103 protein-coding genes and 1 pseudogene (1 of these 104 running past the window's edge) are annotated in these 110,837 nt (G+C 56.8%); 42 read left to right on the plus strand and 62 right to left on the minus strand.

All coding sequences use genetic code 11. The annotated features are described in order from the left end of the window. Nucleotides 1–1,052 carry the 5' portion of a SmdA family multidrug ABC transporter permease/ATP-binding protein gene (locus tag HMPREF1144_RS17975; RefSeq protein ID WP_009653566.1) on the minus strand. It extends 721 nt beyond the left edge of the window, so the window shows 1,052 of its 1,773 coding nt (coding positions 1–1,052); its start codon is at nt 1,050–1,052; its stop codon lies beyond the left edge, outside the window. Between the two features lie 42 nt (nt 1,053–1,094). After that, nucleotides 1,095–1,553: an Lrp/AsnC family transcriptional regulator gene (locus tag HMPREF1144_RS17980; protein ID WP_004848274.1), complete on the minus strand. Its 459-nt coding sequence runs from the start codon at nt 1,551–1,553 to the stop codon at nt 1,095–1,097. Nucleotides 1,554–1,668: 115 nt separating this feature from the next. On the opposite strand from HMPREF1144_RS17980, the gene HMPREF1144_RS17985 reads away from it, so the two are divergent. Beyond that, entirely contained in the window at nt 1,669–2,721 is a 1,053-nt protein-coding gene (locus HMPREF1144_RS17985) for a PLP-dependent cysteine synthase family protein (protein ID WP_009653553.1), read from the plus strand. Between the two features lie 46 nt (nt 2,722–2,767). On the opposite strand, the gene cof is transcribed toward HMPREF1144_RS17985, so the two are convergent. Further along, on the minus strand, nt 2,768–3,586 hold the full coding sequence (gene cof, locus HMPREF1144_RS17990) for an HMP-PP phosphatase (RefSeq protein ID WP_014228185.1): 819 nt from the start codon (nt 3,584–3,586) through the stop codon (nt 2,768–2,770). Nucleotides 3,587–3,712: 126 nt separating this feature from the next. On the opposite strand from cof, the gene HMPREF1144_RS17995 reads away from it, so the two are divergent. Further along, nucleotides 3,713–5,413 carry an SgrR family transcriptional regulator gene (locus HMPREF1144_RS17995; protein WP_009653580.1) on the plus strand — a complete coding sequence of 567 codons (1,701 nt, stop codon included), beginning with the start codon at nt 3,713–3,715 and terminating at the stop codon, nt 5,411–5,413. A gap of 66 nt (nt 5,414–5,479) precedes the next feature. Beyond that, nucleotides 5,480–6,175 (plus strand): 7-cyano-7-deazaguanine synthase QueC, encoded by a 696-nt coding sequence (gene queC / locus HMPREF1144_RS18000; RefSeq protein WP_009653557.1) that lies wholly within the window; start codon nt 5,480–5,482, stop codon nt 6,173–6,175. 104 nt (nt 6,176–6,279) lie between these two features. Here queC and HMPREF1144_RS18005 read toward each other — a convergent pair whose 3' ends face one another. The 9 genes from HMPREF1144_RS18005 to bolA form a co-directional block, all read right to left on the minus strand. Beyond that, nucleotides 6,280–6,681, minus strand: a complete 402-nt coding sequence (locus tag HMPREF1144_RS18005) for a YbgC/FadM family acyl-CoA thioesterase (RefSeq protein ID WP_004848264.1) — start codon at nt 6,679–6,681, stop codon at nt 6,280–6,282. A 110-nt stretch (nt 6,682–6,791) separates the two neighbouring features. Then, complete coding sequence (locus tag HMPREF1144_RS18010) at nt 6,792–7,157, minus strand: helix-hairpin-helix domain-containing protein (RefSeq protein WP_004848263.1); 366 nt, start codon at nt 7,155–7,157, stop codon at nt 6,792–6,794. 148 nt (nt 7,158–7,305) lie between these two features. Continuing rightward, entirely contained in the window at nt 7,306–9,180 is a 1,875-nt protein-coding gene (gene ppiD, locus HMPREF1144_RS18015; protein ID WP_004848261.1) for a peptidylprolyl isomerase, read from the minus strand. A gap of 213 nt (nt 9,181–9,393) precedes the next feature. Next, nucleotides 9,394–9,666, minus strand: coding sequence for a nucleoid-associated protein HU-beta (gene hupB, locus HMPREF1144_RS18020; protein ID WP_002444653.1), 273 nt, complete (start codon nt 9,664–9,666; stop codon nt 9,394–9,396). A 208-nt stretch (nt 9,667–9,874) separates the two neighbouring features. After that, nucleotides 9,875–12,229 carry an endopeptidase La gene (gene lon, locus HMPREF1144_RS18025; RefSeq protein ID WP_004099539.1) on the minus strand — a complete coding sequence of 785 codons (2,355 nt, stop codon included), beginning with the start codon at nt 12,227–12,229 and terminating at the stop codon, nt 9,875–9,877. Between the two features lie 183 nt (nt 12,230–12,412). Next, a complete protein-coding gene (gene clpX / locus HMPREF1144_RS18030) occupies nt 12,413–13,687 on the minus strand; it encodes an ATP-dependent protease ATP-binding subunit ClpX (protein ID WP_004099538.1) in 1,275 nt (424 codons plus the stop codon). Between the two features lie 132 nt (nt 13,688–13,819). After that, nucleotides 13,820–14,443: an ATP-dependent Clp endopeptidase proteolytic subunit ClpP gene (clpP, locus tag HMPREF1144_RS18035; protein WP_003021624.1), complete on the minus strand. Its 624-nt coding sequence runs from the start codon at nt 14,441–14,443 to the stop codon at nt 13,820–13,822. Nucleotides 14,444–14,758: 315 nt separating this feature from the next. Further along, nucleotides 14,759–16,057, minus strand: coding sequence for a trigger factor (tig, locus tag HMPREF1144_RS18040; RefSeq protein ID WP_004848255.1), 1,299 nt, complete (start codon nt 16,055–16,057; stop codon nt 14,759–14,761). Between the two features lie 347 nt (nt 16,058–16,404). Beyond that, nucleotides 16,405–16,722, minus strand: coding sequence for a transcriptional regulator BolA (gene bolA / locus HMPREF1144_RS18045; RefSeq protein ID WP_004133447.1), 318 nt, complete (start codon nt 16,720–16,722; stop codon nt 16,405–16,407). A 305-nt stretch (nt 16,723–17,027) separates the two neighbouring features. Here bolA and HMPREF1144_RS18050 point away from each other — a divergent pair, with 305 nt between their 5' ends. From HMPREF1144_RS18050 to HMPREF1144_RS18085, 8 genes are all read left to right on the plus strand, one after another. Beyond that, entirely contained in the window at nt 17,028–17,606 is a 579-nt protein-coding gene (locus tag HMPREF1144_RS18050; RefSeq protein WP_004848253.1) for a lipoprotein, read from the plus strand. 45 nt (nt 17,607–17,651) lie between these two features. Then, nucleotides 17,652–19,127: a muropeptide MFS transporter AmpG gene (gene ampG, locus HMPREF1144_RS18055; RefSeq protein WP_009653573.1), complete on the plus strand. Its 1,476-nt coding sequence runs from the start codon at nt 17,652–17,654 to the stop codon at nt 19,125–19,127. A gap of 480 nt (nt 19,128–19,607) precedes the next feature. Further along, nucleotides 19,608–20,555 (plus strand): cytochrome o ubiquinol oxidase subunit II, encoded by a 948-nt coding sequence (cyoA, locus tag HMPREF1144_RS18060; RefSeq protein WP_004848249.1) that lies wholly within the window; start codon nt 19,608–19,610, stop codon nt 20,553–20,555. 19 nt (nt 20,556–20,574) lie between these two features. Next, nucleotides 20,575–22,566 carry a cytochrome o ubiquinol oxidase subunit I gene (gene cyoB / locus HMPREF1144_RS18065; protein ID WP_004848247.1) on the plus strand — a complete coding sequence of 664 codons (1,992 nt, stop codon included), beginning with the start codon at nt 20,575–20,577 and terminating at the stop codon, nt 22,564–22,566. Beyond that, nucleotides 22,556–23,167: a cytochrome o ubiquinol oxidase subunit III gene (locus HMPREF1144_RS18070; RefSeq protein ID WP_004099525.1), complete on the plus strand. Its 612-nt coding sequence runs from the start codon at nt 22,556–22,558 to the stop codon at nt 23,165–23,167. The genes cyoB and HMPREF1144_RS18070 overlap by 11 nt, the downstream gene beginning before the upstream one ends. Next, complete coding sequence (locus HMPREF1144_RS18075; protein ID WP_004099523.1) at nt 23,167–23,496, plus strand: cytochrome o ubiquinol oxidase subunit IV; 330 nt, start codon at nt 23,167–23,169, stop codon at nt 23,494–23,496. Before HMPREF1144_RS18070 ends, HMPREF1144_RS18075 begins: the two co-directional genes overlap by 1 nt. Nucleotides 23,497–23,507: 11 nt before the next feature. Then, complete coding sequence (gene cyoE, locus HMPREF1144_RS18080; protein WP_004129778.1) at nt 23,508–24,395, plus strand: heme o synthase; 888 nt, start codon at nt 23,508–23,510, stop codon at nt 24,393–24,395. 1,124 nt (nt 24,396–25,519) lie between these two features. Beyond that, entirely contained in the window at nt 25,520–25,819 is a 300-nt protein-coding gene (locus HMPREF1144_RS18085) for a hypothetical protein (RefSeq protein ID WP_004848243.1), read from the plus strand. Between the two features lie 100 nt (nt 25,820–25,919). Here the strand turns inward: HMPREF1144_RS18085 and HMPREF1144_RS18090 are convergent, their stop codons facing one another. Continuing rightward, nucleotides 25,920–26,678: an IclR family transcriptional regulator C-terminal domain-containing protein gene (locus tag HMPREF1144_RS18090; RefSeq protein ID WP_004848241.1), complete on the minus strand. Its 759-nt coding sequence runs from the start codon at nt 26,676–26,678 to the stop codon at nt 25,920–25,922. A 153-nt stretch (nt 26,679–26,831) separates the two neighbouring features. Here HMPREF1144_RS18090 and HMPREF1144_RS18095 point away from each other — a divergent pair, with 153 nt between their 5' ends. From HMPREF1144_RS18095 to HMPREF1144_RS18140, 9 genes are all read left to right on the plus strand, one after another. Next, on the plus strand, nt 26,832–27,653 hold the full coding sequence (locus tag HMPREF1144_RS18095; protein ID WP_009653552.1) for a shikimate dehydrogenase family protein: 822 nt from the start codon (nt 26,832–26,834) through the stop codon (nt 27,651–27,653). Next, nucleotides 27,650–29,350 (plus strand): FAD-dependent oxidoreductase, encoded by a 1,701-nt coding sequence (locus HMPREF1144_RS18100; protein WP_009653588.1) that lies wholly within the window; start codon nt 27,650–27,652, stop codon nt 29,348–29,350. Before HMPREF1144_RS18095 ends, HMPREF1144_RS18100 begins: the two co-directional genes overlap by 4 nt. Further along, the gene (locus HMPREF1144_RS18105) at nt 29,340–29,660 is read left to right on the plus strand and encodes an NIPSNAP family protein (RefSeq protein WP_004133454.1); all 321 of its coding nucleotides are present in this window, start codon (nt 29,340–29,342) and stop codon (nt 29,658–29,660) included. Before HMPREF1144_RS18100 ends, HMPREF1144_RS18105 begins: the two co-directional genes overlap by 11 nt. Before the next feature lie 10 nt (nt 29,661–29,670). Further along, nucleotides 29,671–31,374 (plus strand): FAD-dependent oxidoreductase, encoded by a 1,704-nt coding sequence (locus HMPREF1144_RS18110; RefSeq protein ID WP_009653559.1) that lies wholly within the window; start codon nt 29,671–29,673, stop codon nt 31,372–31,374. Between the two features lie 65 nt (nt 31,375–31,439). Further along, the gene (locus HMPREF1144_RS18115) at nt 31,440–32,258 is read left to right on the plus strand and encodes a sugar phosphate isomerase/epimerase family protein (RefSeq protein WP_009653585.1); all 819 of its coding nucleotides are present in this window, start codon (nt 31,440–31,442) and stop codon (nt 32,256–32,258) included. 10 nt (nt 32,259–32,268) lie between these two features. Next, complete coding sequence (locus HMPREF1144_RS18120; protein ID WP_009653612.1) at nt 32,269–33,633, plus strand: MFS transporter; 1,365 nt, start codon at nt 32,269–32,271, stop codon at nt 33,631–33,633. 407 nt (nt 33,634–34,040) lie between these two features. Continuing rightward, nucleotides 34,041–35,441: an MFS transporter gene (locus HMPREF1144_RS18130; RefSeq protein ID WP_004129763.1), complete on the plus strand. Its 1,401-nt coding sequence runs from the start codon at nt 34,041–34,043 to the stop codon at nt 35,439–35,441. A 92-nt stretch (nt 35,442–35,533) separates the two neighbouring features. Further along, nucleotides 35,534–36,712, plus strand: coding sequence for a Gfo/Idh/MocA family protein (locus HMPREF1144_RS18135; RefSeq protein WP_004848228.1), 1,179 nt, complete (start codon nt 35,534–35,536; stop codon nt 36,710–36,712). A gap of 155 nt (nt 36,713–36,867) precedes the next feature. Further along, a complete protein-coding gene (locus HMPREF1144_RS18140; protein ID WP_009653613.1) occupies nt 36,868–38,232 on the plus strand; it encodes an MFS transporter in 1,365 nt (454 codons plus the stop codon). 103 nt (nt 38,233–38,335) lie between these two features. Here HMPREF1144_RS18140 and HMPREF1144_RS18145 read toward each other — a convergent pair whose 3' ends face one another. Next, the gene (locus HMPREF1144_RS18145) at nt 38,336–38,827 is read right to left on the minus strand and encodes a YajQ family cyclic di-GMP-binding protein (protein WP_004129715.1); all 492 of its coding nucleotides are present in this window, start codon (nt 38,825–38,827) and stop codon (nt 38,336–38,338) included. Nucleotides 38,828–38,969: 142 nt separating this feature from the next. On the opposite strand from HMPREF1144_RS18145, the gene panE reads away from it, so the two are divergent. Both panE and yajL read left to right on the plus strand, forming a co-directional pair. After that, nucleotides 38,970–39,881, plus strand: coding sequence for a 2-dehydropantoate 2-reductase (gene panE, locus HMPREF1144_RS18150; protein ID WP_004848223.1), 912 nt, complete (start codon nt 38,970–38,972; stop codon nt 39,879–39,881). Continuing rightward, nucleotides 39,844–40,434: a protein deglycase YajL gene (yajL, locus tag HMPREF1144_RS18155; RefSeq protein WP_004848222.1), complete on the plus strand. Its 591-nt coding sequence runs from the start codon at nt 39,844–39,846 to the stop codon at nt 40,432–40,434. Before panE ends, yajL begins: the two co-directional genes overlap by 38 nt. Before the next feature lie 57 nt (nt 40,435–40,491). Here yajL and thiI read toward each other — a convergent pair whose 3' ends face one another. After that, a complete protein-coding gene (thiI, locus tag HMPREF1144_RS18160) occupies nt 40,492–41,940 on the minus strand; it encodes a tRNA uracil 4-sulfurtransferase ThiI (RefSeq protein WP_009653578.1) in 1,449 nt (482 codons plus the stop codon). Between the two features lie 198 nt (nt 41,941–42,138). Here thiI and xseB point away from each other — a divergent pair, with 198 nt between their 5' ends. From xseB to HMPREF1144_RS18180, 4 genes are read left to right on the plus strand one after another with little or no spacing between them, the layout of a single operon-like run. Beyond that, nucleotides 42,139–42,381 carry an exodeoxyribonuclease VII small subunit gene (gene xseB / locus HMPREF1144_RS18165; RefSeq protein WP_004099468.1) on the plus strand — a complete coding sequence of 81 codons (243 nt, stop codon included), beginning with the start codon at nt 42,139–42,141 and terminating at the stop codon, nt 42,379–42,381. Beyond that, nucleotides 42,382–43,281, plus strand: coding sequence for a (2E,6E)-farnesyl diphosphate synthase (gene ispA, locus HMPREF1144_RS18170; protein WP_004848218.1), 900 nt, complete (start codon nt 42,382–42,384; stop codon nt 43,279–43,281). It abuts the gene before it with no gap. Between the two features lie 18 nt (nt 43,282–43,299). Then, nucleotides 43,300–45,162 (plus strand): 1-deoxy-D-xylulose-5-phosphate synthase, encoded by a 1,863-nt coding sequence (gene dxs / locus HMPREF1144_RS18175; protein ID WP_004848217.1) that lies wholly within the window; start codon nt 43,300–43,302, stop codon nt 45,160–45,162. A gap of 60 nt (nt 45,163–45,222) precedes the next feature. Then, nucleotides 45,223–46,197: an aldo/keto reductase gene (locus HMPREF1144_RS18180; protein WP_009653607.1), complete on the plus strand. Its 975-nt coding sequence runs from the start codon at nt 45,223–45,225 to the stop codon at nt 46,195–46,197. A 188-nt stretch (nt 46,198–46,385) separates the two neighbouring features. On the opposite strand, the gene pgpA is transcribed toward HMPREF1144_RS18180, so the two are convergent. From pgpA to nrdR, 6 genes are all read right to left on the minus strand, one after another. Further along, nucleotides 46,386–46,892: a phosphatidylglycerophosphatase A gene (gene pgpA, locus HMPREF1144_RS18185; RefSeq protein ID WP_004848212.1), complete on the minus strand. Its 507-nt coding sequence runs from the start codon at nt 46,890–46,892 to the stop codon at nt 46,386–46,388. Then, complete coding sequence (gene thiL / locus HMPREF1144_RS18190) at nt 46,882–47,856, minus strand: thiamine-phosphate kinase (protein WP_004848211.1); 975 nt, start codon at nt 47,854–47,856, stop codon at nt 46,882–46,884. Before thiL ends, pgpA begins: the two co-directional genes overlap by 11 nt. Nucleotides 47,857–47,931: 75 nt before the next feature. After that, nucleotides 47,932–48,351 (minus strand): transcription antitermination factor NusB, encoded by a 420-nt coding sequence (nusB, locus tag HMPREF1144_RS18195; RefSeq protein WP_004099457.1) that lies wholly within the window; start codon nt 48,349–48,351, stop codon nt 47,932–47,934. A gap of 19 nt (nt 48,352–48,370) precedes the next feature. After that, on the minus strand, nt 48,371–48,841 hold the full coding sequence (ribE, locus tag HMPREF1144_RS18200) for a 6,7-dimethyl-8-ribityllumazine synthase (RefSeq protein ID WP_004129690.1): 471 nt from the start codon (nt 48,839–48,841) through the stop codon (nt 48,371–48,373). A 93-nt stretch (nt 48,842–48,934) separates the two neighbouring features. After that, nucleotides 48,935–50,038 (minus strand): bifunctional diaminohydroxyphosphoribosylaminopyrimidine deaminase/5-amino-6-(5-phosphoribosylamino)uracil reductase RibD, encoded by a 1,104-nt coding sequence (gene ribD / locus HMPREF1144_RS18205; RefSeq protein ID WP_004848208.1) that lies wholly within the window; start codon nt 50,036–50,038, stop codon nt 48,935–48,937. 4 nt (nt 50,039–50,042) lie between these two features. Then, nucleotides 50,043–50,492: a transcriptional regulator NrdR gene (nrdR, locus tag HMPREF1144_RS18210; RefSeq protein WP_004099449.1), complete on the minus strand. Its 450-nt coding sequence runs from the start codon at nt 50,490–50,492 to the stop codon at nt 50,043–50,045. A 147-nt stretch (nt 50,493–50,639) separates the two neighbouring features. Between nrdR and HMPREF1144_RS18215 the strand changes: the two genes are divergently transcribed. Both HMPREF1144_RS18215 and HMPREF1144_RS18220 read left to right on the plus strand, forming a co-directional pair. Then, nucleotides 50,640–51,182, plus strand: a complete 543-nt coding sequence (locus HMPREF1144_RS18215) for a DUF3251 domain-containing protein (RefSeq protein ID WP_004848204.1) — start codon at nt 50,640–50,642, stop codon at nt 51,180–51,182. A 296-nt stretch (nt 51,183–51,478) separates the two neighbouring features. Beyond that, a complete protein-coding gene (locus HMPREF1144_RS18220) occupies nt 51,479–52,363 on the plus strand; it encodes a nucleoside-specific channel-forming protein Tsx (RefSeq protein WP_004848202.1) in 885 nt (294 codons plus the stop codon). A gap of 43 nt (nt 52,364–52,406) precedes the next feature. Here HMPREF1144_RS18220 and HMPREF1144_RS18225 read toward each other — a convergent pair whose 3' ends face one another. From HMPREF1144_RS18225 to queA, 8 genes are all read right to left on the minus strand, one after another. Next, nucleotides 52,407–53,096, minus strand: coding sequence for a helix-turn-helix transcriptional regulator (locus HMPREF1144_RS18225; protein WP_004848200.1), 690 nt, complete (start codon nt 53,094–53,096; stop codon nt 52,407–52,409). A 14-nt stretch (nt 53,097–53,110) separates the two neighbouring features. Further along, a complete protein-coding gene (locus tag HMPREF1144_RS18230) occupies nt 53,111–53,476 on the minus strand; it encodes a VOC family protein (RefSeq protein ID WP_004848198.1) in 366 nt (121 codons plus the stop codon). Between the two features lie 64 nt (nt 53,477–53,540). Then, nucleotides 53,541–54,932, minus strand: a complete 1,392-nt coding sequence (locus HMPREF1144_RS18235; protein WP_009653591.1) for a M24 family metallopeptidase — start codon at nt 54,930–54,932, stop codon at nt 53,541–53,543. A 116-nt stretch (nt 54,933–55,048) separates the two neighbouring features. Continuing rightward, on the minus strand, nt 55,049–56,020 hold the full coding sequence (secF, locus tag HMPREF1144_RS18240) for a protein translocase subunit SecF (protein WP_004848195.1): 972 nt from the start codon (nt 56,018–56,020) through the stop codon (nt 55,049–55,051). A 10-nt stretch (nt 56,021–56,030) separates the two neighbouring features. After that, the gene (secD, locus tag HMPREF1144_RS18245; RefSeq protein ID WP_071532289.1) at nt 56,031–57,878 is read right to left on the minus strand and encodes a protein translocase subunit SecD; all 1,848 of its coding nucleotides are present in this window, start codon (nt 57,876–57,878) and stop codon (nt 56,031–56,033) included. Nucleotides 57,879–57,905: 27 nt separating this feature from the next. Beyond that, complete coding sequence (gene yajC, locus HMPREF1144_RS18250; protein ID WP_004099423.1) at nt 57,906–58,238, minus strand: preprotein translocase subunit YajC; 333 nt, start codon at nt 58,236–58,238, stop codon at nt 57,906–57,908. A 22-nt stretch (nt 58,239–58,260) separates the two neighbouring features. Further along, nucleotides 58,261–59,388, minus strand: coding sequence for a tRNA guanosine(34) transglycosylase Tgt (tgt, locus tag HMPREF1144_RS18255; RefSeq protein ID WP_004848193.1), 1,128 nt, complete (start codon nt 59,386–59,388; stop codon nt 58,261–58,263). 53 nt (nt 59,389–59,441) lie between these two features. Further along, nucleotides 59,442–60,512 carry a tRNA preQ1(34) S-adenosylmethionine ribosyltransferase-isomerase QueA gene (gene queA / locus HMPREF1144_RS18260; protein WP_004848191.1) on the minus strand — a complete coding sequence of 357 codons (1,071 nt, stop codon included), beginning with the start codon at nt 60,510–60,512 and terminating at the stop codon, nt 59,442–59,444. A 91-nt stretch (nt 60,513–60,603) separates the two neighbouring features. Here queA and acpH point away from each other — a divergent pair, with 91 nt between their 5' ends. After that, complete coding sequence (acpH, locus tag HMPREF1144_RS18265; RefSeq protein WP_004848188.1) at nt 60,604–61,185, plus strand: ACP phosphodiesterase; 582 nt, start codon at nt 60,604–60,606, stop codon at nt 61,183–61,185. 170 nt (nt 61,186–61,355) lie between these two features. Further along, complete coding sequence (locus tag HMPREF1144_RS18270; RefSeq protein ID WP_004099418.1) at nt 61,356–61,958, plus strand: peroxiredoxin; 603 nt, start codon at nt 61,356–61,358, stop codon at nt 61,956–61,958. 47 nt (nt 61,959–62,005) lie between these two features. Here HMPREF1144_RS18270 and HMPREF1144_RS18275 read toward each other — a convergent pair whose 3' ends face one another. The 5 genes and pseudogenes from HMPREF1144_RS18275 to HMPREF1144_RS18295 all read right to left on the minus strand — a co-directional run bounded on the left by HMPREF1144_RS18275 (nt 62,006) and on the right by HMPREF1144_RS18295 (nt 69,456). Next, a complete protein-coding gene (locus tag HMPREF1144_RS18275; protein WP_009653550.1) occupies nt 62,006–63,400 on the minus strand; it encodes a DUF3999 domain-containing protein in 1,395 nt (464 codons plus the stop codon). After that, nucleotides 63,397–66,055 (minus strand): annotated as a pseudogene (locus HMPREF1144_RS18280) (DUF2339 domain-containing protein). Before HMPREF1144_RS18280 ends, HMPREF1144_RS18275 begins: the two are co-directional and overlap by 4 nt. A 136-nt stretch (nt 66,056–66,191) precedes the next feature. Continuing rightward, the gene (locus tag HMPREF1144_RS18285; protein ID WP_004848182.1) at nt 66,192–68,060 is read right to left on the minus strand and encodes an amidohydrolase; all 1,869 of its coding nucleotides are present in this window, start codon (nt 68,058–68,060) and stop codon (nt 66,192–66,194) included. 24 nt (nt 68,061–68,084) lie between these two features. Then, on the minus strand, nt 68,085–68,630 hold the full coding sequence (locus HMPREF1144_RS18290; protein ID WP_004848181.1) for an antibiotic biosynthesis monooxygenase: 546 nt from the start codon (nt 68,628–68,630) through the stop codon (nt 68,085–68,087). A gap of 184 nt (nt 68,631–68,814) precedes the next feature. Further along, a complete protein-coding gene (locus HMPREF1144_RS18295) occupies nt 68,815–69,456 on the minus strand; it encodes a hydrolase (RefSeq protein WP_004848179.1) in 642 nt (213 codons plus the stop codon). Between the two features lie 292 nt (nt 69,457–69,748). Between HMPREF1144_RS18295 and HMPREF1144_RS18300 the strand changes: the two genes are divergently transcribed. Further along, on the plus strand, nt 69,749–70,651 hold the full coding sequence (locus HMPREF1144_RS18300; protein WP_004129645.1) for a LysR family transcriptional regulator: 903 nt from the start codon (nt 69,749–69,751) through the stop codon (nt 70,649–70,651). On the opposite strand, the gene malZ is transcribed toward HMPREF1144_RS18300, so the two are convergent. From malZ to phoB, 5 genes are all read right to left on the minus strand, one after another. After that, nucleotides 70,648–72,465, minus strand: coding sequence for a maltodextrin glucosidase (gene malZ, locus HMPREF1144_RS18305; RefSeq protein ID WP_009653562.1), 1,818 nt, complete (start codon nt 72,463–72,465; stop codon nt 70,648–70,650). The genes HMPREF1144_RS18300 and malZ overlap by 4 nt on opposite strands. Before the next feature lie 153 nt (nt 72,466–72,618). Continuing rightward, on the minus strand, nt 72,619–73,989 hold the full coding sequence (proY, locus tag HMPREF1144_RS18310; protein ID WP_004848174.1) for a proline-specific permease ProY: 1,371 nt from the start codon (nt 73,987–73,989) through the stop codon (nt 72,619–72,621). Between the two features lie 123 nt (nt 73,990–74,112). After that, nucleotides 74,113–75,432, minus strand: coding sequence for a branched-chain amino acid transporter carrier protein BrnQ (gene brnQ, locus HMPREF1144_RS18315; protein WP_004848173.1), 1,320 nt, complete (start codon nt 75,430–75,432; stop codon nt 74,113–74,115). A 418-nt stretch (nt 75,433–75,850) separates the two neighbouring features. Then, nucleotides 75,851–77,140 carry a phosphate regulon sensor histidine kinase PhoR gene (gene phoR, locus HMPREF1144_RS18320; protein ID WP_004848171.1) on the minus strand — a complete coding sequence of 430 codons (1,290 nt, stop codon included), beginning with the start codon at nt 77,138–77,140 and terminating at the stop codon, nt 75,851–75,853. Between the two features lie 21 nt (nt 77,141–77,161). Further along, nucleotides 77,162–77,851, minus strand: a complete 690-nt coding sequence (gene phoB / locus HMPREF1144_RS18325) for a phosphate response regulator transcription factor PhoB (protein WP_004099401.1) — start codon at nt 77,849–77,851, stop codon at nt 77,162–77,164. 279 nt (nt 77,852–78,130) lie between these two features. On the opposite strand from phoB, the gene sbcD reads away from it, so the two are divergent. The 3 genes from sbcD (at nt 78,131) to HMPREF1144_RS18340 (ending at nt 83,118) form a co-directional block, all read left to right on the plus strand. Then, complete coding sequence (gene sbcD / locus HMPREF1144_RS18330; protein ID WP_009653551.1) at nt 78,131–79,333, plus strand: exonuclease subunit SbcD; 1,203 nt, start codon at nt 78,131–78,133, stop codon at nt 79,331–79,333. Continuing rightward, a complete protein-coding gene (gene sbcC / locus HMPREF1144_RS18335) occupies nt 79,330–82,464 on the plus strand; it encodes an exonuclease subunit SbcC (protein WP_009653581.1) in 3,135 nt (1,044 codons plus the stop codon). Before sbcD ends, sbcC begins: the two co-directional genes overlap by 4 nt. A gap of 291 nt (nt 82,465–82,755) precedes the next feature. Continuing rightward, nucleotides 82,756–83,118, plus strand: coding sequence for an NUDIX hydrolase (locus HMPREF1144_RS18340; protein ID WP_009653596.1), 363 nt, complete (start codon nt 82,756–82,758; stop codon nt 83,116–83,118). Between the two features lie 46 nt (nt 83,119–83,164). Here HMPREF1144_RS18340 and mak read toward each other — a convergent pair whose 3' ends face one another. Next, the gene (mak, locus tag HMPREF1144_RS18345; RefSeq protein ID WP_009653558.1) at nt 83,165–84,070 is read right to left on the minus strand and encodes a fructokinase; all 906 of its coding nucleotides are present in this window, start codon (nt 84,068–84,070) and stop codon (nt 83,165–83,167) included. A gap of 90 nt (nt 84,071–84,160) precedes the next feature. Here mak and rdgC point away from each other — a divergent pair, with 90 nt between their 5' ends. Then, nucleotides 84,161–85,072 carry a recombination-associated protein RdgC gene (rdgC, locus tag HMPREF1144_RS18350; RefSeq protein ID WP_009653554.1) on the plus strand — a complete coding sequence of 304 codons (912 nt, stop codon included), beginning with the start codon at nt 84,161–84,163 and terminating at the stop codon, nt 85,070–85,072. Nucleotides 85,073–85,114: 42 nt separating this feature from the next. Here the strand turns inward: rdgC and ppnP are convergent, their stop codons facing one another. The 4 genes from ppnP to aroL form a co-directional block, all read right to left on the minus strand. After that, nucleotides 85,115–85,399 carry a pyrimidine/purine nucleoside phosphorylase gene (gene ppnP / locus HMPREF1144_RS18355; protein WP_004099395.1) on the minus strand — a complete coding sequence of 95 codons (285 nt, stop codon included), beginning with the start codon at nt 85,397–85,399 and terminating at the stop codon, nt 85,115–85,117. A gap of 87 nt (nt 85,400–85,486) precedes the next feature. Continuing rightward, nucleotides 85,487–86,167: an AroM family protein gene (locus HMPREF1144_RS18360; RefSeq protein ID WP_172618914.1), complete on the minus strand. Its 681-nt coding sequence runs from the start codon at nt 86,165–86,167 to the stop codon at nt 85,487–85,489. Nucleotides 86,168–86,419: 252 nt separating this feature from the next. Then, a complete protein-coding gene (locus HMPREF1144_RS18365) occupies nt 86,420–86,611 on the minus strand; it encodes a YaiA family protein (protein ID WP_004129622.1) in 192 nt (63 codons plus the stop codon). A gap of 71 nt (nt 86,612–86,682) precedes the next feature. Then, nucleotides 86,683–87,210, minus strand: coding sequence for a shikimate kinase AroL (aroL, locus tag HMPREF1144_RS18370; RefSeq protein ID WP_004848163.1), 528 nt, complete (start codon nt 87,208–87,210; stop codon nt 86,683–86,685). A 334-nt stretch (nt 87,211–87,544) separates the two neighbouring features. On the opposite strand from aroL, the gene HMPREF1144_RS18375 reads away from it, so the two are divergent. Beyond that, nucleotides 87,545–88,243: a DUF2076 domain-containing protein gene (locus tag HMPREF1144_RS18375; protein WP_004848162.1), complete on the plus strand. Its 699-nt coding sequence runs from the start codon at nt 87,545–87,547 to the stop codon at nt 88,241–88,243. Here the strand turns inward: HMPREF1144_RS18375 and HMPREF1144_RS18380 are convergent. Further along, nucleotides 88,240–88,698 carry a YaiI/YqxD family protein gene (locus tag HMPREF1144_RS18380; RefSeq protein WP_009653579.1) on the minus strand — a complete coding sequence of 153 codons (459 nt, stop codon included), beginning with the start codon at nt 88,696–88,698 and terminating at the stop codon, nt 88,240–88,242. The genes HMPREF1144_RS18375 and HMPREF1144_RS18380 overlap by 4 nt on opposite strands. Nucleotides 88,699–88,814: 116 nt before the next feature. Here HMPREF1144_RS18380 and proC point away from each other — a divergent pair, with 116 nt between their 5' ends. Then, nucleotides 88,815–89,624 (plus strand): pyrroline-5-carboxylate reductase, encoded by an 810-nt coding sequence (gene proC / locus HMPREF1144_RS18385; RefSeq protein WP_004848157.1) that lies wholly within the window; start codon nt 88,815–88,817, stop codon nt 89,622–89,624. A gap of 46 nt (nt 89,625–89,670) precedes the next feature. On the opposite strand, the gene psiF is transcribed toward proC, so the two are convergent. The 8 genes from psiF to HMPREF1144_RS18425 all read right to left on the minus strand — a co-directional run bounded on the left by psiF (nt 89,671) and on the right by HMPREF1144_RS18425 (nt 97,523). Next, nucleotides 89,671–89,991: a phosphate starvation-inducible protein PsiF gene (gene psiF, locus HMPREF1144_RS18390; protein ID WP_004132478.1), complete on the minus strand. Its 321-nt coding sequence runs from the start codon at nt 89,989–89,991 to the stop codon at nt 89,671–89,673. 90 nt (nt 89,992–90,081) lie between these two features. Then, on the minus strand, nt 90,082–91,512 hold the full coding sequence (phoA, locus tag HMPREF1144_RS18395; protein WP_009653561.1) for an alkaline phosphatase: 1,431 nt from the start codon (nt 91,510–91,512) through the stop codon (nt 90,082–90,084). A gap of 88 nt (nt 91,513–91,600) precedes the next feature. Further along, nucleotides 91,601–91,861, minus strand: a complete 261-nt coding sequence (iraP, locus tag HMPREF1144_RS18400) for an anti-adapter protein IraP (protein ID WP_004848155.1) — start codon at nt 91,859–91,861, stop codon at nt 91,601–91,603. A 227-nt stretch (nt 91,862–92,088) separates the two neighbouring features. Beyond that, nucleotides 92,089–93,081, minus strand: coding sequence for a DNA-binding transcriptional regulator IdnR (gene idnR, locus HMPREF1144_RS18405; RefSeq protein WP_004848154.1), 993 nt, complete (start codon nt 93,079–93,081; stop codon nt 92,089–92,091). 66 nt (nt 93,082–93,147) lie between these two features. After that, complete coding sequence (locus HMPREF1144_RS18410) at nt 93,148–94,434, minus strand: MFS transporter (protein WP_042928000.1); 1,287 nt, start codon at nt 94,432–94,434, stop codon at nt 93,148–93,150. A 94-nt stretch (nt 94,435–94,528) separates the two neighbouring features. Then, nucleotides 94,529–95,293: a gluconate 5-dehydrogenase gene (gene idnO, locus HMPREF1144_RS18415; RefSeq protein WP_009653611.1), complete on the minus strand. Its 765-nt coding sequence runs from the start codon at nt 95,291–95,293 to the stop codon at nt 94,529–94,531. A gap of 177 nt (nt 95,294–95,470) precedes the next feature. Then, nucleotides 95,471–96,670 (minus strand): multidrug efflux MFS transporter, encoded by a 1,200-nt coding sequence (locus HMPREF1144_RS18420; protein ID WP_004848151.1) that lies wholly within the window; start codon nt 96,668–96,670, stop codon nt 95,471–95,473. A 169-nt stretch (nt 96,671–96,839) separates the two neighbouring features. Further along, entirely contained in the window at nt 96,840–97,523 is a 684-nt protein-coding gene (locus tag HMPREF1144_RS18425) for an extensin family protein (RefSeq protein WP_009653590.1), read from the minus strand. 101 nt (nt 97,524–97,624) lie between these two features. Between HMPREF1144_RS18425 and ddlA the strand changes: the two genes are divergently transcribed. After that, entirely contained in the window at nt 97,625–98,722 is a 1,098-nt protein-coding gene (gene ddlA / locus HMPREF1144_RS18430; protein WP_014228134.1) for a D-alanine--D-alanine ligase, read from the plus strand. Nucleotides 98,723–98,874: 152 nt separating this feature from the next. Here the strand turns inward: ddlA and HMPREF1144_RS18435 are convergent, their stop codons facing one another. Beyond that, nucleotides 98,875–99,078: a DUF2754 family protein gene (locus tag HMPREF1144_RS18435; RefSeq protein ID WP_009653609.1), complete on the minus strand. Its 204-nt coding sequence runs from the start codon at nt 99,076–99,078 to the stop codon at nt 98,875–98,877. Between the two features lie 255 nt (nt 99,079–99,333). Here HMPREF1144_RS18435 and HMPREF1144_RS18440 point away from each other — a divergent pair, with 255 nt between their 5' ends. Then, on the plus strand, nt 99,334–99,636 hold the full coding sequence (locus HMPREF1144_RS18440) for a DUF2755 family protein (RefSeq protein WP_009653569.1): 303 nt from the start codon (nt 99,334–99,336) through the stop codon (nt 99,634–99,636). Here HMPREF1144_RS18440 and HMPREF1144_RS18445 read toward each other — a convergent pair. From HMPREF1144_RS18445 to HMPREF1144_RS18455, 3 genes are all read right to left on the minus strand, one after another. Then, nucleotides 99,633–100,739: a DUF1615 domain-containing protein gene (locus HMPREF1144_RS18445; protein ID WP_009653549.1), complete on the minus strand. Its 1,107-nt coding sequence runs from the start codon at nt 100,737–100,739 to the stop codon at nt 99,633–99,635. The genes HMPREF1144_RS18440 and HMPREF1144_RS18445 overlap by 4 nt on opposite strands. Before the next feature lie 18 nt (nt 100,740–100,757). After that, complete coding sequence (sbmA, locus tag HMPREF1144_RS18450) at nt 100,758–101,978, minus strand: peptide antibiotic transporter SbmA (protein WP_009653560.1); 1,221 nt, start codon at nt 101,976–101,978, stop codon at nt 100,758–100,760. Nucleotides 101,979–102,095: 117 nt separating this feature from the next. Continuing rightward, nucleotides 102,096–102,608, minus strand: coding sequence for a cysteine hydrolase family protein (locus HMPREF1144_RS18455; protein WP_160741885.1), 513 nt, complete (start codon nt 102,606–102,608; stop codon nt 102,096–102,098). Between the two features lie 220 nt (nt 102,609–102,828). Here HMPREF1144_RS18455 and ampH point away from each other — a divergent pair, with 220 nt between their 5' ends. The 3 genes from ampH (at nt 102,829) to HMPREF1144_RS18470 (ending at nt 106,988) form a co-directional block, all read left to right on the plus strand. Then, nucleotides 102,829–103,989: a D-alanyl-D-alanine-carboxypeptidase/endopeptidase AmpH gene (ampH, locus tag HMPREF1144_RS18460; RefSeq protein WP_009653608.1), complete on the plus strand. Its 1,161-nt coding sequence runs from the start codon at nt 102,829–102,831 to the stop codon at nt 103,987–103,989. Between the two features lie 106 nt (nt 103,990–104,095). After that, nucleotides 104,096–105,070, plus strand: coding sequence for a porphobilinogen synthase (gene hemB, locus HMPREF1144_RS18465; RefSeq protein ID WP_004848143.1), 975 nt, complete (start codon nt 104,096–104,098; stop codon nt 105,068–105,070). A gap of 199 nt (nt 105,071–105,269) precedes the next feature. Continuing rightward, nucleotides 105,270–106,988: a lysophospholipid acyltransferase family protein gene (locus HMPREF1144_RS18470; protein ID WP_009653599.1), complete on the plus strand. Its 1,719-nt coding sequence runs from the start codon at nt 105,270–105,272 to the stop codon at nt 106,986–106,988. 73 nt (nt 106,989–107,061) lie between these two features. On the opposite strand, the gene HMPREF1144_RS33890 is transcribed toward HMPREF1144_RS18470, so the two are convergent. Genes HMPREF1144_RS33890 through tauA form a run of 5 tightly spaced genes read right to left on the minus strand, consistent with a single transcriptional unit; the run spans nt 107,062 to nt 110,597 of the window. Next, nucleotides 107,062–107,184 (minus strand): hypothetical protein, encoded by a 123-nt coding sequence (locus HMPREF1144_RS33890; RefSeq protein WP_004848139.1) that lies wholly within the window; start codon nt 107,182–107,184, stop codon nt 107,062–107,064. After that, nucleotides 107,184–108,035: a taurine dioxygenase gene (tauD, locus tag HMPREF1144_RS18475; RefSeq protein ID WP_009653577.1), complete on the minus strand. Its 852-nt coding sequence runs from the start codon at nt 108,033–108,035 to the stop codon at nt 107,184–107,186. The genes HMPREF1144_RS33890 and tauD overlap by 1 nt, the downstream gene beginning before the upstream one ends. Further along, complete coding sequence (gene tauC, locus HMPREF1144_RS18480; RefSeq protein WP_004848136.1) at nt 108,032–108,859, minus strand: taurine ABC transporter permease TauC; 828 nt, start codon at nt 108,857–108,859, stop codon at nt 108,032–108,034. The genes tauD and tauC overlap by 4 nt, the downstream gene beginning before the upstream one ends. Next, nucleotides 108,856–109,623 (minus strand): taurine ABC transporter ATP-binding subunit, encoded by a 768-nt coding sequence (gene tauB / locus HMPREF1144_RS18485; protein WP_004848135.1) that lies wholly within the window; start codon nt 109,621–109,623, stop codon nt 108,856–108,858. Before tauB ends, tauC begins: the two co-directional genes overlap by 4 nt. An 11-nt stretch (nt 109,624–109,634) precedes the next feature. After that, complete coding sequence (gene tauA / locus HMPREF1144_RS18490) at nt 109,635–110,597, minus strand: taurine ABC transporter substrate-binding protein (RefSeq protein ID WP_004848133.1); 963 nt, start codon at nt 110,595–110,597, stop codon at nt 109,635–109,637. Nucleotides 110,598–110,837: the final 240 nt, after the last annotated feature.

The following is a 110,837-nucleotide window of genomic DNA, read 5'->3' on the forward strand; positions in this document are numbered from 1 at the left end:
GAAGCCTTATTCGCCTGCGGATAGATAAACTCGCGCACGGCGACGCTAAGCGCACCTCGGCCTTCCGGCGTCGGCTCGCTGCCGTCGTTCACCACCGGCGCCTCCTCCAGCATGGTGCGAATGCGCGCATAGGCCGCGCTGCCGCGCTCCACGATGTTAAACATCCACGCCAGCGCCAGCATTGGCCAGATCATCAGGCCGAGGTACATCACAAAGCTGGTGAGCTGACCCAGGGTCAGGCTGCCCTGGATCACCATCCAGCTGCCGCCGCCGATGGCCAGCAGGTTAGCGGTCCCGATAGCGATATAAATCGTCGGGTCAAAGCGGGCGTCGATACGCGCCACGCGCATGTTTTTCGCCCCGGTATCTGCGGCGTCGGCGGCAAACAGCGCCGACTGTCGATCTTCGAGACCAAAGGCTTTGATCATGCGGATGCTGGTCAGGCTCTCCTGGGTGCGGTCGTTGAGGCTGGAGAAGGCCGCCTGCGCGACGCGAAAGCGCTCGTGTAAAGCATCGCCGTTACGCTTAATCGCCAGCGCCATCAGCGGCATGGGCAGCAGCGCCAGCAGGGTTAACTGCCAGCTGATTTGCGTCGACATGACAATCAGCACCGCGCAGCCCATCACCAGCGAGTCAACCAGGGTTAGTACCCCCTCGCCGGCGGCGAACACCACCCGATCCACATCGTTGGTGGCGCGAGCAATCAGATCGCCGGTACGGTGGCGCAGGTAAAAGGCCGGATGCTGGCGGCTGAGCTGGCGATAGAAATCCTCGCGCAGTTCGACGGCCAGCTGATAAGAGGCGCCGAAAAGCAATACGCGCCAGACGTAGCGCAGCAGATAGACCATCACCGCAATAACAACCAGCAGGCCGATCCACATCCACACCTTTTCCGCGGTGTAATGTTGTTTTGTTACGCCGTCAACTACGATGCCCACCACCTTTGGCGGCACCAGTTGCAGAATGGCAATCACGATCAGCAGAGCAATAGCGCCGAGGTAACGACGCCACTCCCGGCGGAAATACCAGCTAAGTTGGGCAAATAATCGCAAGCAGTTAAATCCTGAGTGTATAATTCGTAGCGGCTGATGCCGTTAATCAATCGGCAAGGCAGTGGTGTATTTTATCTGTTCCATGGCAAAACTCGAAGTCACATCCGAGAGCCCCGGCACGCTGTTTACCAGGCGTTTATAAAAATCGTCGTAGTTCTTCATATCCGCCACCTGAACCCGCAGCAGGTAGTCATACTCCCCCGCCATACGCCAGAAACCGAGAACCTCCGCCATCTGCGTGACCTCGCTGACGAAGCGGCAATACCAGTCGCTACTGTGATGCTGAGTCTTAATCAGCACGAACGCCGTCAGCCCAAGGCCGACCTTTTCCGCGTCCAGCAGCGCAACGCGTCCACACAGAATACCTTCGTCTTCCAGCCGCTTCAGGCGCTTCCAGCAGGGCGTGGTGGTCAGATTAACGGCATCGGCCAGCGCCTGCAAAGAGAGGGTGCAATCGGTTTGCAGTAAAGAAAGCAGCTTACGGTCAATTTTATCTAACATTCGGTGCCTCAGGAGAAAAATTTACTCCATTCATTGTAATTGAAAGGCTAAATGGCAACAATTTTTCCTTCGATTTCCGCTAAGCTGGGCACAAAATGACAAACAGGAATTTGAGATGAACAGCGCCTGGGTAAAACACGCGATTAGTGAAATTAATGCCGATTATCAGCGTTCCGCCGACACGCATCTTATTCGTCTGGCGCTCCCGGGGTTCCCGGGGATCCAGCTCTACCTGAAGGATGAAAGCACCCATCCAACCGGTAGCCTGAAGCACCGCCTGGCCCGCTCGCTGTTTCTCTATAGTCTGTGCAACGGCTGGATTAAAGAAGGGACAACGATTATCGAATCCTCTTCCGGTTCGACCGCCGTTTCTGAAGCCTACTTCGCCCGTCTCTTAGGCCTGCCGTTTATCGCCGTGATGCCTTCCTGTACGGCAAAACGTAAAATTGAACAAATTGAGTTCTACGGTGGCCGCTGCCACTTCGTCGATAGCGCCTGCGAAATCTATGCCGCCTCCGAAACCCTGGCCCGCGAGCTGAACGGCCATTATATGGATCAATTTACCTATGCCGAACGGGCGACCGACTGGCGGGGAAACAATAATATCGCCGACAGTATCTTCCGTCAGATGAATCACGAGCCGCATCCGCAGCCGTCGTATATTGTGATGAGTGCGGGCACCGGGGGCACCTCTGCCACCATCGGACGCTACATTCGTTGTCAGGGCTACGATACGCAGCTGCTGGTGGTTGACCCACAAAACTCGGTGTTTATGGACTACTGGCAGAGCCGCGACGCCAGCCTGCGCAGCCCGGTCGGCAGTAAAATTGAGGGCATCGGTCGCCCGCGCGTCGAACCGTCGTTTATTCCCGACGTGGTCGATGAGATGCTGCGGGTACCGGATGCCGCCAGCGTCGCCACCGCGCTATGGCTGGAAACGCTGCTCGGACGTAAGGTCGGCGCCTCCACTGGCACCAACATGTGGGGCGTACTGCAGCTGGCCGTGCGGATGCGCGAAGAGGGGCGCACCGGCTCTCTCGTCACGCTGCTGTGCGACAGCGGTGAACGTTATCTGGAAACCTACTACAACCCGCAGTGGGTAGCGGCCAATATTGGCGATATCTCCACATGGCAGGCACAAATCGCCGACATGCTGCAGGCAAAATAAAAGAAGCCAGATATCACAGGATATCTGGCTTGCTGGCAGGGTCTCTTTATTCGGGGGAATAAGGAAGATCGGGATTATCCAGCCAATGAGTCAAAAAGTGGGAGACGGCCTGATGACGGCAGTCGCCAATAACCGGTAGATGTGGGAGTTCCGCTTTCAGCTGATTCATCGCATTGCCCATAATCACGCCGCGCCCGACGCTGCCGAGCATTTCCAGGTCGTTCATGGCGTCACCGAACGCCATACAATCCTGCATCGTCAGCCCCAGATGTTGGCTTAATACCGCCAGCGCCGCGCCTTTGTTACAGCCGCCAGGCAACACTTCAAGGCAATCCATCGCCGAAAAACAGAGATCCGCTCGGCCGCCCAGCGCTTCACTCAGTTGAAGCCTTAGCCGCCGCAAATCGTCATGATCGCCGCAGAAGCAGATTTTAGTGACCTGATGCGCCGGCATTCGCTTTGGATCGTACAGCTGATAACGAAAACCGCTAAAGACGTGCGCTTTCAGTAATTCCGGGATCGCCTGCCCGGTGTACCAGCCGCCGTCGTTAAAGAAATGCATACTTGCCGTGGTTTCCCAGGCGCTGTGCAGCACCTCTTCCGCCACATCGGGAGCCAGATCGCGGCGATACAGCTCCTCACCTTCCAGAGAGTGAATGCGCGTCCCGTTGCCGGTGATTAAAAACGCATCCAGAGAGAACTCGCCGATAACGTGGCGCATTTCCAGAGCATGACGACCGGTGGCGAAAGTCAGGGTGATATCGCGATCGCGCAGACGTTTGAGCGTCGAAAGCGTTTTTTCTCCCAGACGATGGTCCGGCATCAGTAGCGTACCGTCCATATCGAATGCAGCCAGTCTTGCCATCTTCTGTTCCCCAAATCGTGGTGGATTTTGCTTGTGTTGCAGTATTGCCTGAGATATACGGAAGTAATAGTGAATAGATAAATTTTATTGTTCCGGGTTTACCAATCTACGCAGGATTACACAGCGATGAGGCTATTAAACCGTCTGCATCAGTACCAGCGACTCTGGCAACCCTCCGCCGGAGAGCCGCAGCAGGTAACCGTCGGCGAGCTGGCCGAACGCTGCTTTTGCAGCGAACGCCACATTCGAACCCTGCTGCGCCAGGCGCAAGAGTCCGGCTGGCTAAGCTGGCAGGCCAGCTCCGGTCGCGGAAAGCGCGGGCTACTCCAGTTTTATAAAGCGCCGGAAGCGCTGCGCAATGAGATGATGGAGCAGGCGCTGAATAAAGGGCAGCAGCAAAATGCCCTCGAACTGGCCCAGCTGGCGCCGGTGGAGCTTAAAGCGCTGCTTTCCCCCTTTCTCGGCGGCCAATGGCAGAACAATACGCCGACCCTGCGTATTCCTTACTACCGTCCGCTGGAGCCGCTGCGCCCGGGTTTTATGCCGGGACGCGCGGAGCAGCACCTGGCCGGGGAGATATTCTCCGGTCTGACCCGATTTGATGCGCAGAGTACCTGTCCGATAGGCGATTTAGCCCATCACTGGGAGGTGTCGCCTGACGGCCTGCGCTGGCACTTTTATATTCGTTCTACCCTGTTCTGGCATAACGGCGATCCGATTAAAACCTCACAGCTGCAGCAGCGGCTCCTGATGCTGCTGCAGCTGCCCGCGCTGCGCACGCTGTTCGCCAGTATCAGCGAGATTAGCGTCACCCACTCCCAGTGTCTGACTATCACCCTGCATCGCGCCGATTACTGGCTGCCGTTCCGCCTTGCCAGCTACTGCAGCGTGCTGGCGCATCCGGACGATCCGGCGATCGGCAGCGGACCGTTTCGCCTGAAGCGATTTACTCCGGACCTGGTGCGGCTGGAAAACCATCAGCGCTATCATCTCACTCACCCGCTGCTGCAGGCCGTGGAATACTGGATCACGCCGCAGCTGTTCGAGCAGGATCTGGGCACCAGCTGTCGTCATCCGGTACAGATAACCATTGGCGATCCTGACGAGCTGACCAGACTACGTCAGGTCAGCAACAGCATTAGCCTCGGCTTTTGCTATCTGACGCTGCGCCAGAGCCCTCGTCTTAACAAAGCGCAGGCGCAAAGGCTGGTCTCGCTGATTCATCGCTCCACCCTGTTAGAAACCCTACCGCTGGATGAGGATCTGATCGCGCCCAGCAACGAAGTATTGCCGGGTTGGTCTATTCCGCAGTGGCCAGAAAATGATGATACACCGCTGCCCGAGCGGCTAACTCTGCTCTATCACCTCCCCGTAGAGCTACACGCCATGGCGGATCGGCTTCGTCAACGGCTGGCGGAGCTGGGCTGCGAGCTGACGATTATTTTCCATGATGCGAAAAACTGGGATGGCTGCCAGCAGTTTGCACAGGCGGACCTGATGATGGGCGACCGCCTGATTGGCGAAGCGCCGGTCTATGCGCTGGAGCAGTGGCTACGCTGCGACGTGCTGTGGCCTAATTTGCTGACCGGGGCGCAATATGCGCATCTCCAGGCGACGCTGGATGCCGTTCAGGCCTTACCAGACGAACGCAGCCGTAGCGAAGCGTTGCGCAACGTTTTTAACAGCCTGATGAACGATGCCATCATGACGCCGCTGTTCAATTATAATTATCGCATCAGCGCGCCGCCGGGGGTCAACGGACTACGGCTGAACGCGCGCGGCTGGTTTGATTTCGCCAGCGCCTGGCTACCGGCCTCTACGCCGTGACGGGGCTGGTGGTCACGTTCATCAGGCGCTACCATATGCGCCTCACTTCAATTGTCAGGAATTACCATGAAACGCGCCGTAGTTGTCTTCAGCGGAGGACAAGATTCGACGACCTGCCTGGCGCAGGCTCTGCAACAGTATGATGAAGTGCATTGCGTCACTTTTGATTATGGCCAACGTCATCGCGCGGAGATTGATGTTGCTCGCGAACTGGCGCTAAAGCTGGGGGCCGTGGCCCATAAAGTCCTTGATGTCACCCTGCTTAACGAACTGGCGGTCAGCAGCCTGACCCGCGATAACATTCCGGTTCCGGATTATGAACCGGACGCCAGCGGTATCCCGAATACCTTCGTACCCGGGCGCAACATTCTGTTTTTAACCCTGACGGCCATTTACGCGTATCAGGTGAAGGCGGAAGCCATTATCACCGGCGTTTGCGAGACCGACTTTTCGGGCTACCCGGACTGCCGCGACGAGTTCGTGAAAGCGCTGCACCATGCCGTCAGCCTCGGTATGGCGAAAGATATCCGCTTTGAGACGCCGCTAATGTGGCTTAACAAAGCCGAAACGTGGGCCCTGGCAGATTACTGGGGCCAGCTCGACCTGGTGCGCCATGAAACCCTCACCTGCTATAACGGCATTAAAGGCGACGGCTGCGGGCAGTGCGCCGCCTGTAACCTCCGCGCCAACGGGCTGAGCCAGTATCTGGGCGATAAGGTTGGGGTGATGACGGTGATGAAGCAGAAAACCGGGCTCCAGTAACCGGTTACTTCCCGGCGGCGTGGCGGGATCGCAGGCGGCTCACGATGCATAGCCCGGTCAGATACGCAGCACCGCCTCCGGGACATCCCCCTCCGGCTGGCCTGTTAGCGAGGCTCAAGCTGCTCCAGCTTCTCCCGCAGTTCGCCCTCAAGCGGCAGCGCTTTCTGCGTTTTTAGATCGATACAGACAAAAGTGATAAGCGCATCGGCGACCACTTCGCCGTTAGGGTTGAGGGTGACCACCTGGCTTAGCGTCCCGCTTTTTCCGTTCAGCTGTTCGAGCTTGCTGGTGACGGTTAACACATCGCCCAGTACCGCCGGTCGGCGGTAGTTGATATTGATATTGACCACCACAAAGGCGATATTGCGAGCGGTCATCCAGTGGAAGGCCGGGCTGCTTTCCAGGCCATCCCAACGCGCTTCTTCGAGAAACTCCAGATAACGCGCATTGTTAACGTGCTGATAGACATCCAGATGATAGCCGCGAACTTTGATTTGTGTCTGCATAGCGCAAATGCCTTATCTTTAATTGTTGTTGTGAGGTCAGAGGTCACACCACTGGTGTGACCTCTTCAGTCTGGCAAATAATGACGACTGTGCAAACTTTCGCTGAAAATTTACAGCTTCAGATGTGACAGATTTCTTTCTACCAGCGAGTTGCCCATTCCGGGCACCTGTTTAAGATCGTCAACGGTTTTAAATGGCCCGTACTCTTCGCGATAGCTCACTATAGCCTGCGCTTTCTTCAGGCCGACGCCATTCAGCGCCTTAGCCAGCTCTTCCGCGCTGGCGTTATTGATACTCACCCTGGTGCCTTCACTATCCGGCGCATTTAACGCATCCGGCGCTTTTGCCTGCGGCGACTGCACGCTTTCCTTTACCGGCGCCGACGCTTTGCCGGCAGAAGGCGCCGCCTGCGCTATCTGACTCCCCGCCGCGCAAACCAGTACGGCGGCTATAAGCGTTTTCATTCCTCGTTTCATGCTGTTATCTCCTTGTTTGTAGACAGCATGGTCACGATAGCGACGAAGGAAAAAGAGTACAAAAGGCAAAATGCAGAAATGGAAAAGGCCGCGAAAGCGGCCTTTGAGAATGACATCACGTTACTTGCTTTTGCGAAGCAGCACGTAATTATTGTTGCTGATCGATAATGTCGCCGAGCTTAATTTTCGCCGCTTTACGCAGGTTGCTCATCAGCGCTTCGAAAGCGATCTGGGCGTTATTCTGGGTGATCCCCTGAATCATCGCTTTTTTCTGCTCTTCCGGCATCGTACCCGCTTTCACTTCGTCCAGCGCCAGCAGCACCACGTTGCCCTGCAGATCGGAGCCCACGCCGTAGCTTGGCTTACCCGCCTGCGGCAGCGGAAGTGCAAAGACGGACTGGCTCAGCGCTTCCTGACCGGTGCGTGACAGCGTCTGCGGCGCACCAAAGCTCAGGCCTGCGGCTTTCATCGCTTCATCGCCTTTGCCCTCTTTCAGGGCCGTCAGCAGCTTGTCGGCATCCAGCTTCGCCTGCTGTTCCGCTTTCGTGTGCTTCACAATATCGCTCACCTGCGCTTTTACATCCGCCAGCGGTTTCACCGCTTCCGGTTTATGCTCGCTGATGCGCAGAACAAACGCGCGATCGCCGTCGACGGTGATGATATCGGAGTTGCTGCCCGGCGTGCCGTTTTCGCCCACCAGGCCGCCGTTGAAGATAGCTTCAGAGACCGGCTTGAAATTCAGCTCTTGCGGCAGGCTGTCGCGGCCAAACCAGCCGGTTTCAACCACTTTAAGACCGGCAACCTGGGCAGCACCCGCCAGCGACTCGTTATCGTTGCTCGCCGCGTCGCTCACTTTCTGCTGCAGGGCATAGTACGCATCCAGGGCTTTTTCCTGCTTCACTTTCGCCGCAATATCGTCGCGAACCTCAGCCAGCGGTTTAACCTGTGCTGCCTGAACATCGTCCAGACGAGCGACCAGGAACCCAACGGAGGATTTAATTACACCAGAAAGCTGGCCTTTTTCTTTCAGACCGGCCTCTTTCAGCTCTGGCACGGTCGCCGCATCTTCCAGCCACCCCATATCACCGCCGCTGCGGGCAGAGATAATATCGGTTGATTTTTCTTTGGCCAGCGTGGCGAAGTCAGCGCCTTTCTTCAACTCATCAAGCACCGCCTGAGCATCGGCTTCGGTTTTGGTCTGGATGATGCTGTAGCGGTTACGCTGCGGCTGAGTGAACTGATCCTGATGCTGGTCGTACCATGACTGAATTTCTTCATCAGAGACGTTTTCCTGCATGCTGGCAGCGTCCAGCTTGATGTAGCTGACGCGGAACTGCTCAGGCGCCATAAAACGCGCCTGGTTCTGCTGGTAGAACGCGTTGATTTCATCGTCGGTTGCGGTTTGCTTCGCCGCCAGGGCATTCACGTCGAGAGTGGCTTCACGGACGACGCGCTGTTGAGAAACCAGCGCCGCCAGCTGGTCGGATTCGCCCGGCAGCATAAAATCGGTACCGGCTACGGCGTTGATCAGCTGCTGAGTCGTCAGCTGATTACGAAGCGCCTGCGCGTACTGATCCGTCGTCATCCCCATCTGATTAACAATACGGCTGAAGCGCTCGTTATCAAATTTGCCATCCGCCTGGAAAGCCTGGGTCTGGAAGATAGCCTGCTTCACCTGGTCGTCGCTGATGTTGAGACCCAGCTCACGGGCATACTGATCGAGCAGCGCCTCGTCAATCAGACGGTTCAGCACCTGCTGACGCATGGTCTTCATGTAATTTTCATTGGCCGCCAGTTCTGAGAACTGGTCGCCAAGCTGCTGCTGCATGCGATTACGCTCGCTGGCAACGGCATTTTCAAACTGTGCGCGACCAATCTCCTGGTCATTAACTTTTGCGGCATAGTTGTTACCACCGCCAATCAGGTAACCACTCACCCCGGTCAAAATGAACGAGACGATAATGATACCGAAAATAATCTTGAGCACGACGCTGTTGGCGGCCGTGCGTAGGTTGTCCATCATGGTGTAACAACGCTCCGCTGTAGATGACTTTAGCTCGCGCAGCATAGCATGTGATGGCCGCCGCGCGTGAGGACGTATTTTGACAAGAAAACGGGGTGATTGTCAGCCCACAAGTGCGTATAAAGTCACATTAAGTCTCATTCTGGCAAATAAAAAAGGCACATCTTACGATGCGCCCTTGTACTTCGTCACAGACCCCAGTGGGGAAGTCGATCAGTTTACCGCGTCTTTCAGCGCTTTACCTGCACGGAAACCCGGTACTTTAGCAGCAGCAATGGTGATTTCTTTGCCTGTTTGCGGATTGCGACCGGTACGGGCAGCGCGCTCTTTAACAGCAAAAGTACCAAACCCTACCAGCGCAACGTCATCCCCAGCCTGCAGAGATTCAGTAACAGAAGCGATTAAAGCATCTAACGCACGTCCAGCTGCGGCTTTAGAAATGTCCGCACCGGCAGCAATTTTGTCAATCAGTTGAGATTTATTCACTGTTCTCTTCCTCTCTTTATAATTTATATCGCACCAGAATCCTTCGTGGTGCGACCGCGCAGCAGTTATATCAGGACTGTCATGCCCTTACAACAGAGTTGTAATTGACCCCCCTGCCAGCGATCTAAGTTAGCTACACAAAAAAAGGCTGGCAAGTACGAATTTACTTACCAGCCCTATTTTTCTTAGCGCAATTTGCGCGAAATCACTATTTTGCCGTGACGACTTCCATACCAAACGGCTCGTTCTGCAGTGCAAGTGCCAGAACTTCCTCGATTCGTTTCACCGGATGGATATCTAAATCGGCGATAACGTTATCTGGAATTTCTTCAAGGTCACGTTTGTTTTCATCAGGAATCAGAACAGTCTTAATGCCGCCGCGGTGCGCAGCCAGCAGTTTTTCCTTCAGACCACCGATTGGCAACACCTGGCCACGGAGGGTAATTTCCCCGGTCATGGCCACATCGGCGCGCACCGGATTGCCCGTCAGACAGGAAACCAGCGCGGTACACATCGCGATACCTGCGCTTGGGCCATCTTTCGGCGTAGCGCCTTCCGGCACGTGCACGTGAATATCGCGTTTTTCGTAAAAGTCTGAGTTGATACCCAGCTTATCCGCACGCGAACGCACCACGGTCAGCGCAGCCTGGATGGACTCCTGCATCACCTCACCCAGTGAACCGGTATAGGTCAGCTTACCTTTACCCGGAACGCAGGCGGTTTCAATGGTCAGCAGATCGCCGCCCACTTCCGTCCACGCCAGACCCGTCACCTGACCCACGCGGTTTTCGCTATCCGCCCGGCCATAGTCATAGCGCTGCACGCCAAGGAAGTCATGCAGGTTGTCGCCGTTAATCTCAATGTGCTTCAGCGATTTATCCAGCAGCAGCTGTTTTACCGCCTTACGGCACAGTTTCGAGATTTCGCGCTCCAGACCACGCACGCCCGCTTCACGCGTGTAGTAGCGGATAATGCCGATAATCGCGCTGTCATCCACCGTCAGCTCGCCTTTTTTGAGCGCGTTACGCTCAATCTGTTTTGACAGCAGGTGGCGTTTGGCGATGTTCAGCTTCTCATCTTCGGTGTAGCCGGAGAGACGGATCACTTCCATACGATCCAGCAGCGGCGCCGGAATGTTCATGGAGTTGGAGGTCGCGACAAACATCACGTCGCTGAGATCGTAATCCACTTCCAGATAGTGATCGTTAAAGGCCACGTTCTGTTCCGGATCCAACACCTCCAGCAGCGCCGAGGCCGGATCGCCGCGCATGTCCGAAGACATCTTGTCGATCTCATCCAGTAAGAACAGCGGGTTTTTAACGCCCACTTTGGCCATTTTCTGGATCAGTTTGCCCGGCATTGAGCCAATATAGGTACGACGGTGACCGCGGATTTCCGCTTCATCGCGCACGCCGCCAAGCGCCATACGCACGTACTTACGTCCGGTGGCTTTGGCGATGGATTGGCCGAGAGAGGTTTTACCGACCCCCGGAGGCCCAACCAGGCACAGGATCGGCCCTTTGAGCTTGTTAACACGGCTCTGCACCGCGAGGTACTCAAGAATACGATCCTTCACGCGCTCGAGGCCGTAATGATCGGTGTCGAGGATCTCCTGAGCCTGACGCAGGTCTTTTTTGACCTTGCTGCGGGCGTTCCACGGTACCTGCACCATCCAGTCGATGTAGCCGCGAACGACGGTCGCTTCCGCCGACATCGGGGACATCATTTTCAGCTTCTGCAGTTCCGCTTCGGTTTTCTCTTTTGCCTCTTTCGGCATTTTCGCCGCGTCGATCTTACGCTTCAGCGCTTCGTTCTCGTCCGGGGCGTCGTCCATCTCGCCGAGCTCTTTTTGAATGGCTTTCATTTGCTCATTCAGATAGTACTCGCGCTGAGATTTCTCCATCTGTTTTTTCACGCGGTTGCGAATGCGCTTCTCAACCTGCAGCAGATCGATTTCCGACTCCATCATCGCCATCAGATATTCCAGACGTTCGTTAACGTCGGACATCTCCAGCACGGACTGTTTGTCCGCCAGCTTCAGCGGCATATGCGCAGCGATGGTATCCGCCAGGCGCGCCGGATCGTCAATACTATTCAGCGACGTCAGCACTTCCGGTGGGATTTTCTTGTTCAGCTTGATGTAGCCTTCAAACTGGCTGATGGCGGTACGAACCAGCACTTCCTGCTCGCGTTCGTCAATCGCCGGCGATTCAAGATATTCAGCCTTCGCCGAAAAATGCTCACCGTTATCAGACAGCGCAGAGATGCGCGCGCGCTGCAAACCTTCGACCAGCACTTTGACAGTACCGTCCGGTAGCTTCAGCATTTGCAAAATAGACGCCACGGTCCCGACGGTGAAAAGATCGTTTACACCCGGCTCATCCGTCGAGGCTTCTTTCTGCGCAACCAGCATGATTTTTTTATCATGATCCATGGCTGCTTCGAGGCAACGGATAGATTTTTCCCGCCCTACAAACAGGGGTATGACCATGTGCGGATAAACCACCACATCGCGCAACGGCAATACGGGGATTTCAATGCGTTCAGAACGCTCAGGATTCATAGAGCTCTCTCTTAGTTTAAAGTCCGCCAGGTAGCCGACGACGCAATTCGACGACGCGTCGCCGTTAATATGTAAACCAGTATATGGGGATGTATTCCATACATTCAACGGCGGGAATGCAGGAAAAATAAAAGGGGAGATAAAATCCCCCCTTTTTGTTAACTGCTTGAGCAAAATGGTTAATTATTCACCAGATGCCTGCTGCGCTTCCGGTTTGCCGTAAATCAGCAGCGGCTTGCTCTGACCATCGATAACCGAAGCGTCGATGACCACTTTTTCCACGTCTTCCATTGACGGAAGATCGTACATGGTATCGAGCAGCGCGGCTTCAACGATAGAACGCAGACCACGAGCCCCGGTTTTACGCGCCATCGCTTTCTTAGCGATAGCGTCCAGCGCTTCGTCGCGGAATTCCAGCTCAGCGCCTTCCAGGCTGAACAGCGCCTGATACTGCTTGGTCAGGGCGTTTTTCGGCTCTTTGAGGATCTGAATCAGCGCTTCTTCGCTCAGCTCGCTCAGGGTCGCCACAACCGGCAGACGACCGATGAACTCAGGAATCAGACCAAACTTGATCAGATCTTCCGGTTCAACCTGAGACAGCAGCTCGCCTTCGCTGGCTTTGTCAGACTTCGCCTTGACCGTCGCGCCGAAACCAATACCTGAACCGGTTTCAACACGGTGGGAAATGACCTTATCCAGACCGGCAAAGGCGCCGCCGCAGATGAACAGGATCTTAGAGGTATCAACCTGCAGGAACTCCTGCTGCGGATGCTTACGCCCGCCCTGCGGCGGAACCGCGGCGACGGTACCTTCAATAAGCTTCAGCAGCGCCTGCTGCACGCCTTCGCCGGAAACATCGCGAGTGATCGACGGGTTATCCGATTTACGGGAAATTTTGTCGATTTCATCAATGTAGACGATACCGCGCTGGGCTTTCTGTACGTCGTAGTCGCACTTCTGCAGCAGCTTCTGGATGATGTTCTCAACGTCTTCACCCACGTAGCCGGCTTCGGTCAGGGTGGTGGCATCCGCCATGGTGAAAGGCACATCCAGCAGGCGCGCGAGCGTTTCCGCCAGCAGCGTTTTACCGGAACCGGTCGGCCCGATCAGCAGAATGTTACTTTTGCCCAGTTCAACGCCATTGCTGGTGTCGCCATTGCGCAGACGTTTGTAGTGATTGTATACCGCCACCGCCAGCACTTTTTTCGCCGGCTCCTGGCCGATAACGTAATCGTCCAGATGGTGGCGAATTTCGTGCGGCGTCGGCAGCGCGCTGCGCTCGCGATGCGGCGCGACTTCTTTAATTTCTTCGCGAATGATGTCGTTACATAAATCAACGCATTCGTCGCAGATATACACGGATGGCCCGGCGATTAGCTTACGCACTTCATGCTGGCTTTTGCCGCAAAAAGAGCAGTACAACAGTTTGCCCGAACCATCTTTGCGTTTATCTGTCATGAGTCCAAACCTCTTATTAAGTTCTTTGTGCCGCACACGACGACGCAAATGCCATTCTCAGGCGCAAATCGCAGTGAAGCGTTGTGCCGCCCTCTTTCAAACAAGTATAGCGGCACCCTTGCGCCTGGGGCATCAATTACGATGAGTCAAAATAGAGTCAACGAGGCCGTATTCCACTGCTTCTGAGGCAGACAGGAAGCGATCGCGCTCGGTATCGCGCTCGATCTGCTCAAGGGATTGACCCGTATGATGTGCCATCAGTTCATTCATGCGACCTTTCACTTTCAGGATTTCGCGGGCGTGGATTTCGATATCCGTCGCCTGGCCCTGGTAGCCGCCCAGCGGCTGGTGAATCATCACGCGGGAGTTCGGCAGGCAGAAACGCTTGCCTTTCGCCCCGGCGGTCAGCAGGAACGCGCCCATTGAGGCCGCCTGGCCCATACAAATGGTGCTCACGTCAGGCTTGATGAACTGCATGGTGTCATAGATAGACATCCCGGCGGTAATCACCCCGCCCGGAGAGTTAATGTACAGATAGATATCTTTTTCCGGGTTTTCCGCTTCCAGAAACAGCATCTGCGCCACAATCAGGTTAGCCATGTGGTCTTCTACCTGGCCGGTCAGAAAAATGACGCGCTCCTTGAGCAGACGGGAGTAAATATCAAATGAACGTTCGCCGCGTGAGGTCTGTTCAATGACCATCGGCACCAGGGCCATATGGGGTGCAAAGTTGTCTCGTTCGCCACTGTATGACATTTCCGTCTCCTGGATTAATTTGAAAAAAACCGCTGCACTGATTGTAACCTTACGGACGGATTATCAGCCAGAATTTCTGCCGTCGGGCAGAAGTGCATAGATGCACGCTTCATTACGGCGCATGATTATGCCAATGCAGTTACGTCTCCCGGTTATGGGGATGACGTAGCCATAATTCAAGCATAACAATATTTTGTCGTAACGCTATCACTGAAATCGCCTTTTCGCACTCATCCTAAGGCTATCATTGCAATAAAAAAACCCGCAGCCTTTCGGCAACGGGTTTTTGCTCAAACCTTAAACCTTGGGGCGAAATTACGCCTGCTGGTTCATCAGTTCGCTGAAGGAAGTGGCTTTTTCAGACACTTTAGCTTTCGCCAGCACGGCTTCAACGGCCTGCTCTTCCAGCGCGACGTTGCGCATGTTGTCCATCAGCTCTTTGTTTTTGCTGTAGAACTCAACCACTTCTTTCGGATCTTCGTAAGCGGAAGCCATCTCTTCGATCAGGCCTTTAACGCGATCTTCGTCAGCTTTCAGCTCGTTGGTACGAATCACTTCGCCCAGCAGCAGACCAACAACAACGCGGCGTTTAGCCTGCTCTTCGAACAGCTCACGCGGCAGCTCCAGAGCCTGTTTCTCGTTACCGCCGAAACGCTGAGCAGCCTGACGACGCAGAACGTCGATTTCGCTGTCGATCAGCGCAGCCGGAACGTCGATATCGTTAGCTTTAACCAGACCTTCGATAGCCTGAGATTTAACGCGGTTACGCACGGCGCCTTTCAGCTCGCGCTCCATGTTTTTACGCACTTCAGCGCGCAGACCGGCTACGGAACCATCTTCAACGCCGAAACGTTTGATGAACTCTTCGGTCAGCTCTGGCAGTTCACGTTCTTCAACTTTCTTCAGGTTGATAACGAATTTAGCCGCTTTACCTTTCAGGTTTTCAGCGTGGTACTCTTCCGGGAAGGTCACGTCGATGGTGAACTCTTCGCCGGCCTTGTGACCTTTGATACCGTCTTCAAAGCCCGGGATCATACGACCCTGGCCCATCGCCAGTACGAAGTCAGAGGCTTTGCCGCCTTCGAACTCTTCGCCGTCAACGGAACCGGTGAAATCAACGGTCACGCGATCTTCTGCATCAACAGCGCCGTCTTTGTCTTTCCAGTTCGCCTGCTGCTTGCGCAGAGTATCCAGCATGGTGTCAACGTCAGCATCGGTCACTTCAACAACCGGTTTTTCAACTTCGATCGCTTCCAGACCCTGCAGTTCAACTTCCGGATAAACTTCGAACTCTACCGCGTAGGTGAAGTCTTCACCCAGCTTGTATTCGCCCGGAACGTAGTTCGGCGCGCCGGCCGGATTAATTTTTTCTTTGATGATCGCGTCAACGAAGTTACGGCTCATCAGGTCACCCAGCACGTCCTGGCGAACAGATGCGCCATAACGCTGAGCAACAACATTCATCGGCACTTTGCCTTTACGGAAGCCGTCAATGCGAACTTTTTTCGCTACGTTGACCAGCTCGCTTTTGACAGCATTCTCGATGCTGTCAGCGGCGATAGTAATCGTTACACGGCGCCCAAGGCCCTGAGTGGTTTCAACTGAAACTTGCATCTTGTTACCTCAAAAAAATCACAGTGCTCGGTCAACTCTGGAAGCGCGAACAGGTTGCTTCGCAGAACCGGGATGCCCTCTTCAAATCAGAAACACATTCCCTGTCGTCAGAATCATCCCGAAGACATTCATAATAAAAGACGCGGCATTATAGCGGCATCACTTTTGTGAGTCGAGAACGGTTGTCGCCCACTGCTGCGGCTTTTTTCACATTTCCCGAGCAAATTTGCCTGTAAATATGCGTGAATTGCACATTTTCCAGGCAAAACAAAACGGCCCGCAGGCCGTTTTCTCATAAATCTTCACGCAACATACTGGAAAAGCTCCAGCGGTTGCAAATGCGATTTCTACGCGATACTTCCAGCCCCGCGACAAGGAGGAGAAGCAAAGACGGTATCCTGTAGCCCTTCCCACTCTTTGATTGTATAGGTATGCAACGCCAGAGCGTGCACGGTGCTTGATAGTTCCTCAGTCAACGTTCCGTAAATCATACGGTGACGATTAAGAAAACGCTCGCCAAGGAAGCGATCGCTCACCAACACCACTTTAAAATGACTTTCAGAGCCCGCAGGAACGTTGTGGCGATAGCTTTCATCCACGACTTCAAGATACACCGGGTCGAACGCTGCCCTAAGTTTTGCTTCGATCTGTTCACGTATCATCATGAATTTTCTCCTCCGACAACGCTGTATTGCCGCCATTCCCTTTAAATGTTAGCCGCTTTTACCGCTTCCATTGGGCGAAAACAACAAAAAATTAGCATTCCTCTGATATTTTCATGCAAAAGTATCGGCTTTAGTGGTTCGGTGTCCTGAAAGCCCTGCCTGCGTTGCGATAAAAGATGTAGCCAGGACAGAAAACGCACAACGCGATGAATTTACATGCGTTGCCACTTCCCCTTGCCGTTGGCGATGTTATGATGGCGGGAATTTTCCTCATTACCACTCCACCATGCGTTGAGACCCTGAACATGTTTAAGAAAATTCTTTTTCCTTTGGTCGCGCTGTTTATGCTGGCCGGATGCGCCACTCCGCCGACCACCATTGATGTTTCACCGAAAATCACCCTGCCACAGCAGGATCCCAGCCTGATGGGCGTGACCGTCAGCATTAACGGCGCCGATCAGCGTCCGGATCAGGCGCTGGCGAAAGTCACCCGCGATAACCAACAGGTTACGCTCACCGCCTCCCGCGACCTGCGCTTCCTGTTGCAGGAAGTGCTCGAGAAACAGATGACCTCACGTGGCTATATGATTGGCCCGAACGGTGCCGTGGATCTGCAAATCATCGTGAATAAACTGTACGCCGACGTTTCTCAGGGCAACGTGCGTTACAACATTGCGACCAAAGCCGATATTGCGATCGTTGCCACTGCCGCCAACGGCAATAAGATGACGAAAAACTATCGTGCCAGCTACTCTGTTGAAGGCGCCTTCCAGGCCTCGAACAAAAATATCGCCGATGCGGTTAATAGCGTCATGACCGATACCATTAGCGATATGGCGCAGGACACCAGCATTCACGATTTCATCAAGCAAAACGCGCGTTAATTTAAGTCGCAGACCCGGCCTCGCGCCGGGTCTGCACGACATGCCATGTCTAATCATTACTTACGCATTTTCACGCAGCCAAAATCAGCTATCCTGCTGATCCTCGGTTTTGCCTCGGGATTACCGCTCGCCCTCACCTCCGGCACGCTGCAGGCGTGGATGACCGTTGAAAACATCGATCTGAAAACTATCGGTTTTTTCTCGCTCGTCGGCCAGGCCTACGTCTTTAAGTTCCTCTGGTCGCCGGTGATGGACCGCTATACGCCGCCGTTTCTCGGCCGTCGTCGCGGCTGGCTGCTGGCGACCCAGTTTCTGCTCCTTATCGCCATTGCGGCGATGGGTTTCCTTGAACCGTCCACGCAGCTACGCTGGATGGCGGCGCTGGCGGTCGTCATCGCTTTTTGTTCCGCCTCTCAGGATATCGTGTTTGACGCGTGGAAAACTGACGTGCTGGCCGCGGAAGAGCGAGGCACCGGGGCGGCAATCAGCGTGCTGGGCTATCGTCTGGGGATGTTGGTCTCCGGCGGGCTGGCGCTCTGGCTGGCCGATCGCTGGCTGGGTTGGCAGGGGATGTACTGGCTGATGGCCGCGCTGCTGATCCCCTGCATTATTGCTACTCTGCTGGCCCCGGAACCCAGCGACGTCATTCCGGTGCCGAAGACGCTGGAGCAGGCCGTCGCCGCACCGCTGCGCGACTTCTTCGGCCGCAATAATGCCTGGCTTATTCTCTTGCTTATCGTCCTTTATAAGCTTGGCGACGCGTTTGCCATGAGTCTGACCACCACCTTCCTGATTCGCGGCGTCGGTTTTGATGCGGGCGAAGTGGGCATGGTCAATAAAACGCTCGGCCTGTTCGCCACGATTGTCGGTGCGCTTTATGGCGGCGTGCTTATGCAGCGCCTGACGCTTTTCCGCGCGCTGCTGATTTTCGGCCTGCTGCAGGGGGTATCCAACGCCGGGTATTGGCTGCTCTCAATTACCGATAAACACCTTTTCTCCATGGCGACGGCGGTGTTTTTCGAAAACCTGTGCGGCGGAATGGGCACGGCGGCATTCGTTGCGCTGCTGATGACGCTGTGCAATAAGTCATTTTCAGCCACCCAGTTCGCTTTGCTCTCAGCGCTCTCCGCCGTTGGGCGCGTATATGTGGGGCCTATCGCCGGCTGGTTTGTCGAAGCCCACGGATGGCCTGCTTTCTATCTCTTTTCCGTTGTTGCTGCGGTTCCGGGGATTTTGCTGCTGTTAATTTGTCGCCGTACGCTTGAACATACTCAACGTTCGGAGAGCTTTATGCCGCGCACGCTTTTTCCTCAGGCCTACGGGCTGGCATTAGTTATTCTGGCGGTTGGCTGCCTGATGCTCGCGATATGGCTGCTGCTGCTGGCGCTTAACGCGCTGGATTACACCAACTTCTCCTTCCTTGCCGGCCTGCTTGAGATCGCCGTACTCACCGCCGTCGCGGGTATTTTACTCGGCGCCTTCCTTGACTATCTGGCATTACGTAAAACCGAGCTGATTTAAATCAGCGCAAAAACGTAAGTGGACGTTGTAATTACTAAACGTAATTATAACGTCTTATTAACGATTTTATATTCATCGTAGCCGATTTGTTGTTTTGTGCGTTTTAGATTTCTGGAAATTATTGACAATTTTTATGCGAATCTTTAAATAATTTAACCGATTCAGCTCTGCAGGTTTTATTTTCCGCTTTTATGATGTCTTTTATTTGATAATTAATTGTTAATTATTTGTGTTGTTTTGCGGGTAGTTATGCTCATTCTCTTATAAAGCCTTTCGTTCTTATCCCTTTCGTTATCAATCCCGCCTAAATCAAGGTTTGCAAGCGATAATGTCACACTCCGTAACATATGTGACAGGGCAAGCAGAAGCCGCTAACATAGAGCAGACACAGCTCCAACTATGTTTACAGTAATGCAACCTTCCCGTAAAATGCCCGTACACTTTAAGCGCCACCAGATTCCGTGGAATTGAGGTCGTTCAATGAGACTTAGGAAATACAATAAAAGTTTGGGGTGGATGTCATTAATCGCAGGCACTGTATTACTCAGTGGTTGTGATTCTGCACTCCTCGACCCAAAAGGACAGATTGGACTGGAGCAACGCTCTCTGATTCTGACGGCCTTCGGCCTGATGATGATCGTCGTTATTCCAGCCGTCTTGATGGCAGTAGGATTTGCCTGGAAGTATCGTGCGAGCAATAAAGATGCGAAGTATAGCCCGAACTGGTCACACTCCAACAAAGTGGAAGCTGTGGTCTGGACGGTTCCTATCCTGATCATCCTGTTCCTGGCCGTTCTGACCTGGAAAACCACTCACGCATTAGAGCCGAGCAAACCGCTTGCTCACGATGAAAAACCTATCACTATCGAAGTCGTTTCGATGGACTGGAAATGGTTCTTCATCTATCCGGAACAAGGCATTGCTACCGTCAACGAAATCGCCTTCCCGGCGAACGTACCGGTACACTTCAAAGTGACCTCCAACTCCGTGATGAACTCGTTCTTTATCCCACGTTTAGGTAGCCAGATTTACGCAATGGCCGGGATGCAGACTCAGCTGCACCTCATTGCGAACGAAGCTGGTACTTACGACGGTATCTCCGCCAGCTATAGCGGCCCGGGCTTCTCAGGAATGAAGTTCAAAGCTATCGCCACGCCGGATCGTGCAACCTTCGATCAGTGGGTAGCGAAAGCCAAACAGTCTGCGAACGCCATGGACTCCATGGAAACGTTCGACAAACTGGCTGCGCCTAGCGAATACAACAAAGTGGAATACTTCTCTAACGTGAAACCAGATTTGTTTAAAGATGTTGTTAACAAATTTATGTCTCACGGTAAGAGCATGGATATGACCCAACCTGAGGGCGAGCACGCAGCGCACGAAGGAATGGAAGGCATGGACATGAGCCACGCGGAAACCGCTCACTAAGGGGCCGAGGAAGAAAACGATGTTCGGAAAACTTACACTGGATGCAGTGCCCTACCATGAACCCATTATTGTGGTTACGGTGGCTGCAATTATCATTGGGGGACTGGCGCTTCTGGCGGCCATCACTTACTTCGGTAAGTGGTCCTACCTTTGGAATGAGTGGCTGACTTCGGTTGACCACAAACGTCTCGGTATCATGTACGTTATCGTGGCAATCGTTATGTTGCTGCGTGGCTTCGCTGACGCCGTTATGATGCGTAGCCAGCAGGTGCTGGCCTCGGCCGGGGAAGCAGGCTTCCTGCCGCCTCATCACTACGATCAGATCTTTACCGCCCACGGCGTTATTATGATCTTCTTCGTAGCGATGCCGTTTGTTATCGGTCTGATGAACCTGGTGGTTCCGCTGCAGATCGGCGCGCGCGACGTTGCCTTCCCATTCCTTAACAACCTGAGCTTCTGGTTCACCGTTGTGGGCGTGATTCTGGTTAACCTCTCTCTGGGCGTCGGTGAATTCGCGCAGACCGGTTGGCTGGCCTATCCGCCGCTCTCGGGAATTGAGTACAGCCCGGGCGTCGGGGTCGATTACTGGATCTGGGCTCTCCAGCTATCCGGTATTGGTACAACGCTCACCGGTATTAACTTCTTCGTAACGATTATCAAGATGCGTGCCCCTGGCATGACCATGTTCAAGATGCCGGTGTTTAGCTGGGCATCTTTGTGCGCCAACATCCTGATTATCGCCTCCTTCCCAATTCTGACCGTCACCGTCGCGCTGCTGACCCTGGACCGCTACCTGGGCACCCATTTCTTTACCAACGATATGGGTGGCAACATGATGATGTACATCAACCTGATTTGGGCCTGGGGTCACCCGGAAGTGTACATTCTGGTTCTGCCGGTATTCGGTGTCTTCTCCGAAATCGCCGCAACCTTCTCGCGTAAGCGTCTGTTTGGCTACACCTCGCTGGTATGGGCAACAGTGTGTATTACCGTTCTGTCGTTCATCGTTTGGCTGCACCACTTCTTTACTATGGGTGCGGGCGCGAACGTAAACGCCTTCTTCGGTATTACGACCATGATTATCGCTATCCCGACCGGGGTTAAGATCTTCAACTGGCTGTTTACCATGTACCAGGGCCGTATCGTCTTCAACTCAGCAATGCTGTGGACGATTGGCTTTATCGTGACCTTCTCCGTAGGGGGTATGACCGGCGTACTGCTGGCGGTACCGGGCGCAGACTTCGTGCTGCACAACAGCCTGTTCCTGATCGCGCACTTCCATAACGTCATCATCGGCGGCGTGGTGTTCGGTTGCTTCGCAGGTCTGACCTACTGGTGGCCGAAAGCCTTTGGCTTCACCCTGAACGAAACCTGGGGCAAACGCGCTTTCTGGTTCTGGATCATCGGCTTCTTCGTGGCGTTTATGCCGCTGTACGTACTGGGCTTCATGGGTATGACCCGTCGCCTGAGCCAGCAGATTGACCCGCAATTCCACCCGATGCTGGTTGTTGCAGCCTGCGGTGCGGCGCTGATCGCTTGCGGTATTCTCTGCCAGCTGATTCAGTTCTACGTGTCTATCCGCGATCGCGAGCAGAACCGTGACCTGACCGGCGACCCGTGGGGCGGCCGTACGCTGGAGTGGGCAACCTCTTCTCCTCCGCCGTTCTACAACTTTGCTATCGTTCCTGTCGTTCACGAACGTGACGCGTTCTGGGAAATGAAAGAAAAAGGCGACGCGTATAAGAAACCGGCTGGCTATGAAGAGATTCATATGCCGAAAAACAGCGGCGCGGGCATCGTGATTGCTGCTTTCGCAACGGTGTTTGGTTTCGCAATGATCTGGCATATCTGGTGGATGGCGATTGCAAGCTTCGTCGGTATCCTGGTGACCTGGATTATTAAGAGCTTTGACGAGGACGTGGATTACTACGTGCCGGTTGCAGTAGTCGAAAAACTGGAAAATCAGCATTTCGATGAGATTAACAAAGCAGGGCTGAAAAATGGCAACTGATACTCTTGCGCATAACGCCCACGCGCACGAACACGGGCACCATGATACAGGACCGATGAAGGTATTCGGTTTCTGGATCTACCTGATGAGCGACTGCATTATCTTCGCCACTCTGTTCGCTACCTATGCCGTTCTGGTGAACGGCACGGCGGGCGGTCCGACCGGTAAAGATATTTTTGAACTGCCGTTCGTTCTGGTTGAAACCGCGCTGCTGCTGTTCAGCTCCATCACCTACGGCATGGCGGCTATCGCCATGTACAAAAACAACAAGAGCCAGGTGGTTTCCTGGCTGGCGCTGACCTTCCTCTTCGGGGCAGGTTTCATCGCGATGGAACTCTATGAATTCCATCACCTGATTGTTGAAGGTATGGGTCCGGATCGCAGCGGCTTCCTGTCAGCGTTCTTCGCGCTGGTCGGTACCCACGGTCTGCACGTGACTTCAGGTCTGATCTGGATGGCGGTGCTGATGGTTCAGGTTTCTCGTCGCGGCCTGACCAGCACTAACCGCACCCGCATCATGTGCCTGAGCCTGTTCTGGCACTTCCTGGACGTCGTGTGGATCTGCGTGTTCTCTGTTGTTTATCTGATGGGGGCGATGTAATGAGTCATTCTACCGATCATAGCGGCGCTTCTCACGGCAGCGTGAAGAGCTACATGACAGGTTTCATCCTGTCGATCATTCTGACGGTTATCCCGTTTGCAATGGTGATGAGTGGATCTGCATCGCATGCGGCTATTCTGGGCACCATCCTGGTCACTGCAGTTGTGCAGATTGTGGTACATCTCGTGTACTTCCTGCACATGAACAGTAAATCGGACGAAGGTTGGAACCTGACCGCATTTATCTTCACCGTAATCATCATTGCTATCGTAGTTGTCGGCTCCATCTGGATTATGTGGAACCTGAACTACAACATGATGATGCACTAAGAGCGGCGAGTATGTTTAAGCAATACCTGCAAGTAACGAAACCAGGCATTATTTTTGGCAACCTGATCTCCGTGATTGGCGGTTTCCTGCTGGCCTCCAAGGGCCACATCGACTATCCGCTTTTCATCTGGACGCTCCTCGGAGTATCCCTGGTGGTCGCCTCGGGTTGTGTTTTCAACAACTATATCGACCGTGATATCGATCGTAAGATGGAACGGACGAAAAACCGGGTGCTGGTCAAAGGGCTGATCTCGCCAGAAGCTTCGCTGGTATACGCCACCCTGCTGGGTATTGCTGGCTTCATGCTCCTGTGGTTTGGCGCGAATCCCCTGGCCTGCTGGCTGGGGGTGATGGGGTTCGTGGTTTATGTCGGCGTTTACAGCCTGTACATGAAGCGCCACTCCGTCTACGGCACGCTGATTGGTTCTCTCTCCGGCGCTGCGCCGCCGGTGATTGGCTACTGCGCGGTTACCGGTGATTTTGACAGCGGTGCCGCGATTCTGCTGGCGATTTTCAGCCTGTGGCAGATGCCTCACTCTTACGCTATCGCGATTTTCCGTTTCAAGGATTATCAGGCAGCGAACATTCCGGTACTGCCGGTAGTGAAAGGCATTTCGGTGGCGAAAAACCATATCACCGTCTACATCATCGCTTTCGCCGTTGCCACGCTGATGCTCTCCCTTGGCGGCTACGCTGGATATAAATATCTGGTTGTCGCTGCGGCGGTGAGCGTCTGGTGGCTCGGAATGGCGCTGCGCGGTTATAAAGTGGCGGATGATAAAGTCTGGGCGCGTAAGCTGTTCGTCTTTTCCATCGTAGCCATTACCGCGCTGTCGGTGATGATGTCCGTCGACTTTATGGTACCGGATTCACACAATCTGCTGACCATGGTCAGATAGTGTCTCTCAATGGCGTATCGCCCGATACGCCATTACTTCTTTCCCCTCGTTAATCTCGCATCGCCGATAGTGGTCAATCATTCAGTTCTCCCCTTTCTATTATTCTGAGATTGTGCCCCCTGCTCTCTCAACGCTTTCTCTGTCCGTAGCTAAATTCCGCCTCAGCGTTCTCGTTCAAAAACGCTCCTCCTGACACGCCTTTCTCCACTTACTGCCGGAACGGGTTTAGCCATACTTATGCAATAATAGTCACGCAGTACTGCCAATTCATTTTGACAAATAGCCGCATCAGATTCATCAGCAGCAATTCATTATCCTGCAACCATCGTTTATTTAGATGAATTAAAATTGGTTTTAACGCTGGCGCTGTCAATAAAATGAGCGCTATATATCGGCTAATGATTCCGTTTTTTAACGAATCATCGTTAAACACGGTTTGCCCACTGCGGTCGGCAATGGTATCTTTGAGATATGAATCCCGCCGCCGTGCTACCCCGTACGGCGCCGAGTGGTTTATCTGAATATATACGGAAAATTAATTTATTGTACGCAACATAGTAGAAGAGACATGCTCCGAACTTTTTGTTTCTTCGAACGCTGGCGTCATTCCGGGTTAACAAGGCATAGATAAACCCTCGTTCAGCCAGTAAGCTTAGCTTCCGTCATTCCTGGCGGGCAAATGTGAAATCAAAAATTAACATATTAACGTGGGGTATGGTGCCAGGTTGATGTTCTCTTGCTCTCCCCTCCCCCGCACGAACAGTCGGTCTTTTGCCTTGAGCATTGTCCTGCCCGGTTCATAGAGCATCTCTATTGAACAATATTAAAGTTTTCAATGAAAAAAACAGTCCATCTTATTCGCCCTCCCTGCAATCAATCTCAGCGCATTTTTCTTTATACGGATGTCATGCAACTTCACATTAAAGCCAAAAGTACCGAATAAAAAATTCACATTCATGGCTTACGCCGTTATCTCTAAAGAAAGCTTCATTTATTAAATTTGTATTAAAATGAATATTTCACATACTAACACTCTGGATTAACATAATTTAAGAGTGTTAGTATTTCTTCCGTGGGTAAGAGACCCACTAATAACAATTAATCAAATTTAATAAGGAATACCAATGAAAGAATTAACTATTGGCGAAATGGAATCTATTTCTGGTGGTTTTAATCTGTTCGGTTTTGCTAACAGCATTACCAGCCTTATTATTAATAGTGGAAACCATCTGAGTGATTTTATTACCTCCGCGGGTGCCACCATTGCCAATGCCATCGTTAACGGTACCGTTGAGTTCGGTAAATTCCTTACCGGCGCATCTGACTGGGACAGCTACGTTGCCGCTAGCAACGAGAACTGGCGTAATGCTGTGAGCGACCTGTCAGGCGAGTGGAACACTTTCACTAACAGCATCACCGCCTAATATCAGTTCGTCATTCTCGAGGCAGGATTCTTCCTGCCTTTTTTTGCCTGGCGTATGCTCTCTCGGCACGAAGATGAGAGAATCGTCTGCCCCTTTGATTTTAACCCACCAGCATCGCCTGAGCGCTATAGAGCAAATCCAGATGATCGCGGCATAGTGCCTCAATCGACGTTCTTGACTGATGGCTGGTTAAACTCAGTGCTCCCCAGTAGAGTCCTTCCCGATCTGACAGCGGCACGGCCAGGACCAGCATGCCAATTTCAAACTCCTGCTCAATCGCGGCGTATCCCTGGCGACGAACCTGAGCGATCTTTTCCATTAACGCCGCCACGTCCGTCACCGTATAGGGCGTACGCTGCTCGCGGCGGATCCGCTGCAAAACGGTTTCACACTCGGCTTCCGCTAACGAAGCCAGCCATAGTCGCCCTCCGGCGGTACAGTAAATCGGCACTCTCTCCCCCAGACGCACTGAAGTCGAGTTAAACGGCGTGTGTTTACTGCGGGCGATATACACCAGCTCGTCATCATCGATCACGCCGACCGAAGCGTGCTCTTCCGTCCGACTGGCGATGTACTCCACGATCGGTCGTACCATGCGTGGGAACTGCGCCGAATCGACATACGCCTGCCCCAGTCTTAACGCTTTAGGCGTTAGCCAGTAGTGGCGTCCGTCGGTTTGCAGATAGCGCTCGTGCAGCAGGGTAAGGAAAAAGCGCCGCGCGGCGCTTTGCGTCAGGCCGCTCATTTTCGCCGCCTGCGGTACGGTGAGCCGCGGATGCTCTTTTGAAAATAGCTGGATCAGCGCCAGCCCCTTTTGCAGGCCGACGATCAGATCGCGGGGATGAATCTGGTTTTGCATACTTGTTCACACTTTCGCAACAATAAGATCGGTTTAGCGCGATTATCGCAGTGGTGGTGCGATTAACAACCAGTATGACCGAATTCTGCGTTGTCGCTCTCAGCTTACGCTGAAATACTTTCACAACATTCATTTAACAAAATGAGGTTTGAAATGGTCAGTGGATTCACTCAGGTCGTCGCCGTCATCGGTCACCCGATTACCCAGGTTAAATCGCCGGAGAATTTCAACCGCTACTTTGCCGACCAGCAAATTGACAGCGTCATGATCCCGGTGGATATCGCCCCGGAAGCCGTTGCTGACTTTCTGCAGGCCCTGCGCGGCTGGCACAACATGAGCGGCGCCCTGGTCACCGTTCCGCACAAACAGCGGGCCGCCGCCCTGGTCGACGAGTTAACCCCGCGAGCTCAGCACCTCAATGCCATTAACGTCATCCGTAAGCTGGCCGATGGCCGTTTACAGGGCGATATGCTCGACGGCGTCGGTTTTCAGCTTGCCGCAGAGGCGCACGGCTTTAGCGCCGCCGGTAAAAAGGGGCTGCTCTCCGGCTGCGGCGGCGTCGGCAGCGCTATCGCGTGGGGGCTTTGCGAAGCAGGCATTCGTCAACTGGCGCTTTATGACCAGAATCCCGCCACGCTCCAACTGCTGCATAACCGGCTGGCAACGCATTTTCCGCACGTTCACCTTACCGATCTGCCCGCTACGCTCAACGGCCTGGATTTGCTGGTGAACGGTTCCCCGGCGGGAATGGCCGGTTTCGATCCGCTACCGCTGCCGCAAACGCTGCTGGAAACGCTCCCGGTATCAGCGCATGTCGCGGACGTGGTTACCGCCCCGGTTATCACCCCGCTCCTCGCCTTCGCCCGGGATCGCGGCTGCGCGATCCAGACCGGGCCGGAGATGGCGCTGGCGCAGATGAAACTGATGGGACAATTCATCGGCGCCATTGAGCAGGAACAAGGAGCGGCGGCATGAAAAGCTGGGATGTCATCGTTATCGGCAGCGGCGCCGCAGGCTTTGCCGCGGCGGTGACCGCCAGCTGTAAGGGACTGTCGGTGCTGATGCTGGAAAAAGCCCCGCAGTTTGGCGGCACCTCCGCCATTTCCGGCGGCGCGGTGTGGATCCACGATAGCGATCAGGCGCGGAAAATGGCCGTGGGCGGCAGCCCGCAGGCCATCGAAACCTATCTGCGGACGATTATCGGTGAGCCTCATTATCGTCAGGATCTGGTGGATGCCTTTATCGCTTCAGGGCGCGAGGCGCTAGCATTTCTTGAAAAAGAGGGCGCGGTGAAATACAGCCTGCGCCCGCTCTCTCCGGATTATTACCCGGATGAGCCCGGCGCCGTCGATGTCGGGCGGGCGCTGGAGGTGGTGGAGTTTGACGGACGGGAACTGGGTGCACACTTTCGCGACCTCCGCTCTCCCCCACCGGGAATGCTGCTGTTTGGCGGGATGATGGTTAACCGGGTTGATATCCAGCACTTTCTCGATATGCACCGCTCCCCGCGCTCGTTCGCGCACTGCGGCAGACTGCTGCTGCGCTACGGTCGCGATCGCCTGCGGTACCCTCGCGGTACCCGCCTGGCGATGGGCAACGCGCTGATCGCCCGCATGGCGACGCTCGCCTTTCGCAAAGGTATGCAGCTCAGGCTCAACGTCAACGTGCTTTCGCTGAGCGAACGCAATGGCGAGGTGACCGGCATAGAAATTGAGCACGAGGGTCAAAAGCAGGCTCTTGAAGCCCGCTGCGGGGTGGTACTGGCGGCGGGTGGTTTTGCCGCAGGCAGGCTGGCTGAACGCTATCGCCCCCAGACCCGCGAGCACTACACCATGTCCCCCGCCGCCAACGACGGCGCCGCGCTGCGCCTTGCCGCCGCGGTCAATGCCCGGGAAGGGGCTGACCTGCCGTCTAACTTTTTCTGGGCGCCGGTCTCGGTTTTACAGCATCCCGACGGCACGCAAGAGCGCTTCCCTCATCTGGTCACCGATCGCGCCAAACCCGGAGTGATTGCCGTCAACCAGCGCGCGGTGCGCTTCGTGAACGAATCTAACTCTTATCACCACTTCGCCAGTGCCATGCAAAGCCGGGCAGAAAATGCGCCCTGCTTTCTGATTTGCGACGCCCTGGCCATGAAGCGCTACGGTCTCGGCCTGGCGCGCCCTGCCCCGGTCAATAACGACGCGCTGGTGAAAGCGGGCTATTTACATAAGGCCGATACGCTGCCTGAACTGGCGCAGCGGCTCGGCCTGGATCCGCATACGCTCGCTGACACGGTGGCACGCTACAACCGCGACGCCGCTCAGGGCCTCGACCCGGCGTTCACCAAAGGCGGCAACAGCTATAACCGCGCGATGGGCGACCCCGGCCACCGGCCAAACGCCTGTAACGCTCCGCTGACCCGCGCGCCTTTTTATGCCGTCACCCTCTATACCGGCGATCTCGGTACCTCGCGCGGCCTGGTCACTACCGCCGATGCTCAGGTCATTAACCAGCAGGGTGAACCGATCAAAGGCCTCTATGCCGTGGGTAATGATATGGATTCGATGATGGCCGGAACCTACCCCGGCCCAGGTATTACGCTCGGCCCGGCGCTCACCTTCGGCTATCTCTCAGCCAGCCATATGGCGCAACAACACGCACTGGAAACAGGAGAAAATCATGATCTATGAAAAACGCACCTACACCATCAATCCGCTGAAAATGGCCGACTGGCTGGCGCTGTACAAAAGCGATGCTTACGCCGTGCAAACCGAGCACCTCGGTAAGCTCATCGGCTTCTTCTTTACCGAAATTGGCGTGGTCAATCAGGTGGTGCATATCTGGGCCTATGAAAGTCTGGACGATCGCCTGGCGCGTCGGGCGCGCATGGCGCAGGACGAACGCTGGCTGACGTTTTCGCGCAAAAACCGCGAGCTGGCCGCCGTCGAGCGCCTGGAGTCGGTGCTTCTGCGCCCCACTGATTTTTCACCGCTGCAATAAGGAGAGGGTCATGAGCGGTCAGATGAACGTGGATGTTCTGGTCGTCGGCTCCGGCGCGGCGGGGCTCTCTGCCGCCGTCACAGCCGCGCTCGGCGGCGCCAGCGTACTGGTTGCGGAGAAAGAGTCGGTCATTGGCGGCACCAGCGCCTGGTCCGGCGGCTGGCTGTGGATCCCGCGTAACCCGCTGGCTCGTGAAGAAGGGATTGAAGAAGAGCCCGGCGCGCCGCTCGCTTATTTACGCCATGAAATGGACGGTGAGCCTGCCGATGCGCGTCTGCTTGCCTTCTTACAGTACGGACCGGAGATGATCGATTTTTTCCGCCGCCGCACCGCCGTGCAGTTTCTTTCCGGCAGCAAAATGCCCGATTTTCACGCTTCGCCGGGCGCTGCGCTGGGCGGCCGCTCGGTCACGGCACAGCCTTTTGACGGACGGCTGCTGGGCGACTGGCTGCATCGCCTGCGGCCTCCGCTGGAGACCATCAGCCTTGCGGGTATGGGCATTGCCGGCGGCACGGATATGGCGCACTTTTTTAACGCCACCCGCTCACCGGGCTCGGCGCTATATGCGATCCGCCGCCTGCTGCGTCACGGCTGGCAGCGGCTGCGCGCCGGTCGCGGACAGCATCTGGTTAACGGCAACGCGCTGGTCGCCCGCTTGCTGCGTTCGGCGCTGGATGCAGGGGTTAATTTTCAGCTTAACGCGCCGGTAGAACGTCTGCTTGCCGACAACAACGGCGTTGCAGGCGCGATATTACGCAGCGACAGCGGCGCGCTGGAGGTTCGCGCCGGCGCGGTGATCCTCGCCTGCGGAGGCTTTCCTCACGACAGGCAGCGTCTGGCCGAAAATGTGCCGCACGCCGCCAGCGGCTACGGCCACTTCTCCGCCGCGCCCCCGGGCAATCAGGGGGATGGCATTCGGCTCGGCGAAGCGGTCGGCGGCCAGTTTGATACCTCACTCAGGCACGCCATGGCCTGGGCGCCGGTGTCGCGCGTTACCCTCGCCAGCGGACTGCAGCTGCCGTTCCCGCATCTGGTTGAGCGCGCCAAGCCCGGCTTTATTGCCGTGTTGCCCAACGGTAAACGCTTCACAAATGAAGCCGACTCTTATCATGATTTTATTGCAGCGCTGCTGGACGCGACGCCGCCGGGCGAAACGCCGCAGGCGTGGCTAATTGCCGACGGTCGTGCGCTGCGGCGCTACGGATTGGGCCATGCTCGCCCCTTCCCGTTTACCCCCGAGGCCTGGCGACGGACCGGCTATCTGTACGTCGGTGAGACGCCGGAAGCGCTGGCGAAAACATGCGCCATCAATCCGCAGCAGCTAACGGAAACGATCGCCCGGTTTAACGGCTTTGTAGACCAGGGAGAGGATAAGGATTTTCAGCGCGGCGCCTCGGCCTATAACCGCGCGCAGGGTGACGCCAGCCGCTCGCCCCACCCAACGCTCGGGAAACTCAGCCATGGGCCTTTTTATGCGGTACGTATATTGCCCGGCTCGCTGGGTTCCTTCAGTGGATTAATCACCGATGAAAATGCCCGTGTTCTCAACGCGCAGCGGCAGCCGATCCAGGGGCTTTTCGCCATCGGCAACGATATGTCGAGCGTGATGCAGGGATTCTATCCCAGCGGCGGTATCACGCTGGGTCCGGCCATGACCTTTGGCTATCTGGTCGGAAAAAAACTGTCAGAAAATCTCAATAAAACAAAGCAGTAAAAGCATTCCACCAGGGACGGCAATACGCATAACAACAATCACCTGCAACTGTACTGGAGTCCTTTATGAACATGCGAACCCTCTCACTCGCCGCGCTTACCCTCCTCGACGTTCCGCCGCCGGAACAGGTACGCATTGCGGCCAAGACCGGATTCACCCACGTTGGTCTGCGCCTGCTTCCCGCAACCCCGTCAGATCCGGATTACGACATGCTCGGCGACACCGCCGCCGTACGCGATACCCTGGCGGCGCTGATGGAAACTGGCGTTCGCGTTTCGGACGTTGAGATCGTCCGCCTGATGCCCGATTTTTCAGTGGACACTCGTTTGCAGCTTTTTCTTACTACCGCCGCGCGCCTTGGCGCAAAGCAGGTTTTAGTGGCAGGAAACGATGATAACCGCGCGCGCAGCGCGGAAAATCTCGCCCGACTTGCCGAAGCCGGCCAGGAGCATGGATTAACCATGAACCTGGAGCCCATGCCCTGGACCCACCTGCGCACCATTGCCGAAGCCCGGGCGCTCATCACCGCCAGCGGCCGCAGCGATATCGGTATTTTGATTGACGCTATTCACTTCTGGCGGGCCGGCGAATCCCTGTCCACGATCGCGGCGCTACCGCGAAATTGCCTCAACTATATGCAGCTTTGCGATGCCTCACCGCAACCCCCCGCTGACGAGCAGGAGCTGATTTACCAGGCCCGCGCCGCGCGCCAGGTCCCCGGCGAAGGCGGACTCGACCTGCACGGTCTGATGGCGGCGCTTCCGGCCACGCTGCCGGTATCCATCGAGGTCCCGCTAAGCGGCGCTCGGGGTGCGCTGCCGCCGCTCGCTCGCGCTCAGCTGCTGTTTAACGCCGCGCAGTCCTACCTGCGCCCTTGCGCATAAGGAGAGTCCCATGACACAGACTCAACGCCTGGACGTCAGGGAGTTAATCAACGCCAATCCGCTAAGCCGCTTTCAGAAGCTGGTGGTGTTTTTAGGCTTCTGCGTTATCGCGCTGGACGGCTTTGATATCGCCATCATGGGATTTATCGCCCCGACGCTGAAGCAGGAATGGGGTGTAAGCAATCACCAACTCGGTTTTGTCATCAGCGCCGCGCTGATAGGCCTGGCGCTGGGGGCCATTTTCTCCGGGCCGCTCGCCGACTGGCTGGGACGGAAAAAAATTATCATTAATAGCGTCTTTTTCTTCGGCTTCTGGACCATCGCCACCGCCCTTTCACAAAATATTGAGCAGATGATGGTTTTCCGCTTCCTGACCGGGCTGGGATTAGGTGCCGCCATGCCGAATATCGGCACCCTGGTGTCAGAGTATGCGCCGGAGCGCCAGCGCTCGTTCCTGATTACGATTATTTTTTGCGGCTTCACCTTTGGCGCGGCGGCGGGCGGTTTCTCCGCATCCTGGCTAATCCCGCAGTTTGGCTGGCACTCGCTGATGCTGCTTGGCGGGATCCTCCCGCTGTTGTTCGCTCCGGTCCTGATCTGGCTGTTACCGGAATCGGTGCGTTTTCTGGTCGTTAAGCGCGCGCCTGCCGAACGTATTCGGCGGATTATGCAGCGCCTCTATCCGGGACAAATCCCCGATGAGGCCGAGTTCAGCCTCCCGGCCCAGCCCGTCCAGGCAAATGCCATGCGCATCGTTCTCTCCCGCCAGTACCGCTTCGGTTCGATGATGCTCTGGCTGGTTTACTTTATGGGGCTTTTTTTGGTTTATCTCCTCGGCAGCTGGCTACCGACGCTGGTAAAAGAGGTGGGCTTAACGGTCGGCCAGGCGGCGGTAATGACCGCAATGTACCAGGCGGGGGGAACCCTTGGCTCGCTGTTTGCGGGCTGGCTAATGGACCGGATCAATCCACATCGGGCGCTCGGGCTGATTTACGCGGTTGGCGGCCTGTTTACGATGGCGATGGGCTATGCCGCGGCAAGCTTTGCGCTCATCTGCCTGCTGGCGTTTATCAGCGGAGCCTGCTTAAACGGCGCTAATACCGGCATGAACGCGCTCTCCGCCCGCTACTATCCTACCGAAGCACGGGCTACCGGCTCCAGCTGGATGCACGGCGTTGGCCGCATGGGCGCGATCCTGAGCGCCTTTGCCGGGGCGGAGATGCTGGCGCTGAATATCAGCTTCGAAAGCGTTTTCCTGATCCTTGGTATTCCCGCCGCGATAACCGTCGCCGGGCTGGCGGCCAAAGGTATTTTCGCGGCTGGCCCGACGACAAGAGCCACCGCGTCAACCGCGCCCGTCAGAAGTACATTTTAAACGTTGACGCTAAGGCAGGCGTGTTTCAAAAACACGCCTGCCAAAAAAAGAAAAATTAATTTCATTTAAATGAACAATGAAAAATAAAAATACCATGCAGTATCGATTCACTTCACAAAATCACAGAACAAAATCACCAAATACATACAATAAACAAATCAAACATCGTTCAGAAAAACACTTAATAACCTTATCAATCAGAATGACTTGATAGCTGTAGCCAAAAAACTTACTGCTCAATTTTTACGGTTTTTCGATCCGCCTCGCATATACAGAAATTAAATTCCAAACAAACATTGAAATGAAATAAATATTTCCTTATGTTCTGGCTGATATTCAGGATAAGGTCGTGCCGGTGGAACTGGCGCAGAGGTCCTGACTTGTCCTTCCAGACAAAGGAATTGACCATGAGTGAACAGCAGATTCTTCTCTCTCCCGCGGCAGCACGCGGCGATAAGCTAAGCTGGGCGACCCGAATCGCTTACGGCGGCGGCGATACCGCCTGTAACGTCGTTTTCGGCATGATCGGCACGGTTTTAACCCTGTTTTATACCGACTATGTCGGCATCAGCATCGCCACCGTTGGCCTGGTGATGCTGATCTCACGTCTGTTTGACGGCGTTTCCGATGTCATAATGGGCCTGATGGTGGAACGCACGAACTCTCGCTGGGGCAAATCACGCCCCTGGCTGCTGTGGATGAGCGTACCCTACGCCGTATCGGCAATTTTACTGTTCACCGTCCCGCAGACCACCGGCACGCTGCAGTTTCTCTATCTGCTGGTCGCCTATAACTTCTGCACCACCGTGTGCTATACCGCCATCAACCTCCCCTACGGCAGCCTCTCTGCGATGATGACCCGCGCCTCCTGGGAAAGGGATATGCTCAGCATCACCCGAATGTCGATGTCGCCTTTTGGTCGTATTCTCGCCGTTGCCTGCACATTGCCGCTGGTGAAGTACTTTGGCGACGATCAGGCGGCGTGGATCAAAACCATGTCTATTTGGGCTTTTCTGGCGCTGCTGTTGCTGCTGTTTTGCTTTTATAAATGCGAAGAAAAGGTGGTCATCAAAGCGCGAGAAAAACAGGGAAACGTACCGGTAAAAACCCAGCTTTCCGCGCTTTTTCGTAACCAGTACTTCTGGGCCAGCGCAATCCTGTGGACCGCGCAAAGCGTGTACTACACCGTGGTAGGGATCGCCCTGCCTTACTACTGCCGCTACGTGCTCGGCGACGATACCTTCTATAGCTCCATTTTCGTTGCCGAAACCGCGTGCATTATTATTTTCACCTTCCTGAGCTCAGTGCCTATCCGTAAATACGGTAAACGCAACGTTGCCCTCTGCGGCATTGTGCTGGCGACCATCGGCCAGGTGCTGTTTATGTTTAACTCTGATGATTACCACTGGGCACTGGCAAACGCGATTATTCGCGGTATTGGCTTCGCCCCGCTGAATGCCGTGCTGTTCGGCTTCTGCGGCGATGCCGTCGAATTCGGCCAGTGGAAAACGCGCGTCAGACAGGAAGGGATGATCTTCTCCGCCGGTTCCGTAGGGACGAAACTCGGTGCAGGTATTGCCGCCGCGGTTATCTCCGGCCTGCTGAGCATGGCGGGTTACGTCAGCTCCAGCAGCGGTTCCGGCGTTCAGCCGCAAAGCGCTATCGACATGATTAACCACGTCTATCTCTACGGTTCTTTCTTCCTGTGGATAGTCGTCATTATCACCCTGCTGTTTTACCGCCTGGATAAGCAATACCCGCAGATCATGCATGACCTGAAAGAACGCGAAGCCCGTGGCGAGATGTAAAACCTTAGCACCAGGCCCGCGCTCGGCGAGCGTGGGAATACAGAAGAACATCTGAAATCCGTAGTATCTCTATCATTGAGGAGTGCACCATCATGTTAAACGGCATGAAACCCTTATCCCGCTCCCTGCGCTGGGGAATGGTCGGCGGCGGCGGCACCAGCCAGATTGGCTACAGCCACCGCTGTGCGGCGCTTCGCGACAACGTCTTTACTCTGCTCGCCGGCGCGCTTGATATCGATGCCGAGCGCGGTCGTCAATTCGGCGAGCAGCTCGGCATCGCTCCTGAACGCTGCTACGCCGATTACCAAACGCTGTTCGCGGAGGAGGCCAAACGCCCTGACGGCATTGAAGCCGTATCGGTAACTACGCCGAACAATACTCACTTCGCTATCACTAAAGCGGCGCTTGAAGCCGGGCTGCACGTTATTTGCGAAAAACCGCTGTGCTTTACCGCCGACGAAGCGCGCGAGCTGCTGGCGCTGAGCAAAAAGCAGAATAAAATTATCGGCGTCACGTACGGTTATGCCGGTCACCAGATGATCCAGCAGGCGCGACAGATGATAGCGGAAGGGATGCTCGGCGAGATCCGCATTATTAATATGCAGTTCGCCCACGGTTTTCATAATGAAGCCGTTGAGCTGCAGGCTGAATCCACCCGCTGGCGGGTCACGCCCAAATATGCCGGTCCTAGCTATGTGCTGGGGGATCTGGCGACCCACCCACTATTTATTGCCGAGACGATGGTGCCGAAACTGAACATCACCCGCCTGATGTGCGCGCGTCAAAGCTTCGTCAAATCCCGCGCGCCGCTGGAAGATAACGCCTTTGTGCTGATGGAATATAACAACGGCGCCGTTGGCTCACTGTGGACCAGCGCGGTCAACAGCGGCGCGATGCACTCGCAAAAAGTCCGCGTCATTGGCGAAAAAGCCAGCATCGAATGGTGGGATGAGCGTCCAAATCAGCTCAGCTATGAGGTACAGGGCGAACCGGCTCGCGTCCTCGAGCGCGGGATGCCCTATCTCAGCCAGCAGGCGCTGGCGGACGACCGGATTGGCGGCGGTCATCCTGAAGGGCTGTTCGAGGCGTGGGCCAACCTCTATCGCCGCTACGCTATCGCCATCGACGCGATGGATCGCGGGGACCAGGCGTTCCTGGAAACCTTCTGGTATCCGGACGTCGAAGCCGGTCTTCACGGCGTTTACTGGGTTGAGCAGTGCGTCAAATCCGCCGACGCGGGCGGCCAGTGGGTTGACTTTAACTGCCAATAACCACTGAACACCAGTGGAGGCCCCTCCACTGGTTTTTACTTTCTACCGTACTCACCTCATCATGCAACACAGTCGTAATATCTGTTAAACAAACATTTATTTACGCTTCTGTTTCCCCCCACTACACTATGCGCAGTTTTTATATTGAGGTGGTAATGAACGATAATAAAATGACGCCAGGCGAACTGCGTGCGACCTGGGGTTTGGGGACCGTATTCTCTTTGCGCATGCTCGGCATGTTTATGGTCCTGCCGGTTCTGACCACTTACGGCATGGCGTTACAGGGCGCAAGCGAAGCTCTTATCGGACTGGCAATTGGTATTTACGGGCTGGCCCAGGCGCTATTCCAGATACCTTTCGGGCTGCTTTCTGACCGCATTGGCCGTAAGCCACTGATCGTCGGCGGCCTGTTAATCTTCGTTGTCGGCAGCGTTATCGCCGCGCTTTCTGACTCTATCTGGGGCATTATTCTTGGCCGCGCGCTGCAGGGCTCAGGGGCGATTGCCGCCGCGGTCATGGCGCTGCTTTCCGATTTAACTCGCGAGCAAAACCGCACTAAAGCCATGGCGTTTATCGGCGTCAGCTTTGGCGTCACCTTTGCTATCGCTATGGTTCTCGGGCCTGTCGTTACCCACCAGCTCGGCCTGCACGCCCTGTTCTGGATGATTGCAGTCCTGGCGACGCTCGGCATCCTGCTGACGCTATGGGTGGTGCCGAACAGCCAGAATCACGTGCTGAACCGCGAGTCCGGTATGGTGAAAGGCTGCTTCAGCAAAGTTCTTGCCGAGCCAAAACTCCTTAAGCTCAATTTCGGCATTATGTGCCTGCATATCATGCTGATGTCCACGTTTGTCGCTCTGCCGGGCCAGCTTGAGGCCGCCGGCTTCCCCGCCGCCGAGCACTGGAAAATCTATCTGGTCACCATGCTGGTCTCATTTATCGCGGTGGTGCCGTTTATTATCTACGCCGAAGTGAAGCGCAAAATGAAGCGCGTCTTTCTGCTGTGCGTCGCCATCCTGCTGATTGCTGAAATCGTACTCTGGGGTGCCGGAGGCTATTTCTGGGAGCTGGTCGCCGGCGTTCAGCTATTTTTCCTCGCGTTTAACCTGCTGGAAGCGCTGCTGCCGTCGTTAATCAGCAAAGAATCACCGGCCGGATATAAAGGCACCGCGATGGGCATTTACTCCACCAGCCAGTTCCTTGGCGTGGCCATCGGCGGAGCACTCGGCGGCTGGGTGGATGGCTTTTTTGATTCGCAAACCGTCTTCCTGCTCGGCGCCCTGCTGGCGATGCTGTGGCTGCTGGTGGCCAGCACCATGAGCGAGCCGCCGTACGTTAGCAGCCTGCGGGTCGAGATCCCGGAGGATATCGCCGCGGACAAAATGCTCGAGGCGCGCTTACGGGCTAAAGAGGGCGTCAAAGAGGTGCTGGTGATTAGCGAAGAGCGTTCGGTGTATATCAAAATCGACAGCAAGATCACTAACCGCTTTGAAATTGAGCAGGCAATCAAAGGGATATAAAAGCGAGCACCTTTGCTCAGGCAGGCAAAAACAGTTCTGAGCGGAGCTTTGTGTCCTGCCGGGCGGCGGCTAACGCCGTGCCCGGCCGACAGACGGGACTCTTTTAATCGCGGAAGTTTTTGAACTGGAACGGCTGGCCTAAATCACCGCCGCGCACCAGCGCCATAACCGCCTGCAGGTCGTCGCGAGATTTACCGGTAACGCGAATCTCTTCGCCCTGGATCTGCGCCTGTACTTTCAGCTTGCTGTCTTTAATCAGCTTGACGATTTTTTTCTGCGTCGCGCTCTCAATGCCCTGCTTCAGCTTCGCATCGACAAACCAGGTTTTACCGCTGTGCACGAACTCGTCCGGCACTTCGATAGAACTGCCCTCAATTCCGCGTTTCAGCAGCTTGGCGCGCAGAATATCCAACAGCTGGTTAATCTGGAAATCAGACTCGCTGAGGACCTTGATGGTCTCGTTTTTTTCGTTCAGCTCAAAGCTCGCTTCGACGTTACGGAAATCAAAACGCGATTCAACTTCGCGGGTCGCGTTCTCTACGGCGTTTCGAACTTCCTGAAGATCGACTTCAGAGACAATATCGAAAGATGGCATCTTTTCCTCTCCTTCAGTTTCTTTTGCGTTGCATAATACCCGCAACGCGACATAACTCAACTTGTTATCCCGAAAGGATAACTGATAACGCTATACTTTAGCCATGAGCACCTGATGCAGCACTCACAGGTGAGGAGGAATAATGAAAGTAACCGTACTCGGATGCGGTGCACTGGGACAGTTGTGGCTAACTGCGCTGTACAAACACGGACATGAAGTCCAGGGCTGGTTACGCGTCCCACAGCCATTCTGTAGCGTCAATGTGATTGAAACCGACGGCAGCGTGTTTAATGAATCTTTTACCGCTAACGATCCTGATTTTCTCGCCAGCAGCGACCTGCTGCTGGTCACCCTCAAAGCCTGGCAGGTCTCTAACGCGGTAAAAAACCTGAGCGCCATCCTGCCGTCGTCAGTACCTGTTCTGCTCATGCACAACGGTATGGGTACCGTTGACGAGCTTAAGAGCCTCAAACAGCCGCTGCTTCTGGCTTCGACAACGCAGGCGGCCCGCCGCGACGGCAACGTGATCGTCCACGTCGCCAACGGCACCAGCCATATTGGCCCGGCGAAAGCCTATCCTGAGGATTATAGCTATCTCGCCGATGTACTGCAGAGCGTGCTGCCCGATGTCGCCTGGCATAACAATATCTACCCCGCGACCTGGAGCAAGCTGGCGGTAAACTGTGTGATTAACCCGCTGACGGCGTTAAAAAACTGTCAGAACGGCGATTTACGCGAATACCCGCAGGAGGTCGCCGCGATTTGTTATGAAGTTGCGGCGGTGATGGATCGCGAGGGGATGCATACCTCGCCGGAAAACCTGTTATTCTATGTACATCAGGTTATTGAAAGTACGGCAGAAAATACCTCCTCCATGCTGCAGGATATTCTCGCCCAGCGCCATACGGAAATCGACTATATCACCGGTTATCTGTTAAAACGCGCCCGAGCCCACGGTATCGCCGTACCTGAGAATACCCGCCTGTTTGAACTGGTAAAGCGTAAGGAGAATGAATATGAGCGCGTCGGCACTGATTTGCCTCGCCCCTGGTAGCGAAGAGACCGAAGCGGTCACCACCATTGATTTACTCGTTCGCGGAGGCGTAAAGGTCACGACCGCCAGCGTTGCCAGCGATGGCAGCCTGACCATTGTCTGCTCGCGCGGCGTTAAGCTGCTGGCCGATGCGCCGCTGGTCGAAGTGGCCGATGGCGACTTCGATATCCTTGTTCTGCCCGGCGGCATTAAGGGTGCGGAGTGCTTTCGCGACAGCCCGCTGCTGGTTGAAACAGTACGTCAATTCCATCTTTCCGGGCGCATAGTTGCGGCGATTTGCGCCGCGGCGCCGACCGTGCTGGTGCCGCACAACCTTTTCCCCATCGGCAATATGACCGGCTTTCCGGCGCTGAAAGAACGCATCCCCGCCGAGCAGTGGCAGGATAAACGCGTCGTCTGGGACGCTCGCGTTAAGCTGCTCACCAGCCAGGGGCCGGGAACCTCAATTGATTTCGCCTTGAAGATGATCGACCTGCTGGTTGGACGCGAAAAAGCGCACGAAGTCGCTTCACAGCTGGTGATGGCGGCAGGAATTTATAACTACTACGAATAAACGCAAAACGGCAACCCAGGGTTGCCGTTTTCATGATTGCGCCTTGCTCCTGAAGAACTAGGGGCGATATACCTTCACGTTTTCAAATCCCTGCTCGCGCAGATACAGCGCCTGCAGGCGGCTCATCACCCCGCGCTCGCACCACAGCAGCCAGGTTTTACTCTGGTCGAGATCGCCAAATTTGGTGCTCAGCTTATAGAACGGTAGAGAAACCACGTCCACGCCTTCCACCTTCAGCGGCTTATCGTCCTGCTCGTCGATAGAGCGGATATCGAGGATCGCGTCGTCAGGGCCAAAACCGCTGACGGTTTCCACTTCTATTACGTCCTGCTCGGTCTGCTGAGCGATATCGCGGATATCAATGTTGCTCGCTTCCGCCACCACTTTCTCAAGGATGCTGAAATCGAAGTGCTCTTCTTCCGCCTCGATCTTCGCCTTCACCGCTTTCACGGTGGGGCTCTTCGAGATAACGCCGCAGTATTCCGGCATGGTGCGGGCAAAATCTTCGGTGCCGATTTCACGCGCGAGGTCAATAATGTGCTCTTTATCGTGCGAAATCAGCGGACGCAGAATCAGCGTATCCGAGACGTTGTCGATCAGGCGCAGGTTGGTCAGCGTCTGGCTGGAAACCTGGCCTAACGCCTCGCCGGTGACCAGCGCCTGGACGCCGTAGCGCTCGGCGACTTTTGACGCCGCGCGCACCATCATGCGCTTGAGCACCACGCCCATCTGACCGTCGTCGACTTTCTCCAGGATCTCACCTACCACCGGCTCGAAGTTAATCGCCACGAAGCGCACGCGGTGTGAGCTGCCGAAGCGGTTCCACAGATAGTGCGCGACCTGACGCACGCCGATTTCATGGGCCGCGCCGCCGAGGTTAAAGAAGCAGTAATGCACGCGGCAGCCGCGGCGCATCAGCATATAGCTGGAAACGCCGGAGTCGAAACCGCCGGAAATGAGCGACAGCACGTCTTCCTGGGTGCCGATCGGGAAACCACCGATACCTTCGTAGCGCCCTTTAACCAGCAGCAGGCGATCGTTTTCGATCTCGAGGTTAACCGTCACATCGGGGTCGGTCAGCTTTACGCGCGCCGTTTCAATATGCTGGTTCAAGCCGCCGCCGACGTAGCGCTCCACTTCGATTGAGGTAAACTCATGCTTGCCGCGACGCTTAACGCGCACGCAGAACGTTTTACCTTCCAGCGCGTCGCGCCACAGCGGCAGCGTCTGCTCGAAAATATCGTGCAGGGAGGTATAAGGAACGTCTTCGACTTCCAGAATATGGTGGATACCGGGGATACGGGTCAGGGCATCGCGAATAGCCGGGCGCTGGTTTTCATCCTTCGCCCGGACCTCGATATGATCCCAGTGACGAACGACGGCAAGCGTCTCATCATAGTTTTTGAGAACGTTACGAATGTTCCCGGTTAAAATTTTAATGAAGCGCAATCGCACAGATTGGCTTTTGATGGTGATTTCCGGGAACAATTTAATGATAAACTTCATGGCGACACTATTCGTTGGCAAGCCCGACGGGGCTTTAAGCATAAAAAGTTGTACAGGCGCGACTGGCGTCTGCATCCAGGGCGCGGAGTATACCACTATTGGACGCTTTTCACCTGGCATTGCGCGTTATTTGATTAACCGCGCGACTTCGTTACCATATTGATAGCCATCGAGACATTACAAGAGTCTATATTCACTATGCCAAAGAAAAATGAGGCCCCGGCCAGCTTTGAAACCGCCCTGGGCGAGCTGGAGCAAATTGTTAATCGTCTGGAAAGCGGCTCGTTGCCGTTAGAAGAAGCGCTCGGCGAATTCGAGCGCGGGATCCAACTGGCGCGCCAGGGGCAGGCAAAGCTGCAGCAGGCCGAACAGCGCGTACAAATTCTGCTGGCGGATAGCGAAGACGCGCCGCTTACCCCCTTTACGCCGGACGCTGAATAAATGGACTTCCCGCAACAGCTACAGGCGTGCGTCGAGCAGGCTAACGAAGCGCTGCGCCGTTTTATCGCTCCGCAGCCCTTTCAGAACACTCCGCTGGTCGAAGCCATGCAGTATGGCGCACTATTAGGCGGCAAACGCCTGCGCCCGTTCCTGGTTTACGCGACCGGCGATATGTTTGGCGTTAGCCGCGCTACGCTGGATGCCCCTGCCGCCGCCGTCGAATGCATCCATGCCTATTCGCTGATGCACGATGATCTCCCGGCGATGGACGATGATGATTTACGCCGCGGCCAGCCGACCTGCCATATAAAATTCGGCGAAGCGAACGCAATTCTTGCCGGAGACGCCCTACAAACGCTGGCGTTTTCTATACTGAGTGATGCGCCGATGCCGGAAGTGCCGGATCGCGATCGGCTGGCGATGATTTCTGAGCTGGCCCAGGCCAGCGGCATCGCCGGTATGTGCGGCGGTCAGGCGCTGGATCTGGAAGCGGAAGGCCATCAGGTTGATCTGACGTCGCTGGAACGAATTCACCGCCATAAGACCGGCGCGTTGATTCGCGCCGCGGTACGAATGGGCGCGCTGAGCGCAGGTGAAGCCGGACGCAGGGCGCTACCCGCTCTCGATCGATACGCCGAGAACATCGGTCTCGCCTTCCAGGTCCAGGATGACATTCTCGACGTGGTAGGGGATACTGCCACACTTGGCAAACGTCAGGGAGCCGACCAGCAGCTGGGCAAAAGTACCTACCCCGCCCTTTTGGGACTCGAGCAAGCCCGGAAAAAGGCCTTTGACCTGATTACCGACGCCCGCCGGTCGTTAACTGAGCTGGCCGCGCAATCTCTGGATACCACGGCACTGGAAGCGCTCGCGAATTACATAATTCAGCGTGATAAATAAACAATAAATGAGTCTCTGATGAGTTTTGATATTGCCAAATACCCGACCCTGGCGCTGGTGGATTCCACCCAGGAGTTGCGTTTGTTGCCGAAAGATAGCCTGCCGAAACTGTGCGACGAACTGCGGCGTTATCTGCTGGACAGCGTCAGCCGCTCCAGCGGACACTTTGCCTCCGGGCTCGGTACGGTAGAACTAACCGTGGCGCTGCACTACGTCTACAACACGCCTTTCGATCGCCTAATCTGGGACGTCGGCCACCAGGCTTACCCGCATAAAATTCTGACCGGACGCCGCGATCGGATCGGCACCATCCGCCAGAAAGGCGGGCTGCACCCCTTCCCGTGGCGTGGAGAAAGCGAGTATGACGTCCTGAGCGTCGGCCACTCGTCGACCTCCATCTCTGCCGGAATCGGCATAGCTATCGCCGCAGCCAAAGAGGATAAGCAGCGCCGCGCGGTTTGCGTTATCGGCGACGGGGCGATAACCGCCGGGATGGCGTTTGAAGCGATGAACCACGCTGGTGATATCAAACCCGATCTGCTGGTGGTGCTCAACGACAACGAAATGTCGATCTCCGAGAACGTCGGCGCGCTAAACAATCATCTGGCGCAGCTGCTCTCCGGCAAGCTCTACTCCACGCTGCGCGAAGGCGGCAAAAAGGTCTTCTCTGGCGTGCCGCCGATTAAAGAGCTGCTCAAACGCACCGAGGAACATATCAAAGGGATGGTGGTTCCGGGGACGCTGTTTGAAGAGCTGGGCTTTAACTACATTGGGCCGGTGGACGGTCATGATGTTATCGGTCTGGTAAATACGCTGAAGAATATGCGCGACCTGAAAGGGCCGCAGTTCCTGCATATTATGACCAAAAAAGGCCGCGGCTATGAGCCCGCCGAAAAAGACCCGATCACCTTCCACGCGGTGCCAAAATTCGATCACACCAGCGGCGTGCTGCCGAAAAGCAGCGGCGGCCTGCCCTCTTACTCGAAAATCTTTGGCGACTGGCTGTGCGAAACCGCCGCGAAAGATGACAAGCTGATGGCCGTCACGCCAGCGATGCGCGAAGGTTCCGGGATGGTCGAGTTCTCGAAAAAATACCCCGGCCAGTATTTCGACGTGGCCATTGCCGAGCAGCACGCGGTGACCTTTGCCGCCGGCCTGGCGATCGGCGGCTATAAGCCGGTGGTGGCGATCTACTCCACCTTCCTGCAGCGCGCCTACGATCAGGTGATTCACGATGTCGCCATCCAGAAGCTGCCGGTGCTGTTCGCTATCGACCGTGCGGGTATCGTCGGCGCCGATGGGCAAACCCATCAGGGCGCGTTTGATATCTCCTTCCTGCGCTGCATTCCTGACATGGTCATCATGACCCCCAGCGATGAGAACGAGTGCCGCCAGATGCTGTATACCGGTTATCACTACAACGACGGCCCGAGCGCGGTGCGCTATCCGCGCGGCTCCGGTACCGGCGCGGCGTTTGAACCGCTGGCCTCGCTGCCTATCGGTAAAGGCGTAGTGAAACGCGAAGGTGAAAAAATCGCGATTCTGAACTTCGGCACGCTGCTGCCGCAGGCGGCAAAAGTTGCGGAAAAGCTTAACGCCACCCTGGTGGATATGCGCTTTGCCAAACCGCTGGATGAAGCGCTGGTGCTACAGCTGGCCGCAGAACACGAAGTGCTGGTCACCCTGGAAGAGAATGCCATTATGGGCGGTGCGGGCAGCGGCGTGAATGAGCTGCTGATGTCCCGCCGCCGCGCGGTTCCTGTGCTCAATCTCGGCCTGCCTGATTTCTTTATCCCGCAGGGAACCCAGGAAGAAGCGCACGCCGACCTCGGCCTGGACGCCGCCGGAATAGAAGCCAAAATCCACGCCTGGCTGGCATAATTGCCGCCACCGCTCCTGCTATGCTTAAAGGATACCCTTTACCCGTAGCAGGAGCGCACTATGCACTATATCCCTCTTGGCGATACCGATCTCCGCGTTTCCCGACTCTGCCTCGGCTGTATGACCTTTGGCGAACCGGACCGCGGTAACCACGCATGGACCTTACCGGAAGAGAGCAGCCGCCCGCTGATAAAATATGCCCTCGAGGGCGGCATTAACTTCTTCGACACCTCGAATAACTACTCTGACGGCAGCAGCGAAGAGATCCTCGGGCGCGCGCTGCGTGAGTATGCTCGTCGCGATTCCGTGATCGTCGCCACCAAGGTTTACCATCAGGTGGGCGATCTGCCGCAGGGACTGTCGCGCGCGCAGATCCTGCGCTCCATTGACGACAGCCTGCGCCGCCTCGGCATGGAGTATGTCGATCTGCTGCAAATCCATCGCTGGGATTACACCACGCCCATTGAAGAAACTCTCGAGGCGCTAAACGACGTCGTCAAGGCGGGTAAAGCCCGCTATATCGGCGCATCGTCAATGCATGCCCGTCAGTTTGCCCAGGCGTTAGCGCTACAGCGGCAGAATAACTGGGCCCGCTTCGTCACCATGCAGGATCACTACAATCTGATTTATCGTGAAGAAGAAAACGAAATGCTGCCGCTGTGCAGCCGTGAAGGCGTCGCGGTGATGCCGTGGAGTCCGCTGGCACGCGGTCGCCTGACCCGTCCGTGGGGGGAAACCACCGCCCGTCTGGTATCCGATGAAGTCGGTAAGGCGCTTTACAATGCCACTGATGAGAATGATGAACTGATCGCGACAAACCTGGCCGAAGTCGCGGAAGAGCTTGACGCCAACCGCGCGCAGGTGGCGCTGGCCTGGCTATTGAGCAAACCCGGCGTGGCCGCGCCGATTATCGGCGCCTCAAGGCAGGAGCAGCTGGATGAGCTGCTGCATGCGGTCGATTTAACGCTGACGCCGGATCAGATTGAAAAGCTGGAGATGCCGTATAAACCGCATCCGATTGTGGGGTTCAAGTAACGCGCGGTTCCCTGCCGATTCCCGGCTCGCGCTGCGCTTAGCCGGGCTACAGTTTCACCAGCATCTGCGGACGACGGGTTCACCAACGCCTGCAGGCCGGTAGCCCGGACAGGTGCGCAGCACCGCCTCCGGGAAAAGCCTGCCTGCTCCATTTCCCAGGGGCGCCAGGCCAGCCGGGCCAGACTGGTTTAAAAAAGCCCAATCGGCCAGTGGTGGCCAATCACGTACAACACCCCGGCTGAAATCACCCCGGCGACAATATCGTCCACCATGATCCCCATCCCGCCGTGAATATTGCGGTCGAACCAGCGGATGGGCCACGGCTTCCACATATCAAAGATGCGGAAAATCACAAACCCGGCGGCGACCCACTGCCAGTCCATTGTCGGTAGAGCCATCAGGGTGATCCACATCCCGACAAACTCATCCCAGACAATGCTGCCATGATCGTGGGTACCCATATCTTTCGCCGTACGGTGGCAAATATAGACGCCAATGCAGATGCTCATCATCACCGCCAGCGAATAGAGCTGCCAGGGGAGTAAGGTCAGCAAATACCAGAAGGGGATCGACGCCAGCGATCCCATGGTGCCGGGAACCACGGGGCTAAGGCCGCTGCCAAACCCCGTGGCCAGCAGATGCCAGGGGTTGCTCATCTTCAGTCGGCTTTTCGCCACATCTCTACTACGCGCCAAAATGATCGTATCCCTTAAAATCGAACGTGACGGGCTTACCTTCGCGTGTGAACTGCAGACCTTCCGATTCCGGCAGGATCTGCCCAATGCAGGTAAAACGCGCGCCGAGATTGGCAAGGGCCACGTCCAGCGCCCCGCGATTGAGTTCAGGTACGGTAAAGCACAGCTCGTAATCTTCACCGCCGGAGAGCGCCCAGCGCAGCGCCTGCTCAGGCTCAACCTGGCGCAGCATCGCATCCGAGAACGGCATCGCATCAAGATCGACGCGCGCGCCGCAGCTGCTGGCCTTGAGAATATGCCCCAGGTCAGAAATCAGGCCGTCGGAGAGATCGATGGCGGCGTTCGCCAAATCGCGCAGCGCCTGCCCCTGCAGAACCCGCGGCAGCGGACGCAGATGGCGCGCCAGGAGATAATCCGCGTCGGCGTCATCTTCAACCTGCAGCCGATCCTGCAAAATCGCCAGACCCGCGGCGCTGTCTCCCGGCGTGCCGGTGACGTAAATCCAGTCGCCATGCTTTGCCCCGGAGCGCTTCAAAGCGCGTCCCGTCGGCACATAGCCGTGAATACCCAGCGTCATCGACAGCGGTCCGCGCGTGGTATCGCCGCCAATGAGCTGCATATCATAATAATTGAGCTGCACGAACAGGCTATCGCTAAAGGCCTCAAGCCAGTCTTCGTCCGCTTCCGGCAGGGTCAGGGCCAGGGTTAGCCACGCCGGTTCAGCGCCCATTGCCGCCAGGTCGCTCAGGTTGACCGCCAGCGCTTTATAGGCGAGGTCGGCAGGGTCGATATCGGGTAAAAAATGGTTTCCCGCCACCAGGGTGTCGGTGCTGATTGCCAGCGTTTTTTTCTCGGGGATGTTCAGGAGCGCGCAGTCGTCGCCAATGCCGGTTTCAACATCAAGACGTGCGCTTTTTACGCGATCAAAATAACGGGCAATCAGGGAAAATTCGCCGCATGCCATACGTTATGCCTCAGAAAAAGAAAAGAATAAGGCCGGTTTGCAGAAGTGAGACTCTGCAAAAACCGGCCCTGGAATTTACTTTTTGTTGGGACGAATTACCGGGGCAGCTTTGTCCAGCACGCCGTTGACAAACTTATGGCTATCTTCAGCGCCAAAGGTTTTCGCCAGTTCGATGGCTTCGTTAATCGCAACTTTGTACGGTACATCGCTACGCTTTGACAGCTCAAACAGTGCAATACGCAGCACCGCTTTTTCCACCTGACCCAGCTCGTCCAGCAGACGAGAAAGATACGGCTTCATCAGGCCGTCGAGATACGCGCTGTTAGTCGCCACTCCGGACAGCAGTTCGCGGAAATACAGAACGTCTACATCTTTCACATCCTGTTCCGCCAGGAACTGGTATTCGACATCAGCGATGTCGTTTTTGGACAACTGCCAGGAGTAAAGCGCCTGGACAGCACACTCACGGGCGCGGCGACGAGCAGCAGGTTTCACGGAATTCCCCTTACAAAAATCAGGCCTTGATGGCTTTCAATACGTTAATCATTTCCAGCGCGGTCAACGCGGCTTCAGCGCCTTTGTTACCGGCTTTGGTGCCAGCGCGTTCGATGGCTTGTTCAATACTTTCTGTGGTCAGAACACCGAAGGCTACCGGGATTCCGCTGTCCTGAGCGACGTGCGCCAGGCCATTGCTTGCACCGCCAGCCACATATTCAAAGTGCGCGGTGCCGCCACGGATAACGGTACCCAGCGCGATCACTGCGTCATACTTACCGGTTTTCGCCAGTGCGTCAGCCGCCAGCGGCAGCTCATACGCGCCTGGAACCCAAACCACGGTAATGTTTTCATCTTTGACCTGGCCAATACGCTTCAGGGCGTCAATCGCGCCATCCAGCAGGCTGTCGTTGATAAAGTTGTTGAAACGCGCGATGGTGATGGCGACGCGAGCGTCCGGGGTAGCAACGTTAGCTTCAATAATGTTCATACTCTTCCTTCGGGTTCAGTTCATTTGGCCCCGCAAGGGGGGCGGATTCTATCATAATAATCGGCGCACTGCTTTCCCTTTTGTCCGGGGAAATCAAGCGTTCACTAAATGCAGGCAAATATCCGGGCCTACATGACGTATCTCATTGAATTTGAAATGGGGTGCTTGCTCAAGTTTCTCAAGCCCCGGCAGTACACATAATCCGCGCGCATCGCTGCCTAACAGTTTAGGCGCAATATAGACGATAAGCTCGTCCACCAGCCCGGCCTCCAGCAGCGCGCCGGCAAGGGTGGGGCCAGCTTCCACCCAGATCGAGTTAATTTGCTGTTTGCCCAGCAGCATCATCAGGACCACCAGATCCAGGCGACCGTTATGCTCCGGCACCAGCAGCGCGCGTACGTTCTCCGGCCACTGTCGTTCATCTGCACGGGTACGGGCAAACAGCGTTTCACCCGCCTGCTCCACGATACGATGCTGCGGCGTGACGCGATTCTGACTATCGATAACGATGCGCAAAGGCTGACGCAGGTTTTCCTGCGGGTACAGCGCCTGGGTGTCGGCGTTGAGCTCGTCCCAGCGTACGGTTAGCGCCGGGTCATCCGCCAGCACCGTCGCGCTGCTGGTCAGGATGGCGTGGCTTTGCGCGCGCAGGCGCTGCACATCGCGCCGCGCCTGCGGTGAGGTGATCCACTGGCTCTCTCCGCTGGCCATCGCCGTGCGCCCATCCAGCGATGCGCCCATTTTTAACTGAATCCAGGGAAAACCGGTGCGCATCCGCTTAAGAAAGCCTTTATTCAGCGCCTCGGCTTCGTTCATCATCAGCCCGTGACCGACGTCGACCCCTTCCTGCTGCAAACGGTACAAACCGCGACCCGCGACCTGCGGGTTCGGGTCCTGCATCGCCGCAACCACGCGGGACACTCCTGCGGCAATCAGTGCCTCGCAGCACGGCGGCGTGCGCCCGTGATGGCTGCAGGGCTCCAGCGTGACGTACGCCGTCGCGCCTTTCGCTTTTTCGCCCGCCATGCGTAGCGCGTGCACTTCCGCGTGCGGTTCACCGGCGCGATAGTGAAAACCTTCGCCGACGATCTGGCCATCTTTAACGATCACGCAGCCGACATTCGGGTTTGGGTGCGTGGTGAAGCGTCCGCGCGCGGCCAGCTTCAGCGCTCGCGCCATGTATATTTCATCCTGCATGGGCTCAGTCCTGTAAGCGGGCGATCTCTTCGCCAAACTCTTTGATATCTTCGAAGCTGCGATAGACGGAAGCAAAGCGGATGTAGGCGACTTTATCGAGCTTTTTCAGCTGCTCCATCACCAGGTTGCCGATCATTTTGCTCGGCACTTCCCGCTCGCCGGTCCCGCGCAGGTGGGTTTTTATATGGTTAAGCGCCATTTCGACATCGTCTGAGCTGACCGGGCGCTTCTCCAGCGCTTTCAGCATACCGCTGCGCAGTTTGTCCTCATTAAAAGGCTCGCGCACGTCGTTGCTTTTTACGACTCGCGGCATCACCAGTTCCGCCACTTCAAACGTCGTAAAACGTTCATTACAGACCAGACACTGACGACGACGACGCACGGAAGAGCCCTCGCCCACCAGACGAGAGTCGATAACTTTGGTATCTACGGCGAAACAGAAAGGGCAATGCATGGCGCGTCCTGACATGTAGTTAAACTAACGGGTAGTTTACCGCGAAGTGACCCGACAACAAAGAAAGAGCTTTTGAGACAAAGGATCTATAGTGCGATTATCCGATCGGTCTACCATTAAGCATCCTCTGTTAACGGAATCCCAACTATGACAAGACGTTATTTAAAGCTGGCCATTGTGGGTAGCATTTTCACCCTCAGCGCCTGCGCGCAGCAAAGCGAAATCCGCCAGATGAACCAGAGCGTGAGCACGCTGAGCAAAGAGATGACCCAGCTCAACCAGCAAACGGTCAAAATTACCCAGCAAAACGTGCTGAATGCGAAATCGAGCAGCGGCGTATACCTGCTGCCGGAAGCGAAAACGCCGGCCCGTCTCAAAAGTCAGATTGGTACCCTGCGCATGTCGCTGCTCAATATCGCGCCGGATGGCGACGGTACCCGCCTGACGCTGCGTATTCAGGGTGAATCAAACGATCCGCTGCCGGCCTTTAGTGCGACGGTCGCCTCCGGGCAGATCAGCGGCACCACCGATAGCTATCAGGAAGTTAACGTACAAAATCAGCTAATTAGCGCGCCGGCAAGCGTTCTGGCGCCGAGCGACGTCGATATTCCGCTACGCCTTAATGGCGTAACGCCCGAGCAGGTTGGCTTTGTCCGCATCCACGATATCCAGCCCGCAAACACGCCGTAACGCCCTCAGCCGGATGCCCAGAACATCCGGCTCCCCTCCCCTCGTGGTAATCCACTTACAGATTTTCCATTCAGTTCACTAAAAATTGCCAGAATTTATGAATTTCGGTGGCATTCCCGCAGGAAATGCATAAAATCGTGAACGCAATCGATTACGTATATGTTCGTTATGTGAAACAACACATATTTTTGTGAGCAATGATTCCTATAATAGACGCCACAGAAATACGAAATATTTAGAAACGCTTCGGCGCTTCTTTTAACGCCTTCAGGCTTAATTTAAACAGTGGCATCATTATGAAAAAAACATTACTGGCAGCCGGCGCAGCTCTGGCGCTCTCCGCATCTTTCTCTGCCAGCGCGGCAGAAAACGACAAACCGCAATACCTGTCTGATTGGTGGCACCAGAGTGTAAACGTGGTGGGTAGCTACCACACTCGTTTTGGGCCGCAGATCCGTAACGATACTTATCTGGAATATGAAGCGTTCGCCAAGAAAGACTGGTTTGATTTCTATGGCTATATGGATGCGCCGGTATTCTTCGGCGGTAACACCAACGCGAAAGGTATCTGGAACCACGGTTCTCCGCTGTTTATGGAAATTGAGCCGCGCTTCTCCATCGACAAACTGACCGGTACCGACCTCAGCTTCGGCCCGTTCAAAGAGTGGTATTTCGCTAACAACTATATCTACGACATGGGCCGCAACAAGTCCGGTCGTCAGAGCACCTGGTATATGGGTCTGGGTACCGATATCGATACCGGCCTGCCGATGAGCCTCTCGCTCAACGTCTATGCAAAATATCAGTGGCAAAACTATGGCGCATCAAACGAGAACGAGTGGGACGGCTACCGCTTCAAAGTGAAATACTTCGTGCCGCTGACCGACCTGTGGGGCGGTTCACTGAGCTATATCGGCTTCACCAACTTCGACTGGGGCTCCGATCTGGGCGATGACAACGCTTATGATTTGAACGGTAAGCATTCACGCACCAGCAACTCCATCGCGTCCAGCCATATCCTGGCGCTGAACTACGATCACTGGCACTACTCCGTCGTGGCGCGTTACTTCCACAACGGCGGCCAATGGGCTGACGACGCGAAGCTGAACTTCGGCGACGGCGACTTTAACGTCCGTTCTACCGGCTGGGGTGGTTACTTCGTGGTCGGCTACAACTTCTAATCGGCTCGATGATCCCCGGCAACTACGTCGGGGATCATAAAAACTAATGCTCTTCGCATCTCACCTTACGCAAGAAATCACTCAATGAGCGATCGGCTCGTTCGCTGAAATGACGCCCGGTGGCGGAAATCTCCAGACAGCGGTCGAGGCGAAAACAGCGATAATCTTCCCGCAGTTCGCACCAGGTCACCAGCAGCCAGCGCTCGCCCCAGAAAAAAAGCCCCAGCGGCAGTACGTCACGCTGCGACACGTTTCCCGCTTCATCGCGATAGCGCAGCCCCAGCGCCTGCTGGGCGGAGACTGCCCGATGCACTATATCAAACTGATCTTTACTATAGCCCTGCGCACCAAAGTCCGGCGCGAACACGCGCGACTGCTCAGCCTTACGCCGGCTCTCGGCAGGCAAAATAGCCAGCACTTTTTCCTGCGCCGACTCCAGCGCCTGGGACAGCGAGGCGCCGCCCCAGGTTTGCAGCAGCCGTATAGCGGCTATCAGCGCTTCCGATTCCTGAGTTGTCAGCATCAGCGGCGGTAGGTCATAGCCCGCCAGCAGTCGGTAGCCGCTCCCTGCCTCCCCCTCAACCGGGACGCCGGAGAGCGAGAGGTCGCGAATATCGCGGTAGATGGTGCGCTCTGACACGCCGAGCCGCTCGGCCAGCAGCCCGGCGGTGGTTAATCTCCGCCCGCGCAGGATCTGGACGATTTGAAAAAGGCGGTCGGCGCGTCGGCTCATTTCTGTTGTCTCATTTACGCTGGTTGGTGAAGGCCAATCCGATTACCCTCGCTGTCAATAAACAGGGCAATCGTGCCGATATCGTCCGCCAGCTCAAGGGGGCCAAACACGCAGCTTCCGCCCGCCGAGTTGACGCGATCGAGCGTGGCCGCCAGATTGTCAGTATGCAGATAGATAATACATCCCTGATCGGAGGGCTTAACGTCATCGAACTTTGCCAGCGCGCCGCCGGGAGCCGGATCCTCATGCGGGAAAACGGCCATCTCGATGCAATCCATTTTTTCCCGACGCAGCGTCACCTGCATCACCGGCTCGTAAAACGCCACGGCACGATCCATCTCCGCAACCGGGATCTCAAACCAGTTAATTACGTTGTTCATACATCCTCCTGTCCATTGTTTGGGTTCAGGAGGAGTGTAAGACAGGCCTACTGACAGCATTGTGTCAGTATGGTGCGCACACCAGCGCGCGCTCGGGACTCAGCAGCCACGGACGCAGGTATCCCACGGTACTGGAAAATGGCAGCACCTCTTCAGGAAGCACAATGCCAAGCTGCTCGCCGATGTACAAGCGCCGGGCAACGATACGCTGCCAGAGTTCAGGATAGCGCTGCGCCAGCTCCCGACGCATCGCGCTATCGGCAAGCGCCACGGTATCTTCAATGCTTGCCCCGCCGTAGCCCGGGCGGGAAGGAATGATGTCGATTTGCAGTATCATCCCGCTTTGCAGGCAGGCGGTTGAATGGGGGCCAATGGGCGAACAGAGCCACTCCTCATCCGCGACCAGATGCCCCGGATTCAGGTGCCAGTGATATTCCGCCTTCGGCAACGCTTGCTCTATCAGCGCATACATATCGCCGCCGCGCATGCCGATGCGCAGATTTTCCAGCCAGTTCACCACCGCGTTGAAATAGGGCTTCGCCACAACCTCGAGGTAATCAGCCACCTCGGGCGCCAGTTCGCCCTCATCGGACACCACGTAGGCGGCGCGGCTGCTCAGGCCGCCTTTAAAGCCGGTGGTCAGCGAGAATTTATCTCCGCGCTGAATCACCTTATCGCCCGGATAGAGATTCGCCCAGGTAAAGCGATCGCCGGTAGCGGCAATCATCACCACGCTATTAGGCTGCCCTTCCGCCGCCAGCAGCGCGCCGATTTGCTTTTCCGTTTTACCCGGCGCAACGGCGTTAAGCGCGGTGAGAATCGCGGTGGAAGCCAGATTTGCGCCGTACTCATAGTGCGCCAGCTCGTTGGCATTATTGGTGACTCGCGCTCCGCTTGCCGGGTCGATAAAAATGCCGGTGGCGTTAGTTAATCTTGCCTGCGGGCCGGCGGCCTGGCGAATAGCGTCCACGATAAAGGCAGGCAGATCGAACATCTGCGCGCGGTCATCCGCAGCGCTGGTAAAGAGCTTCCAGCCCGCCAGGCCGATACTTTTTCCCGCGGCGACGCCGGCCTCCTGGAGCAGTTGAGCCAGGGTTTTGCGGGTATCCATCGGCTGATTGGGCAGTGAAAACCACGGGGCGTGAATCACACGGTTTTCCAGCCGGGCATGGCCTGCCAGCTTGAGATTCTCGTTACCCAGAACCAGCACCGCCTCGCCGTCCCGATGCAGCACCAGCAGCGCCTCTTCGAAACGGGGAATAAAGCCGGTGAGATACTCAAAGTTGCCGCCGTGCTCTTTGTCGGCATAGACGATAAGCGTGTCTACGCCGGACTGACGCATATTTGCCAGCACCCTGGACTTGCGCAGCCGCAGCGTGCCGTCGTTAAGCGTAACGGAAGGCACATCGTGCCAGAGCGGGGGTTGAGGAACGGTGGAAAGCGTTACGGCAGCCATCGGCATTTCTCCATGTCATTGCGTGCTGATACGGGAGAGTAACCAAAATCCGGGCGGCTGTAATAAAAAAATCCCGGCCTTGCGACCGGGATTCGTTTTATCGCTACGCGATTGCCTTACGGCAGAATTGACGGCTGATCCGCCCCTTCTTTCTCGACTTTCTGCTGCAGCATGTGCTCGCGCTTCATGCCCAGCTTCAGCGCCAGCGCGGACGCGACGTAGATAGAAGAAGCCGTACCGATAGAGACACCGATCAGCATGGTCAGCGAGAAGCCTTCCAGAATCGGACCGCCGAAGAGGTACAGCATCAGGATAACCATCAAGGTTGTCCCGGAGGTGATCAAGGTACGGTGCAGCGTTTGCGTCAACGACACGTTAAAGATTTCGTACGGCGTACCGCGGCGAATCTTGCGGAAGTTTTCACGAATACGGTCGGATACCACGATACTGTCGTTCAGCGAGTAGCCGATAACCGACATCAACGAGGCCACAATGGTCAGGTCGATCTCGATATGCAGTAGCGACAGCACGCCCATGGTGATCACCACGTCGTGCGCCAGCGCGATAACCACCCCTGCCGCCAGACGCCACTCAAAGCGGAAGCCGACGTAGATCAGGATACACACCAGCGCGGCTATCAGCGCCAGCGCGCCGGTCTGCGCAAGGTCTGCGCCAACGCTCGGCCCCACAAACTCAATACGTTTGACCGTCGCGTTCTGGCTGGTCGAATCGTTAATCACGCTAACGACCTTGCTGCCCAGCTCCTGGCTGCCGTTGGCGTCATGCACCGGCGGCATACGCACCATGATGTCGCGGCTGCTGCCGAAGTTTTGCAGCTGCGGCTCTTCAAAGCCCGCCTTCTGCAGCGACTGACGCACCTGGTCCATATCGACAGGTTTTTCGAGGGTGATCTCAATCACCGTACCGCCGGTGAAATCCAGACCCCAGTTAAACCCGCGCACGCCAATAATAGCGATGGACAAAATCAGCAGAAAACCTGAAATGCCGAAAGCCCAGTAGTCCCAGCGCATAAAGTCCCAGACTTTACGGCCGTGGTTCAATTGTTCAACAGTATATTCCTGTGCCACAACGCACTCCTCAGATAGACAGCTTTTTAACGCGCTTGCCGCCGTACAGCAGGTTCACGATGGCACGGGTGCCGACGATAGCGGTAAACATTGAGGTCGCAATACCGATACCGGTGGTAATCGCAAACCCTTTAATGGCACCGGTACCGACCGCGTACAGGATAATGACTTTGATAAGCGTCGTAATGTTGGCATCAAAGATGGAGCTGAACGCGCCGCGATAACCTTCGTCAATCGCCTGCTGCACGGAGCGCCCGTTGCTCAGCTCTTCTTTAATACGTTCGTTAATCAGAACGTTCGCATCGACCGCCACCGCAAGGGTTAACACGATCCCCGCAATCCCCGGCATGGTCAGCGTCGCCCCCGGAATCAGGGACATAATGCCGACAATCAGCACCAGGTTAGCCACCAGCGCAGAGGTCGCAATCAGGCCGAACTTCTTGTAGAAGAAGATCATAAACAGGATGGAGACCACCAGACCGGCCAGACACGCTTCCAGGCCCTGCTTGATGTTCTGCATACCGAGGGTTGGACCGATGGTCCGTTCTTCAACAATCTGAATCGGCGCAATCAGCGCGCCTGCACGCAGCAGCAGGGAGAGCTGGCGCGCTTCGGTCGGGTTGCTGATGCCGGTAATACGGAAGCTGTTACCCAGACGAGACTGGATGTTGGCGATGTTAATCACCTCTTCCTCTTTCGCCAGAATCGCGCGCCCATTGGCATCTTTCTTCCCGCTGTCTTTGTACTCCACAAACAGGGTCGCCATCGGTTTACCAATGTTGTCCTTGGTGAAGTTAGACATGATGTTGCCGCCAGCGCTATCCAGGGAGATATTAACCTGCGCCTGGTTATACTCATCCATGCTCGACGTCGAGTCGGTGATGTGGTCACCGGTGAGGATGACGCGCTTGTACAGCACAACCGGCTGGCCTTCGCGGGTATATTTCACTTCAGAGTCGCCCGGAACGCGACCGGAGGCCGCCGCGGCGCTATCAACGTTAGTGTTAACCAGACGGAATTCCAGGGTCGCGGTCGCGCCGAGGATCTCTTTCGCACGCGCGGTGTCCTGGATACCCGGCAGTTCAACCACAATACGGTCGGCGCCCTGACGCTGAACCAGAGGTTCGGCAACGCCCAGCTGGTTTACACGATTACGCAGGATATTGATGTTCTGCTGAACGGCATATTCGCGGGCTTCTTTCAGACGGTCGTCGGTCATCACGGCTTTCAGGCCAGTGCTGCCCTGAGTGGAGATAACCAGATCGCGGTGACGAGGGCTAAGGTAGGAGATAGCCTGGTCGCGCGCGGCGCTGTCGCGGAAAGCGATGCTCAGGCCGTAGTTGTCTTCTTTACGCACGGTCGCGTAAGGAATGCCTTTATCACGCAGTTCGCTGCGCAGGCTGTCAATATTTTGTTCCTGCAGTTTGCCCAGCGCGGTATCCATGTCGACTTCCATCAGGAAGTGCACGCCGCCGCGCAAATCAAGACCCAGCTTCATCGGCTCGGCATACAGGGCCGCCAGCCATCGCGGGGTTGCCGGAGCAAGGTTAAGCGCCACGACGTATTTGTCACCCAGCACGCCCATCAGCGCTTCGCGCGCGCGCAGCTGGATATCAGTGGTGTCGAAGCGCGCAAGAATTGCGCCCTCTTCCAGTGCCACAGACTTCGCGGTAATTTTTTCTTCTTGTAGTGTTTTCTGGACCTGGATCAGCGTTTGCTCACTGGCGGCGACGCCGCGCGCGCCAGTGATTTGAACGGCCGGATCCTCACCATACAGGTTGGGAAGCGCATACACTAAGCCGACGACAATGACGACGACCAGCATGACGTACTTCCACAAAGGATAACGGTTTAACACGGCAGTTCCCTTAGGGAAAATGGGTAATTACAGCGCCTTCATGGTGCCTTTCGGCAGAACGGCAGCTACGAAGTCACGTTTGATAACCACTTCAGTGGTATCGTTCAGCGCGATAGCGATGTAGCCACTTTCCGCGACTTTAGTGACGCGCCCAACCAGACCACCGTTGGTCAGTACTTCATCGCCTTTGGCAATGGAGTTCATCAGGTTTTTATGTTCCTTGGTGCGTTTCTGCTGTGGGCGCAGGATCATGAAGTAAAAAATCAGACCAAACACCACCAGCATCAGGATCAGAGACATCGGGCTGCCCTGCGCCGCGCCACCGGTTGCTGCTACCGCATCAGAAATAAAAAAGCTCATTGAAATTCCCTCATTATTAAAATTAGTCAACGTTCAAAGGTGGAACGGTTCGACCCTGACGTTGGTAAAAATCGGTCACGAAGCTCTCTAATTTACCCTCTTCAATAGCCTTGCGTAAACCAGCCATTAAGCGCTGATAGTATCGCAGGTTATGAATGGTATTGAGTCGCGCGCCCAATATTTCGTTGCAACGATCAAGATGATGCAAGTAAGCGCGTGAATAGTTGCGACAGGTGTAGCAATCACATTCTGCATCCAGCGGCGAAGTATCGCTCTTGTGCTTCGCGTTGCGGATTTTCACCACGCCGTCGGTGACGAACAGGTGGCCGTTGCGCGCATTGCGCGTCGGCATGACGCAGTCGAACATATCGATCCCGCGACGCACCCCTTCAACCAGATCTTCCGGCTTACCGACGCCCATCAGGTATCGCGGCTTGTCGGTCGGGATCTGCGGGCAGACGTGCTCCAGAATACGGTGCATATCTTCCTTCGGCTCGCCGACAGCCAAACCGCCGACAGCGTAGCCATCAAAGCCAATCTCTACCAGACCTTTAACAGAGATATCACGTAAATCTTCGTAAACGCTGCCCTGAATGATGCCAAACAGCGCGTTTTTGTTGCCCAGACCGTCAAAACGGTCGCGGCTGCGCTTCGCCCAGCGCAGGGACATTTCCATTGAGCGCTTAGCGTAATCCCAGTCCGCCGGATACGGCGTACATTCGTCGAAGATCATCACGATATCGGAACCGAGATCGTACTGAATCTCCATGGATTTTTCCGGATCGAGAAAAATCGGATCGCCGTTGATCGGGTTGCGGAAGTGCACGCCCTGCTCGGTGATTTTGCGAATATCGCCGAGGCTGAAGACCTGGAAGCCGCCTGAGTCGGTGAGGATCGGTCCTTTCCACTGCATAAAGTCGTGCAGGTCGCCGTGCAGCTTCATAATTTCCTGGCCCGGACGCAGCCACAGGTGGAAGGTATTGCCGAGGATGATTTGCGCGCCGGTCGCTTCAACTTCCTCCGGCGTCATTCCTTTTACGGTACCGTAGGTGCCGACCGGCATAAAGGCTGGCGTTTCAACGACGCCGCGCTCAAACACAAGACGGCCGCGACGCGCGCGACCATCGGTAGTATCTAACTCAAATTTCATTATCACTCCTGCGTCAGAAAAACAGTCTGACGTTAAACACGCGCATCGCGGACTTATTCCCCGACACGTTCAAAAATAGCCTGCGGATTGTACGTGATAAACATCGCGTCCCCGTAGCTAAAAAAGCGATATTTTTGTTCTACCGCAGCCTTATAGGCGTTCATGGTGTGCTGATAGCCGGCAAATGCGGAAACCAGCATAATCAGCGTGGATTCAGGCAGATGGAAGTTGGTCACCAGCGCATCAATGACTTTGTACTGATAGCCCGGGTAGATGAAAATCTGCGTATCGCCGAAGAAAGGCTCGATCAGGTCGTTTTTCGCCGCCTGCGCCGCGCTTTCCAGCGAACGCACAGAGGTCGTCCCGACCGCAATCACCCGGCTGCCGCGCGCTTTTGCCGCCAGCACCGCATCGACCACCTCCTGCGGCACTTCCGCATATTCAGAGTGCATAATGTGCTCTTCAATGCTGTCTACGCGTACCGGCTGGAAGGTCCCCGCTCCGACGTGTAGCGTAACAAACGCCATCTCAACGCCTTTTTCGCGCAGCTTCGCCAGCAGCGGCTCGTCAAAGTGCAGGCCGGCGGTTGGCGCCGCAACGGCGCCCGGTTTTTCGCTATACACGGTCTGATACAGCTCGCGGTCGGCCTCTTCGTCCGGACGCTCAATGTACGGCGGCAGCGGCATATGGCCGATAGCGTTGAGAATATCCAGTACGCTGCGCGCGTCGTCGAACGCCACTTCAAACAGCGCGTCGTGGCGTGCAACCATGGTCGCTTTAATGCTCTCATCGTCGCCAAGCAGCAGCTCGGCGCCGGGTTTCGGCGCTTTAGACGCGCGAATATGTGCCAGAATACGTTTATCATCGAGCATACGCTCGACCAGTACCTCAATCTTGCCACCGCTGGCTTTACGGCCAAACAGGCGGGCCGGGATCACGCGGGTATTATTAAAAACCAGCAGGTCGCCTGGGTTGAGCTTGTCGAGTAAATCGGTGAAAGTACCGTGCGTCAGCGCGCCCGTCGGCCCGTCTAATGACAGCAAGCGGCAGCTGCTGCGCTCGGGCATGGGATAGTGGGCAATCAGGGATTCGGGTAATTCAAAGGAGAAATCGGCGACGCGCATGGCATATACTCATGACTTAAAAACAGGCGGCTTAGTCTAGTGCTCACACCTCTTCGCTGCAACAACTAGCCGTATCCGGATAACGAATCGCATGAATTTTCTCGCACACCTGCACCTCGCCCATCTCGCTGACAGCTCCCTTTCCGGTAATTTACTGGCCGATTTCGTTCGCGGCGACCCTGCCGGCGAGTGGCCCGCTGACGTCGTGGAAGGCATTTTTATGCACCGCCGGATCGATGTACTGACGGATAACCTGCCCGAAGTCACCGAAGCCAAAGGGTGGTTTCGTCCCGAAACGCGCCGGGTCGCGCCGATTACGCTGGATGTGATGTGGGACCATTTCTTGTCACGCCACTGGACGCAGCTGTCGCCCGAACTGCCGCTGCCGGAGTTTGTCCGCTACGCCCACGCCCAGGTCACGTTTATTTTGCCCGATTCTCCGCCGCGTTTTGTCAATCTCAACGAATACCTGTGGTCAGAGCGCTGGCTTGAGCGCTATCGGGATATGGCGTTTATTCAGCGCGTGCTGAACGGGATGGCCAGCCGCCGTCCGCGACTGGACGCCCTGCGCGACTCCTGGCAGGATCTGGATACCCACTACGACCGGCTGGAGGAGCAGTTCTGGCGCTTCTACCCGCAGATGATGGCGCAGGCGAAAAAACGCGAACTGTAAAAGATTGCGCTTTTTTCAGAAAACGCTATTCTGAAAAGCGCTTTTAAATAACGATTGATAGGCAAAAACTATCTCATCGATTGTCAGCGTCACGTTGAGTTCCTCCGCGCCGCTCCCTATACTTGCCCGCGTTGCGTTCCAATTAACCTTAGTATTAACAGGAGAATCATATGGTTCTGGTTACTCGTCAGGCTCCGGACTTCACCGCGGCAGCGGTTTTAGGTAACGGCGAAATCGTTGAGAAATTCAATTTCAAACAGCACACCAGCGGTAAAGCCACCGTTCTGTTCTTCTGGCCGATGGACTTCACCTTCGTTTGCCCGTCTGAACTGATCGCTTTTGACAAGCGCTACGAAGAATTCCAGAAACGCGGCGTAGAAGTGGTTGGCGTTTCTTTTGACTCCGAGTTCGTCCACAACGCATGGCGTAACACCCCGGTAGACCAGGGCGGCATCGGCCCGGTTAAATACGCCATGGTTGCTGACATCAAACGCGAAATCCAGAAAGCGTACGGTATTGAGCACCCGGACGAAGGCGTTGCCCTGCGTGGTTCCTTCCTGATCGACGCCAACGGCGTTGTTCGTCACCAGGTGGTTAACGACCTGCCGCTGGGCCGTAACATCGACGAAATGCTGCGTATGGTTGACGCGCTGCAGTTCCACGAAGAGCACGGCGAAGTTTGCCCGGCGCAGTGGGAAAAAGGAAAAGAAGGTATGGCCGCTTCTCCGGAAGGCGTCGCTAAATATCTGACCGAGAACGTATCCAGCCTGTAATTGGCGTACGTTCGGCAAAAGGCTCGCAGATGCGAGCCTTTTTTGTTTTATACGGAGCCGCTTTTTTTCACTTCGCGCCAGATGCGCCACGCCATCAGCGCCAGCACCAGGACGCCCACTATTAGCGCTCCCCATACCAGCAGCGTTTTCCAGCTGCTTTGCTGCTCGGTAGCCGACGTCGCCGTCAACCGCGCTTCGCCGCCCAGCATGACGTCTTCTTGCGCGACCGCCAGAGGGAGATCATTCACAGACTGCGTCTTACGCAGCGACGGCGGGATCAGCATGTCCAGGGCGACATCTGCCTTTAGCGCCGCCCGGTTTCCCCAGGCCAGCATATAAGGCCCTTTTCCCTGGGTATTAAAGACCAGCTGGTATTTATCGCGCGCGCCGCTTATCGCGGGCAGCGACGTCGGTAATCTGGCGTTAATCGTTGTGATCCGCACCGCTTCAACCGGCTGGCCTGAAAGTTGAATATCCTCCGAACGCTTGCCGTCCAGTCGATAAAGCACGGTTTTGGTCAGCGGCTGCCAGGCTTCTTTTTCGCCGCTGCGCCAGGAGAGCGCGACCGGCAGAACCCCTTCGCTGGCCATCGATATCCTGAGCGAAGTCAGCGGCTGAGGCCGGGCCCAGCGCCAAACGGCTTCCTCATCTGAAATCTTGTTCGCCTGCGCATCAAGCTCAATGCGCGTAGACTCGGGCTCTCTGCGTTCGGCCAGGGCCGTCACGCTATTTAACGCCGGCGCCTTGCTTTGCGCATCGAGGATCAGCAGCAGATAACGATTCCCGTCCGCGGAGAGCGTCAGGTCAGCGCTAATGGTGTCCATTTTCAAACGATCGCTATCGCGCGCCAGATCCATAAGAGGCGCATCCTCCTGAACAGAGCGCCAGTACTTCAAATCGCGGCTGGAATACAGCGACGCTTTCCCCTGCCAGTTAGCCGCCAACGATTCCCAGTTCAGCCGCAGCTGAGCCAGCGCGAAAGCGTCCGTCTTATCCGCCGGCAGCGTCAGTAAATAGCTCTGCCCGAGCGCTCTGGCATCATCGGTTTCCAGATGAATTTCGATCCCCGTTGTTGAACGCAGGACCAGCGATTCTCCGCCGCGTCGCCCCTCTTCGCGCGGCGGAACCGGCGACATCTGCAGAGGGAAAAGCCGCAGCGTCATCGCTTCAGGCGTAACGGGTTGCGCCTTCTGCACCTGCAGCGCGAACGGTACGCTCTCTCCCTGATGGTTAAATACCCGCACATCGCGCAGGTCAGGCCACGCCGTCCCCTGATAGAGCAGCGGGGAAAGCTCGACGCGATACCAGGGCGACGCGCCGGTGGTTTCCAGCATCACCCCCTGCATATAGTCCAGTGGTTTTTCTCGCGCTTCATCGCCGCTGACAGCCGCGCCCGTCACGCCCAGCAGCACGCCGCATAACACCGCTTTCATCCATTTCATTTTTCTTCTCCTGCTTTGGGCGGTAACGGGGAAAAATACCCAACGATCAACACCAAAATAGCCACGCCGATAAACGCGACAGCGCGCGCCAGCCCGCCGCCGCGCGCGCTGTCCACCAGCATGAGTTTCACAATGACAACGCCTAACAACGCCGCGCCGCACAGCCATTCGCGGCGGGAGTGTCGCCGCGTCGCGCGCAGCATGACCGCCAGTGCCGCCAGCGTCCAGACCAGCGCGAAAGTGGTCTGAATTAAGCGCGAATGCCACAGCGCCTCTATATTCCAGGCCACCTCGCCGTACCAGGCCAGGGCGCGCAGCAGCAGGCCATTCAGCCACCAGAAGCCGAGCGCCAGCAGCGCAACCGCGGGCCAGGGGTGGCATACCGATAGCTGCAGCGGAAAATAACGCCGCGAAACGCGACAAAATATCGTCAACCCAAGCAGCGCAAAAGCGGCGCCCTCTTCCAGCGGGTTAATCAATGGCAAATAGGTCTGACCGTAGACCGTGCCATCCTGCAAGTTCGTCAGCGTTAGCAGACATCCCAGCGCAACCACCACCGGTATCATGGCCTGAGAGGCATACATCCCAGGCCATACCCGGAATGGCCATATTTGCCGATGAACGGCTTCCGAGACGAGGAAAATCAGCATCCCGCCCGCCGCCATCATTAATCCGCTCGCCCAGGCCGACATGCCCCACGGCAAATCCCGGGTAAACCAAAACAGCTCCATCGCCAGCGCCAGCAACACCATCCAGAACAGCGACAGGTGGGCGAGCCTGTTTATGCGCGGCGGGAGCGAAGACCCATCACGCCAGAGCAGCGCCACCGCCGCGGGCAGCGCCGCGCACCAGGCCAGATTTTTGCCAGCCAGCAGCGAAAATCTGCTGCCGGGATAGCTGGTAACACAGCGCAATCAGCATCATTGGCCACAACAACCATTTGCTGGCATCCAGCTCTTGCCAGACTAAACGCGCAGCGACCGTGCGCCAGCACCATACCGACGCGGCCAGCGTCGCCAGCACGCCAAATATAATCTGCGAGTCTTTACTCAACGCCAGCTGCGATGCGCCAACCAGCGCCACCACCCAGAACAACAGCCCGCCGATAAGCAGCCCGCCACTGGCCTGTATCCGAATGGTTCGCCACAGCCAGGCGGCAACCAGCCAGCTAAGGCTGAGTACAGCGAAAATCAGCAGCAAAGAGAGCGGCGTGGCGTCATTTGCCTGCGCCCAGAGCGCACTGCCAACCGCCAGCACGAGCAACCCCGTACCGCTGTAGCTCATACGCCGCTGCTGCTGCTGCACGCCCAGCCAGAGGATCCCAAGCCCCTCCAGCGACCAGGCCATCGCGGTCCAGCGAGCCGAAAGCGCAAGGGGAATAGCGAGGGTGGTAAATGCGCCGCCGAGCGCCAGCGCCGCCAGCACCAGCGGCTTCCCTAAAGAGGGGTAGCGACGCAGTGCCAGCCAGGCTAAAGCCAGATAGAAGCCACCGTAGCCCAGCGCGCTGAGCGCCGGACCGTATGCCATGTGCCGGGTAATCGCGTACTGCATACCAAAGCCGACCAGCGGCGGTGCAAACAGCAGAACACCGTCAATAATCTGCTTACCCTTTTCCTGCGCCCGCAGCGACAGCGCCACGCTTAACACGCCAAAAATAATCGTATTGGCGATTAAGAACAGCTGGCAGCTCAGGTAATACTCTGGCCGATAATCATTCAGCCCCCACAGGCCACCGACGCCAAAGGTAAACAGCAGGCCAAGCAGATTAAGCTCCCGCCAGTGCTGGCGGATGCTGATGGCAAGAATGCCCACCGACAGCAGAAGATAGAATGAGAACAACGCCACATGACTGCCGCCGCCGGTAGAGAGCAGCAGCGGCGCAAGATAACCGCCAAGACTCGCCAACATGGCCAGACTGAGCGCTTTTTGCACAATCGCCAGTCCTACGCTCGCCGCGCAAATCACCACCAGCAGCGCAAACGCCAGGGTCATCGGCAGCATCTGCCACAGGCGAAAGGCGCCAAAAACGGTGAGATAGAGCGCCCCCGTTGCCCCACCCTGTAAGATCAGAGCGTACATCGGTTGCTTATGCCGCAATCGCCATCCGACAGCCAGCAGGACAATGGCGAACAACGACGCCGCGATCAGACGTAACTCGAGGGGGAACAGCGCGTGCTCCACGGTATAGCGCAGCAGAAAGGAGAGGCCAAGAAACAGCAGCAGGATCCCGAGCTTCGCCAGCGGGTTGCCCTGCATGAACCAGCCTGTCAGTGACGATATCATTCCGCCAAACGCAGAAGGCGGCTCGCTTTCGGGAGGTGATTTTGCCGTTGGCTCTGGCTGCGGTTGCGGCGTTGGCTGCGCGCGCCACGGATCGATGGCTTCAGCCACCGGCTCCGGTCGCGGCTCACTGGGCTCCGCCGTCATCGCGTCAGCCGCGATAGCGGCCGCTGACGTTGTCGGCACGACGGCGGTGGCCTCTGCCGCAGGCGCCTGCGCAACACCGCGCAGCTCAAGCTCCTCAACCCGACGCTGCAAAGCCGCCAGTTCCACACGGACCGCCGCGCTGCGCCTGAGTGCGGCAATCGCCACGAGCGGCCCAACCACCAGCCCGCAGAATAAAATCACAGCGCCAAAGATCAGTAGATCATCCATGTTCTCACCTTCACTGTTTGAAGAGGGAGCAGAATGACACACATTGTCTTACCAGCGCTATCCGAGAAAATGAAAAAGGCCAATGAGGGCGTTGATGCTCTCATTGGCCTACCGGTACTAATAAGCGCCCGTCGCGCTAAAAAGCAAAGCAGGAGCAGCCGAGTACGCCCCAGAACGCCTGCTCATCGGCAACCGGAATCGCCGATTTGCGCGCAATATCATGCTGATGCCCGTGTACGCCGCAGCTGCCGCAGCACTGGTGCATCTGAACTATCGCGCCGATTTTCGCGGCCGTCGGCGGCGCGGAACGGTAATGGCCCGGAACTTTCACCACCGGCGACCACTCGGGCAGCACCGGAATGGGCGGCGGCGCCAGCGGCGAAAAGTGTCCCGCTGCGTACACCACCTTGCCGTCCACCACCGTCAGCACCGACTCGATCCCCTTAATTTCCTCTTCCGCGACGCTGAAATAGTCTTTCGATAGCACCACCAGGTCAGCAAGCTGGCCTTGCTCAATGCGCCCTTTCTTGCCCTGCTCGCTGGAAAACCACGCGCTTCCCGCCGTCCACAGCTCCAGCGCCACGTCGCGCGGCAGGCGGTTGCTGTCGTCGTACATCGCCATCCCACCAACGGTACGCCCTGATACCAGCCAGTAAAGCGCGGTCCACGGATTGTAGCTCGCCACGCGGGTGGCATCCGTCCCCAGACCCACCGGAACCTCCAGCTCGAGCATTTTCGCGACCGGCGGCGTATGTTTGACCGCATCTTTACCGTAGCGGTCAACAAAATATTCGCCCTGGAAAGCCATACGGTGCTGCACGGCAATGCCGCCGCCCAGCGCTTTAACGCGTTCGATATTGCGCTCGGTGATAGTTTCCGCATGATCGAAGAACCAGTGCAGCCCGTTGAACGGAATATCGCGATTCACTTTCTCGAAGACATCGAGCATCCGGCTGATGGATTCATCATAGGTGGCATGCAGGCGGAACGGCCAGCGGTGTTCAACCAGATGGCGCACCACCCGCTCCAGTTCATCTTCCATCCCTTCCGGCAGATCCGGACGCGGCTGGAGGAAGTCTTCGAAATCCGCCGCCGAGAAAACCAGCATCTCCCCGGCGCCGTTGGCGCGGTAAAAATCGGTGCCCTGTCCCGGCTTGAGCATATCGGTCCAGCGCTCAAAATCTTCCAGCTCCTGCTTAGGCCGCTGGGTAAACAGGTTATAGGCGATACGTACGGTCATCTGCCCTTTGGCGTGCAGCTGTTCAATAATTTCATAATCTTCCGGGTAGTTCTGGAAACCGCCCCCGGCATCAATAGCGCTGGTCAGCCCCAGACGATTAAGCTCGCGCATAAACTGTCGCGTTGAGTTGACCTGAAGTTCCAGCGGCAGCTTCGGCCCTTTGGCCAGCGTCGAGTAGAGGATCATCGCATTGGGTTTGGCGATCAGCATCCCGGTCGGGTTGCCGTTACCGTCGCGAACGATCTCGCCGCCCGCCGGATCCGGGGTCTCTTTGGTGTAGCCCACCGCCTTCAGCGCCGCGCGGTTTAGCAATGCGCGATCGTACAGATGCAGGACAAATACCGGCGTATCCGGCGCCGCATCGTTAAGCTCTTCCAGCGTCGGCATCCGCCGTTCAGCGAACTGGAATTCGCTCCAGCCGCCGACCACCCGCACCCACTGCGGCGACGGCGTACGGTCGGCCTGATCTTTTAGCATCCGCAGCGCGTCCGCCAGCGAGGGAACCCCCTCCCAGCGAAGCTCCAGATTGTAGTTCAGACCGCCGCGGATCAAGTGCAGATGGGAGTCGTTCAGGCCGGGGATCACCGTATGGCCTTTAAGATCGATAATTTGCGTCCCGTCCGCGGCAAAGCTCATGATCCGATCGTGGCTACCGGCGGCGAGAATTTTACCGTCAGCGATCGCCACCGCATCGGCCAGGGGATGTTGACGATCGAGAGTATGAACCCGACCGTGGGTCAGGATCAGTGTGGCAGTTTGCGACATAACGCACTCCTTCAGGAGGCTGGCTCAGTTTTTCTTTAACCAGCCAGCAAACAGACGGGTCACGATGGGCATCCATAACCAGACCACCAGCGCGACCACACAGGCATCATTGATCAGATGCAGCAACAGGCTTCCCTTCAGCGAGGGCAACAGTATTCCGGTTATTGACGGCACCAGATTCGTACTGGGGAAAATCACCAGCAGGGTGATTAAAAATTGCTTCCAGCGTCGCGGCTGGCGCACGTTCGCCGCGGGCGGCGTAAACCAGAAAGCCGGTTCAGTCCGGACTTCGGTACGATCGCCTTCGCTTAGCAGCGGCGCGATTTCCGCCACCAGCTGGCGACGGGTCTCAGACTGGGTCCAGGCATAAAGATGCTCAATGGTGTCGAAGCGAATAATCACGCTCCATAAATTCTGCCCGGGGGCCGGACGAATGACGTTTGCGCCAAGATGGCCGGGAAACTCTGCCGCAATCGGCATAATTTTGCCCAGCCACGCTTCATACCGCTGGCCATGCTCCGGGTCGAGCACATGGCTGATCACCAGGGTCACCGATTTCTGTTGCGCCATTAAGAGTTCCTTGCTTCAGGGAATGGCGGGTTGTCCGCCGCCATTCGCTATACATGACCATACACAAAATCATTCACGCTGCGTCGAGGCGGCAAGGTTGTTCGTCCCCGGGAGCTGACATGAGTCAGTGACCGGGGCGGGCAAACGAAGCCAACAAAGAGGCAGCTTGAAGGATGAAGTGTATTTAAGCTTTACGCTCTGGCGCGCCGTGCACCATGGTATAAGCGTAATCCACGCCCATCCCGTAGGCACCGCTGTGTTCGCGCACCAGGTCCATCACCGCGTCATAGGTCTCTTTACGCGACCAGTCGCGCTGGTACTCAAGCAGCACCTGCTGCCAGGTCACCGGCACCGCGCCGGCCTGCACCATACGGTCAATTGAGCGTTCGTGGGCATCAACCGAGGTGCCGCCGGAGGTATCGGTCACCACGTAAACTTCATAGCCTGCGTCCAGCGCCATCAGCGCCGGGAAGGTCAGGCAGACTTCCGTCCACAGTGCGGAAATAATCAGTTTCTTGCGTCCGGTCGCCTTTACCGCTTCAACAAAAGCCGCGTCTTCCCAGGAGTTCATCGAGGTACGTTCAATAGGTTTCACATCAGGATGCACGGCCAGCAGTTCCGGCCAGATATAACCGCTGAAGCTTTTAGTTTCTACGGAAGTATAAATCACCGGAACATTAAAAATTTTGCCCGCTTTGGCTAATGCCACCGTATTATTTTTCAGGGTCTGACGGTCAATATTGGCCACGCCAAAAGACATTTGCGGCTGGTGGTCAATAAAAATAAGCGCTGAGTTTGAGGGATCGATCAGTTCACGAATAGACATAACATATCCTGTTAATCAATGAGTTAAAAAGATACTACCGTTTCCGTTGTGCTGTCTGGATCCTGACTGATAAAGCATGATGAGTATAGTCAGTAATTTCTAACGAGTTATTAAAGATTTTTTTCTGATTTATTTCAAAAGCGAAAAGTTATGGTTATTCAATTAACCATTACAAGATGCGCGAAATTATGTTTATCAAATTTTTACGGTTAACCGTTCTAAATTATTCACTGGAATTGAACAGGATGCTCCGGTAAAACGGGGGCACTCTTTTTTTACCGGAAGCTGACGCATGCGCCTGAACCTTGATGTCCTGTTGATTCTCGACGCGCTGGACAAACATGGCTCTTTTGCCACCGCCGCAGAATCGCTATTTAAAACTCCTGCCGCGTTGAGCTACATGATTCAAAAGCTGGAAAACGATCTGAATATCACCCTGCTGGATCGCTCCGGACACCGGGCGAAATTTACCGATACCGGCAGAATGATGCTGGAGAAAGGCCGATTGCTGCTGAATGCCGCCAAAGATCTGGAAAAGCAGGCGGTACAGCTCAGCGCCGGTTGGGAACGGGATCTGGCTATCGCCCTGGATGACTCTTTCCCGTTTAGCGCGCTGCTGCCGCTGATCGACGCGTTCTACGCCCAGCACCCGCAAACCCGCCTTAACTTTACCCACCATACCCTTGCGGGCTCGTGGGAAGAGCTCACCCACAACGGCGCAGATATTATTCTCGGGGCTATCAATGAACCGCCGACCTCCGCCGAATGGTCGTGGAAAATGCTCGGCGCCATGGACAATATTTTCGTCATCGCGCCGGGGCATCCGCTGGCGGAAACAACCCAACCGCTGACCAACAAGCAGCTCAGCCTGCATCGCGCGGTGGTTATCAGCGACAGCGCCCGCTACTGCCATCCGCTCAACAGCAACCTGCTCGACGAGCAGCCGCAAATCCGCGTCGATGATTTCGCCAGTAAAGTCGAACTCTTGCGCGCCGGGCTGGGCTGCGGCTTTTTACCGCGCCATATTGCCCGGCCGTGGCTGGAAAAAGGCGAGCTGGTCGAAAAGGCCGTCATCTCCTGCCGCGAGAAAGATATCACCTATATGGCCTGGCGCAGCGGCAACGACGGGCTGGCCCAGCGCTGGTGGCGCGAGGCCATTTTGCAAAGTGAAAGCCTGGGCCAGCTCTACGACTAGCGGCTAAACCAGACGCTGGCGGAGATCGCCGGTAGCGTCAGCACGCCGTCGTGTAGCGCCCCGGCGCCCTCTTTCAGCTGCCAGCCGTTAACGTCGAGCAGCGGCGAATTCTCCACCACCACCTCGCAGGCTTCGCCGCGGTTGATCGCCACCAGCACGCGCTGCTGTTTATAGACGCGCACGAACACCACCACGTTATCTTCGGCATAAATCACCTGACAGCCGCCGTAGCGCAGCGCCTGATTGGCCTTACGCAGCTTGCTCATCCGCTTGTACAGTTCGAGCAGAGCGCTATCCTGCAAAGCCGGATCCCACGGGAACGGCTTACGGCAGAACGGATCGTTATTGCCGTCCACGCCCACTTCATCGCCGTAGTAAATGCACGGCACGCCCGGCCAGCTAAATAGCCACACCACCGCCAGCGGCAGGCGCGCGACATCTTTACCCAGCAGAGACTTAAAGCGCGCGGTATCGTGGCTATCGAGCTGGTTAAACATCCTCAGCTGCTGCTGGTGCGACAGTCCGGCGCGATAGTTATCCATCCACGCCATACAGGTCTGCGCATCGATTTTCTGCGGATCGTAGGAGATATCGGTGTTCGCGAGAAAGCCCCACAGCGGAAAGGTAAAGCCGCGGTAGTTCATCGCCGAGTCTTCAACGTCGGCCTGTAGCCACTGGCGCGCGTCGCCGAAATGCTCACCGAACACGAAAGCGTCCGGCCGCTCCAGCTTCGCCGCCTGGGTAATGCCGGCGATATGGCGCAGGTTATTGCGCGCTCCGCCCTCTTCGCCCAGCATATGCACCACGTCCAGGCGCCAGCCGTCCATGCTCCATGGCGCTTTCAGCCAGTGGCGCACGATACTATCTTCCCCGCCATAGATTTCATCGATCAGCGTCGACGACCGGTAGTCCAGCTTCGGCAGGCTGGCGTATCCCAGCCAGTCGTGGGCAACGCCCTCGGGGGAAAAATTATACCAGTCGCGCCACGGCGAATCGGCGTTATGGCAGGCGCCGCCGCTACCGCGCTGGTGGCGGTCGAACCAGGCATGCGAATCGCCGCTATGGTTGAACACGCCATCGAGGATCAGACGCATCCCCTCTTTTTGCGTGTTGTGACGCAGGCGCAGCAGCGCCGCATCGCCGCCAAACTGCGGATCAACGCGGCGGTAATCCTCGGTATCATATTTATGCACGCTGGGGGCGACAAACACCGGGTTGAGATACAGCGCCGTGACGCCAAGCTGCTTCAGATACAGCAGCTTCTCGCTGATACCATCAAGATCGCCGCCGTAAAAGGTGGAGCCACCCGCCTCGGCGGTTAGCGGTTCATCCCACGCTTTACGCACAATATCGTGACCGGCGGCGTGGTGGTAGTAAGTCACATCCTGCTCCGCTTCGCGGGACTGGCTGCGGGCAAAACGGTCAGGGAAAATTTGATAAAACACCTGATCGGCCACCCACTGCGGTCCGCTGTCCGGCAGATCGACCGCAAACTGCTCCAGCCTCGCCGGCGGAAAGCGGTTGAACCCCTGCGGCGTGAACCACAGCTGGCGATCGGCCCACAGCAGCTTGAAGCTGTAACGCCGACGCGGCTGCCCATTGACGAGGCTGATTTCCCCGCGCCACGCCACCACGCCCGGATGCGGCTCCTGCCGCAGGCGGTGCATCGGCAGCGACAGCTCTTCGTTATCCTCTTCCGCGCGCAGCGTGACCCGCGGCGGCAGATCGTCGCCGCTTAACCATAGCGTAATAATCAGTCGTTCCTGCTGTTCCTTAATAAACGGAGCAACCGGGAGGTGCCATGCCTTCAACATCATTATTCCTCTCTTTGCAGAATGGGCACACCTTGCCACAGCGTACTGGCGTATGACTCATCATCGGCAGAATTATTGGGGGAGGATGGCGGGGGTGGAGGGATAGCTTGCCGGATAGCCCGTGCGTATCCGGCAAGAAGAGAACGAAAATGACTAGGCTTTCGCCAGTTTTCGCTCGCGGCGAGTTTTAAACTGCCAGCCAATCAGCAGCAGGAGAATCCACGCAAAGCCAACGTACAGCGAGATGCGGGTATCAGGATGGTAGCCGATCAGACCGATAATAAAGACCAGGAACAGCAGGCCAATCACCGTGGTCGCGACCCCGCCAGGCACCCTGAACTTCAGCGCCTTTGCCTCTTCCGGCGGCAGGCGGCGACGGAAGGCGATCTGCGACAGCAGGATCATAATCCACACCCAGACGGTGGCGAAGGTCGCCAGCGAGGCGATCACCAGGAAGACGTTCTCCGGCATAATGTAGTTAAGATAGACCGCGAACAGCAGGGCAATCGTCATCACCGTCACCGTCACCCACGGCACCCCGCGACGGGAGGTTTTCGCGAACATCTTTGGCGCGCTGCCCTGTTCCGCCATGCCGTGCAGCATACGCCCCACGCCAAAGACGTCGGAGTTAATCGCCGACAGCGAAGCGGTCAGCACCACAAAGTTCAGGATGCTGGCGGCAAAGGTGATGCCGAGATGCTGGAAGGTCAGTACGAACGGGCTGCCGTTGGTCCCCACCTGGTTCCACGGATAGATAGACATAATCACAAACAGCGTCCCGACGTAAAACACCAGGATACGCATCGGCACCGAGTTAATGGCGCGCGGAATGGATTTCTCCGGATCTTTCGCTTCGCCGGCGGTGATACCGATGATTTCGATCCCACCATAGGCGAACATTACCATCTGCAGCGACATCACCATCCCCAGCCAGCCGTTGCTGAAGAAACCGCCGTTACTCCAGAGGTTGTGGATACCCGTCGGCTGCCCGCCGTTGCCAATACCCCAGATGATGATGCCGAAACCGGCGAGGATCATGATGATAATCGTGGCGACTTTGAAGAAGGAGAACCAGAACTCCAGCTCGCCGAAGACCTTCACGCTCATCAGGTTGACGGCGCAGATAATCAGCACCACGCTGAGTACCCAGATCCAGTGCGGTACCGCCGGGAACCAGACGCCCATATAGATACCGAAGGCCGTGACGTCGGCGATGGCGACAATCAGAATTTCGAAACAGTAGGTCCAGCCGGTGATATAGCCCGCCAGCGGGCCAAGATAATCCTGCGCGTAGCGCGAGAATGAACTGGCGGCCGGGTTATGCACCGACATCTCGCCCAGCGCGCGCATAATAATGTAGGCCGCGACGCCGCCGATAATATAAGCCAACAGAACGCTCGGACCCGCCATTTTAATCGCGTCAGCCGAACCATAGAAAAGGCCGGTACCGATTGCCGACCCCAGCGCCATAAAGCGAATATGCCGGGTACTTAGCCCGCGCTTAAGCTTGTTACTACTTTCCATCGTGTTCCATGCCGTTTTTCTCCTCTGGCCTTCGCGGGGGCAAAGAACAAAGGAGGGTGACCAAAAAAACAAAAAACCACGGGACCTGAAGTCCCGTGGTTAAACACCTGTGTAAAGCGTTGGTTAGTGCGCGCTGGATGTCACCTGACGTCCCGCTGCGCGATCCCAGATAACCGCCAGCACCACCATAACGGCGGTTGGCATCAGCCAGGCCAGGCCCTGCTCCGCCAGCGGCAGACGCGCGGTCCAGGCCGGCATAATATCTGCAAACGCCGACGCTTTAATGCCGTCAATGATACCAAACATCAGGCTGATAAACATTGCCGGGGCGATAACGCGGGACGAATTATGCCACCAACCGCGGGTAAAGCTTAATACAACCAGTGCGATACACGGCGGATAGATAGCCGTCAGCACCGGAATCGAAATCTGAATCAGGTGGCTCAGGCCGAGGTTGGAGACCGCCATCGAAAACAGGCCGAGGATAAACACCAGCGTACGGTAGGAGAACGGCAGGTACTGGGCAAAGAACTCCGCGCAGGCGCAGGTCAGGCCCACCGCCGTCACCAGACAGGCGATAAAGATCAGCGCCGCCAGCAGGAAGCTTCCCGCGCCGCCAAAGGTGTGCTGGACGTAAGCATGCAGAATCGCCGCGCCGTTAGCGGACTGCTCCACCAGCGCGCCGCTATCGGAACCTAAACGGAACAGCGCCAGGTACAGCAGCGTCAGGCCCACGCCGGCCATCAGGCCAGCCCAGACGGTGTAGCGGGTCAGCAGGCGGGCTTCGCTCACCCCGCGAGAACGCGCAGCGTTGACAATCACGATACCGAAGACCATTGCCCCGAGGGTGTCCATGGTCAGATAGCCGTTGACGAAGCCGTTAGAGAACGGCGCGGTACGGTAGGCTTCCATCGCGTGGCTCAGCGGACCGGCAGGCCAGACGATTGCCGCCACGGCGAGAATAATCAGGGCGATAATTTTCAGCGGCGCGAGGAAATTCCCCACGGTGTCCAGCAGCTTGCCCGGATAGAGCGAAACGAGGATCACCAGCGCAAAATAGATAACGCTATAAATCAGCAGCGGCAGCGGACCGTCGCCGGTCAGCGGCGCAATCCCCACTTCAAAAGAGACGGTCGCGGTACGCGGGGTCGCGAACAGCGGCCCAACGGCCAGGTAGCAGACGACCGCCAGCAGGATACCGGCGACTTTACCAATCGGCGTGCTCAGGCTCTCTACGCCGCCGCCGACCTTAGCCAGCGCCACGACCGTTAGCACCGGCAGACCCACAGCGGTAATCAGAAAGCCAATAGCCGCGGTCCAGACGTGCTCGCCGGCCTGTAAGCCAACCATCGGAGGAAAGATAATATTGCCTGCGCCGACGAACAGCGCGAAGGTCATAAAGCCCAACGCAATGATGTCGCGAGATTTTAACTGATGGGTCATAAATTCATTACAGCCTGTGGATGTGGTGTTGTAAAAACGGATTAATACCGCGCCTTTCCCCTGGGGATGATACAGCGGCCATTGTCAGTAAACTCAGCGGGATATGCTCCCAAAGCGGCGTGGAAAAGAATTGTTTTTTGAATTACCACGCAAAAACAGTCTGTCTGCGACCGTAGGGGGGCAATTTAAACGCTTATAACGTTTTAAAGCAAGGAGGGATCGCAAAAGCAGATGATTATGCTGACTCTATTTTGATGTGTAGAATTATTTACCTGATGGATAGAAAACATCTGGCTTATCATGCGAACAAAAAAGCAGCGAGCGTTCGTTAATTACGCAGCTGGGATTGCGCTGCAAAGGAAAATGACCAGCCGAAGCTGGTCATTGGCAAGTTATTCTGACACCCGGCCGCTCGGGCTCAATTTTTGGCAATTAAACGTTCCGGTAACAGGAAGCTAAAGCGAGTGCCTTTCCCCAGCGTACTCTCAATTTCGAGGCGGCTATCGTGATGGCTGACGGCGTGTTTGACGATCGCCAGCCCCAGACCGCTGCCGCCGGTCTGTCTTGAACGCGCTTTATCCACCCGGTAGAAACGCTCGGTCAGACGCGGAATATGTTCCGGCGCGATGCCCGGCCCGTTATCTTCGACGCTGAACAACGCTCCGTGCGGCGCGCGCTGCCAGCTTACGGTAATGTCCGTTCCCGGCGGCGTATGGTTGACCGCGTTATAGACCAGGTTGGAAATGGCGCTGCGCAGCTGTTCTTCATTACCCAGTACTTTCAGCGATTCATCGACCGAAAAATGCAGCACCTGCCTCTGCTGGCTTAGCGTTTGCGCCTCGCGCTCGACCACGCGCAGCATCATCGGCACATCGATTTTATCGTTCATCGCCAGTACCGGCGCGGCTTCGATTCGCGACAGCGTCAGCAGTTGCTTAACCAGGCCTTCCATGCGCTGGGTTTGTTCACGCATGGTGTGCAACGCTTTTTCGCGCGTTCCCCCTTCCAGCACCTGCTCCTGCATCATCTCCAGATACCCCTGCAGCACCGTCAACGGCGTGCGCAGTTCGTGGCTGACGTTGGCGAAAAAGTTTCGCCGCGCCCCTTCCAGCTGGTGCATCTGCGTGACATCGCGCGCCACCATCAGCAGCTGTTTATCGCTATAGGGCATCACGCGAATTTCAAGATGACGGCCGTTATTCAGCACCAGATTGAGCGGTTTGGAAAAATCGCGGTATTTCAGATAATTGGCAAATTCAGGGTAGCGCAAGAGGTTAAGGATGTTCTGCCCGTTATCGTCAGGCCAGCGCAGATTCAGGATCTGCTGGGCCAGACCGTTGCACCAGAACATCACCCCTTCTTCGGTGGTCAGCACCACCGCATCGGGCAGAGACTCCGCCCCGCTGCGAAAGCGCTTAATCAGGCTTCCCAGCTCACGGCGGCGCTTTTTATTACGCATCTGCATCTGGTGCAGTCCGTAAAGCAGCGGCTCCCAGCTGCCGCTGCCCGGCGGCGGCGTCATGCTGCGATCAACCCACAGCCACCACGACAGGCGCATCAGATTCCAGAAATGCCAGACAAGAAGACCGGTCACTGCCGCCAATAAAAACCACGGCAGGTAACCTAAAAACGCCCCGAGGATCAGGGCCGGGATACAACACAAGAAAAGCTCAAGCGCCAGCCTTTTCCATGACAGCCGTTCCAGCACGGTTCACACTCCTGTCAGCATTCAGAAACGGGCGGAGAAACGATATCCCGTACCGCGAACCGTTTGTACCATCCGGTCATGGCCGCTATGTTCCAGCGCTTTGCGCAGACGGCGAATATGCACGTCTACCGTTCTGTCTTCGACATAAACGTTGGTTCCCCAGACGTGATTCAGCAGCTGTTCGCGGCTATAGACTCGCTCCGGGTGCGTCATGAAGAAGTGGAGTAATTTAAACTCCGTAGGCCCCATATCCAGCGGATTTTCGCCGGTCATGACGCGATGCGAAGAGGGGTCGAGGCTCAGCCCCTGCATTTCAATCACTTCCTCCACCGCCATCGGCGAAATGCGCCGCATCACGGCTTTAATTCGCGCCACCAGCTCTTTCGGGGAAAACGGCTTAGTGATGTAGTCATCGGCGCCGGTCTCCAGGCCGCGGACGCGATCTTCCTCTTCGCCGCGGGCGGTCAGCATCACCACCGGAATATCGCGGGTCATCGCTTCACGCTTGAGCTGTTTAATAAACTGCAGACCCGACCCGCCCGGCAGCATCCAGTCAAGGAGGATCAAATCAGGCCAGGGTTCATTGAGCTGATTGACCGCGCTGTCAAAATCTTCCGCCTCGACGGGCTGAAAGCCGTTTTGCTCCAGAACAAAGCAAACCATTTCGCGGATTGGAGCTTCATCTTCAACGACCAGAATTCTTCTCGCCATTATTTACCCTGTATTTTTTAGCCATCAGTATAGAAGTGCGCGGCCATTATGCGTCAGATTTATGACAGATTTATGAAAAAAATGACCGCCAGATGAACGCGGATTTCGAATTGTGACACGGACTTAACTCAGCGAAGAGCGGCGTTGTCCCCCCCAATAATTCAGGTTTCACTCCCCACAAGTACAGGTAACCAGGTGGCTGGACGTAGCCAACGCATAAGCAACTTGAAGGATGACGGGTATATAATGCCGCTTACGCTTTTTCTCCAGGGAACAACTATGCGCATCCTTCACACCTCTGACTGGCACCTTGGGCAAAATTTTTACAGCAAAAGTCGCGCCGCCGAACATCAGGCGTTTCTCGACTGGCTGCTGGCCAGCGCGCAGGAGCATGACGTCGATGCCATTATTGTTGCGGGCGATATTTTTGATACCGGCTCACCGCCGAGCTACGCGCGCGAGCTGTATAACCGCTTTGTCGTTCAGCTGCAGCAGACCCGCTGCCGGCTGGTGGTGCTGGCGGGAAACCACGATTCGGTCGCCACCCTCAACGAGTCGCGAGACATTCTCGCCTTCCTGAATACGACGGTGGTGGCCAATGCCGGCCACGCCCCTTTTATCCTGCCGCTGCGCGATGGTACGCCGGGGGCGATTTTTTGTCCGGTACCGTTCCTGCGCCCGCGTGAGCTGGTGACCAGCCAGGCCGGGCACTCTGGCGGCGAAAAGCAGCAGCTGCTGCTCAGCGCCATCAGCGACTACTACCAGCAGCAGTACCAGCTGGCCTGCGAACTGCGCGGCGACCGGGCGCTGCCGATTATCGCCAGCGGCCATTTAACCACCGTCGGTGCCAGCAAAAGCGAGGCGGTTCGCGAAATCTATATCGGTACGCTGGACGCCTTCCCGGCGAACCGCTTTCCGCCCGCAGACTATATCGCCCTCGGCCACATTCACCGGGCGCAGGTGGTCGGCGGCTGCGAACATATCCGCTACAGCGGTTCGCCCATCCCGCTGAGCTTTGACGAAACCGGGAAAAATAAGAGCGTCAATCTGGTCACTTTCGCTAACGGCTGCCTGAAGGACGTCACGCCGCTTATCGTCCCCGTCACCCAGCCGCTGGCGGTCCTGAAGGGCGATTTCGCCAGCATTAGCGCACAGCTAAACCAATGGCAGAATAACGACCAGCAGCCCTCAGCGTGGCTGGATATCGAAGTCACCAGCGACGAATATATGCATGATATCCAACGTAAAATCCAGGTGCAGACCGAAACGCTGCCGGTAGAAGTGCTGCTGGTGCGCCGCAGCCGCGCCCAGCGCGATCGCATTCTGGCCGGCGCTCAGCGAGAGACCCTCAGCGAACTGCAGGTGGAGGACGTCTTCGCCCGCCGTCTGGCGCTGGAAACGCTGGAAGCGACGCAGCAGCAGCGCCTGGAACAGCTCTTTAATGAAACGCTGCATAGCCTGAACGGTGAGGATCGCCTGTGAAAATACTCAGCTTACGCCTGAAAAACCTCAATTCACTCAAAGGCGAATGGAAAATTGATTTCACCGCTGAGCCCTTCGCCAGCAACGGACTGTTCGCGATTACCGGGCCAACCGGCGCCGGAAAAACCACCCTGCTGGATGCTATCTGTCTGGCGCTGTATCACGAAACCCCGCGCCTGAGCAGCGTGTCGCAATCGCAGAACGATCTGATGACCCGCGACACTGCCGAATGCCTGGCGGAAGTGGAGTTTGAGGTAAAAGGCATCGCCTACCGCGCCTTCTGGAGCCAGAACCGGGCGCGAAACCAGCCGGACGGCAACCTGCAGGTTCCGCGCGTCGAGCTGGCGCGCTGCGAGGACGGCAAAATCCTCGCCGATAAGGTCAAAGATAAGCTGGAACTGACCGCCTCGCTCACCGGCCTGGACTATGGCCGCTTCACCCGCTCGATGCTGCTGTCGCAGGGGCAGTTCGCCGCCTTCCTGAACGCGAAACCGAAAGAACGCGCCGAGCTGCTGGAGGAGTTGACCGGCACCGAGATTTACGGCCAGATTTCGGCACAGGTCTTTGAAAAGCATAAGCAGGCCCGCGTCGAGCTGGAGAAAATTCAGGCCCAGGCCTCCGGCGTGCTGCTGCTGAGCGACGAACAGCAGCAGGTGCTCCAACAAAGTTTGCAAGCGCTTACTGATGAAGAAAAACAGCAGGTTAGCGAACAAACCCGCCTGCAAAATGCCCGTCAGTGGCTGGTACGCGGCGCAGAGCTGACAACAGAAGATCGGCAGGCTCAAACCGCGCTACGCGAAGCGCAGGCTGCGCTGGAGCAGGCGCAACCGCAGCTTACCGTATTGCTGAATGCCCAGCCCGCGGAGCAGCTACGCCCGCAGTGGACGCGTCAACAGGAGCAAATCGCCGCGCTGGCGCAAACCCGCAATCTGAGAGAAGAAGTAAATACTCGCTTACATGAACGACTGCGGCTGCGGGCGGGGATTCGCCTCGCCGCCCGGCAGCAATCTGAACGCCTGCAGAACCACCAGCAAACGCTCGCCGCATGGCTAAAAGAGCACGACCGCTACCAGCGATGGGGCAATGCGCTGGCGGGCTGGCGGGCCGCTTTCCAGCAGCAGGCCCGCGATACGCAGCAGCAAGCCGCTCTGCAGCAGCGTCTGGCGGAAACCAGCCGCCGGCTGGGCGAACTGCCGCCCGACGGGCTGGCGCTGGATGCTGAGCAGGTCAGCGCCGGCCTCGCGCAGCACGCCGCGGCGCGCGCTCTGCGCCAGCAGCTCGCGGCCCTGCATGGCCAGCTGCAGCCGCTGAGCCAGCGATTATCACAGCTTCATGCCGCCGGGCAGGCCAGTAAGCAGGAGCAGGAGCGGCTGGAAACCACCCTGGCCCAGCGCCGTCAGGCCTATAAAGAGAAGAATCAGCAGTTTAGCGATGTCAAAGCCCTGTGCGAAATGGAAGCGCGCATTGCCGGCCTGGAGGCCGAGCGAGCCCGCCTGCAGCCCGGTTCCCCCTGTCCGCTCTGCGGTTCCGCGCAGCATCCGGCCGTCGCCGAGTATCAGGCGCTGGTTCCCGGCGTAAATCAGGCGCGGCGCGATGCGCTTGAGCGCGAAGTTAAACAGCTGGCGGAGGCCGGCGCCCTGGTGCGCGGCGAGCTGGACGCCCTGCTTAAGCAGCAGCAAAAAGAGGCCACCGAGAAAGCATCGCTTCTGCAGCAGGAGCAAGCGCTTACCTCACGCTGGCAGGCGACGATCGCCGGATTAAATATCGATCTGACGCCAAAGGATGACATTCCCGGCTGGCTAAACGCGCAGCAGGAGCATGAACAGCGGCTGTATCAGCATCAGCAGCGTCTGGCCTGGCAGGCCCAGCAGCAGGAGTGCCAGCAGCAGCTCCAGCAGCTCCAGCAGGAACAAGCGCAGCGCAGCGCCGCGCTGGCGGCTGAACTGGCCGCATTTGCGCTGAGTTTACCGGCAGCAGAGCAGGCCGCAGGCTGGCTGGCGCAGCGGGAAGACGAGACCCGCGGCTGGCAGGCCAAACAGAACGAACTGATCGCCCTGCAGGAACAGCTTCAGCAGCTGACCCCGCTGCTGGAGTCCTTGCCGGAAACGGACTTAGCGGCGGAACCCGCGCCGCTGGACGGCTGGCGCCAGGTGCACGACGACTGTCTCGCGCTTCAGAGCCAGTGGCAAACCCTGGGGCAGCAGGAGAGCCAGCAGCAGGCTCAGTTGAAAGAGAGCGAAGCGCAGTTCAGCGTGGCGCTGGCCGCCAGCCCGTTCGCTGACCAGCGGGCGTTTCTCGCCGCGCTGCTCGATGAGGAGACGCGCCAGCGTCTTGAACGCCTGAAGCAGACGCTGGAAAGTACGCTACAGCAGAATCAGGCGCTGGCGATGCGGGCCCGCGAGGCGCTGGATAGCCATCGCCAGCAGCCGCCGGCGGAAACAGATATCAGCCAGCCTCTTGAGCGGGTACAGGAACAGCTTCAGCAGCTGACGACGCTGCTGCGGGAAAACAGCGCCCGTCAGGGAGAGATTCGCCAGCAGCTGAAGCAGAATGCAGAAAACCAGCAGCGTCAGCAGTCGTTACGCCAGCAGATGGAACGCGCTGCGCAGGAAGTGGAAGACTGGGGATGGCTGAATGCGCTTATCGGTTCCAGAGAGGGCGACAAATTCCGTAAGTTTGCGCAAGGCCTGACGCTGGATAACCTGGTATGGCTGGCCAACCACCAGCTTAACCGCCTGCACGGCCGCTATCTGCTGCAACGCAAAGCCAGCGACGCCCTGGAGCTGGAGGTGGTCGATACCTGGCAGGCGGACGCGGTGCGCGACACCCGGACGCTTTCTGGCGGCGAGAGCTTCCTCGTGAGCCTCGCGCTGGCGCTGGCGCTCTCCGACCTGGTGAGCCATAAAACGCGGATAGACTCGCTGTTTCTCGATGAGGGCTTCGGCACGCTGGACAGCGAAACCCTGGATACCGCGCTGGATGCGCTGGACGCGCTCAACGCCAGCGGCAAGATTATCGGCGTCATCAGCCACGTTGAGGCGATGAAAGAGCGCATTCCTGTGCAAATTAAAGTTAAAAAAATCAACGGGCTGGGCTATAGCCGTCTCGATAAAGCTTTCGCCGTCGAATAATTTTCTCCCTCCGCACCTGTCTTCAAGCCTCTCCCCCACGGGAGAGGTCGCGCCGTTTCCCGGGCTCAGCATTCACGATAAATCTTGATATTGCACGAATTTGCATGATAAATTTAAATTCATTGCTTAAGCGATGAATAACAGGCGAAATAATGCATAAAAAAACGAGATTCGTATCTTAATCACATCATTTCGTGCAAAAACGTGCATTCATGACTTTTTCTGACGGGCGTGCAGCAGCCTCCGGCAGCATCGTCCCATCCCCTCTGGCCCATTAAGAAGGTCTTAACCATGAAAAGCTTACTTATTTTGATTGCCGGCCCGGTACGCAGCGGCACCGACAATCGCGCGGAACTTATCGAGGCTAATCTGCACAATATGGCCCAGGTTGCGCTACGCGTTTACCAGAAAGGGCATATTCCCGTGGTCGGCGAATGGCTGGCGTTACCCGTTGCTAAAGCGGCGGGCTCCAAAGCAATTGGCGATGCGATTAGCGAAGAGTATCTCTACCCCGTCGCTCACCGTTTAATTAGCCGCTGCGACGCTATTTTGCGCATACCGGGCGAATCCCGCGGAGCGGACCTGGATATCGAGGAAGGCAAAAAAAGGGGATTGTCGATTTACTACGGCCTGGAGGAGATCCCGGAGCGGTAATCAACCGCTACCCGCTGCGCCGTTCAGGCCGCGCAGCGGTTGATGATTACAGCGGCCACAGCCAGGCGGCGCCGCGTACGCCGCTGGAATCGCCGTGGACCGCTTTGCGAATCGGCGTCTCGCATTCGCCGCCAAAGACCCACGGTTTTAGCAGATTCGGCACCGTCTGATACAGCCGGTCAACGTTGCTCATTCCGCCGCCAAGCACAATAACGTCCGGGTCGAGGATGTTGATCACGTGCGCCAACGACTTCGCCAGCCGCATCTCATAGCGGCTCAGCGCCAGCTCCGCCACCGGATCCCGCTCGCCCACGCGCTGCATAATCTCGCTGCCTTTTAGCGAATGACCGCTTAACCGCCGGTAATCGGTCGCAAAGCCGGTACCGGAGATAAAGGTTTCAATACAGCCCTGCTTGCCGCAGTAGCACGGTACTTCAGCGCGATAGCGAAGTTCATCTTCATCCATCCACGGCAGCGGGTTGTGCCCCCACTCGCCCGCTGTACCGTTGCCGCCAATATGGGCGCGTCCGTTAAGTGCCACGCCTGAACCGCAGCCGGTGCCGATAATCACCGCAAATACCGTTTGCGCCCCGGCCGCCGCGCCGTCGACCGCTTCCGACACCGCGAGGCAGTTGGCATCGTTGGCCAGACGCACTTCCCGTTGCAGACGCTGGCTAAGGTCTTTATCAAACGGCTGACCGTTGAGCCAGGTTGAGTTAGCGTTTTTGACCACGCCGGTATAGGGCGAAATCGACCCGGGGATGCCGATGCCGACCGTGCCGCTCTGCCCGGTAGCCTGCTCGGCCATCTCGACCAGCGAGGCTACCGTCTCTATCGTCTGGCGATAATCGCCCCCTGGCGTAGGCAGGCGATGACGAAATAGCTGCGCTCCCTGGTCGCTCAGCGCGATGACTTCCGTTTTGGTTCCGCCTAAATCAATGCCAATGCGCACCGTGAATTCCTCTCCCGATTAACAATGCAAGCATAGCGACAATTCGCTATCATGCCCGCTGGATTTAACGACTAAGCCGTGGAAATTATCATGCTGTGGTTCAAAAATTTAATGGTTTATCGTCTCAGCCGCGACATTTCCCTGCGCGCCGAGGAGATGGAAAAACAGCTGGCCGAGCTGACCTTCACCCCTTGCGGCAGCCAGGATATGGCCAAAACCGGTTGGGTACCGCCGATGGGATCGCACAGCGACGCGTTGACGCATACGTCAAACGGCCAGATCGTTATCTGCGCGCGTAAAGAAGAGAAGATCCTGCCGTCTCCGGTGATCAAACAGGCGCTGGAAGCAAAGATCTTCAAGCTGGAAGCCGAGCAGGGCCGTAAGCTGAAAAAAACCGAAAAAGATTCTCTGAAGGATGAAGTGCTGCATTCCCTGCTGCCGCGAGCCTTCAGCCGCTTCAGCCAGACCATGATGTGGATCGATACCGTCAACGGGTTGATCATGGTGGACTGCGCCAGCGCCAAAAAAGCGGAAGATACGCTGGCGCTGCTGCGTAAAACCCTCGGCTCGCTGCCGGTGGTCCCGCTGGCGCTGGAAACCCCGATCGAACTGACGCTGACCGAGTGGGTGCGTTCCGGTACCGTGGCTCAGGGCTTCCAGCTGCTGGATGAAGCCGAGCTGAAAGCGATGCTGGAAGACGGCGGCGTGATCCGCGCGAAAAAACAGGATCTGGTGAGCGACGAGATCGCCGTGCACATTGAAGCCGGTAAGGTCGTCACCAAGCTGGCGCTCGACTGGCAGCAGCGCATTCAGTTCTTAATGTGCGATGATGGTTCGATTAAACGCCTGAAGTTCTGCGACGAACTGCGCGATCGGAATGAAGATATCGATCGGGAAGATTTCGCCCAGCGTTTTGACGCGGACTTTATTCTGATGACCGGCGAGCTGGCCGCGCTGATTCAGAATCTGGTGGAAGGGTTAGGCGGTGAAGCGCAGCGTTAATCTCGTGAATTCCTTCCTGCCAGCGCAGGAAGGAAACGAACATTACAGGTAGCGGCACAGATAAGACGTCGGCTCAGCCACCTGCAGATTAAACTCGCTATTCCCCGGAACGTTGAATACTTCCCCGGCGGCATAGACTTTCCACTCGGTTTCTCCCGGCAGAAGTACGTTCAGCGCGCCGCTGACTACGGTCATCTCTTCCGGCTGCGCGGTACCAAAGGTATATTCCCCTTCCGCCATCACGCCCACGCTCGCACGACCGGTGCTGCTGCTGGTGAAGCCGATAGATTTTACTTTTCCGTCAAAGTATTCATTGCTTTGAAGCATAAACTCGCCCTTATGATCTTGTGTTGAAGGCACAATATAGGGGGCGCTCCTTGCCCCTGTCACGCAAAATTAACGCGTTACATCAGGTTAAACTAATAGTTCTGCCGCCAGCCGTGAAACCAGCACATTTGACAACAGAACCGGGATATCCAGCGCCTTTTGTAATATGTCGCGATGCTGCTGGTGGTAGCAAAGGCAATCCAGCATTAATACGTCTGCGCCCTGTTCAATCAACTCCCTGCCCGCAGCGATTAACTCCTCTTTACCGCCGCTCACCGGATTGGAAATGGCGTAAAACGGAGTATTTTCTAATACCTGCCATTTATTCCGCTGCAGCGGCAAAATCTCTTCAACCGGAACAATCACCCCCACCTGATGGCCGTCGACAATCGACGCAACCAGCGGCGGAATAATTCTTTGCGGCTCAAGCAGGATCGCATTATTCGCCGTAAATCCGCTAAAGGGATGAGTGCTCATGAGTAAAATAAGGTCGTAATTTTGTTTATCGAGCATCGCAATGACGCTACGTAAATCACGCTCAACCTTCTGCCGTGAGACCTGCGCAATTTGATTATCGTTAAGCAAGGTCAATAGCATCTCCTCGCCGGGCTCTATGCTGTAGTCCCGCATAACGTCTTCGCGCGTCATTTTGCCGAGCAGGCTAATGTGGGCGATCTCGTCTTCCCTGATATGTTCAGTTAAAAGCGGCAGCATCTCCGCCACGGGTACGACCCCAATGGTCAAGATTGCCATCGATGCACTACTCATATCGTTTACCTTTTCACAACCGCTGTTTCAAAACAGGCTTTTATTTACAACTTCTGCCCCCTGGTGACCCAAAGCAACCGTCGAGAAGCGTAGCAGGTTACGGCTGATATGGAATGTAAAGATTCCAGAAGCGTCAAAAACGCTCCTGAAAATCCGTACCTTAGGTAATCATTAGTACCGTTAATAGATTAAAAATGTGATACATGTCCGGTAGCGATCTTTTCAGAACGAATCCCGGACATTTAAGAGGAATTAAGACTTATCAGGATCTTCGTAACGCCGTTTGGCGTCCAGCGCTTCCTGTTCTGTAGGATGTTCGCTGATGAGTGAGTTTGGCGTCGGGTGATCGGCGCGCAGTTCATACCAGGTGACCGTTTGGCCCTGCGGGCCCTTTTCAACGGCGACAACACGCGCTTCCCTTGGATATGGAGGTCTGGTCGGCATAGCGTTTCCTTTTTTTACCTTAAGAGCTTTAAAGTATAGGCGCTGCCGATCCGTTTACCCCAGGCAAAGTCTTAACTGGTATAGGTTTCGCCGCAGACGGTGGTCATAATCTGTTCCACGACCTCATCCGGCGTGGCGGTCGCATTAATAATATGATGCGCGGCCGCGCGATACAGCGCTTCCCTCTGCGCCAGCACCTCACCCACTTCATCGCGGATGGGCTTTCCGGTCAGCGTCGGGCGCTGTTCCGCCTTCGGATAGGCTTCAAGGCGGTCAATCAGTGCGGAAACCGAGGCCTCGAGATAGATAACGATGCCATTTTCCCGCATAAACTGTCGGTTGTATTCGCTGAGGATAATGCCGCCGCCGGTGGCGATGATCGTCGCGGGTTGAGCGACGCGTTCTAAAGCCTGCGTTTCCAGCGCACGAAAGCGTTCCCAGCCTTCCTGCTGGACGATAGCCGCTACCGTGCGCTGCTCATGCTCCTGCAGCTCATGGTCCGTGTCGGCGAACTTAAAGCTGCGAGCTTTCGCCAGCGCGTGTCCGATGGTCGTTTTACCGCAGCCGCGAGGCCCGACAAGAAATATTAGCTGTGTCATTACCGAAGACCCCTTGGTTCCGCATTTTGCGGATAAATGAAAGCGAAAAGAGAAACAATGGTACCGCAAACTTCCCCGACGCAAATCGTAAAATAAACGTTACACACCATCTGCGGACCCTTTCACCTTAGTATTAGAAAGGATATTTAATGTAAACTTATCATTGCATTTGGTGTTATGCCAGCTTTACTTTTGTACAGAAGTTATTTTTTGTTCGCAGTCTGGCGTAAACAGTAACACATTTCCGCACAGCTTTACGCTGCCGCATATTTACAACATGCGTGGTTCGGAGCGAATCTGAAGCTAATCAATCAGTATGACAGAGGTATGTAGTATGCAATCTGAAGAACAACGCCTTATCGATGGACTGTTTTCCCGATTAAAAGAGGCCGAGAGCCACAGCGCATCACGGGATGCCAGCGCTGAGGAGCGGATTGCCGGGCACATTAAAGAGCAGCCGTTCGCCCCTTACTATATGGCGCAAACGATTCTGATTCAGGAAGCGGCGATCAAACAGCTCAACGACCGTATTCAGGCGCTGGAGAGCCAGGTCACCCAGCTTCAGGCCGCGAAGCCGAGCAGCGGCGGGTTTCTCTCAGGCCTGTTTGGCGGCGGTCAGTCGCGCGGTTCCGACCCGATTCCTGGCGCCGAGCAGTATGGCCGACCGCAGGCTGGCGCCCAGCCTCAGTATGCTCCGCAGGCGCAGCAGCAGAACTATGCCCCTCAGGCGTCGCGCAGCGGCGGCGGTTTTATGGCCGGCGCGCTGCAAACGGCGGCAGGCGTCGCGGGCGGCGTGGTGCTGGGAAACATGTTGACCAATATGTTTAGCGGCTCGCATCCGCAGGAGATCGTCAATATCATCGAAGAGAAACCGCAGCCGGATCTCAGCCAGGCGCAGGATAATAGCGTCGCTGACGATACCTTCCGCCAGGATGACGGGCAGTTTCTCGCCAACAACAACGATTATGACGCCGACTTTGACGCCGGTTTCGGCAATGATGATTTCGGCAGCGACGACGACAGCTGGGTTTAACCCTGCTGGCGCTTAACGTCTAACAGCCATTTCTCCAGCGCGGCGGCAAACTGCTGCCGATCGCGCTGGGATAAGCTATCCGGGCCGCCTGTCTGCACGCCGCTGGCCCGCATCGTTTCCATAAAGTCGCGCATCGTCAGGCGCTCGCGAATGGTCGCCTCGCTGTAGCGTTCACCGCGTGGATTCAGCGCCGCCCCGCCTTTCTCCAGCACTTCCGCCGCCAGCGGGATATCGGCGGTAATCACCAGATCTCCCGGCTCGCATAAACGTACGATTTCGTTATCCGCCACGTCAAACCCCTGCGCCACGCGCAGCGTGCGGATAAAGCGCGACGGCGGGACGCGCAGCGGCTGGTTTGCAACCAGCGTCAGCGAGATTTGCGCGCGCTCGGCGGCGCGGAACAAAATATCTTTAATGACGTTCGGACACGCGTCCGCATCAACCCAAATAGCCATTGCGGCTCCTGTCGATGAAAAAGAGATGCCGTATTGTCGCCTGCTTTTGCCTTCCGCGAAAGCAACAAGATGTTAAGCTATATCGCTAACGATAAAACAAACAAAGGGGATTGGTGATGGAGAAGAAAATCGGCTTTATCGGCTGCGGCAACATGGGCAAGGCCATCCTGGGCGGCCTGATCGCCAGCGGGCAGGTGCAGCCGGGTCAAATCTGGGTCTACACCCCGTCGCCGGATAAAGTGGCGGCCCTGCACGACCAATACGGCATTAATGCGGCGCAAAGCGCGCAGGAAGTGGCTCAGGTGGCGGATATCGTTTTTGGCGCCGTAAAGCCGGGCGTGATGGTAAAAGTGCTCAGCGACGTCGCCTCCAGCCTGAATAAGGACTCTCTGGTGGTTTCTATCGCCGCGGGCGTGACGCTCGACCAGCTGGCGCGCGCCTTAGGCCATGACCGCAAAATAGTCCGCGCGATGCCCAACACGCCTTCGCTGGTCAACGCGGGGATGACGTCGGTCACGCCGAATGCGCTGGTCAGCGCCGAAGAAACCGCAGAGATCCTGACCATATTCCGCTGCTTTGGTCAGGCGGAAATCATTGCTGAGCCGATGATTCATCCGGTGGTCGGCGTCAGCGGCTCCGCGCCGGCTTACGTCTTTATGTTTATCGAAGCGATGGCCGACGCCGCTGTTCTTGGCGGAATGCCCCGCGCGCAAGCTTATAAATTCGCGGCGCAGGCGGTGATGGGCTCGGCCAAAATGGTACTCGAAAGCGGCGAGCATCCGGGAACGCTGAAGGATATGGTGTGTTCGCCCGGCGGCACCACCATCGAAGCCGTGCGCGTGCTGGAAGAGAAAGGCTTCCGTTCCGCCGTCATCGAAGCGATGGTGAAATGCATGGAGAAATCAGAGAAGCTGAGCCGTTCCTGATTGCAATAGCGAATAGCGGGTGAGGTTTCCCTCACCCGCCCATTTCTTACACCTGTTTTTTCAGGCAGGCGCTCATAAATTTGCTGCGATCGTCCCCTTTCAGGGACTGCTGGGTCGCCTGAGCGTTACACTCGCGCATTTTCTGCTGCTGAGGCGTTAGCCCCTTACCGTCCTGCGCGGCGCCATCTTTCTTCAGGCAGCTACTCATAAACGTTTTACGCTCATCCCCTTTCAGCGACTTCGATGACGCTTCTTTATTACAGACGCTCATCTTTTGCTGCTGAGGGGTCAACTCTTTTTCCGCGGCACTCACCGCTGTCATAAATACCAGGCCAAAAAGTAGGGTCACAAGTAATGTTATTTTCATCGCACCATCCTCTATGAGTGGATCTCTGTAAGTCTGGTCGCTGATGGAGAAAAAACCAGCCGGTAACGAAAATTCATCACCGGCGCCCGGTTATTTCAGATTAAGTGCGGCTTTCATGGTGTAGAACAGATCGGTCTGGTCGGTTAAACCCACCACGTTGGCCGCGTGCGGCCCGTAGGCGGCAATACGCAGCTGGGTGCCGGTATGTTCCATCGACTCTTCTTCAGAGTTGCCGTAGCTCATCACCATCACCGAACCATCTTTGGTGTTCAGCGCCTGCGTCAGGCCCGGCGCTTTGGTATCTGCCGGGATAATCTGGCTGGCGTGAGCGTGGTCGGCGGTGACGATAACCAGGGTATTGCCCTCTTTTTTGGCAAATTCCAGCGCCTTCTGTACCGCTTCGTCCAGATCGACGGTCTCGCCAATCTGACCGCACGGATTCGCCGCGTGATCCTGTTTATCGATAGAAGCGCCTTCCACCTGCAGGAAGAACCCCTTCTCACTGCTGCTCAGCAGATCGATGGCTTTTTCGGTCATCTGCGCCAGCGTCGGCACCGATGCATCGCGTTTCGGGTTCGGCGTACAGGTCACCGCCGCCTTATCGATATTGCCGTGATAAGACGCCTTTGGGCCTTCCCAACGCACCGGCATATTACCTTCCGCGAAGAGACCGAGCAGCGGTTTGTCCTGATTAGCCTGGCTAATGGCGGCCAGCGAGCTGGCGTCGGTGACGATCTGGTAGCCGCGGGCTACCGCCTGATCGTGCAGCGTTTTGCCCTGCCATTCACCGGCCGTCGCGCTTTCCGCGAAGGTTTTCGCGCCGCCGCCCAGGGTTACGTCGGGACGGGCGTTCAGCAGCTGTTCGGTAATCGAACCTTTACCGCCCTTTTCCAGCGCGTTGCTGGCGCATTTTTCGCTGGTCACGCTCGGGCCGTAGCATTTACGCGACGTCACATGCGCCACCAGCGCAGCGGGAGTGGCGTCCTGCAGTTCGGCCGTGGAGACGTTACCGGTGGCTAAACCCGCCGCTTTCGCCAGCTCCAGGATGGTCTGATGATCTTTTTCATGGATATCCACGCCCAGCGCGCCGTTATAGCTTTTCACGCCGGTGGCCCAGGCCGTTGCGGAAGCGGCGGAGTCGGTGACATAATCCGGCTTGCCGGTTTTCTTATCCAGAGAATAATGGGTGTACTGGCCGGTCAGCGGCAGCGCGTCAATGCCTTTAAAGAAGCCGCCCGCCCCTTCTGCATAATTTCGCGCGGCGGTGATTTCAGAATCGCCCATTCCATCGCCAATCAGCAAAATAATATTTTTAGCCGGTTTATTGATTAACGAAGCGCGCAGCGCCTCGGTCTGGTCACCGCTTAAACGACGCGCGCCGCCCGGCGTGGTGATATCGCCCTGCGCGGCACGATTTTCCAGAACCGGTGCGGTTGTTGTTTCTGCATGAATAATCGGGGAGCCCAGCAGAGGCAGCAGGGCAATAAACAGGGCGCTTAATTTCACTTTTATCGTCTCCATGTAAAAATTACTTTAAAAAACAAAACGAGGGAGACTGTATAAAAGCGATGTGACAGTAAAATGACAGCATCCATACCCTGTCACAAAACTAACTACGAGGATGCCGTAACAGCTTCTTTATATATTGCTGCAGTAGCTGGGTATCGCGGTCATCCACCAGCGGGCCGGGGCTGGCCTCATCGATGGCCTGCTCAATATCGGTGATGAGCGCCTGCTGGGCGTCCTGCTCCATATGACGTAGCAGAGCGGTCACCACCACTTCCAGCGCCTCAACCTGGGCCGTCAGCTCCTTCGATTCTTCTTCCTTTTGGGCGAGTTTTACCAGTAGCTCAGCAATGAGATTCTTCACAGCACTTTATCCTTATGCGAGGTCCGTAGTCTGCTATTTATGTCATACATTAGCCGTCGGTTGCCACTATTATTTTTTAAAAAAGTTCGCCACGCCGGTGAATAACAAGCGAAACGTTTTGCTCTTTGCATGCCACCCGCCAGGAATTTACTCAATGCGGATTAATAAGCATCATAACCAACTTTAACAAATAAGAATAAAATGGAATATCGCTATTCTATCGATAACTATAACGTATCGCCATAATATATCTGGTAGGCCAGATTCACGCTGTCCGGCGCGTCTTTACCGGTCAGGCGCGCAATAAGTATTTCGCTCGCCGTTTTACCGATTTCATAACGTGGAGTAATGACGCTGGCTATTTTTTGCAGCCGCGCACGGCCAATTTCCAGCCCGTGAAAACCGGCGATGGCGATCGCCTGCGGGACGGCTTTCCCCTGCGCCTGGCACTCGAGCAGCACCCCCACCGCCAGATCGTCGTTGGTACAAAAAATGGCGTCAATATCCGGGCGCGTCTGCTGCATCTGGAGGAACATCTGCCGGCCAAGCGCAACCGAGGAGATGGTTCGCGGCGCCATGTGATACGCCTTCAGGCCGTGCTCCGCCAGCGCCAGCTCGGTGCCGCGGAAGCGGCTCAAATCGCGGGGATCGTCCATTGAACCAAAAAAGGCGATCGCCCGTTTGCCGCTCTCAAGAAAAGCATGGGTCATATCCCACGCCGCCTTTTCGTTATCGAACCCCACCTGGATATCCAGCTGCTGGCCGCCGTAGTCCATCAGTTCAGCGACGGGGATACCGCTGGCGCGCACGTACTGCACCATGCGATCGCTGTGCTGCTTCCCGGTCAAAATCAGCCCATCGATATTATAAGAGAGCAGATTGAGCACTTCGCGCTCTTCGCGCTGCGGGTCATATTCGTAGTTGGCAATCAGGGTCTGATACTGGTGCGCGGAGGTCACCGACTCAATGCCGGCCAGCACATCGGCAAAAATCTGGTTGCGGAAGGAGGGAATAAGCACGCCAATCGTTTTACTCCGGGCGTTAAGCAGGATTTCCGGGGCGCGGTTAGGGATATAGTTGTTCTCTTCCATGACCTTTGAAATCAGCTCACGGCTGCGCTCAGAAACCTGGCCGGGGTCACGTAAATAACGGCTGACCGTCATTTTATTCAGCCCCGCCAGGTTGGCGATATCCTGCAATGTCATCCGGTTGTTTTTCATCAGGTTCTCTACGACAAGCGACTTTTATGCTCGCAGAGAACCTTACCACAGCAGCGGCGGTTTATGTTAGCCGGCGACCTTTTTTGCCGTCACCGGGGAAACGGGTTGCGGGTTAGCGCGCACGTTGTACATCAGCACGACGGAGGACAGCAGCGCGACAGCCATAAAGGTATAGGAAACCCCCGGCCCGCCGGTAATCCCGTTGAGATACCCCACCAGCCACGCGCCAAGGAAAGCGCCGAGCGCGCCAAAGCTGTTGATTAAACCCATCGATACGCCGGAAACGTTGCGCGGCAGCAGTTCAGGAATAAGCGCGAAGAACGGCCCATAGGGCGCATACATGCAGGCCGCGGCAATGACCAGTAGCGCATAGGAGAGCCAGAACGCCTGGTTGCCCACCAGCCAGGAGCCAAAGAAAGCGATAGCGGCAATCAGCAATAACGGCCAAATAAACAGTTTACGATTCTGGAACTTATCCGACAGCCAGGAGACCGTCAGCATCAGGATAATTGCCGCCAGGTACGGCACCGCCGCCAGCCAGCCCACCGCCACGATATCCATCTGCGCGGCGTTCTTCAGAATCGACGGCATCCACATCATAAAGCCGTACACGCCGATGCTCCACAGCGCGTGCACGGCGCAGAGCATGATCACATTACGCGAGCGCAGTGCTTCACCGTAGTTGCGCACCGGCTTGATATGACTCTGCTCGCTGTCCATCACCTTCTGCAGGGTCTCTTTTTCCTGCTCGTTCAGCCAGGAAACCTCGGACGGTTTATCGCGCACCAGTATCCACCAGCATACCGCCCACAGTAGCGCCGGAATGCCTTCGATGATAAACATTTCGCGCCAGCCCCACGCCTGAATCAGGTAGCCGGAAACGATTGACATCCACAGCACCGTTACCGGGTTTCCGAGGATCAGGAACGTGTTGGCGCGCGAACGCTCGGTTTTAGTAAACCAGTTGCTGATATAAATCAGCATCGCCGGCATCACCGCCGCCTCAACCACGCCAAGGGTAAAGCGAATCGCCATCAGCATCGGAATATTGCTGACGAACCCGGTCGCCGCTGCGCAGAATCCCCATAAAATCAGGCTAAAGAAAATCATTTTTCGCACGCTGCGTTTTACCGCATATATCGCGCCGGGTACCTGGAAAAAGAAATAGCCGAGAAAAAATAACGCACCAATAAGCGATGCCGTTCCTTTGGTAATACCCAAATCGCTTTCAATTCCCGCCGCAGCGGCAAAACCATAATTCGCACGGTCAAGGTAGGCCAGACTATAGGTAATAAATATAATCGGCATTAAATACCACCAGCGACGCGCGGGTAATTTCGCGAGCATGTGCATAAGCACTCCTCAGATATCAATATCATCACACGGGTTTAATACTCCGTCCTTCAGGCAGTGCGGGCACGCTGCTGTCCGAAGGACGCGAAGTGATTCAGACAGCGGCGAGCATTCCGCCGTCCACAAACAGCAAATGACCATTAACAAAGTTTGCCCCCGACGAGGCCAGGTATACCGCGGCGCCAATCAGTTCTTCTGGTTTTCCCCAGCGCGCCGCAGGGGTACGCTGGTACAGCCAGGCGGAAAACGCCTCATCGTTGACCAGGGCGGCCGTCATGTCGGTGGCAAAATATCCCGGCGCGATGCCGTTAACCTGAATATTATATTCGGCCAGCTCAACGCACATGCCGCGGGTCAGCATTTTAACCGCCCCTTTCGAGGCCGCATAAGGCGTAATGGTTTTACGCCCCAGCTCGCTCTGCATTGAGCAAATATTAATTATTTTCCCCGCGCGGCGGCCCATCATATATTTCGCCACCTGCTGAGAAACCAGGAAAACGCCCTTCTGATTGACCTCAATAACGTTATCCCACTCCTCCTCCGGAAATTCGATAAAAGGGAAACGCCGCTGGATCCCGGCGTTATTAATTAAAATATCAATGGCGCCGACCTCCTCTTCGATGCGGGCTATCGCCTGCTCGACCTGCGCCGCCTGGGTGACATCAAATGCATACCCTACCGCGCGAAAGCCCTGCGCCACCAGCGCCTGCGCCGCCTGGTCCGCGCGCGCCTGCGTTCGGTCGTTGATGATGATCTCCGCGCCGTACTCGGCGAGGCCGCCGGCCAGTAGATGGCCAATCCCCTGAGCGGAGCCGGTGATCAGCGCGCGCTTCCCTGACAAATCAAATAAATTTCGCATAAAACCTCTTTTTCAGTAACTGTTACGCGTAACTGTATACGCGTAACAGTCAGGAATAGAAGAGGATGAGAAGGGAAAATGATCGTTTTGTGATCGGTGATACATTTAAAGTTTCGGGAACACCGAGGCCGCTACTGACGCTGTCGCATCCATCGCGGCCGAGGAGAAAGAGCGGAATTAAGCCGCAGAACGGCGGCTGCGGCGCAGCATAATGGCCAGCTGCCAGATATTGATCAGCACAATAACCGCCGTGGCGATAAACACCCAGCGGAAGCCGGCCATGGCCGAGACCGACGCGCCGATCAGCGGCCCGGCCACGTTGCCAAGATACATAAACGACTGGTTATAGCCGAAAATACGCCCGGTGACGCTGTCGCTGCAGTATTTGAGCAGAAGGGTTTGCACCGCCGGCAGCATCGCCCCATCGGCAAAACCGAGCAGGAACCGCAGGACGCCAAGCTGGAATGGGGTCGTAACGAACGACATGGCAAAGAACATCACCACCGCGCAGCACAGCGTCGCCAGCAGTATCCGCGAGGTGCCAATCCTGTCGCCCAGTTTCCCCAGACGGGGAGCCGAAATCAGCGCCGACACGCCCGGCACGGCGGCGATCATGCCGGCGAGAAAGGCGATGTTATTGCTATCCGGCGCCATCGACTTGATAAACAGCGCCAGAATCGGGCCGATTGAGCCGTTGCACAGTTGGATCACCAGAGTGGTGAAAAACAGGCTGATCACCAGTCCCGGATAGGGCAGCGAGGCAAATACCGCCTTGCCGCTCAGCCGCTCCGCCTTGCTGACCTGCGGCCGGGCGCCCTCTTTAATCAAAAACAGCGTGACCAGGAAACTTACGGTCAGCAAAATCGCGGTGATGATAAATACGGCGCGCAAACCGACATGGTCAGCCAGGAAACCGCCGAGCAGCGGCCCGCCAATCACGCCGCTTATCTGCGCCGTAGACAGCGTGCTCAGCGCCCAGCCGCTACGCTCGCGCGGAACCTGAGACGCCACCAGCGCCATGGCGTTGGGAATATAGCCGGAAGTCAGTCCCATCACCGCGCGCAGGATAAACAGCTGCCAGACGTTGGTAGCGAACGCCTGAAGTAAAATGGCGATGGCCATCCCCAGCGAGGCGCGCAGCAGCATCAGCTTGCGCCCTTTGCGGTCGGCGAGGCTCCCCCACATCGGCGAGACAATCGCCGACACCAGAAAAGTGACGCTAAACGTCAGGCCCGACCACATGGATAACGCTTCATGTGAGGTCACGCCCAGTTGGGAAACGTACAGCGGCAAAAAGGGAAGAATTTGGCTGATGGCCAGGCCGGTAAAAAAACAGCCAAACCAGACGGAGATAAGATTAACCTTCCAGGATTCCATAACTACGCGTATTCATTAATTTTTTGGCAATTATTAACTAGCTTAGCAACTTCCCCTGTCCGACGTACTACCAGAGATGCGCTGACGGCGAGTTTAGTGTTTTATGACACCAGATTGCCCTGTTGCGAATAATTTCGTGGTGAAAAGCGTGATATACAGCGAGTTATGCTCAGAAACAGAACCCCTGGCCGCGCATACCGAGGTGAAAATGGTTCGCATGGGCCGCGTTATAGTCCGGCCCTAAAGCGTTGCCGTAATAGCCACAGCCGCCGGCCAGTAACGCCTGCAGCCAGGGGTGATACTGCGCATCGGGCCACCCTTTCAGCACGCTGATGCGTCGGCCATCGGCCAAACGAAAGCCGCTAATATCCAGCGCCTCCGCGGTAGCGTGCTCGCTGCGCCGCGCGTTCTGACGATGGTAAATATTACGGCAGGCATAGCTGCCAAAATGGTCGACCTGGCGGAGCTCTTGCCCAAGCATTCGCCGAGTCAGCGGTTTCGCCTGCTGTTGCACATACAGCGCGCTGCTTAACGCCAGCGGGCAGCTGGCGAGGAAGCTGCTGCTGAGCTTTACCGCGCCAAAATCGCGTACCCGAACCACGTTTTGCAGGGGGCACTCTCCCCCGCTATCGGTCACCGCCCGGCTGGTGATGAGATTTCGCTGATTCGCTTCCTTCAGCAGCCTGGCGCACTGTCCCGGCGTCAATCGCCGCAGCTTATAGTGGGTGATGAACCCCGGCGGATCCTCCAGACGCAGCGGCGCCAGCGGGTTATAGTGCGCGGGAAGATAACGATAGCCGTAATATCCGGCCGCCAGCAGCGCCAACAGAACGATAAGCCCTTTTCCTTTCACGCGCTGCCTCCCAATGCTTTACCCGGTGAATATTATGGCAGCCAGGCGGCCGTTTCACATGCTATGTTATGCCCTTTGATGTAATCATGATGGAAGTTGAAATGGCTAAGATGAGGGTTGGGATCGTTTTCGGCGGTAAGTCGGCAGAACATGAAGTATCGCTACAGTCAGCGAAAAATATCGTGGAAGCCATCGACAAAACGCGCTTCGACGTCGTTTTGCTGGGGATTGATAAGCAGGGGCAGTGGCATATCAACGACGCCAGCAACTATCTGCTCAATCCGCAGGACCCCGCCCATATTGCCCTGCGCCCATCCGATATTACCCTGGCGCAAATTCCCGGACGCGAAGCGCAGCAGCTGATTAACGCCGATAGCGGCCAGCCGCTGGCGGCCATCGACGTCATTTTCCCGATTGTTCACGGCACCCTGGGGGAAGATGGTTCTCTGCAGGGTATGCTGCGGATGGCTAACCTGCCCTTCGTCGGCTCCGACGTCCTCGGCTCCGCCGCCTGCATGGACAAAGACGTGACCAAGCGTCTGCTGCGCGATGCCGGGCTGTCGATTGCGCCTTTTATTACCCTGACCCGCGCCAACCGTCATCAGGTGAGCTTTGCCGAGGTGCAGGCGAAGCTGGGCCTGCCGCTGTTCGTCAAACCGGCGAACCAGGGCTCCTCGGTGGGCGTCAGCAAGGTCAACAGCGAAGAGCAGTATCAGCAGGCCGTCGCACTGGCCTTCGAATTTGACCATAAAGTGGTGGTTGAACAGGGGATTAAAGGGCGTGAGATCGAGTGCGCGGTATTGGGCAACGATAATCCCCAGGCCAGCACCTGCGGTGAAATCGTCCTCAACAGCGAATTCTACGCCTATGACACCAAGTACATTGACGATCAGGGCGCGAAAGTGGTGGTTCCGGCGGCCATCGACAGCGATGTAAACGATAAAATTCGCGATATCGCCGTTCGCGCCTACCAGACCCTCGGCTGCAGCGGCATGGCGCGCGTCGATGTGTTCCTGACCGCCGATAACGACGTGGTGATTAACGAAATCAATACGCTGCCGGGCTTCACCAACATCAGCATGTATCCGAAGCTATGGCAGGCCAGCGGTCTGGACTATACCAGCCTGATTAGCCGCCTGATTGAGCTGGCGCTTGAGCGTCACGCCGCCGATCGGGCGCTGAAAACATCGATGAATTAATCCCTGAAACGGGTTCACCACCGTCTGCCGGCGGTAGCCCGGGTAAGCGTTTACGCCGCGACCCGGGGAGTCCGCCGGGGTTGATGTATCATCCCGGCATCTTCCCGGCTCGCGCTGCGCTTAGCCGGGCTACGAGTTCACCCCCCTCCGGTTCACGCTTCCTCTGCCGGGCGGCGGCGAATAATAAACCCGGCAATCCAGAAGCTAATGACCCACGTCACCAGCCCAACCGCGTAAGAACGCCAGCCTTCGGTTTCATACCCGAGCAGCCCGAGCACGCCATTCATAATAAAAATTAACCCCAGCGCTACCGCGTAGTAGTGCCAATCGCGGCGGATTTTTTCCGTGAGTTTCATAACCACTCCGACAACAAAAAAAGCATCTTCGCATAGCCGCCACCGCGGGTCTGTAGCGGCGTTGAGAATTGTCGCACATTGCGATATCGGTCTAAATTTCACAAATTTGTAGCAAACTCACAACCCGATGAAATCAGGAATATTCCTGGGCGGAAATTACCAGCAATCTGATACTGAAATCCCCCCTTCGTTGCCAGAATTACCCTCTACGTCGCCGTGGAAAAAACGGCAAGAAAGTGAAGTACGGAGGTCAAGATGGCAGAGTTCACCTTTGCAAAGACCGTCAACGGCGGCAAAAAGAGGGGCTCTCTCACCGGCAGCAACATCGCTTACGCTCTGTTTGTGCTGTTTTGCTTCTGGGCCGGTGCGCAAATGCTGAGTATGCTGATCCACGCGCCCGGCGTTTTTGAGCATCTGATTCAAATGCAGGACAGCAGCCGCCCGCGGGTCGAGATTAGCCTGGTGGTCGGTACCCTGTTCGGCCTGATTCCCTTCCTGGCGGGCTGCGTGCTCATTGGTATACCTGGGCTGATATTCCGCTGGCGCAGCCGCCGCTAACGGCGCGCCATACAGCTGGCCCGCCGGTCGTCAACGCGTTTGGCAAACCAGGCGGTCGTCAGGTTACGGGTGATTTTCGGGCTCTCAAGCTGAATGCCCGGCAGCACCTCCCGCGGGAGCGCTTTGCCGGCTTTCTTATCGGCGATGCGAAACACCTGCTTATAGAGATCGCTCTCTTCAAACGCCAGAGTATCGCCCTTCTTTAACTGACGATGGATATCATCATCGCTCATTGCCAGCTGTGAGGATAACCGGCGCACCGCCAGTTCGGTGGTTCCGGCCTCGTCGCTATCGTAGCGAATCAAATCGCCATCCAGCGCCAGCTTCACGCCCGTCGCTTTTGCAACGGCGTTCTGGAAGGCGGCGTTGCGGCTGGCGTACCATCCGGCGTTGAAATCGGCAAAACGGTACAGCGGTACGCTGTAGTTCGCCGGATAGTTCAACAGATGATATGTGCCGAACCACAGACCGCCGCGCAGGCTGAACACCTCCTGGCGCACGGTACCGTCGATTTTCCACGGGTAGCCGTCGGTATGCTGCTCGGCGAAGGCGATGCTGACCTGCATCGGGCCGCCGGTATGCACCGGGTTCAGCGAGCCGAACAGCTTCTGCCCCATCGGCACCATGCCGATAAAATCATCGAAAATCGCGCTCAGCTGCTTTTCGGTTTTCACGCTATCGAGGCGTTCGCTATAGCTTTTGCCGTTGGGCGATTTGATTTTCAGCGCGGTATGCACCAGAAAAACCGGGATATGCATTTTCTCCGCCCGGCGGTCAATCTCCTGCCAGGCGATTTTGTTTAGCCCGGGCACCGCCGGGTCGGCCTGATAGTTGGATTCCTGCTGCGCCACCGCCAGCACCGAACAGACGTTCTCTTCCGTCGGCGCCAGCTTCTGGCTGGCAAAGGTTTTGGCGATGGCCTGCGCCCAGGCCTCGCGATCTTTCACGCTGGCGGGCATTTTCTGCCGCACCACCGCGGCAACATCAATCGCCTTTTCGCCCTTTTTCAGCACCGGCTCCGGCTTGCTGGAGCAGGCGGTGAGGACAATCCCTGCCAGTAGCGTCAGGGTGAGAGAAGTGATTCTGGATTGCGCTACCGGCATGGTTCATCCTTGTGTTGATCAACTTAATGTTTGCGTCACGGTCTGCAGCTCTATGCCATCCAGCTCGCGCTCGAAGCTGCGCAGACGTTTGTAGATAGACATCAGCTCAACCAGTGTAGTCCATGAGCTAATCAGATACTGGAACGAACCGCGAACCTGGCCAAAGACGTTGGTGATCTGGGTCATCAGGCCCAGCGTAATCGTACCGGCAACAATCGACGGAAACAGCAGGAACAAACCGAAAACGTTATCCACCTGCAGATACAGAATACGGGCGATATTGAAATACATGTAGTGGAAATAGAGGCGGAAATAGTTGCGGCGCACGGCGCCAAACAGCTCACGCACCGTCGGCGGCGTCGCGCGGTTGGCGTCATCTTCGCCGTACACCAGCTCTTTACGATAGGCGGCCTCAACGCGCTGGTTTTTGAACTCCAGGCCGGGCAGCTTGATCCCCACCACCGCCAGCAAGCCGGTACCCATTAACGACCAGATGATGGCGGCAATCACCAGGCCGTAAGGCAGGTGGCCGACAATCGGTAAATCCGGGACGTGCGCGGAGAGCGTCACCAGCACCGGCAGGAAGGCGATAAGGGTCATCACCGCGTTAAGGAAGCTGACGCCCATGCTCTCCAGGGTGGAAGCAAAGCGCATGGTATCTTCCTGCACACGCTGCGCGGCGCCTTCGATATGGCGCAGATGCTGCCAGTGCGCCATATAGTGTTCGTTCATGGCGGTACGCCAGCGGAAAACGTAGTGGCTGACGAAGAAGTTGTTCATTACCCCGATGACCACCGCGATAAGCGCGATGCCGAGAAAGATGCCAATCTCCTGATAAAACTGGTTAATGCTGACCTTATGCGGCGTCGCCAGCGCGGCCTGAATAAGATCGTAGAACGGGGCGTACCAGGCGTTTATCGCCACCCCGACCTCGACCAGAAACCAGGTGACGAAAATAATCAGCGAGGTGCCGAGGATCGACCAGTACTGCCAGCGGTGGGGGCTGTAAATAAACCAAAAGAGGGCGAAAACGCCCACGCAGAATACGTAGAACGCGTAGAACACCAGGTAGTTGAGCGACCAAAAGCGCGCCGCGCTAATCGCCACTTCCTGGGATGCGCCGGTGACCCGCAGCAGCCAGTCGCCGCCGCCCGCCTGCCAAAAGATCACCGCCAGCAGCGACCAGATAAAGGCAGAAATAAAAAACGGCCCCGGTTTGGGGAAAAAGGATTTAAACATCATGCTCTCCTGCTAACTTCTTTTTCGTTTTGCTGTGCTGTGTACCACAAAGACGCCCGCCGCAAAGCCGTCGCAGCGAAGCAAAGTGGGCGGATGATGAGACCGGATATCAGCAGCTTAGTTCGCCGACCATCCGTTCAGAATTGTTTCTGTCGATTTCACCTGTAAAGGATTGCCCGGAACGGTCAGCGTACGCCACACCTCGTTGTAGTGGGCGATCAGCGTGACGGCCTGCGCCGCCGGGCGGTTGGCTGTGGTATGGGCATCTTCAGCGACGGTAATCGCATAGCCCCGGCTGGCGCCGTTTTTGATGGTGGTATCTACGCAGTAGTCGGTGGCGCAGCCGCAAATCACAAACTGAGTGATGTGATGTTCGCGCAGCACCTCTTCCAGGCGGGTGCGGTAAAAGGCGTCGCAGGCGGTCTTGGTCACGAACAACGCGCCTGCCGGCTGGTGCAGTTCAGGCAGCAAAGCAAAACCTTCGCTCCCCTCTTCCAGACCACCCTCTTCGCAGTGCTGAATGAAGATAACGGTATCCGCGGCGTTTATCAGGCGGTTAATTTGCGCCGCGCAGCGCTCGCGCTCAATACGCGGCGTCGCGAAAACGCCGTTTTGCATATCCACTACCATCACTACCCGTTTCGCCGCCATCGCCTCTTGCCACCCATGTTTAGCCAAAACGAGTATCATACGCGCCCGCAGGCGAAAGCCGCTATCCGAAAGCAAAAAAAGGATTTTTTACGCCAGGTTACGTTTTTCCGCACAGAATGGCGTTATTAGCACTTTGCTCGGCGGCGCTTCGTAGTATAAATACGCTCTATATTTTTCTTCACCATGATGGATGCCCCCGTTGAAACGTAGTCTGCTCATTTTTGCTGCGCTGTGCGCGGCGTCGTTGACATCGGCCCAGGCCGCGCAGCCGAGCGTCGACCCGGAATTCGCTGCGGATGTTGTCGACCGTTACGCTAACCATATCTACTACGGCAGCGGCGCGATAGGCATGGCGCTGGTGGTTATCGATGGTAACCAGCGCGTATTCCGCAGTTTCGGCGAGACGCGCCCGGGCAATAATGAGCACCCGCAGCTCGATTCGGTGATTCGCATCGCCTCCCTGAGCAAGCTGATGACCAGCGAAATGCTGGTCAAACTTCTCGACCAGGGCGTGGTGAAGCTCAACGATCCGCTGAGCAAATACGCCCCGCCGGGCGCGCGCGTGCCGACATATCAGGGAGCGCCCATTACGCTGGTGAATCTGGCGACCCATACCAGCGCCCTGCCGCGCGAGCAGCCCGGCGGCGCGGCGCATCGTCCGGTGTTCGTCTGGCCGACGCGCCAGCAGCGCTGGAACTGGCTCTCCACGGCAACGTTAAAAGCCGCGCCGGGTTCGCAGGCCGCCTATTCCAATCTGGCGTTCGATTTACTCGCCGATGCGCTCTCTACCGCCGCGGGCAAGCCCTGGCCACAGCTGTTTGAAGAGCAGATTACCCGTCCGCTGGGGATGAAAGACACCACCTTTACGCCTTCGCCCGATCAGTGCCGGCGCCTGATGATCCCGGAGAAAGGGGCCAGCCCGTGCAACAATACCCTGGCGGCCATCGGCAGCGGCGGCGTTTACTCCACGCCTGGCGATATGATGCGCTGGATGCAGCAGTTCCTCTCTTCCGATTTCTTCACCCGCGGTCAGCAGGCGGACCGGATGCAGACGCTCATTTATCAACGCAGCCAGCTGACGAGGGTGATCGGGATGGACGTGCCGGGCAAAGCCGATGCGCTGGGTCTCGGCTGGGTCTACATGAAGCCGAAAAACGGCCAGCCGGGCATTATTCAGAAGACCGGCGGCGGCGGCGGTTTTATCACCTACATGGCGATGAACCCGCAGGCTAACGTCGGCGCCTTCGTGGTGGTGACCCGCTCTTCATTGACGCGTTTCAACAACATGAGCGACGGGATCAACGAGCTGGTCAGTGAATTAAGCGGCGTCCGCACCGGAATTGAGACCGCCAGCCAGTAACCTGTTGGGATGTTTTGCCGACGATAGATAAGGATCGTTTTGGCGAAACATCCCGCCGCCAATTGAGGTAAACTCGCTTTTTTCATTTCACAAAATCAGGCAAACCATGACAGATTTAATCACTCGCCCTCGCCGACTGCGCAAGTCCGCTTCGCTACGTGCCATGTTTGAAGAGACAACACTGAGTTTGAACGACCTGGTGTTGCCGATCTTTGTTGAAGAAGAAATCGACGATTACAAAGCCATCGAAGCGATGCCCGGCGTGATGCGTATTCCGGAAAGACACCTGGCGCGCGAAATCGAGCGCATTGCCAACGCCGGTATCCGTTCGGTGATGACCTTCGGGATTTCCCATCATACCGATGCCGTTGGCAGCGATACCTGGAATGAAAACGGCCTGGTGGCACGCATGTCCCGCATCTGTAAAGAGGCGGTGCCGGAGATGATCGTGATGTCCGACACCTGCTTCTGCGAATACACCTCCCACGGCCACTGCGGCGTGCTGTGCGACCACGGCGTCGATAACGATTTAACCCTTACCAACCTCGGTAAGCAGGCGGTGGTCGCCGCTGCCGCAGGCGCGGATTTTATCGCCCCGTCCGCCGCGATGGACGGCCAGGTGCAGGCCATTCGCCAGGCGCTGGACGCCGCCGGATTTACCGATACGGCGATTATGTCCTACTCCACCAAGTTCGCTTCATCGTTCTATGGTCCGTTCCGCGAAGCCGCGGGTACCGCGCTGAAAGGCGATCGTAAAACCTATCAGATGAGCCCGATGAACCGCCGCGAAGCGATTCGCGAATCGCTGCTGGACGAAGCCCAGGGCGCCGACTGCCTGATGGTCAAACCGGCCGGTCCCTATCTCGATATCCTGCGCGATCTGCGCGAGCGCACCAACCTGCCGCTCGGCGCGTACCAGGTGAGCGGTGAATACGCGATGATTAAGTTCGCCGCCCAGGCCGGCGCTATCGATGAAGAGAAAGTGGTGCTGGAAAGCCTCGGCGCAATCAAGCGCGCCGGCGCGGATCTGATCTTCAGCTACTTCGCCCTCGATCTCGCCGAAAAGAAAATCCTGCGTTAATTCGGCTATTACTGTTCCCCGGTCGCGCTACGCTTACCGGGGCTACGGGTTCACCACCGTATGTGGGCCGGTAGCCCGGGCAAGGCGTCAGCCGCAACCCGGGGAAATAAGCTCCCGCCAATCCCAAATCTTCACTCAACTGTAATCTGAGCGACATCTGCGCCTTCTACTGTCTGGGCAGGACGGAGGAGGTGCCGCTATGTTTAGTCTCGACAATGTCATCGATGACCTGTGGCCTCAGGCAAAGCCAGCGCTCTGGCAGAAAAAGGTGCTGAAAAAGCTCCTGCATGAGGAAGAGTTTCAGCAGTTTGCCGCGCGCCATCATCACCTGAAAGGACTGGATACGGTCGAACAGGTGCTCGAACATCTTAATATCCGCTGCGCTATCCCGGCGCACGATCTCGAACAAATCCCCGAACATGGCCCGCTGGTCATTATCGCCAACCACCCCACCGGTACGCTTGACGGCCTGGCCCTGCTCTACGCGGTGTCCCGCGTGCGCCGCGACGTCAAAGTGGTCACCAACCGCATGCTGACCCACCTTGAACCGCTGAGCTCGCTGTTTATTCCGGTCGATAATATCAACGGCCGAACCGCCAAAGCGGCGCTGCAGCAGATGGACCTCCAGTTGCAAAACGGCGGCGTGCTGATTTTCTTCCCGGCGGGTGAAGTTTCACGCCTCACCCGGCGCGGTATTCGCGATAAAAAATGGCACTCCGGATTTATTAAGCTGGCGGCGAAATACCGCGCCCCGCTGCTGCCGGCGTGGATCCGCGCGCGCAACAGCGCGCTGTTTTACGCCAGCACGCTGATTTCCGATAGCCTGCCGCTGCTGCTGCTGATGCAGCAAATGTTTCGCCGCCGCAACGGCAGCCTGCCGGTTAATTTCGGCCAACAGATTGCCTGGTCAAGCTGGTTCGATCCTCAGCGTTCTGTTCGCGAGCTGACCGAACGCTGCTATCGCCACCTGGAGCTGCTGGCAAAAGGGCAGCCCGGCGTATTTAAAAGCGAAAGCGCTATCGCCCGACCCGAAGACCGCGCCCTGCTCAAGCGCGAACTGGGACGGGCGGAAACGCTGGGGCGCACGGCGGATGGCAAAGTGATTTATCTCTGGCAGCGCCGCGGCCAGGAAGATGCGCCGGTGCTGCGCGAACTGGGCCGCCTGCGGGAAATCGCCTTCCGCGCGGTGGGCGAAGGCAGCGGCAAACGTCGCGACGTTGACGGTTACGACGACGACTATCTGCATCTGATTCTGTGGGATGAAGAAGACCTGGAAATCGTCGGCGCTTACCGCTTTATGCCGACCGCGATGCAGTTGGAAAAGCGCGGCCTGAACGGCGTCTATAGCTACAGCCTGTTCCATTACGACGCGCGCATGGACGATATTCTGCAGCACGGGATTGAGCTGGGGCGCAGCTTTATCCAGCCGCGCTACTGGGGCCGCCGCGGACTGGACTACCTGTGGTCCGGCATCGGCGCGTATCTGGCGCGCTATCCGCACTATCGCTATCTGTTCGGCCCGGTGTCGATTTCCGGCGGGCTGCCGCCGTCGGCGCGCGATCTGCTGGTCGCGTTCTATCGACTGTGGTTCCCGGCGACGCATCCGCTGGCGGAGTCGCGCCGCCCTTATCCGGCCTCGCTGCCCGATGTGCTGGCGCAGTTTGGCGGAGAAGATTACAACGACGATCTGGCGCGGCTGAAGTCCCTGCTCGGCAACCTCGGCTGCGCGATCCCGCCGCTGTATAAGCAGTACTCGGAAGTTTGCGAGCCGGGCGGCGTACAGTTTATCGATTTCGGCAGCGACCCGGATTTCAACAACTGCGTGGATGGTCTGGTGCTGGTGGACTTGACCTACCTGAAGGCGAACCGCTATCAGCGCTATATTGGGGTACATCTGGACGCGCAAAAATCGGCATAAAAGCTTTTTCCCGGAGGCGGCGCGTTTATCGTAGGTTGTTTCCCGGCTTGCGGCGCATTGCGCCTTAGCCGGGCTACGGGTTTACCGCTTTCTGCGGATCGGTAGCCCGGACAGGGGCGTTAAGCGCCGCCTCCGGGAAGCCACGTGCAATACCGCTTCCGATGTTCTCCACGGCGCGCGACCGGGCTACAAGCATTACCCCGCCCGATAATAGGGTTTATCCCCGAGAATCGTCGCCCGGTGCATAATGCGCCGCTGCGGCAGGTAATCGGCGTTGGCGTAGTGCTGGGTGACGCGGTTATCCCAAATCGCCACGTCGTTCGGCTGCCAGCGCCAGCGCACCTGGAAGTCCGGTTTGGTGATGTGGGCAAACAGGAAGCCGAGCAGCGCCTCGCTCTCTTTCTCCGTCACGTCAACGATGCGGGTGGTAAAGCCCTCATTGACAAACAGCGCCTGCTTCCCGGTCACCGGATGGGTGCGCACCACCGGATGCAGCAGCGGTGGATTTTTCGCCACCGCCTCCAGCCAGCGCTGATGCTCCTCTTCGCTTTTGCGATATTTATACTCCTGAAACGATTTGCGAAAATCATGCTCCGCGCGCAGGCCGCTTAACAGCTGGCGCAAAGGCGCGGAGAGCGCCTCATAGGCCGCAATGCCGCTGGTCCACAGGGTGTCGCCGCCGGTTGACGGCAGCTCTTTTGCCGCGAGGATCGCCCCGGCGGGCGGCGTCTCAATAAAGGTGACATCGGTGTGCCAGTTATCGTTATCCGGCGGATTATCGTCATGGGTATCGAGCACGATAATCTCATCCACGCCGGGCGCGTGCGGATAGACCGGATGAATATGCAGGTCGCCAAAGCGCAGGGCGAGCTCCCGCTGCTGCTCGGGAGTGATGTTCTGCTCGCGCAGGAACACCACCTGATGGCGCAGCACCGCGTGATACAGCTGCTCAAACTGGTTGTCGCTCAGCGGGCGGGTAATATCGACACCGGATACCTGCGCGCCAATATACGGCCCCAGCGGGGTAATGCTTAAACGTTCGCTCATTGTACTTCTCCATGCCAGGGCGTCAGGCGACGCTGCAGCGCGCGCAGCCCCAGTTCCAGTAAAAAGGCGATGATGGCAATCACCGCGATCCCGGCCAGCACCACGTCGGTGGCAAGGAACTCACCGGCGGACTGCACCATAAAACCTAACCCGCGGGTGGCGGCAATCAGCTCCGCGGCCACCAGCGTCGACCAACCCACGCCGAGCCCAATGCGCAGGCCGGTGAGGATCTCCGGCAGCGCGCCGGGCAGGATCACCAGCCACAGCACCTGCGCCCGGCTGGCCCCTAAAGATTGCGCGGCGCGAATGCGCACCTGCTGGGCACTCTTAACCCCCGCCAGCGCAGACATCGCCACCGGCGCGAATATCGCCAGGTAGATCAGCAGGATCTTCGAGGTCTCGCCGATGCCGAACCAGATCACCATCAGCGGTAAATAGGCCAGCGGCGGCACCGGGCGATAAAGCTCGATCAGCGGGTCGAGGATCCCGCGCACCGTGGGGCTCAGCCCCATGGCGATCCCCACCGGCACGCCGAGCAGTACCGCCGCCAGCAGCGCGATAACGATACGCGTCAGGCTCGCCGCCAGGTGCTGCCAGAGAGTGGCGTCCATAAAACCCTGCGGACCGGCAATAGCGATAAGTTTCTGCAATACCTGTCCCGGCGGCGGCAGAAACAGCGGACTAATCAGCTGCAGGGCGGCAACGGCCCACCAGATAGCCAGCAGTACCGCCAGGGTCGCCACGCTCAGGCTGAGCTGACGCGAGAGCGGCCAGCGCCACTTCAGCCCCCGCTGACGCGGTTTGTCATTGATGACCACGCTCATGAGAAAGCCTCCCGTTGTTCAAATACCCGGCTGAGGACGTATTCGCGCTGTTCGATAAACCGCGGGTCCGATTTAATGCTGCGGCAGGATTCACCGGCGACGAAGCGGCGGCCAAAATCGAGCGGAAGCCGTTCGAGCACCCGGCCCGGCCCCGGCGAGAGCAGTACCAGTTCGGTGGCCATAAACACCGCCTCTTCGATATCGTGAGTAATCAGCAGCACCTTCTTACCGGTCTCATGCCACAGGCTGAGCAACAGGGTTTGCATCTGCTCGCGGGTAAAGGCATCCAGCGCGCCAAACGGTTCATCAAGCAGCAGCAGCTGCGGGTTGGCCGCCAGCGCGCGGGCAATCCCTACCCGCTGACGCTGGCCGCCGGAGAGCTGCCAGATAAAGCGCTTTTCCGCTCCCTCAAGGCCCACTTTTTTCAGCATCTGCGCGGCGGTGGCCCGGCGCTGCGTTTTGTCGACTCCGGCCAGCTGCAGCCCGAGCGCGACGTTATCCTGCACGTTGCGCCACGGCAGCAACCCTTCGTGCTGAAACACCACGCCGCGATCGGCTCCCGGTCCTTCAACCCGCTGGCCTTCGAGAGTGATGCTGCCGTGCTGATAAGGCACGAATCCGGCAATCAGGTTCAGCAGCGTGGTTTTACCGCAGCCGGAGGGCCCCAGGACCACCAGCAGTTCGCCGCTGTCCAGCGTCAGGTTGATATCCGCCAGCGCCGGTTTACCGCCGTAATCGGCGGAAAGATGCGAGATTTGCAGCATCAAGACCTCCTTTACTTCACAAAACGGTCGGTGACGTACTGGCTGTAGTCGCTGCCGGCGGCGGGCACTTTGCCCTGCTCTTTCAGGAATTTAGCGGTGTCGATGATGGCTTTATTCACCGGTCCGTTCAGCTCCTGCGCCTGCTGGGCGGCGGTCAGGTAGGTATTACCTTTCACCAGCCCCGGGACGTCGGCTTCCGGTACGCCGCTTAAGCGCGCCAGCTTGCTGATGTTTTCCGGCTGCTTCAGCCACTCATCCGGGTTGGCGATATAGGGCTGCTGCGCGTCAATGGCGCTTTTGGCGAAGGCTTTGACGATGTCAGGATGCTTTTCGGCAAAGTCTTTGCGTACCACCCACACGTCCAGCGTCGGCGCGCCCCACTCGCCCACCTGCGACGAGTCGGTGAGAACCGTGCCGTCTTTTTCCAGCGCGTTAACCGCCGGCGCCCAGACGTAGGCGCCGTCAATGTCGCCACGCTGCCAGGCGGCAATAATCGCCGGCGGCTGCAGGTTGAGGATCTGCACCTGCCCCGGTTTAATCCCCCAGTGCTTCAGCGCCGACAGCAGGCTGTAGTGGGTGGTGGAGATAAATGGCACGGCGATGCGTTTGCCGATCAGGTCCTGCGGTTTGGTGATGCTCTTCTTCACTACCAGCGCTTCGGAGTTACCGAGCTTTGAGGCCAGCAGAAAGACTTCAATCGGCACCTGCTGGGTGGCGGCGACCGCCAGCGGGCTGGAGCCGAGGTTGCCGATCTGCACGTCGCCGGAAGCCAGCGCCCGCACGATGCTCGCGCCGCTGTCAAACTTGCGCCAGTCGACGGTCGCCCCGCTCGCTTTGGCGAAGGTGTTGTCCGCCTGGGCGACTTTCGCCGGCTCGGCGGAGGTCTGATACGCCACGGTAACGTTGACCGCCTGGGCCTGGAACGCCGCGAGCGCCAGCGCGGCAATGAGTGTGATACGCGATGAAAAAACCATGTTGTCTGCTCCCCTGTCTTGTTATGGGGGCAGTATTTCGTTGCGCCTGAATTTGATAAAGGAATTAAAACATCTTGCTAAGAACAAAGCGTTTTTAGAAAAAAAGCGGCAATGCTTATACACAAAATCATTCATGCTGCATCGAGGCGGCAAGGTTGTTCGTCCCCGGGAGCTGACATAAGTCAGTGACCGGGGCGGGCAAACGAAGCCAACAAAGAGGCAGCTTGAAGGATGAAGTGT

Origin of the sequence: Klebsiella sp. OBRC7, assembly GCF_000293135.1 — a bacterium.
Taxonomy (GTDB): Bacteria; Pseudomonadota; Gammaproteobacteria; order Enterobacterales; family Enterobacteriaceae; genus Klebsiella; species Klebsiella michiganensis.

Coding starts and splice junctions, on each gene's coding strand:
- HMPREF1144_RS17980 (WP_004848274.1), bottom strand. CDS start 1,553: ATGTTAGATAAAATTGACCGTAAGCTGCTTTCTTTACTGCAAACCGAT.
- HMPREF1144_RS17985 (WP_009653553.1), top strand. CDS start 1,669: ATGAACAGCGCCTGGGTAAAACACGCGATTAGTGAAATTAATGCCGAT.
- cof (WP_014228185.1), bottom strand. CDS start 3,586: ATGGCAAGACTGGCTGCATTCGATATGGACGGTACGCTACTGATGCCG.
- HMPREF1144_RS17995 (WP_009653580.1), top strand. CDS start 3,713: ATGAGGCTATTAAACCGTCTGCATCAGTACCAGCGACTCTGGCAACCC.
- queC (WP_009653557.1), top strand. CDS start 5,480: ATGAAACGCGCCGTAGTTGTCTTCAGCGGAGGACAAGATTCGACGACC.
- HMPREF1144_RS18005 (WP_004848264.1), bottom strand. CDS start 6,681: ATGCAGACACAAATCAAAGTTCGCGGCTATCATCTGGATGTCTATCAG.
- HMPREF1144_RS18010 (WP_004848263.1), bottom strand. CDS start 7,157: ATGAAACGAGGAATGAAAACGCTTATAGCCGCCGTACTGGTTTGCGCG.
- ppiD (WP_004848261.1), bottom strand. CDS start 9,180: ATGATGGACAACCTACGCACGGCCGCCAACAGCGTCGTGCTCAAGATT.
- lon (WP_004099539.1), bottom strand. CDS start 12,229: ATGAATCCTGAGCGTTCTGAACGCATTGAAATCCCCGTATTGCCGTTG.
- clpX (WP_004099538.1), bottom strand. CDS start 13,687: ATGACAGATAAACGCAAAGATGGTTCGGGCAAACTGTTGTACTGCTCT.
- clpP (WP_003021624.1), bottom strand. CDS start 14,443: ATGTCATACAGTGGCGAACGAGACAACTTTGCACCCCATATGGCCCTG.
- tig (WP_004848255.1), bottom strand. CDS start 16,057: ATGCAAGTTTCAGTTGAAACCACTCAGGGCCTTGGGCGCCGTGTAACG.
- bolA (WP_004133447.1), bottom strand. CDS start 16,722: ATGATGATACGTGAACAGATCGAAGCAAAACTTAGGGCAGCGTTCGAC.
- HMPREF1144_RS18050 (WP_004848253.1), top strand. CDS start 17,028: ATGTTTAAGAAAATTCTTTTTCCTTTGGTCGCGCTGTTTATGCTGGCC.
- ampG (WP_009653573.1), top strand. CDS start 17,652: ATGTCTAATCATTACTTACGCATTTTCACGCAGCCAAAATCAGCTATC.
- cyoA (WP_004848249.1), top strand. CDS start 19,608: ATGAGACTTAGGAAATACAATAAAAGTTTGGGGTGGATGTCATTAATC.
- cyoB (WP_004848247.1), top strand. CDS start 20,575: ATGTTCGGAAAACTTACACTGGATGCAGTGCCCTACCATGAACCCATT.
- HMPREF1144_RS18070 (WP_004099525.1), top strand. CDS start 22,556: ATGGCAACTGATACTCTTGCGCATAACGCCCACGCGCACGAACACGGG.
- HMPREF1144_RS18075 (WP_004099523.1), top strand. CDS start 23,167: ATGAGTCATTCTACCGATCATAGCGGCGCTTCTCACGGCAGCGTGAAG.
- cyoE (WP_004129778.1), top strand. CDS start 23,508: ATGTTTAAGCAATACCTGCAAGTAACGAAACCAGGCATTATTTTTGGC.
- HMPREF1144_RS18085 (WP_004848243.1), top strand. CDS start 25,520: ATGAAAGAATTAACTATTGGCGAAATGGAATCTATTTCTGGTGGTTTT.
- HMPREF1144_RS18090 (WP_004848241.1), bottom strand. CDS start 26,678: ATGCAAAACCAGATTCATCCCCGCGATCTGATCGTCGGCCTGCAAAAG.
- HMPREF1144_RS18095 (WP_009653552.1), top strand. CDS start 26,832: ATGGTCAGTGGATTCACTCAGGTCGTCGCCGTCATCGGTCACCCGATT.
- HMPREF1144_RS18100 (WP_009653588.1), top strand. CDS start 27,650: ATGAAAAGCTGGGATGTCATCGTTATCGGCAGCGGCGCCGCAGGCTTT.
- HMPREF1144_RS18105 (WP_004133454.1), top strand. CDS start 29,340: ATGATCTATGAAAAACGCACCTACACCATCAATCCGCTGAAAATGGCC.
- HMPREF1144_RS18110 (WP_009653559.1), top strand. CDS start 29,671: ATGAGCGGTCAGATGAACGTGGATGTTCTGGTCGTCGGCTCCGGCGCG.
- HMPREF1144_RS18115 (WP_009653585.1), top strand. CDS start 31,440: ATGAACATGCGAACCCTCTCACTCGCCGCGCTTACCCTCCTCGACGTT.
- HMPREF1144_RS18120 (WP_009653612.1), top strand. CDS start 32,269: ATGACACAGACTCAACGCCTGGACGTCAGGGAGTTAATCAACGCCAAT.
- HMPREF1144_RS18130 (WP_004129763.1), top strand. CDS start 34,041: ATGAGTGAACAGCAGATTCTTCTCTCTCCCGCGGCAGCACGCGGCGAT.
- HMPREF1144_RS18135 (WP_004848228.1), top strand. CDS start 35,534: ATGTTAAACGGCATGAAACCCTTATCCCGCTCCCTGCGCTGGGGAATG.
- HMPREF1144_RS18140 (WP_009653613.1), top strand. CDS start 36,868: ATGAACGATAATAAAATGACGCCAGGCGAACTGCGTGCGACCTGGGGT.
- HMPREF1144_RS18145 (WP_004129715.1), bottom strand. CDS start 38,827: ATGCCATCTTTCGATATTGTCTCTGAAGTCGATCTTCAGGAAGTTCGA.
- panE (WP_004848223.1), top strand. CDS start 38,970: ATGAAAGTAACCGTACTCGGATGCGGTGCACTGGGACAGTTGTGGCTA.
- yajL (WP_004848222.1), top strand. CDS start 39,844: ATGAGCGCGTCGGCACTGATTTGCCTCGCCCCTGGTAGCGAAGAGACC.
- thiI (WP_009653578.1), bottom strand. CDS start 41,940: ATGAAGTTTATCATTAAATTGTTCCCGGAAATCACCATCAAAAGCCAA.
- xseB (WP_004099468.1), top strand. CDS start 42,139: ATGCCAAAGAAAAATGAGGCCCCGGCCAGCTTTGAAACCGCCCTGGGC.
- ispA (WP_004848218.1), top strand. CDS start 42,382: ATGGACTTCCCGCAACAGCTACAGGCGTGCGTCGAGCAGGCTAACGAA.
- dxs (WP_004848217.1), top strand. CDS start 43,300: ATGAGTTTTGATATTGCCAAATACCCGACCCTGGCGCTGGTGGATTCC.
- HMPREF1144_RS18180 (WP_009653607.1), top strand. CDS start 45,223: ATGCACTATATCCCTCTTGGCGATACCGATCTCCGCGTTTCCCGACTC.
- thiL (WP_004848211.1), bottom strand. CDS start 47,856: ATGGCATGCGGCGAATTTTCCCTGATTGCCCGTTATTTTGATCGCGTA.
- ribE (WP_004129690.1), bottom strand. CDS start 48,841: ATGAACATTATTGAAGCTAACGTTGCTACCCCGGACGCTCGCGTCGCC.
- ribD (WP_004848208.1), bottom strand. CDS start 50,038: ATGCAGGATGAAATATACATGGCGCGAGCGCTGAAGCTGGCCGCGCGC.
- nrdR (WP_004099449.1), bottom strand. CDS start 50,492: ATGCATTGCCCTTTCTGTTTCGCCGTAGATACCAAAGTTATCGACTCT.
- HMPREF1144_RS18215 (WP_004848204.1), top strand. CDS start 50,640: ATGACAAGACGTTATTTAAAGCTGGCCATTGTGGGTAGCATTTTCACC.
- HMPREF1144_RS18220 (WP_004848202.1), top strand. CDS start 51,479: ATGAAAAAAACATTACTGGCAGCCGGCGCAGCTCTGGCGCTCTCCGCA.
- HMPREF1144_RS18225 (WP_004848200.1), bottom strand. CDS start 53,096: ATGAGCCGACGCGCCGACCGCCTTTTTCAAATCGTCCAGATCCTGCGC.
- HMPREF1144_RS18230 (WP_004848198.1), bottom strand. CDS start 53,476: ATGAACAACGTAATTAACTGGTTTGAGATCCCGGTTGCGGAGATGGAT.
- HMPREF1144_RS18235 (WP_009653591.1), bottom strand. CDS start 54,932: ATGGCTGCCGTAACGCTTTCCACCGTTCCTCAACCCCCGCTCTGGCAC.
- yajC (WP_004099423.1), bottom strand. CDS start 58,238: ATGAGCTTTTTTATTTCTGATGCGGTAGCAGCAACCGGTGGCGCGGCG.
- tgt (WP_004848193.1), bottom strand. CDS start 59,388: ATGAAATTTGAGTTAGATACTACCGATGGTCGCGCGCGTCGCGGCCGT.
- queA (WP_004848191.1), bottom strand. CDS start 60,512: ATGCGCGTCGCCGATTTCTCCTTTGAATTACCCGAATCCCTGATTGCC.
- acpH (WP_004848188.1), top strand. CDS start 60,604: ATGAATTTTCTCGCACACCTGCACCTCGCCCATCTCGCTGACAGCTCC.
- HMPREF1144_RS18270 (WP_004099418.1), top strand. CDS start 61,356: ATGGTTCTGGTTACTCGTCAGGCTCCGGACTTCACCGCGGCAGCGGTT.
- HMPREF1144_RS18275 (WP_009653550.1), bottom strand. CDS start 63,400: ATGAAATGGATGAAAGCGGTGTTATGCGGCGTGCTGCTGGGCGTGACG.
- HMPREF1144_RS18285 (WP_004848182.1), bottom strand. CDS start 68,060: ATGTCGCAAACTGCCACACTGATCCTGACCCACGGTCGGGTTCATACT.
- HMPREF1144_RS18290 (WP_004848181.1), bottom strand. CDS start 68,630: ATGGCGCAACAGAAATCGGTGACCCTGGTGATCAGCCATGTGCTCGAC.
- HMPREF1144_RS18295 (WP_004848179.1), bottom strand. CDS start 69,456: ATGTCTATTCGTGAACTGATCGATCCCTCAAACTCAGCGCTTATTTTT.
- HMPREF1144_RS18300 (WP_004129645.1), top strand. CDS start 69,749: ATGCGCCTGAACCTTGATGTCCTGTTGATTCTCGACGCGCTGGACAAA.
- malZ (WP_009653562.1), bottom strand. CDS start 72,465: ATGTTGAAGGCATGGCACCTCCCGGTTGCTCCGTTTATTAAGGAACAG.
- proY (WP_004848174.1), bottom strand. CDS start 73,989: ATGGAAAGTAGTAACAAGCTTAAGCGCGGGCTAAGTACCCGGCATATT.
- brnQ (WP_004848173.1), bottom strand. CDS start 75,432: ATGACCCATCAGTTAAAATCTCGCGACATCATTGCGTTGGGCTTTATG.
- phoB (WP_004099401.1), bottom strand. CDS start 77,851: ATGGCGAGAAGAATTCTGGTCGTTGAAGATGAAGCTCCAATCCGCGAA.
- sbcD (WP_009653551.1), top strand. CDS start 78,131: ATGCGCATCCTTCACACCTCTGACTGGCACCTTGGGCAAAATTTTTAC.
- HMPREF1144_RS18340 (WP_009653596.1), top strand. CDS start 82,756: ATGAAAAGCTTACTTATTTTGATTGCCGGCCCGGTACGCAGCGGCACC.
- rdgC (WP_009653554.1), top strand. CDS start 84,161: ATGCTGTGGTTCAAAAATTTAATGGTTTATCGTCTCAGCCGCGACATT.
- ppnP (WP_004099395.1), bottom strand. CDS start 85,399: ATGCTTCAAAGCAATGAATACTTTGACGGAAAAGTAAAATCTATCGGC.
- HMPREF1144_RS18360 (WP_172618914.1), bottom strand. CDS start 86,167: ATGAGTAGTGCATCGATGGCAATCTTGACCATTGGGGTCGTACCCGTG.
- HMPREF1144_RS18365 (WP_004129622.1), bottom strand. CDS start 86,611: ATGCCGACCAGACCTCCATATCCAAGGGAAGCGCGTGTTGTCGCCGTT.
- aroL (WP_004848163.1), bottom strand. CDS start 87,210: ATGACACAGCTAATATTTCTTGTCGGGCCTCGCGGCTGCGGTAAAACG.
- HMPREF1144_RS18375 (WP_004848162.1), top strand. CDS start 87,545: ATGCAATCTGAAGAACAACGCCTTATCGATGGACTGTTTTCCCGATTA.
- HMPREF1144_RS18380 (WP_009653579.1), bottom strand. CDS start 88,698: ATGGCTATTTGGGTTGATGCGGACGCGTGTCCGAACGTCATTAAAGAT.
- proC (WP_004848157.1), top strand. CDS start 88,815: ATGGAGAAGAAAATCGGCTTTATCGGCTGCGGCAACATGGGCAAGGCC.
- psiF (WP_004132478.1), bottom strand. CDS start 89,991: ATGAAAATAACATTACTTGTGACCCTACTTTTTGGCCTGGTATTTATG.
- phoA (WP_009653561.1), bottom strand. CDS start 91,512: ATGGAGACGATAAAAGTGAAATTAAGCGCCCTGTTTATTGCCCTGCTG.
- idnR (WP_004848154.1), bottom strand. CDS start 93,081: ATGAAAAACAACCGGATGACATTGCAGGATATCGCCAACCTGGCGGGG.
- HMPREF1144_RS18410 (WP_042928000.1), bottom strand. CDS start 94,434: ATGCACATGCTCGCGAAATTACCCGCGCGTCGCTGGTGGTATTTAATG.
- idnO (WP_009653611.1), bottom strand. CDS start 95,293: ATGCGAAATTTATTTGATTTGTCAGGGAAGCGCGCGCTGATCACCGGC.
- HMPREF1144_RS18420 (WP_004848151.1), bottom strand. CDS start 96,670: ATGGAATCCTGGAAGGTTAATCTTATCTCCGTCTGGTTTGGCTGTTTT.
- ddlA (WP_014228134.1), top strand. CDS start 97,625: ATGGCTAAGATGAGGGTTGGGATCGTTTTCGGCGGTAAGTCGGCAGAA.
- HMPREF1144_RS18435 (WP_009653609.1), bottom strand. CDS start 99,078: ATGAAACTCACGGAAAAAATCCGCCGCGATTGGCACTACTACGCGGTA.
- HMPREF1144_RS18440 (WP_009653569.1), top strand. CDS start 99,334: ATGGCAGAGTTCACCTTTGCAAAGACCGTCAACGGCGGCAAAAAGAGG.
- HMPREF1144_RS18445 (WP_009653549.1), bottom strand. CDS start 100,739: ATGCCGGTAGCGCAATCCAGAATCACTTCTCTCACCCTGACGCTACTG.
- sbmA (WP_009653560.1), bottom strand. CDS start 101,978: ATGTTTAAATCCTTTTTCCCCAAACCGGGGCCGTTTTTTATTTCTGCC.
- HMPREF1144_RS18455 (WP_160741885.1), bottom strand. CDS start 102,608: ATGGTAGTGGATATGCAAAACGGCGTTTTCGCGACGCCGCGTATTGAG.
- hemB (WP_004848143.1), top strand. CDS start 104,096: ATGACAGATTTAATCACTCGCCCTCGCCGACTGCGCAAGTCCGCTTCG.
- HMPREF1144_RS18470 (WP_009653599.1), top strand. CDS start 105,270: ATGTTTAGTCTCGACAATGTCATCGATGACCTGTGGCCTCAGGCAAAG.
- HMPREF1144_RS33890 (WP_004848139.1), bottom strand. CDS start 107,184: ATGCTTGTAGCCCGGTCGCGCGCCGTGGAGAACATCGGAAGCGGTATT.
- tauD (WP_009653577.1), bottom strand. CDS start 108,035: ATGAGCGAACGTTTAAGCATTACCCCGCTGGGGCCGTATATTGGCGCG.
- tauC (WP_004848136.1), bottom strand. CDS start 108,859: ATGAGCGTGGTCATCAATGACAAACCGCGTCAGCGGGGGCTGAAGTGG.
- tauB (WP_004848135.1), bottom strand. CDS start 109,623: ATGCTGCAAATCTCGCATCTTTCCGCCGATTACGGCGGTAAACCGGCG.
- tauA (WP_004848133.1), bottom strand. CDS start 110,597: ATGGTTTTTTCATCGCGTATCACACTCATTGCCGCGCTGGCGCTCGCG.